At 40.2% G+C, this 115,343-nt stretch carries 119 protein-coding genes, 1 tRNA gene, 1 other RNA gene and 3 pseudogenes (1 of these 124 running past the window's edge); 107 read left to right on the forward strand and 17 right to left on the reverse strand.

Annotated elements, in window-relative coordinates:
• Positions 1 to 264: 264 nt before the first annotated feature.
• Complete coding sequence (locus JI666_RS14745; RefSeq protein WP_206893165.1) at positions 265 to 519, forward strand: DUF2198 family protein; 255 nt, start codon at positions 265 to 267, stop codon at positions 517 to 519.
• 3 nt (positions 520 to 522) lie between these two features.
• Here JI666_RS14745 and JI666_RS14750 read toward each other — a convergent pair whose 3' ends face one another.
• Positions 523 to 1,389: a sulfite exporter TauE/SafE family protein gene (locus JI666_RS14750; protein ID WP_206893167.1), complete on the reverse strand. Its 867-nt coding sequence runs from the start codon at positions 1,387 to 1,389 to the stop codon at positions 523 to 525.
• A 198-nt stretch (positions 1,390 to 1,587) separates the two neighbouring features.
• Between JI666_RS14750 and uvrB the strand changes: the two genes are divergently transcribed.
• The 14 genes from uvrB to JI666_RS14820 all read left to right on the forward strand — a co-directional run bounded on the left by uvrB (position 1,588) and on the right by JI666_RS14820 (position 17,823).
• Complete coding sequence (gene uvrB, locus JI666_RS14755; protein WP_206893171.1) at positions 1,588 to 3,564, forward strand: excinuclease ABC subunit UvrB; 1,977 nt, start codon at positions 1,588 to 1,590, stop codon at positions 3,562 to 3,564.
• Between the two features lie 7 nt (positions 3,565 to 3,571).
• Positions 3,572 to 6,439, forward strand: a complete 2,868-nt coding sequence (gene uvrA, locus JI666_RS14760) for an excinuclease ABC subunit UvrA (RefSeq protein WP_206893178.1) — start codon at positions 3,572 to 3,574, stop codon at positions 6,437 to 6,439.
• Between the two features lie 329 nt (positions 6,440 to 6,768).
• The gene (locus tag JI666_RS14765) at positions 6,769 to 7,062 is read left to right on the forward strand and encodes a magnetosome magnetite crystal formation protein family (RefSeq protein WP_206893179.1); all 294 of its coding nucleotides are present in this window, start codon (positions 6,769 to 6,771) and stop codon (positions 7,060 to 7,062) included.
• A 48-nt stretch (positions 7,063 to 7,110) separates the two neighbouring features.
• Positions 7,111 to 8,160: a DUF4097 family beta strand repeat-containing protein gene (locus JI666_RS14770; protein ID WP_206893180.1), complete on the forward strand. Its 1,050-nt coding sequence runs from the start codon at positions 7,111 to 7,113 to the stop codon at positions 8,158 to 8,160.
• A 70-nt stretch (positions 8,161 to 8,230) separates the two neighbouring features.
• Positions 8,231 to 8,587: a phage holin family protein gene (locus JI666_RS14775; RefSeq protein ID WP_206893181.1), complete on the forward strand. Its 357-nt coding sequence runs from the start codon at positions 8,231 to 8,233 to the stop codon at positions 8,585 to 8,587.
• An 87-nt stretch (positions 8,588 to 8,674) separates the two neighbouring features.
• A complete protein-coding gene (locus JI666_RS14780; RefSeq protein WP_206893182.1) occupies positions 8,675 to 9,235 on the forward strand; it encodes a glycerol-3-phosphate responsive antiterminator in 561 nt (186 codons plus the stop codon).
• Positions 9,236 to 9,438: 203 nt separating this feature from the next.
• On the forward strand, positions 9,439 to 10,266 hold the full coding sequence (locus tag JI666_RS14785) for an MIP/aquaporin family protein (RefSeq protein WP_206893189.1): 828 nt from the start codon (positions 9,439 to 9,441) through the stop codon (positions 10,264 to 10,266).
• A gap of 36 nt (positions 10,267 to 10,302) precedes the next feature.
• Complete coding sequence (gene glpK, locus JI666_RS14790; RefSeq protein WP_206893192.1) at positions 10,303 to 11,799, forward strand: glycerol kinase GlpK; 1,497 nt, start codon at positions 10,303 to 10,305, stop codon at positions 11,797 to 11,799.
• Positions 11,800 to 12,071: 272 nt separating this feature from the next.
• Positions 12,072 to 13,745 (forward strand): glycerol-3-phosphate dehydrogenase/oxidase, encoded by a 1,674-nt coding sequence (locus JI666_RS14795; RefSeq protein ID WP_206893402.1) that lies wholly within the window; start codon positions 12,072 to 12,074, stop codon positions 13,743 to 13,745.
• Positions 13,746 to 13,935: 190 nt separating this feature from the next.
• Positions 13,936 to 14,874: an HPr(Ser) kinase/phosphatase gene (gene hprK / locus JI666_RS14800; RefSeq protein WP_206893194.1), complete on the forward strand. Its 939-nt coding sequence runs from the start codon at positions 13,936 to 13,938 to the stop codon at positions 14,872 to 14,874.
• A 36-nt stretch (positions 14,875 to 14,910) separates the two neighbouring features.
• Positions 14,911 to 15,723, forward strand: coding sequence for a prolipoprotein diacylglyceryl transferase (gene lgt / locus JI666_RS14805; protein WP_206893196.1), 813 nt, complete (start codon positions 14,911 to 14,913; stop codon positions 15,721 to 15,723).
• A 15-nt stretch (positions 15,724 to 15,738) separates the two neighbouring features.
• Positions 15,739 to 16,686, forward strand: a complete 948-nt coding sequence (locus JI666_RS14810) for a nucleoside recognition domain-containing protein (protein ID WP_206893197.1) — start codon at positions 15,739 to 15,741, stop codon at positions 16,684 to 16,686.
• Positions 16,676 to 17,320 (forward strand): pyrophosphatase PpaX, encoded by a 645-nt coding sequence (ppaX, locus tag JI666_RS14815; RefSeq protein ID WP_206893198.1) that lies wholly within the window; start codon positions 16,676 to 16,678, stop codon positions 17,318 to 17,320. The genes JI666_RS14810 and ppaX overlap by 11 nt, the downstream gene beginning before the upstream one ends.
• Positions 17,317 to 17,823, forward strand: a complete 507-nt coding sequence (locus tag JI666_RS14820) for an acyltransferase (RefSeq protein WP_206893200.1) — start codon at positions 17,317 to 17,319, stop codon at positions 17,821 to 17,823. Before ppaX ends, JI666_RS14820 begins: the two co-directional genes overlap by 4 nt.
• A 40-nt stretch (positions 17,824 to 17,863) precedes the next feature.
• Here JI666_RS14820 and map read toward each other — a convergent pair whose 3' ends face one another.
• Together map and cax are read right to left on the reverse strand one after the other, a co-directional pair.
• A complete protein-coding gene (gene map, locus JI666_RS14825) occupies positions 17,864 to 18,619 on the reverse strand; it encodes a type I methionyl aminopeptidase (RefSeq protein WP_206893205.1) in 756 nt (251 codons plus the stop codon).
• 130 nt (positions 18,620 to 18,749) lie between these two features.
• Positions 18,750 to 19,820 carry a calcium/proton exchanger gene (cax, locus tag JI666_RS14830; RefSeq protein WP_206893207.1) on the reverse strand — a complete coding sequence of 357 codons (1,071 nt, stop codon included), beginning with the start codon at positions 19,818 to 19,820 and terminating at the stop codon, positions 18,750 to 18,752.
• A gap of 504 nt (positions 19,821 to 20,324) precedes the next feature.
• Between cax and JI666_RS14835 the strand changes: the two genes are divergently transcribed.
• From JI666_RS14835 to JI666_RS14910, 16 genes are all read left to right on the forward strand, one after another.
• The gene (locus tag JI666_RS14835; RefSeq protein WP_206893209.1) at positions 20,325 to 21,506 is read left to right on the forward strand and encodes an ATP phosphoribosyltransferase regulatory subunit; all 1,182 of its coding nucleotides are present in this window, start codon (positions 20,325 to 20,327) and stop codon (positions 21,504 to 21,506) included.
• Positions 21,506 to 22,147, forward strand: a complete 642-nt coding sequence (hisG, locus tag JI666_RS14840; RefSeq protein WP_206893213.1) for an ATP phosphoribosyltransferase — start codon at positions 21,506 to 21,508, stop codon at positions 22,145 to 22,147. Before JI666_RS14835 ends, hisG begins: the two co-directional genes overlap by 1 nt.
• Positions 22,134 to 23,408 (forward strand): histidinol dehydrogenase, encoded by a 1,275-nt coding sequence (gene hisD, locus JI666_RS14845; protein WP_206893215.1) that lies wholly within the window; start codon positions 22,134 to 22,136, stop codon positions 23,406 to 23,408. Before hisG ends, hisD begins: the two co-directional genes overlap by 14 nt.
• Positions 23,405 to 23,998: an imidazoleglycerol-phosphate dehydratase HisB gene (gene hisB / locus JI666_RS14850; protein WP_206893216.1), complete on the forward strand. Its 594-nt coding sequence runs from the start codon at positions 23,405 to 23,407 to the stop codon at positions 23,996 to 23,998. Before hisD ends, hisB begins: the two co-directional genes overlap by 4 nt.
• Entirely contained in the window at positions 23,999 to 24,634 is a 636-nt protein-coding gene (gene hisH, locus JI666_RS14855) for an imidazole glycerol phosphate synthase subunit HisH (protein WP_206893217.1), read from the forward strand. It begins immediately after the preceding gene.
• Between the two features lies 1 nt (position 24,635).
• On the forward strand, positions 24,636 to 25,355 hold the full coding sequence (gene hisA / locus JI666_RS14860; RefSeq protein WP_206893404.1) for a 1-(5-phosphoribosyl)-5-[(5-phosphoribosylamino)methylideneamino]imidazole-4-carboxamide isomerase: 720 nt from the start codon (positions 24,636 to 24,638) through the stop codon (positions 25,353 to 25,355).
• Between the two features lie 2 nt (positions 25,356 to 25,357).
• Entirely contained in the window at positions 25,358 to 26,116 is a 759-nt protein-coding gene (hisF, locus tag JI666_RS14865; RefSeq protein WP_206893218.1) for an imidazole glycerol phosphate synthase subunit HisF, read from the forward strand.
• Complete coding sequence (gene hisIE / locus JI666_RS14870) at positions 26,113 to 26,742, forward strand: bifunctional phosphoribosyl-AMP cyclohydrolase/phosphoribosyl-ATP diphosphatase HisIE (RefSeq protein WP_206893219.1); 630 nt, start codon at positions 26,113 to 26,115, stop codon at positions 26,740 to 26,742. Before hisF ends, hisIE begins: the two co-directional genes overlap by 4 nt.
• Before the next feature lie 66 nt (positions 26,743 to 26,808).
• A complete protein-coding gene (locus tag JI666_RS14875) occupies positions 26,809 to 26,946 on the forward strand; it encodes a hypothetical protein (protein WP_206893410.1) in 138 nt (45 codons plus the stop codon).
• A gap of 188 nt (positions 26,947 to 27,134) precedes the next feature.
• Positions 27,135 to 28,736: a tetratricopeptide repeat protein gene (locus tag JI666_RS14880; RefSeq protein ID WP_206893220.1), complete on the forward strand. Its 1,602-nt coding sequence runs from the start codon at positions 27,135 to 27,137 to the stop codon at positions 28,734 to 28,736.
• 108 nt (positions 28,737 to 28,844) lie between these two features.
• Positions 28,845 to 29,795, forward strand: a complete 951-nt coding sequence (gene trxB, locus JI666_RS14885; protein ID WP_206893221.1) for a thioredoxin-disulfide reductase — start codon at positions 28,845 to 28,847, stop codon at positions 29,793 to 29,795.
• A 455-nt stretch (positions 29,796 to 30,250) separates the two neighbouring features.
• Positions 30,251 to 30,715, forward strand: a complete 465-nt coding sequence (locus JI666_RS14890; protein WP_206893223.1) for an 8-oxo-dGTP diphosphatase — start codon at positions 30,251 to 30,253, stop codon at positions 30,713 to 30,715.
• A gap of 44 nt (positions 30,716 to 30,759) precedes the next feature.
• The gene (gene rapZ / locus JI666_RS14895) at positions 30,760 to 31,650 is read left to right on the forward strand and encodes an RNase adapter RapZ (RefSeq protein ID WP_206893225.1); all 891 of its coding nucleotides are present in this window, start codon (positions 30,760 to 30,762) and stop codon (positions 31,648 to 31,650) included.
• A 1-nt stretch (position 31,651) separates the two neighbouring features.
• Positions 31,652 to 32,617: a gluconeogenesis morphogenetic factor MgfK gene (gene mgfK, locus JI666_RS14900; RefSeq protein ID WP_136947100.1), complete on the forward strand. Its 966-nt coding sequence runs from the start codon at positions 31,652 to 31,654 to the stop codon at positions 32,615 to 32,617.
• Positions 32,618 to 32,663: 46 nt separating this feature from the next.
• Positions 32,664 to 33,605: a DNA-binding protein WhiA gene (whiA, locus tag JI666_RS14905; RefSeq protein ID WP_206893236.1), complete on the forward strand. Its 942-nt coding sequence runs from the start codon at positions 32,664 to 32,666 to the stop codon at positions 33,603 to 33,605.
• A 275-nt stretch (positions 33,606 to 33,880) separates the two neighbouring features.
• Positions 33,881 to 34,135 carry an HPr family phosphocarrier protein gene (locus tag JI666_RS14910; RefSeq protein ID WP_136947102.1) on the forward strand — a complete coding sequence of 85 codons (255 nt, stop codon included), beginning with the start codon at positions 33,881 to 33,883 and terminating at the stop codon, positions 34,133 to 34,135.
• A gap of 319 nt (positions 34,136 to 34,454) precedes the next feature.
• On the opposite strand, the gene clpP is transcribed toward JI666_RS14910, so the two are convergent.
• Positions 34,455 to 35,039, reverse strand: coding sequence for an ATP-dependent Clp endopeptidase proteolytic subunit ClpP (gene clpP / locus JI666_RS14915; RefSeq protein ID WP_048311741.1), 585 nt, complete (start codon positions 35,037 to 35,039; stop codon positions 34,455 to 34,457).
• A 165-nt stretch (positions 35,040 to 35,204) separates the two neighbouring features.
• Positions 35,205 to 35,591, reverse strand: a complete 387-nt coding sequence (locus tag JI666_RS14920; RefSeq protein WP_524535771.1) for a YhjD family protein — start codon at positions 35,589 to 35,591, stop codon at positions 35,205 to 35,207.
• Between the two features lie 179 nt (positions 35,592 to 35,770).
• On the opposite strand from JI666_RS14920, the gene JI666_RS14925 reads away from it, so the two are divergent.
• A tRNA-Arg gene (locus JI666_RS14925) sits at positions 35,771 to 35,849 on the forward strand.
• A 91-nt stretch (positions 35,850 to 35,940) separates the two neighbouring features.
• Here the strand turns inward: JI666_RS14925 and JI666_RS14930 are convergent.
• Complete coding sequence (locus JI666_RS14930; RefSeq protein WP_206893240.1) at positions 35,941 to 36,246, reverse strand: hypothetical protein; 306 nt, start codon at positions 36,244 to 36,246, stop codon at positions 35,941 to 35,943.
• A 190-nt stretch (positions 36,247 to 36,436) separates the two neighbouring features.
• On the opposite strand from JI666_RS14930, the gene rpoN reads away from it, so the two are divergent.
• From rpoN to JI666_RS15000, 14 genes are all read left to right on the forward strand, one after another.
• Entirely contained in the window at positions 36,437 to 37,732 is a 1,296-nt protein-coding gene (rpoN, locus tag JI666_RS14935; RefSeq protein WP_206893242.1) for an RNA polymerase factor sigma-54, read from the forward strand.
• A gap of 80 nt (positions 37,733 to 37,812) precedes the next feature.
• Positions 37,813 to 38,049: a glutaredoxin family protein gene (locus JI666_RS14940; RefSeq protein WP_206893243.1), complete on the forward strand. Its 237-nt coding sequence runs from the start codon at positions 37,813 to 37,815 to the stop codon at positions 38,047 to 38,049.
• 151 nt (positions 38,050 to 38,200) lie between these two features.
• Positions 38,201 to 39,229 carry a sugar-binding transcriptional regulator gene (locus JI666_RS14945; protein ID WP_206893244.1) on the forward strand — a complete coding sequence of 343 codons (1,029 nt, stop codon included), beginning with the start codon at positions 38,201 to 38,203 and terminating at the stop codon, positions 39,227 to 39,229.
• A gap of 50 nt (positions 39,230 to 39,279) precedes the next feature.
• Complete coding sequence (gene gap / locus JI666_RS14950; protein ID WP_206893246.1) at positions 39,280 to 40,287, forward strand: type I glyceraldehyde-3-phosphate dehydrogenase; 1,008 nt, start codon at positions 39,280 to 39,282, stop codon at positions 40,285 to 40,287.
• A 126-nt stretch (positions 40,288 to 40,413) separates the two neighbouring features.
• Positions 40,414 to 41,598: a phosphoglycerate kinase gene (locus JI666_RS14955; protein WP_206893247.1), complete on the forward strand. Its 1,185-nt coding sequence runs from the start codon at positions 40,414 to 40,416 to the stop codon at positions 41,596 to 41,598.
• Between the two features lie 39 nt (positions 41,599 to 41,637).
• Complete coding sequence (tpiA, locus tag JI666_RS14960; RefSeq protein WP_206893405.1) at positions 41,638 to 42,399, forward strand: triose-phosphate isomerase; 762 nt, start codon at positions 41,638 to 41,640, stop codon at positions 42,397 to 42,399.
• On the forward strand, positions 42,392 to 43,924 hold the full coding sequence (gene gpmI / locus JI666_RS14965) for a 2,3-bisphosphoglycerate-independent phosphoglycerate mutase (protein WP_206893249.1): 1,533 nt from the start codon (positions 42,392 to 42,394) through the stop codon (positions 43,922 to 43,924). The genes tpiA and gpmI overlap by 8 nt, the downstream gene beginning before the upstream one ends.
• Positions 43,925 to 43,948: 24 nt before the next feature.
• Positions 43,949 to 45,238, forward strand: a complete 1,290-nt coding sequence (eno, locus tag JI666_RS14970) for a phosphopyruvate hydratase (RefSeq protein WP_206893250.1) — start codon at positions 43,949 to 43,951, stop codon at positions 45,236 to 45,238.
• 433 nt (positions 45,239 to 45,671) lie between these two features.
• Positions 45,672 to 45,902, forward strand: a complete 231-nt coding sequence (gene secG, locus JI666_RS14975) for a preprotein translocase subunit SecG (RefSeq protein WP_206893251.1) — start codon at positions 45,672 to 45,674, stop codon at positions 45,900 to 45,902.
• A gap of 479 nt (positions 45,903 to 46,381) precedes the next feature.
• The gene (locus JI666_RS14980) at positions 46,382 to 47,128 is read left to right on the forward strand and encodes an alpha/beta hydrolase (protein WP_206893252.1); all 747 of its coding nucleotides are present in this window, start codon (positions 46,382 to 46,384) and stop codon (positions 47,126 to 47,128) included.
• Positions 47,129 to 47,161: 33 nt separating this feature from the next.
• Complete coding sequence (gene rnr, locus JI666_RS14985; protein WP_206893253.1) at positions 47,162 to 49,489, forward strand: ribonuclease R; 2,328 nt, start codon at positions 47,162 to 47,164, stop codon at positions 49,487 to 49,489.
• Positions 49,490 to 49,586: 97 nt separating this feature from the next.
• On the forward strand, positions 49,587 to 50,054 hold the full coding sequence (smpB, locus tag JI666_RS14990; protein ID WP_048311765.1) for an SsrA-binding protein SmpB: 468 nt from the start codon (positions 49,587 to 49,589) through the stop codon (positions 50,052 to 50,054).
• 100 nt (positions 50,055 to 50,154) lie between these two features.
• Positions 50,155 to 50,513: a transfer-messenger RNA gene (ssrA, locus tag JI666_RS14995) on the forward strand.
• Between the two features lie 255 nt (positions 50,514 to 50,768).
• On the forward strand, positions 50,769 to 51,320 hold the full coding sequence (locus JI666_RS15000) for a DJ-1/PfpI family protein (RefSeq protein ID WP_206893254.1): 552 nt from the start codon (positions 50,769 to 50,771) through the stop codon (positions 51,318 to 51,320).
• 32 nt (positions 51,321 to 51,352) lie between these two features.
• On the opposite strand, the gene JI666_RS15005 is transcribed toward JI666_RS15000, so the two are convergent.
• A complete protein-coding gene (locus JI666_RS15005; protein WP_206893257.1) occupies positions 51,353 to 51,898 on the reverse strand; it encodes a DUF6944 family repetitive protein in 546 nt (181 codons plus the stop codon).
• Positions 51,899 to 52,085: 187 nt separating this feature from the next.
• On the opposite strand from JI666_RS15005, the gene JI666_RS15010 reads away from it, so the two are divergent.
• The 3 genes from JI666_RS15010 (at position 52,086) to JI666_RS15020 (ending at position 55,314) form a co-directional block, all read left to right on the forward strand.
• Positions 52,086 to 52,244: a DUF1540 domain-containing protein gene (locus tag JI666_RS15010; protein ID WP_206893262.1), complete on the forward strand. Its 159-nt coding sequence runs from the start codon at positions 52,086 to 52,088 to the stop codon at positions 52,242 to 52,244.
• Positions 52,245 to 52,519: 275 nt separating this feature from the next.
• Positions 52,520 to 54,214: a dihydroxy-acid dehydratase gene (gene ilvD / locus JI666_RS15015; RefSeq protein ID WP_206893267.1), complete on the forward strand. Its 1,695-nt coding sequence runs from the start codon at positions 52,520 to 52,522 to the stop codon at positions 54,212 to 54,214.
• A 116-nt stretch (positions 54,215 to 54,330) separates the two neighbouring features.
• Positions 54,331 to 55,314 carry a nuclease-related domain-containing protein gene (locus JI666_RS15020; RefSeq protein WP_206893269.1) on the forward strand — a complete coding sequence of 328 codons (984 nt, stop codon included), beginning with the start codon at positions 54,331 to 54,333 and terminating at the stop codon, positions 55,312 to 55,314.
• 120 nt (positions 55,315 to 55,434) lie between these two features.
• On the opposite strand, the gene JI666_RS15025 is transcribed toward JI666_RS15020, so the two are convergent.
• Positions 55,435 to 55,854, reverse strand: a complete 420-nt coding sequence (locus JI666_RS15025; RefSeq protein ID WP_206893271.1) for a VOC family protein — start codon at positions 55,852 to 55,854, stop codon at positions 55,435 to 55,437.
• Positions 55,855 to 56,084: 230 nt separating this feature from the next.
• Here JI666_RS15025 and JI666_RS15030 point away from each other — a divergent pair, with 230 nt between their 5' ends.
• Positions 56,085 to 57,566: a catalase gene (locus JI666_RS15030; protein ID WP_206893273.1), complete on the forward strand. Its 1,482-nt coding sequence runs from the start codon at positions 56,085 to 56,087 to the stop codon at positions 57,564 to 57,566.
• Positions 57,567 to 57,670: 104 nt separating this feature from the next.
• The gene (locus JI666_RS15035; RefSeq protein WP_206893275.1) at positions 57,671 to 58,084 is read left to right on the forward strand and encodes an acyl-CoA thioesterase; all 414 of its coding nucleotides are present in this window, start codon (positions 57,671 to 57,673) and stop codon (positions 58,082 to 58,084) included.
• Between the two features lie 21 nt (positions 58,085 to 58,105).
• Here the strand turns inward: JI666_RS15035 and JI666_RS15040 are convergent, their stop codons facing one another.
• The gene (locus tag JI666_RS15040) at positions 58,106 to 58,834 is read right to left on the reverse strand and encodes a SurA N-terminal domain-containing protein (protein WP_206893277.1); all 729 of its coding nucleotides are present in this window, start codon (positions 58,832 to 58,834) and stop codon (positions 58,106 to 58,108) included.
• A gap of 186 nt (positions 58,835 to 59,020) precedes the next feature.
• On the opposite strand from JI666_RS15040, the gene hpaB reads away from it, so the two are divergent.
• Together hpaB and JI666_RS15050 are read left to right on the forward strand one after the other, a co-directional pair.
• Entirely contained in the window at positions 59,021 to 60,466 is a 1,446-nt protein-coding gene (hpaB, locus tag JI666_RS15045; protein ID WP_206893279.1) for a 4-hydroxyphenylacetate 3-monooxygenase, oxygenase component, read from the forward strand.
• A gap of 118 nt (positions 60,467 to 60,584) precedes the next feature.
• Positions 60,585 to 61,910, forward strand: coding sequence for a short-chain fatty acid transporter (locus JI666_RS15050; protein ID WP_206893281.1), 1,326 nt, complete (start codon positions 60,585 to 60,587; stop codon positions 61,908 to 61,910).
• A 40-nt stretch (positions 61,911 to 61,950) separates the two neighbouring features.
• Here the strand turns inward: JI666_RS15050 and JI666_RS15055 are convergent, their stop codons facing one another.
• A complete protein-coding gene (locus JI666_RS15055) occupies positions 61,951 to 62,151 on the reverse strand; it encodes a hypothetical protein (protein ID WP_206893284.1) in 201 nt (66 codons plus the stop codon).
• A 191-nt stretch (positions 62,152 to 62,342) separates the two neighbouring features.
• Between JI666_RS15055 and JI666_RS15060 the strand changes: the two genes are divergently transcribed.
• Positions 62,343 to 63,011: a GTP pyrophosphokinase gene (locus tag JI666_RS15060; RefSeq protein WP_206893287.1), complete on the forward strand. Its 669-nt coding sequence runs from the start codon at positions 62,343 to 62,345 to the stop codon at positions 63,009 to 63,011.
• Positions 63,008 to 64,006 carry a Gfo/Idh/MocA family protein gene (locus JI666_RS15065; protein ID WP_206893294.1) on the forward strand — a complete coding sequence of 333 codons (999 nt, stop codon included), beginning with the start codon at positions 63,008 to 63,010 and terminating at the stop codon, positions 64,004 to 64,006. The genes JI666_RS15060 and JI666_RS15065 overlap by 4 nt, the downstream gene beginning before the upstream one ends.
• 588 nt (positions 64,007 to 64,594) lie before the next feature.
• Here the strand turns inward: JI666_RS15065 and JI666_RS15070 are convergent.
• Positions 64,595 to 66,037 (reverse strand): carbon starvation CstA family protein, encoded by a 1,443-nt coding sequence (locus JI666_RS15070; protein ID WP_206893296.1) that lies wholly within the window; start codon positions 66,035 to 66,037, stop codon positions 64,595 to 64,597.
• A gap of 338 nt (positions 66,038 to 66,375) precedes the next feature.
• Between JI666_RS15070 and JI666_RS15075 the strand changes: the two genes are divergently transcribed.
• The 11 genes from JI666_RS15075 (at position 66,376) to JI666_RS15125 (ending at position 74,182) form a co-directional block, all read left to right on the forward strand.
• Positions 66,376 to 67,356 (forward strand): acyltransferase family protein, encoded by a 981-nt coding sequence (locus JI666_RS15075; RefSeq protein WP_206893298.1) that lies wholly within the window; start codon positions 66,376 to 66,378, stop codon positions 67,354 to 67,356.
• A gap of 317 nt (positions 67,357 to 67,673) precedes the next feature.
• Positions 67,674 to 68,798, forward strand: a complete 1,125-nt coding sequence (gene msrB, locus JI666_RS15080) for a peptide-methionine (R)-S-oxide reductase MsrB (protein ID WP_206893303.1) — start codon at positions 67,674 to 67,676, stop codon at positions 68,796 to 68,798.
• 118 nt (positions 68,799 to 68,916) lie between these two features.
• Entirely contained in the window at positions 68,917 to 69,291 is a 375-nt protein-coding gene (locus tag JI666_RS15085; RefSeq protein ID WP_136948856.1) for a YidH family protein, read from the forward strand.
• 366 nt (positions 69,292 to 69,657) lie between these two features.
• A complete protein-coding gene (locus tag JI666_RS15090; RefSeq protein ID WP_206893305.1) occupies positions 69,658 to 69,918 on the forward strand; it encodes a metal-sensitive transcriptional regulator in 261 nt (86 codons plus the stop codon).
• A 50-nt stretch (positions 69,919 to 69,968) separates the two neighbouring features.
• Entirely contained in the window at positions 69,969 to 70,448 is a 480-nt protein-coding gene (locus JI666_RS15095) for a DsrE/DsrF/DrsH-like family protein (protein ID WP_048311813.1), read from the forward strand.
• 13 nt (positions 70,449 to 70,461) lie between these two features.
• Positions 70,462 to 70,821, forward strand: coding sequence for a rhodanese-like domain-containing protein (locus JI666_RS15100; RefSeq protein WP_206893307.1), 360 nt, complete (start codon positions 70,462 to 70,464; stop codon positions 70,819 to 70,821).
• Positions 70,822 to 70,835: 14 nt separating this feature from the next.
• Positions 70,836 to 71,144: a rhodanese-like domain-containing protein gene (locus JI666_RS15105; RefSeq protein WP_206893308.1), complete on the forward strand. Its 309-nt coding sequence runs from the start codon at positions 70,836 to 70,838 to the stop codon at positions 71,142 to 71,144.
• 20 nt (positions 71,145 to 71,164) lie between these two features.
• Complete coding sequence (locus JI666_RS15110) at positions 71,165 to 71,728, forward strand: sulfurtransferase TusA family protein (protein WP_206893309.1); 564 nt, start codon at positions 71,165 to 71,167, stop codon at positions 71,726 to 71,728.
• A gap of 39 nt (positions 71,729 to 71,767) precedes the next feature.
• Positions 71,768 to 72,889: an MBL fold metallo-hydrolase gene (locus tag JI666_RS15115; protein WP_206893310.1), complete on the forward strand. Its 1,122-nt coding sequence runs from the start codon at positions 71,768 to 71,770 to the stop codon at positions 72,887 to 72,889.
• A gap of 17 nt (positions 72,890 to 72,906) precedes the next feature.
• The gene (locus tag JI666_RS15120; protein WP_206893315.1) at positions 72,907 to 73,134 is read left to right on the forward strand and encodes a sulfurtransferase TusA family protein; all 228 of its coding nucleotides are present in this window, start codon (positions 72,907 to 72,909) and stop codon (positions 73,132 to 73,134) included.
• 265 nt (positions 73,135 to 73,399) lie between these two features.
• Positions 73,400 to 74,182, forward strand: coding sequence for a sulfite exporter TauE/SafE family protein (locus JI666_RS15125; protein ID WP_206893316.1), 783 nt, complete (start codon positions 73,400 to 73,402; stop codon positions 74,180 to 74,182).
• Positions 74,183 to 74,254: 72 nt separating this feature from the next.
• Here the strand turns inward: JI666_RS15125 and JI666_RS15130 are convergent, their stop codons facing one another.
• Positions 74,255 to 75,541, reverse strand: coding sequence for a hemolysin family protein (locus tag JI666_RS15130; protein WP_206893317.1), 1,287 nt, complete (start codon positions 75,539 to 75,541; stop codon positions 74,255 to 74,257).
• Positions 75,542 to 75,801: 260 nt separating this feature from the next.
• Here JI666_RS15130 and JI666_RS15135 point away from each other — a divergent pair, with 260 nt between their 5' ends.
• From JI666_RS15135 to JI666_RS15155, 5 genes and pseudogenes are all read left to right on the forward strand, one after another.
• Positions 75,802 to 76,500, forward strand: a complete 699-nt coding sequence (locus JI666_RS15135; RefSeq protein WP_206893318.1) for a TVP38/TMEM64 family protein — start codon at positions 75,802 to 75,804, stop codon at positions 76,498 to 76,500.
• A gap of 82 nt (positions 76,501 to 76,582) precedes the next feature.
• Positions 76,583 to 76,885, forward strand: a complete 303-nt coding sequence (locus JI666_RS15140) for an EthD family reductase (RefSeq protein WP_206893319.1) — start codon at positions 76,583 to 76,585, stop codon at positions 76,883 to 76,885.
• Between the two features lie 111 nt (positions 76,886 to 76,996).
• Entirely contained in the window at positions 76,997 to 77,614 is a 618-nt protein-coding gene (locus JI666_RS15145) for a flavodoxin family protein (protein WP_206893320.1), read from the forward strand.
• A 327-nt stretch (positions 77,615 to 77,941) separates the two neighbouring features.
• Positions 77,942 to 78,049 (forward strand): annotated as a pseudogene (locus JI666_RS21785) (YjcZ family sporulation protein); the annotation flags it as partial.
• A 113-nt stretch (positions 78,050 to 78,162) separates the two neighbouring features.
• Positions 78,163 to 78,243, forward strand: a pseudogene (locus tag JI666_RS15155) (YjcZ family sporulation protein); the annotation flags it as partial.
• A gap of 241 nt (positions 78,244 to 78,484) precedes the next feature.
• On the opposite strand, the gene purU reads toward JI666_RS15155, so the two are convergent.
• Positions 78,485 to 79,348 carry a formyltetrahydrofolate deformylase gene (gene purU / locus JI666_RS15160; RefSeq protein WP_206893327.1) on the reverse strand — a complete coding sequence of 288 codons (864 nt, stop codon included), beginning with the start codon at positions 79,346 to 79,348 and terminating at the stop codon, positions 78,485 to 78,487.
• A 270-nt stretch (positions 79,349 to 79,618) separates the two neighbouring features.
• Between purU and JI666_RS15165 the strand changes: the two genes are divergently transcribed.
• The 8 genes from JI666_RS15165 to JI666_RS15200 all read left to right on the forward strand — a co-directional run bounded on the left by JI666_RS15165 (position 79,619) and on the right by JI666_RS15200 (position 87,336).
• Positions 79,619 to 80,383: a DeoR/GlpR family DNA-binding transcription regulator gene (locus JI666_RS15165; protein ID WP_206893334.1), complete on the forward strand. Its 765-nt coding sequence runs from the start codon at positions 79,619 to 79,621 to the stop codon at positions 80,381 to 80,383.
• A 186-nt stretch (positions 80,384 to 80,569) separates the two neighbouring features.
• Positions 80,570 to 81,598 carry an LLM class flavin-dependent oxidoreductase gene (locus tag JI666_RS15170; RefSeq protein ID WP_206893335.1) on the forward strand — a complete coding sequence of 343 codons (1,029 nt, stop codon included), beginning with the start codon at positions 80,570 to 80,572 and terminating at the stop codon, positions 81,596 to 81,598.
• A 64-nt stretch (positions 81,599 to 81,662) separates the two neighbouring features.
• Positions 81,663 to 82,013 carry an IDEAL domain-containing protein gene (locus JI666_RS15175; protein ID WP_206893344.1) on the forward strand — a complete coding sequence of 117 codons (351 nt, stop codon included), beginning with the start codon at positions 81,663 to 81,665 and terminating at the stop codon, positions 82,011 to 82,013.
• A gap of 70 nt (positions 82,014 to 82,083) precedes the next feature.
• Positions 82,084 to 82,500, forward strand: coding sequence for an RrF2 family transcriptional regulator (locus JI666_RS15180; protein ID WP_206893345.1), 417 nt, complete (start codon positions 82,084 to 82,086; stop codon positions 82,498 to 82,500).
• 70 nt (positions 82,501 to 82,570) lie between these two features.
• Positions 82,571 to 83,071, forward strand: coding sequence for a Crp/Fnr family transcriptional regulator (locus JI666_RS15185; RefSeq protein ID WP_206893346.1), 501 nt, complete (start codon positions 82,571 to 82,573; stop codon positions 83,069 to 83,071).
• 110 nt (positions 83,072 to 83,181) lie between these two features.
• The gene (locus JI666_RS15190; RefSeq protein ID WP_206893347.1) at positions 83,182 to 83,817 is read left to right on the forward strand and encodes a nitroreductase family protein; all 636 of its coding nucleotides are present in this window, start codon (positions 83,182 to 83,184) and stop codon (positions 83,815 to 83,817) included.
• Positions 83,818 to 83,941: 124 nt separating this feature from the next.
• Positions 83,942 to 85,684: an ABC transporter ATP-binding protein gene (locus JI666_RS15195; protein WP_206893348.1), complete on the forward strand. Its 1,743-nt coding sequence runs from the start codon at positions 83,942 to 83,944 to the stop codon at positions 85,682 to 85,684.
• A 116-nt stretch (positions 85,685 to 85,800) separates the two neighbouring features.
• Complete coding sequence (locus JI666_RS15200) at positions 85,801 to 87,336, forward strand: FAD-dependent oxidoreductase (RefSeq protein WP_211201529.1); 1,536 nt, start codon at positions 85,801 to 85,803, stop codon at positions 87,334 to 87,336.
• Positions 87,337 to 87,677: 341 nt separating this feature from the next.
• Here the strand turns inward: JI666_RS15200 and JI666_RS15205 are convergent, their stop codons facing one another.
• Genes JI666_RS15205 through JI666_RS21950 form a run of 4 tightly spaced genes read right to left on the reverse strand, consistent with a single transcriptional unit; the run spans position 87,678 to position 90,362 of the window.
• Entirely contained in the window at positions 87,678 to 88,904 is a 1,227-nt protein-coding gene (locus JI666_RS15205) for an MFS transporter (protein ID WP_206893349.1), read from the reverse strand.
• 53 nt (positions 88,905 to 88,957) lie between these two features.
• The gene (locus tag JI666_RS21790) at positions 88,958 to 89,392 is read right to left on the reverse strand and encodes an MBL fold metallo-hydrolase (RefSeq protein ID WP_286170860.1); all 435 of its coding nucleotides are present in this window, start codon (positions 89,390 to 89,392) and stop codon (positions 88,958 to 88,960) included.
• Between the two features lie 17 nt (positions 89,393 to 89,409).
• Positions 89,410 to 89,685: an MBL fold metallo-hydrolase gene (locus JI666_RS21795; RefSeq protein WP_286170861.1), complete on the reverse strand. Its 276-nt coding sequence runs from the start codon at positions 89,683 to 89,685 to the stop codon at positions 89,410 to 89,412.
• Positions 89,686 to 89,702: 17 nt separating this feature from the next.
• Positions 89,703 to 90,362, reverse strand: a complete 660-nt coding sequence (locus tag JI666_RS21950; protein ID WP_206893350.1) for an ArsR/SmtB family transcription factor — start codon at positions 90,360 to 90,362, stop codon at positions 89,703 to 89,705.
• Between the two features lie 322 nt (positions 90,363 to 90,684).
• On the opposite strand from JI666_RS21950, the gene JI666_RS15220 reads away from it, so the two are divergent.
• The 28 genes and pseudogenes from JI666_RS15220 to JI666_RS15350 form a co-directional block, all read left to right on the forward strand.
• Positions 90,685 to 91,887 (forward strand): MFS transporter, encoded by a 1,203-nt coding sequence (locus tag JI666_RS15220; RefSeq protein WP_206893407.1) that lies wholly within the window; start codon positions 90,685 to 90,687, stop codon positions 91,885 to 91,887.
• Between the two features lie 144 nt (positions 91,888 to 92,031).
• Positions 92,032 to 92,451, forward strand: a pseudogene (locus tag JI666_RS21810) (GNAT family N-acetyltransferase).
• A gap of 639 nt (positions 92,452 to 93,090) precedes the next feature.
• Entirely contained in the window at positions 93,091 to 93,282 is a 192-nt protein-coding gene (locus tag JI666_RS15225) for a hypothetical protein (protein WP_206893351.1), read from the forward strand.
• Positions 93,269 to 94,027: a cytochrome c biogenesis CcdA family protein gene (locus JI666_RS15230; protein ID WP_206893353.1), complete on the forward strand. Its 759-nt coding sequence runs from the start codon at positions 93,269 to 93,271 to the stop codon at positions 94,025 to 94,027. The genes JI666_RS15225 and JI666_RS15230 overlap by 14 nt, the downstream gene beginning before the upstream one ends.
• Before the next feature lie 13 nt (positions 94,028 to 94,040).
• Positions 94,041 to 94,634: a peroxiredoxin family protein gene (locus JI666_RS15235; RefSeq protein ID WP_206893356.1), complete on the forward strand. Its 594-nt coding sequence runs from the start codon at positions 94,041 to 94,043 to the stop codon at positions 94,632 to 94,634.
• Positions 94,635 to 94,671: 37 nt separating this feature from the next.
• Positions 94,672 to 95,355, forward strand: coding sequence for a response regulator transcription factor (locus JI666_RS15240; protein WP_206893357.1), 684 nt, complete (start codon positions 94,672 to 94,674; stop codon positions 95,353 to 95,355).
• Entirely contained in the window at positions 95,345 to 96,433 is a 1,089-nt protein-coding gene (locus JI666_RS15245; protein ID WP_286170864.1) for a sensor histidine kinase, read from the forward strand. Before JI666_RS15240 ends, JI666_RS15245 begins: the two co-directional genes overlap by 11 nt.
• An 857-nt stretch (positions 96,434 to 97,290) precedes the next feature.
• The gene (locus JI666_RS15250) at positions 97,291 to 97,590 is read left to right on the forward strand and encodes a rhodanese-like domain-containing protein (protein ID WP_206893359.1); all 300 of its coding nucleotides are present in this window, start codon (positions 97,291 to 97,293) and stop codon (positions 97,588 to 97,590) included.
• 13 nt (positions 97,591 to 97,603) lie between these two features.
• A complete protein-coding gene (locus tag JI666_RS15255; protein WP_206893361.1) occupies positions 97,604 to 98,176 on the forward strand; it encodes a sulfurtransferase TusA family protein in 573 nt (190 codons plus the stop codon).
• A 23-nt stretch (positions 98,177 to 98,199) separates the two neighbouring features.
• A complete protein-coding gene (locus JI666_RS15260; protein WP_206893364.1) occupies positions 98,200 to 98,598 on the forward strand; it encodes a DsrE/DsrF/DrsH-like family protein in 399 nt (132 codons plus the stop codon).
• Positions 98,599 to 98,616: 18 nt separating this feature from the next.
• Positions 98,617 to 99,750, forward strand: a complete 1,134-nt coding sequence (locus JI666_RS15265; protein ID WP_206893369.1) for an MBL fold metallo-hydrolase — start codon at positions 98,617 to 98,619, stop codon at positions 99,748 to 99,750.
• 14 nt (positions 99,751 to 99,764) lie between these two features.
• A complete protein-coding gene (locus JI666_RS15270; protein WP_136946123.1) occupies positions 99,765 to 99,992 on the forward strand; it encodes a sulfurtransferase TusA family protein in 228 nt (75 codons plus the stop codon).
• Between the two features lie 58 nt (positions 99,993 to 100,050).
• The gene (locus JI666_RS15275; protein ID WP_206893408.1) at positions 100,051 to 100,836 is read left to right on the forward strand and encodes a sulfite exporter TauE/SafE family protein; all 786 of its coding nucleotides are present in this window, start codon (positions 100,051 to 100,053) and stop codon (positions 100,834 to 100,836) included.
• Positions 100,837 to 101,071: 235 nt separating this feature from the next.
• A complete protein-coding gene (locus tag JI666_RS15280; protein ID WP_206893372.1) occupies positions 101,072 to 101,302 on the forward strand; it encodes an SHOCT domain-containing protein in 231 nt (76 codons plus the stop codon).
• An 88-nt stretch (positions 101,303 to 101,390) separates the two neighbouring features.
• Complete coding sequence (locus tag JI666_RS15285) at positions 101,391 to 102,920, forward strand: multicopper oxidase family protein (RefSeq protein ID WP_206893374.1); 1,530 nt, start codon at positions 101,391 to 101,393, stop codon at positions 102,918 to 102,920.
• A 186-nt stretch (positions 102,921 to 103,106) separates the two neighbouring features.
• A complete protein-coding gene (locus JI666_RS15290) occupies positions 103,107 to 103,688 on the forward strand; it encodes a YdhK family protein (protein ID WP_206893409.1) in 582 nt (193 codons plus the stop codon).
• A 181-nt stretch (positions 103,689 to 103,869) separates the two neighbouring features.
• Positions 103,870 to 104,838 carry a F510_1955 family glycosylhydrolase gene (locus JI666_RS15295; protein WP_349769345.1) on the forward strand — a complete coding sequence of 323 codons (969 nt, stop codon included), beginning with the start codon at positions 103,870 to 103,872 and terminating at the stop codon, positions 104,836 to 104,838.
• A 17-nt stretch (positions 104,839 to 104,855) separates the two neighbouring features.
• Complete coding sequence (locus JI666_RS15300) at positions 104,856 to 105,587, forward strand: urease accessory protein UreH domain-containing protein (protein WP_206893378.1); 732 nt, start codon at positions 104,856 to 104,858, stop codon at positions 105,585 to 105,587.
• Positions 105,588 to 105,674: 87 nt separating this feature from the next.
• On the forward strand, positions 105,675 to 105,899 hold the full coding sequence (locus JI666_RS15305; protein WP_211201530.1) for a glutaredoxin family protein: 225 nt from the start codon (positions 105,675 to 105,677) through the stop codon (positions 105,897 to 105,899).
• Positions 105,900 to 106,086: 187 nt separating this feature from the next.
• Positions 106,087 to 106,413: a metal-sensing transcriptional repressor gene (locus JI666_RS15310; RefSeq protein ID WP_206893380.1), complete on the forward strand. Its 327-nt coding sequence runs from the start codon at positions 106,087 to 106,089 to the stop codon at positions 106,411 to 106,413.
• Positions 106,414 to 106,425: 12 nt separating this feature from the next.
• Positions 106,426 to 108,831, forward strand: a complete 2,406-nt coding sequence (locus JI666_RS15315; RefSeq protein ID WP_206893381.1) for a heavy metal translocating P-type ATPase — start codon at positions 106,426 to 106,428, stop codon at positions 108,829 to 108,831.
• A 27-nt stretch (positions 108,832 to 108,858) separates the two neighbouring features.
• Positions 108,859 to 109,065, forward strand: coding sequence for a copper chaperone CopZ (gene copZ / locus JI666_RS15320; RefSeq protein ID WP_206893382.1), 207 nt, complete (start codon positions 108,859 to 108,861; stop codon positions 109,063 to 109,065).
• A 229-nt stretch (positions 109,066 to 109,294) separates the two neighbouring features.
• Positions 109,295 to 109,624, forward strand: a complete 330-nt coding sequence (locus JI666_RS15325) for a four-helix bundle copper-binding protein (RefSeq protein WP_206893383.1) — start codon at positions 109,295 to 109,297, stop codon at positions 109,622 to 109,624.
• A gap of 161 nt (positions 109,625 to 109,785) precedes the next feature.
• Positions 109,786 to 111,171 carry a sensor histidine kinase gene (locus JI666_RS15330; protein ID WP_206893384.1) on the forward strand — a complete coding sequence of 462 codons (1,386 nt, stop codon included), beginning with the start codon at positions 109,786 to 109,788 and terminating at the stop codon, positions 111,169 to 111,171.
• 1 nt (position 111,172) lies between these two features.
• Positions 111,173 to 111,847 carry a response regulator transcription factor gene (locus JI666_RS15335; RefSeq protein ID WP_206893385.1) on the forward strand — a complete coding sequence of 225 codons (675 nt, stop codon included), beginning with the start codon at positions 111,173 to 111,175 and terminating at the stop codon, positions 111,845 to 111,847.
• Positions 111,848 to 112,024: 177 nt separating this feature from the next.
• The gene (locus JI666_RS15340) at positions 112,025 to 114,037 is read left to right on the forward strand and encodes a heavy metal translocating P-type ATPase (protein WP_206893386.1); all 2,013 of its coding nucleotides are present in this window, start codon (positions 112,025 to 112,027) and stop codon (positions 114,035 to 114,037) included.
• A gap of 524 nt (positions 114,038 to 114,561) precedes the next feature.
• On the forward strand, positions 114,562 to 114,765 hold the full coding sequence (locus tag JI666_RS15345) for a DUF6366 family protein (protein ID WP_206893388.1): 204 nt from the start codon (positions 114,562 to 114,564) through the stop codon (positions 114,763 to 114,765).
• Between the two features lie 58 nt (positions 114,766 to 114,823).
• Positions 114,824 to 115,343 (forward strand): IS3 family transposase gene (locus JI666_RS15350; RefSeq protein ID WP_206893390.1). Its coding sequence is split into 2 segments (ribosomal slippage): positions 114,824 to 115,073 and positions 115,073 to 115,343, totalling 1,125 coding nucleotides (it continues 604 nt past the right edge of the window); the frame shifts between segments, so codons are not numbered across the junction.

The following is a 115,343-nucleotide window of genomic DNA, read 5'->3' on the forward strand; positions in this document are numbered from 1 at the left end:
TGGTTAGCACCTGCATCATAACGGAGGGTCCTTTTTTATGCAATAGGCTTCATTCTGTTCTCACAGGAATGCTCCTGCGGGATTAGCGGGACAGGTGAGACCCCACAGGAGCGTAGCGACGAGGAGGCTCACCGCCCGCCCCGCGGAAAGCGAGCACCTGGAGCGGAAATTAACCGCATAATCCTATGGTAACGATCTTTAATTTAATCTAGCTCATCGTAGCATTCAATCCCTTATTTGTTGTAAGATGGGGAGAGACGTTTTATGTTGAGAGGTGAATTTACTTATATGCAAGGAATTTTAATTGCTTTACTCGTTCCAGCGATTATTACAATCGTGTTTACACGCGTTACATACAATACATTTGTTAGCTTTGGGTTAACGCTTTTATTTATGTGGGCAGTGTTTGGTGGATTAGATCATCCGATTCATCTCATTCTGCTGACGATTTTATCAGCAATCGTCGGTTTCTATCTTTCTAAGAAAACGCAAAAACAAAACAAAAAAAAGATGAAATAGCGTCTATTCCAATTGGAATAGGCGCTTCTTTTTCGTTCTATACTGGTAAGTGAAAAGGATCATTAGAGCAAGAACGTAAGCTCCTACAATAATTAACCCAATAAGGGGCTGATGAAGTAGTTTTAGGATGATACTAGTTAATGTAAAGAGGTAGAGAGTACCTAGCATTTTCTTGATGAGGCTCTCTGAGAATAAGTCTGTTAAATTCGCTCCAAAACGAGAACCAATAACGGCACCAATGACAAGTGTCAATGCAATAGACAATGGGATCTCAACGTTTCCAATGTATGTAAGGAATCCTGTTGTAACAATTACGAAAATCGTTGCGAGAGAAGTACCAATCGCTAGCCGAGGAGGCATGCGTAGAACGCGTATCAATAACGGAACCATAACAAATCCTCCTCCTACCCCAAGAACCGATGATATAAAGCCGCCGGCTAAACCGATTAAAACCGTAAGAACAGGGGAATAGGAAGAAGTGGTATTCATTTCTCCAACTGAAGTATCTTTAGAAAGCATAGAAAGTGAGAAATAGGAAAGTAAAATAACATAAAATAGTGGAATGATGGTGTTATCAATACCTGATCTTTCCATTGCAATGACAAGTGGTTGTGCAAGTTGAGTGCTGATCATACCGCTTATAGAAAGAATCAGTGTTTGTGTCCACAAAACACGTTTCTTCTTAATATAGGTTAATGCTCCAGAAATAGAGGTACTCATACTGTATAGTAAACTAATCGTAATCGCTGTTGCGGGTGAATACCCAAGCAATAGTAGGATTGGCGTAAGCAAAAAACCGCCTCCTACTCCAAAGAAACCGGATATCGCACCAATTGCGATGCCGAGTGGCAATGCCCATAGGACAAACAATGTCAAAACTCCTTTTGAGTAGATGTATAAACGTGAGAGGTTTTCAAGACTGCACTTTATAGCATACCTCAGTTTAATAAGAAGAGAAAGAAATCAATCGGAAAGAAAAAAGGGAATGTCAGTTCGCTTTTATTGAAGGATTGACCCTATTATGTGATATAATCATTATTATTGATGAATCGAACGGAGGCGAAGAAGGTGGAAAGAAAGTTTGAATTGGTGTCAGATTATGAACCTCAAGGGGATCAACCTGAAGCCATTAAAAAGCTTGTTGAAGGCGTTCAAAATAATGAACGGCATCAGACTTTACTCGGCGCAACAGGGACTGGTAAAACCTTCACGATGTCAAATGTCATTCAGGAAGTTAATAAGCCAACACTTATTATTGCTCATAACAAAACGCTGGCCGGACAGCTATATAGTGAGTTTAAAGAGTATTTTCCAAACAATGCTGTCGAATATTTTGTCAGCTATTATGATTATTATCAGCCTGAAGCATACATACCTCAATCTGATACATTTATCGAAAAAGATGCGAGTATCAATGACGAAATCGACAAGCTTCGACACTCAGCTACGTCCAGTTTGTTTGAGCGTAATGATGTCATTATTGTAGCAAGTGTTTCTTGTATTTATGGTCTAGGTAATCCAGAAGAGTATAGAAGTCTTGTGCTCTCTCTTCGAAAAGGGATGGAGAAAGATCGAGATCAATTACTACGGGACATGGTTGATATTCAATATTCGCGTAATGATATTAATTTTACGCGCGGAACATTTCGTGTTCGCGGTGATGTAGTAGAAATCTTTCCTGCTTCACGTGATGAAAATTGCATTCGTGTCGAGTTTTTTGGAGATGAAATTGACCGAATTACAGAAGTGAACTCGTTAACTGGAGAAATTCTTGGAGAGCGAGAACACGTAGCGATCTTCCCGGCTTCCCACTTCGTAACGCGTGAAGAGAAATTAAAAATCGCAATTAAACGAATTGAAGCCGAGCTTGAAGAAAGGCTTAAAGCATTAAACAATGATGGAAAGTTATTAGAAGCTCAACGTCTTGAACAGCGGACAAGATATGACGTTGAAATGATGGCTGAAATGGGCTTTTGTTCAGGAATCGAAAACTACTCAAGGCATTTAACGTTACGTGATGCTGGGGCTACACCATATACATTAATGGATTATTTTCCTGAAGACTTCTTGATTATGGTTGATGAGTCACACGTAACACTTCCTCAAGTAAGAGGAATGTACAACGGTGACCAGGCAAGAAAAGGCGTTCTAGTTGATCATGGCTTCCGCCTTCCTTCTGCAAAAGATAATCGCCCGCTTCGCTTTGAAGAATTTGAAGAGAAAGCTCATCAATTCGTATATGTATCTGCTACACCTGGGCCGTATGAAGAGGAGCATTCAACGAAAGTGGTTGAACAAATTATTCGACCTACTGGACTACTTGATCCAACGATTGAAATACGTCCAATTGAAGGGCAAATTGATGATCTGTTAGATGAAATTAACAAACGTTCAGCGCGTAACGAGCGAGTTCTTGTTACAACGCTTACGAAAAAGATGTCCGAGGACTTAACAGATTATTTATTAGAAATGGGGGTAAAGGTACGGTACCTTCACTCTGAAATTAAGACGCTTGAGCGGATTGAGATTATTCGTGATTTACGATTAGGCGTATTCGATGTTCTTGTAGGGATCAACCTTCTCAGAGAGGGTCTTGATATACCAGAAGTATCACTTGTTACGATATTGGATGCTGATAAAGAAGGGTTCTTAAGATCGGAACGTTCATTAATCCAAACGATTGGTCGTGCAGCTCGAAATTCGAGTGGACATGTTATTCTATACGCTGATAAAATGACAAATTCGATGGAACTTGCGATTGGTGAAACAAATAGACGTCGGGAAATTCAGCAACAGTACAATGAAAAATATAATATTACGCCAAAAACAATTCAGAAGAAAGTGCGTGAAGGGATTCGTGCAACTGTTGCTGCTGAAGATGGTGAAGAATACACAGTACCGAAGCAAGGTAAAATGACGAAGCAAGAACGTGCTAAAGTGATTGAAAATGTTGAAACAGAAATGAAGGAAGCTGCACGAGAACTTAATTTCGAGCGTGCTGCGGAACTTCGTGACCTATTATTAGAGCTAAAAGCGGAAGGATGACGAACAAATGGCAAACGAAGAGATCGTCGTCAAAGGGGCAAGAGCCCACAACTTAAAAAATATAGACGTATCAATTCCAAGAGATAAGCTGGTTGTTGTTACCGGCTTATCTGGTTCTGGTAAGTCTTCATTAGCATTTGACACTATTTATGCTGAAGGACAGCGACGCTATGTCGAATCACTTTCAGCCTATGCAAGACAGTTTCTTGGGCAGATGGATAAGCCTGATGTCGATGCCATTGAAGGTCTATCGCCAGCTATCTCAATCGACCAGAAAACAACAAGCCGTAATCCTAGATCAACTGTAGGAACTGTAACCGAAATCTACGATTACCTTCGTTTATTATTCGCAAGAATCGGTCGACCAGTATGTCCGAGACACGGTGTGGAAATCACGTCACAGACGATTGAACAGATGGTAGATCGTATCTTAACTTACGAAGAACGCACGAAATTGCAAATTCTATCTCCAGTTGTATCTGGCCGTAAGGGAGAACACGTAAAGGTATTAGAAGATATTAAGAAACAGGGGTACGTTCGTATTCGAGTGGATGGCGAAATGATGGAAGTAGCAGACGAAATTAAATTAGAGAAAAACAAAAAGCATTCCATTGAAGTCGTGATTGACCGAATTGTTGTAAAAGACGGTGTTCAATCGCGACTTGCGGATTCACTAGAAACAGCGCTTAATCTTGGCGGTGGGCAGGTAATTGTCGACGTGATGGAACAGGAAGAGTTGTTGTTCAATCAGCATCATTCATGTCCATACTGTGGTTTTTCTATCGGTGAGCTTGAACCACGATTATTTTCATTTAACAGTCCGTTTGGAGCCTGTCCTTCTTGTGATGGGTTAGGTCTTAAGCTTGAAGTCGATCTTGAATTAGTTATCCCGGACTGGGATAAGTCACTTCGTGAGCATGCACTTGCTCCATGGGAGCCAGTTAGTTCTAACTATTATCCACAACTGCTCCAAAGTGTGTGCAATCACTTCGGAATTGATATGGATACACCGGTTAATAAAATTCCCCGAGCTCAGCTTGATAAAGTGCTTTACGGAAGTGACGGAGAGAAAGTCTATTTCAGGTATGAGAATGACTTTGGCCAAGTGCGTGAAAACAACATTAACTTTGAAGGTGTTATTCCTAACGTAGAACGACGCTATCGAGAAACGAGCTCCGACTATATTCGAGAGCAAATGGAAGCTTATATGTCACAAAAGCCTTGTCCAAGCTGTAAAGGGTATCGTTTGAAGAAAGAATCGCGTTCAGTATTAATTAATGGAAAGCACATTGGAGAAGCGACTGAATATGCCATTAAAGATGCTGTTGGTTTTTTTGATGAGCTTGATTTAACACCAAAAGAGGCAACGATTGGAAAAATGATTTTACGAGAAATCCAGGATCGACTTGGTTTCCTAGTAAACGTTGGCTTGGATTACCTAACGCTTAACCGTTCAGCAGGTACATTATCTGGTGGAGAAGCGCAGCGGATTAGACTTGCTACTCAGGTCGGTTCCCGATTAATGGGGGTCTTATATATCCTTGATGAGCCTTCAATTGGTCTTCATCAGCGCGACAATGATCGTCTAATCTCAACTCTTCAAAACATGAGAGATCTTGGTAATACGCTAATTGTCGTTGAACATGATGAAGATACGATGCTTGCGGCTGATCATATTATTGATATTGGACCTGGTGCTGGTGCGCATGGAGGCTATATTACATCAGAAGGAACGCCAGCAGAGATCATGGATGATGAAGAATCGTTAACTGGAGAATATCTCTCAGGGAAAAAGTTCATCCCAGTTCCAACTGAACGAAGAAAACCTGATGGACGATATATTGAAATTGTGGGAGCAAAAGAGAATAACTTGAAAAACACGAAAGCAAAAATCCCGATTGGATTATTTACTTGTGTGACAGGTGTTTCTGGTTCAGGTAAAAGTACATTAATTAATGAAATTTTATATAAAGCACTTGCACAAAAGCTTCATAAAGCGAAGGATAAGCCAGGAGAGCATAAGAAAATCAATGGTCTAGAATATGTAGATAAGGTAATTGATATTGACCAGTCACCGATTGGACGTACGCCTCGATCGAATCCTGCAACTTACACGGGTGTATTTGATGACATTCGCGATGTATTTGCGTCGACGAATGAAGCTAAAGTACGAGGCTATAAAAAAGGGCGATTCAGCTTTAACGTTAAAGGCGGTCGTTGTGAGGCGTGTCGCGGAGATGGGATTATCAAAATCGAAATGCATTTTCTTCCTGATGTGTATGTACCATGTGAAGTTTGTCATGGCAAACGATACAACCGTGAAACGCTTGAGATTGAGTATAAGGGTAAGAACATTGCAGATATCCTTGAGATGACGGTTGAAGATGGACTGGATTTCTTTAAAAATATCCCGAAGATCAATCGCAAGCTTCAAACCTTATACGATGTTGGTTTAAGTTACATTAAGCTAGGACAACCAGCAACAACTGTTTCTGGCGGTGAGGCACAGCGTGTGAAACTTGCTTCTCAGCTCTACAAACGATCGACAGGTAAGACGCTATATATCCTTGATGAGCCTACTACAGGGTTGCACGTTGACGATATTTCTCGATTGCTAGAAGTATTGCAGCGTCTTGTTGATAATGGTGATTCTGTTTTAATCATTGAACATAACCTTGATGTTATTAAGACAGCTGATTATTTAATTGATCTTGGACCCGAAGGTGGGGACGGCGGCGGTGAAGTTATCGCCACTGGCACGCCAGAAAAAATCACAAAAGAAGAACGATCTTATACAGGATACTACCTTGCCCCTATTCTTGAACGAGACAAAAATCGCATGAAGAAAAGGTTAGAGCAAATTCAGTCTGTATAAGGATGAAAAGGCAGCCTGAAGCTGCCTTTTTTCTTATATTAGTCTCTTTTCAAAAAGATTATTGTTTTTAAACAGGGTTTGTTTCAAAAACCACACTTCGCTGATTGGAGCGGAAGGAGGCTCACCGCCCGCCCCGCGGAAAGCGGGCATCCTGGAGCGGAGATCACCTCCTACTCTTATAGAATAATGTCTACAATAACGACCTTATTTAAGTTAGGTTTATGGAAGTTAATTAACTCTACAATTTTAATAATTCTTTTTCCCTTCATGAAACTTTCTTTTTACCAAACCGTATAGATAGGTAGAGATTATTGAAAGGGGAAACAACAATGTCAGTTGAAAAGGTAATGTCTTCTCTTTGTTATTTCAGTGTGTTTTTCGCCCCTTTTCTCTTTCCAATCATCGTCTTTTTCGTGATGAGAGATGAAGAGGTTTCATACCATGCAAAGCGAGCAGTACTATCTCATTTATTCCCATTCCTCTCAGTTATACTTGCGCTCATTGCAGTGTTTGTCATGGATGCAGGAGTGGTCATCTTTCTAGGTATGATTTTGTTTGGTTTATTAAATGTCATTGTGTTCATCTGGAACATTGTTAAAGGAATTCAGGTTCTCCGCTGGTAGTTCGTCAAGTGAGTGTTCACAAGAATTGATAAAAAGGAGATGTGTAGAATGAATGAAGAACGTAAAATGATACTAAAGATGATTGAGGATGGCAAAATTTCTGCTGATGAAGGTGCAAAGCTTTTAAAAGCGATTACGCCGAATCAAGAAGTAGAACAGAAGAGTAGTAAGGAATCAGAATCGTATTCAGATCGATCAGCACCAACTTATAAGGTTGGACAATTCGTTGAGACATTGATTCAAAAAGTGAAAGATATGGATCTTGATTTTAATTTTGGTTCTTCAGAAGAAGTTTCGCACGTCTTTGAACAAAGTGAGGTTGCTCCAAGTACGTTAGATGTTCATGTCAGAAATGGCGAAATTACTTTTCATACGTGGGAACGTAATGATGTAAAAATTGAATGTCGTGCGAATGTATACCGTGCGTCTAATGTGCAGGAAGCGACGGATAAACTAATACGTGAAACGTATTTTTCTGTTGATAACGATAAGATGACGTTTAAATCAGAGCGGGCAGACGTTAAGGCCAATCTAGTTATTTATGTTCCATCTACTGATTACAAAGGGGTCTGGATGACGACCTTCAACGGTGATGTAACAGGTGAAAATATGACTTCAGCTAAAGTTAAGTTAAAAACAGCGAATGGGAAAGTCGGTATTCGTCAATCAAAGATTAATGTCCTAGAAGCTGAAACGGGTAATGGAGCGATTGTTGTGGAAGGGACCACTGGTGAAGTGTGTGAACTTGAAACAGCTAATGGACCAATTACGATTGATGGGATATTCGTAGACACAGAGGCACAATCATTTAATGGGGCAATCCGTCACACGCTACAAAAACCTGTAAGTGGTCGTGCAGATTTCAAAACAGTAAATGGAACGATTCAAATTGTTGTACCAAAAGGAATGAATATTAAAGGTGACTTGAAATCAACCATTGGTGCAATTACTACGGATCTTGACAATATGAGCATTATTCGGGAGAAAAAGGAAATTTCACATCGTATGAAAAAGTTCAGAACGGAAGAAGAATCGGAACATAATTATCGAATCGAAGCTAATTCAACTGCAGGTTCAATTAGTGTTGCCTATCTTTAATTCAGCTGATAATCTTTTTAGAAAAAGTGAACACTAAGTGTTATTGAATAACAGAAGGCAGGGGGTCCTCATGCGACAATGGCTCGTAAGCTTACTTGTTAGTAGCATTGTTTTAATGGTGGTAGCAGGATTTTTTGAAGGTTTCTATATTGAGAGTGTCTGGTCTGCCGTACTTGCAAGTGTTATTCTTGCGCTCGTGAATACGCTAATTAAACCAATTCTAATCTTGCTGACCCTCCCTGTTACTATTCTTTCGCTAGGTTTATTTCTCATTGTTATTAATGCGATAACTCTAATGATGACAGCCTATCTTATGGGGGATGCATTTCGTATTGACGGTTTTCTAATGGCCATTCTAGCTTCCATTGTGATCGGAGTATTAAATCTCTTGATTGATAAAATCATTATAGATCGAATACGCAATTAAGAGCACGCTCCCCTTGAGGGCGTGCTCTTAATTGCGTATGAAACTTTAATTTCTGGTAAGATATAAAAGTAAAGGAGGGTAAGCCTCATGACATTTCATAACCAGAGTATCCTGCCAGCCGTAAGGAAAATGAGGGACTTTGAGACGTTACTTACTAGTTCATACACATATATCGTACTTCTTGATACACATATTGGTCAGTTGAAATCAGTTGTCAAGGAAGGAAACCGTGCAGGTAAAAAGATATTACTTCACGCTGATCTCGTGCAGGGCTTACGGAACGATGAGCATGGAGCTGAGTTTCTATGTCAGGAAGTGAAGCCAGCGGGATTAATCTCAACAAGATCAAACGTACTTTCCGTTGCAAAAAGACGAGGGCTACTTACCGTGCAACGGTTATTTATGCTTGATTCCATGGCGCTCGATACGAGCTATAGCATGGTTAGAAATACAAAGCCAGACTGCGTAGAAGTGATGCCGGGCATTATTCCGCAGGTGTTTGAAGAATTGCACGAACAAATTAAAGTTCCGATCTTTGCTGGTGGTTTTATTCGCTCAATAGAAGATGTTGAAGCAGCGTTAAGTGGAGGCGCAGCAGCGGTTACAACATCGAAGAAAGACCTCTGGAAACATTATCAACCTAATTAATTTCCTTGACATCGCTTACATTTTTCTGTTTTAATTAGTATTAAGTTAATAGCCCGTGTCTGAGATGAGGAGAAACCACACAACAAACCTATCAACAGATAGGGGGAATTTGTGTGGTTTTTTTAATTTCTCTTTTTAAAATAAAAAAATAGGGAATAGTTTCAGTGAAGGGTTTTATCTAAACTCATAGGAAGGTGATTCGATTGTCTCCTTTTATAGGTGAAATATTAGGAACCATGATTTTAATCATTTTTGGTGGAGGCGTTGTTGCTAACGTCAATCTACAGGATTCAAAAGCTCAAGGAGGCGGATGGATTGTTGTCGCACTTGGGTGGGGGCTAGGTGTTGCAATGGGAGTTTATGCAGCTGGTCAAGTAAGTGGAGCCCATCTTAATCCAGCCGTAACGCTTGGATTAGCAGCAGTTGGCGATTTTCCATGGAGCGATGTACCGAGCTACATAACAGCTCAAATGATTGGTGCATTTCTCGGTGCATGTATTGTATACTTTCATTTTCTACCTCATTTTCGTAAAGAGGAAGACAAAGCGCTTAAATTGGCTGTCTTTTCCACGGATCCAGCCATTCCGCATACTTTCAGCAATTTTTTAAGTGAGTTTATTGGTACAGCGATGTTATTAATTGGCTTGCTTGCAATCGGTTCCAATGAATTTACTGAGGGATTAAACCCTTTTATTGTTGGTTTTCTAATTGTAGCGATTGGTCTTTCACTCGGTGGTACAACTGGGTATGCCATTAATCCTGCACGAGACCTTGGTCCAAGAATTGCCCACTTTTTCTTACCAATACCAGGTAAAGGTGGTTCTAATTGGCGATATGCATGGATCCCTGTTGTTGGTCCAATAGCTGGTGGAATGTATGGAGCAGTTCTATTTAAGGCTGTTACAGAGGCAAGCTACAGTACTCTATTCTGGATCTGGACAGTAGCTGTGGCTGTTCTACTCTTTGGACTTTATCAAATGGGAGACAAGCTTCAGGAAACTGTCAAAGCAAATTCAGAAGCGAAGAATTAAAGACGATTAATTAATTTCATTTAGGGAGGAATTATCATGGAGAAAAAGTATATTTTATCACTTGATCAAGGTACAACAAGTTCACGTGCCATCCTTTTTAACAAGAAAGGTGAAATTGTAAACGTTGCACAAAAGGAATTCAAACAACATTTTCCGAAATCTGGTTGGGTGGAACACGACGCACAGGAAATTTGGAGTTCCATTCTTTCAGTAATGGCTCAAGTGCTTTCATCTGCTTCTGACTTGTCGGCTAAAGACATCGCAGCCATCGGAATTACAAATCAGCGTGAGACGACAGTCGTCTGGGACAAAAACACAGGTAAACCTATTTATAACGCAATCGTGTGGCAATCACGTCAAACAGCAGGGATTGTTAATGAGCTGAAAGAACAGGGACATGAGGAAATGGTTCGTAACAAAACCGGGTTACTCATTGATGCGTATTTCTCTGGAACAAAAGTAAAATGGATTCTAGACAACGTTGAAGGAGCGAGAGAAAAAGCAGAGAATGGGGATCTTCTTTTTGGAACAATCGATTCTTGGTTAATCTGGAAACTCTCTGGTGGAGAAGCTCACGTAACAGACTACTCAAATGCTTCTCGTACAATGATGTATAACATTTACGATTTGGAATGGGACGATGAGCTATTGGATATGCTTTCCGTTCCTAAATCAATGCTTCCTGAGGTGCGCCCATCTTCTGAAGTATACGCGAACACAGTTGATTATCATTTCTTCGGACAAAACGTACCGATTGCAGGTGTTGCAGGTGACCAGCAAGCGGCTCTCTTTGGACAGGCATGCTATGAAAAAGGAATGGCGAAAAACACATACGGAACAGGCTGCTTTATGCTGATGAATACCGGTGAAAAAGCGGTTAAGTCTGAAAATGGCTTATTGACGACAATTGCTTGGGGCGTCGATGGTAAAGTAGAATATGCACTTGAAGGTAGCATTTTCGTTGCTGGATCTGCTATTCAATGGCTACGTGATGGACTTCGTATGTTCAGTGAGTCACCTGAAAGTGAGCGCTATGCAGAAAGAGTGACATCAACGGAAGGTGTATACATGGTACCGGCATTCGTAGGACTCGGAACACCATACTGGGATAGTGATGTAAAAGGAGCGGTCTTCGGTTTAACACGAGGAACAAGCAAAGAACATTTTGTTCGTGCTACGCTTGAATCTCTTGCATATCAAACAAGAGACGTTCTCGATGCGATGACAGCTGACTCCGGTATTGATCTTAAAACACTTCGCGTAGATGGTGGCGTAGTGAATAATGATTTCCTTATGCAATTCCAGAGTGATATGATCGGCGTGCCGGTTGAACGTCCAACAGTTAGTGAAACAACTGCACTTGGTGCTGCTTATCTTGCTGGTCTTGCAACTGGATATTGGAAAGATCGTGAAGAAATTAAGCAACAATGGATGATTAACCACACGTTTGATCCAAAAATGGAAGAAGAAGAAAAAGAAGAGTTATACAATGGTTGGAAAAAAGCTGTAAATGCTACTATGGCATTTAAATAAGATTAATGATTAGGCATTCTTTCTTTATTGTGCTACAATAAGGTTAAGTTAATAATGACCTGGTCGGAGAATAGGAGAAGACCACAGCCTTCAGACATGGAATGTCCATGTTCTGATGAGTTGTGGTCTTTTTTTGTCCTTTTAAGCAGGTCAGTTCAAAGAATGTTTATTCGTATGCTTAATCTACCCTAGTTTAGGGGTAAAGTACTGAAGAGGGTTATTTTAAAGACTAATGTTAAATAATTAATTTAAGATAAACAGGGAGTGTGATCATCTTGGTTAAACCATTTTCCGGATTACAAAGAAGTGTAGTTCTTGATCAAATCGTATCTGAAGAGTTAGATGTTCTTGTTGTTGGTGGCGGAATTACAGGAGCTGGTATTTTGCTTGATTCAGCTTCAAGAGGAATGAATGCAGCCGTTATTGAAATGCAGGATTTCGCGGCTGGTACATCAAGTCGTTCAACGAAACTTGTTCATGGCGGTCTTCGATACCTGAAGAACTTTGAAGTAGGTCTTGTTGCTGAAGTAGGGAAAGAACGAGCAATTGTGTACGAGAATGCTCCACATGTAACAACACCAGAATGGATGTTACTTCCGATCATTAAGGGTGGTACGTTCGGTAAATTCTCAACAAGTGCTGGACTAGCTCTATATGACAGACTTGCTGGTGTTAAACGAAAAGAAAGAAGAACAATGCTGTCGAAAAAAGAAACATTAAATAAAGAACCTCTTCTTCGTAAGAGTGATATTAAAGGCGGTGGGTATTACGTTGAGTACCGTACTGATGATGCTCGCCTTACGCTTGAAGTTATGAAAGAAGCTGTCCACCGTGGTGGTAAGGCAGTTAACTATGTGAAAGCAGAACAGCTCCTATATGAAGATGGCAAAGTAGTTGGCGTTCGTGCGAAAGACGTTATCACTGGTGAAACTCGTGAAATTAGAGCGAAAAAAGTAGTTAACGCTGCTGGTCCATGGGTGGATGAAATTAGAGAACTTGATAAATCCAAAAAAGGTAAGCACATGTTCTTAACAAAAGGTGTTCACCTTGTGTTTGATCAATCGAAATTTCCACTTCAACAAGCGGTTTATTTCGATACACCATTTGATGATGGTCGAATGATGTTCGCCATTCCACGTGCTGGTAAAACGTATATCGGAACGACGGATACACAGTATTCAAAAAATCCAGTTCATCCACAAATGACAGTAGAAGACCGTGATTATATTGTGGATGCTGCAAATTACATGTTCCCTGGCATTAACGTGACGAAAGAAGATGTGGAATCAAGCTGGTCAGGCGTACGTCCTCTCATTCATGAGGAAGGTAAAGATCCTTCTGAAATTTCACGTAAAGATGAAATTTTCATTTCAGATTCAGGACTCATTACAATTGCAGGCGGTAAGCTAACAGGCTATCGCAAAATGGCTGAAAGTGTCATTAATCTGGTGGCAGATCAATTGAAAGAAGAAAAGCACGGGAAGTTCCCAGCTTCTACTACGAAGAACATGGTTCTTTCAGGTGGTTATGTTGGAGGAAGTAAAGGGTTCAAGGAGTTTGCGAAGGAGCAAGTTCGTCGCGGAACGACGCTCGGTCTAACTGTTAATGAAGCAGAAACGCTTGTTCAACGCTACGGTTCAAACATTGAACGACTTTATCAAATCATTGAAACAGTTGGAACAGAAGCGAGCTTCCACAACTTAAGCCTGGAAGTGTTCGCAACATTGATCTATGGTATTGAAGAAGAAATGGTGGCAACACCACTTGATTACTTCAATCGTAGAACAAGTGCCCTCTATTTTGATATTGATTGGGTGCGTCGCTGGAAAGAACCAGTTCTAGAGTACATGGCAAAACGCCTAAACTGGTCACAAGAAAGAAAAGAAGCTCATATGCAGGAACTTGATCAACAGCTTCATGATGCAGTTGTTCCAGTGAACGCTTAAAAAGTAGTAAAAGTGGAACCGATGCGGGTGCATCGGTTCTTTTTTTTGTAGTGAGGGGTCAGGCAGGTGCCTGACCCTCACTACAAATATCGTCTCTCCATTTCATATGTCCTTTCATATAGGAAGTGGTACAATAGGTGATAGTTGAAATTGAATCGTGGTTTACGGTTCGTACATAGGAGGTTCACGAATGGTTAAAGTTCGTATGAAAGATGTCATTGAGAAGTTCAATCTTGAACTAGTGAGTGGTGAGGAAGGCATTCATCGCCCAATTACAACGAGCGATATCTCACGCCCAGGGCTTGAAATGGCAGGGTTTTTTACTTATTATCCAGCAGAGCGCTTGCAACTTCTAGGAAAAACAGAGATGTCCTTTTTTTATGGGCTAACAGACGAGCAAAGGAAAGAACGTATGGCGAAACTCTGTACGGATGAAACACCTGGTATTGTCCTCTCAAGAGATATGGAAGTGCCAGAGGAGCTTGTGAAGGCCTCAAAAGCAAATGATGTTCCAATTCTACGTTCACCTATGACAACGACTCGATTAAGCAGTCGTTTGACGAACTACCTTGAAAGTCAGCTTGCTCCAAACACAGCAATTCATGGAGTACTTGTTGATATATATGGTGTTGGAGTGCTCATTACAGGTTCTAGTGGTGTAGGGAAAAGTGAAACAGCTCTTGAGCTTGTAAAACGAGGTCATCGCCTTGTAGCAGATGATTCTGTTGAGATACGTCAGGAAGCGGAAAATACGCTTGTAGGAAGTGCTCCAGAATTAATTCAACATCTCCTTGAAATTCGAGGCCTGGGCATTATTAACGTCATGACTCTCTTCGGCGCTGGGGCGATTCGAAATTACAAGAAAATCTCTCTCGTTATGAATCTTGAGCTATGGGATTCCAAGAAAGTCTACGATCGCCTTGGTTTAGAAGAAGAATATATGAAGATTATTGATTCAAATGTTCCGAGACTTGTCGTACCAGTTCGCCCCGGACGTAACCTTGCGATTATTATCGAAGTTGCAGCTATGAACTTCCGATTGAAGAACATGGGGATGAATGCAGCCAAACAATTCTCTGAAAGGTTAACAAGAGAAATTGAAGATGGAGACGAACACGATAGCATTTAATTTAAATACACTTAAACTAAAAGGAGAGACAAAGACATGCTAGCTTCCATACAGCCGCTTGATCGGATTGCGCTTCAGCTTGGACCGATCTCGATCTATTGGTATGGCATTATTATTGCACTCGGTGCTTATCTCGGTCTGCTACTTGCGGTTAAAGAAACGCAACGTCAGGGGCTTCCAAAAGAAACGTTTGTAGATTTAATCCTCTGGGCTGTACCGATCGCCATTATATCTGCACGTATCTACTATGTATTGTTCCAATGGAGCTATTACAAAGACAACCCAGGAGACATTTTTGCGATCTGGGAAGGCGGAATAGCGATCCACGGTGCTTTAATCGGATCTGTGATTACAGCAATTGTTTTCACTAGAAAACGTGGACTATCCTTCTGGAAAATTGCTGATATCGCTGCACCTAGCATCCTTCTTGGTCAAGCGATTGGGCGCTGGGGAAACTTCATGAATCAGGAAGCGCACGGTGGTCCTGTGACGCGAGAATTTCTTGAGAATTTAATGCTACCGGATTTCATTGTGAATCAGATGTATATCGATGGGACGTACTACCACCCAACTTTTCTATATGAATCACTTTGGAACTTTGCTGGAGTCATACTGTTACTAGTTCTTCAGAGAACAGCTCTTAAAAGGGGAGAAATCTTCCTATCTTATGTCATCTGGTATTCTTTCGGACGTTTCTTCATTGAAGGACTTCGAACAGATAGCCTTATGTTAACAGAAACACTGCGAGTGGCACAGGTAATCTCAGTTGTTCTCATTATCGTGTCTATTGCACTTATTGTATACCGACGTATTAAAAAGTCGACAAAACCTTACAACGAGAAAGTTTAAAAGGAGCTGGGGAGAATGGGTACATTGCAACGGGGGTTGAAAGCTGGTCTTTTAACAACGTGGGAACTTGGTAAGATAATCTTTCCAATCACGCTTGCGGTTACGATTCTTCGCTATACTCCTATTCTCGAATGGCTCATCCATCTAATCGCACCAGTGATGAAATGGCTCGGACTTTCAGGAGAAGCGGCTATTCCGTTAGTGATCGGAAACTTCTTGAATCTGTACGCAGGGATAGGCGCTATTCTAACGCTTGATCTTTCTGTAAAAGAAGTTTTTATTCTTGCTGTTATGCTCTCGTTTTCTCATAACTTATTGATTGAATCGAGCGTAGCAGCGAGAGTAGGCGTGAAACTGTGGGTCATGTTAGTTGTAAGAATCGGTCTTGCATTCGTGTCTGCCGTAGTCATTAATTTGGTGTGGAACGGTGGTGGCGAGCAGGCTTCGTATGGACTTGTTTCCCAAACGAGTGAAACCGTACAAGGCTGGAGCGCAATTATTGTGCAAGGACTTGAAAAGGCATCGTTCGGTGTTCTTCAGCTTGCACTTATCGTTATCCCACTTATGATATTTATCCAAATCATGAAAGACTTTTCATGGCTTCAAACATTTTCGCGATGGATGTCTCCTATTACAAGGAGTCTTGGAATGAAAGAAAATACGTCAACCACTTTAGCAGCAGGTCTTGTTTTTGGTCTTGCTTATGGTGCTGGCGTGATGATTCAAGCGGTCAAAGAAGATGGAGTGGAGAAAAAGGATCTTTATTTAGCGTTTATTTTTCTTGTGGGGTGTCATGCTGTAATTGAAGATACGCTTATCTTCATCCCGCTAGGTATTCCTGTTATATGGCTTTTGCTTGTCAGGCTAGTAACGGCCATTTTACTCACCCTCATGGTCTCAATAATATGGAAGCGTCGCGACGTTAGCAATTCAGAAAGAAAGGAACCAATGTATGAGCATTAATACTATACTATTTGATTTAGACGGAACACTAATTAATACAAATGATTTAATAATGGCTTCATTTAGACATACATTTGAACATTTTTATCCAGGGCGTTATCAGGATGACGATTTAAAGCAGTTTATTGGTGAGCCACTTTACCACACATTTGCTAAACATGATGAAAACCGAGCAGAAGAAATGGTTGCTTTTTATAGGGAACACAACATATCGAATCATGATAACCTCGTTACTGAATTTGATGGCGTGTTTGAAACGGTTAAAACCTTATCTGAGAATGGGTACAAACTAGCTATCGTGACATCAAAAATGAGAAACACGGTGGAAATGGGATTAAAGCTAACCAAGCTTGATCAGTTCTTCCCAGTTGTCATCACAGTTGATGAAGTGGAGAACCCTAAACCGCATCCAGAGCAGCTTGAAACAGCTATGAAGAAGCTTGGTTCTGTTCGAGAAGAAACGATTATGGTCGGAGATAGCCAATACGATATTCTTGCTGGACAAAACGCAGGGGTTACGACAGTTGGGGTTTCATGGACGATTAAAGGAAGTGACTTCCTTGCATCGTATAAGCCAGATTACTTAGTTGATCATATGGGAGAACTGCTCGCGATTGCAGGAGTAGGAAAGTGAGAAACACGGAGCGGTACCCTGTTACTGGCAGCAACGCACTCTGGCAGATTTATAAGACCGTCCCTTTCTGGAAAGTGGTCAAGAACTTTATCGTCATTCAGCTTGCTCGGTATATGCCATTTATTCCGGTGAAAAACTGGCTGTATAAAACATTTCTTGGCGTCAAAATTGGTGATCAGACAGCTTTTGCATTAATGGTGATGTTAGACATTATGTTTCCTGAAAAAATCTCGGTCGGTAAAAATTCAATTATCGGTTACAACACAACAATCCTAGCTCATGAATATTTAATTGATGAATACCGTCTTGGTGATGTGGTCATCGGTGATCGCGTTATGATTGGAGCTAATAGCACACTGCTTCCCGGCATTACCATCGGGGACGGAGCAATCGTTTCAGCTGGAACACTCGTACACAAAAATGTACCTCCAGGTGCTTTCGTTGGTGGGAATCCAATGCAATTGATTTATACAATGGAAGAACGTGCGAAGCAAGACATATAAGAAACCCGTAGCCTTATGCTACGGGTTTCTAGTGTTTCTATTACTCATCGCCCTGATCTGTTAAAAGGACAGGACCTTCTTTTGTAATTGCAAGTGTATGTTCATACTGGGCAGAGATCGAGCCATCTACTGTGCGAGCTGTCCAGCCATCTTCATCAATCGTACTAAAAGGAGCTCCGATGTTTAGCATAGGTTCAATTGTAATGACCATTCCTTCTTTTAAGCGTGGCCCTGTTCCTGGCTCCCCAAAGTGAGGAATCATTGGTTCTTCATGAAGCGTTGGTCCAATGCCATGGCCCGTAAAGTCACGTACTACTCCATATCCTTTTCCTTCAGCGTACTTTTGAATTGCATGACCAATATCTCCAATACGGTTTCCGACAACTGCCTGTTCAATTCCAAGGTATAGAGACTTTTTCGTAGCGTCAAGTAACTGCTGAACTTCGTCAGAAATGGAGCCAACAGCATAAGACCATGCTGAATCAGCAAGAGCTCCGTTCAAATTTACAACCATATCAACTGTTACGATGTCGCCTTCTTTAAGCTTCTGTGTACCTGGAAAGCCGTGACAGATCACGTCGTTCACTGAAGCGCATGTTGCGAAAGGATAATCATGGTAGCCTTTCTGTTCAGGCGTAGCGCCACGTTCTTCTAGGAAGAATTCTACAAAATCATCGATTTGTTTCGTAGTCACTCCTGGTTTAATAATGTTGCGTAACTCTTTATGACAGTCAGCTAGAACCTTTCCTGCCTCTTTCATTAACTCAATTTCTCGTTTGGTTTTACGATGAATCATGTTTTCGCCTACTTTCTGCGGTTTTGTTTAAGTGTTCTCGGATCGACCATGTAATTTTATTAACACGTTATGCAGAGGATCTTCCCTCAGTTACTGTAACAAAAAAGCCTGCAAATTGCAGACTTCGAAATCAGAGTAAATAAAAACCAATTCCCATAATTAAGTACGCAGCGAGCAATGTTGCTCCTTCAAACCAGTTTGTTTCTCCATCGTTACTAATAACAATGGTTAATAAAACAGCCGTTACCATTGTCACTAATTCTGGTAAAGTAAAGACAAGTGGCATTTGTACAGGGAAAAACAGTGAGATCAACACAAGCAGTGGAGCAACAAACATCGCAACTTGAAGGGTCGACCCTATTGCAATTTCTACTGCCACATCCATTTTGTTTTTGTAAGCCATAATAATAGCCGATGCATGCTCAGCGGCGTTTCCTACAATCGCTACTATAATGACCCCGATAAATAATTCGCTCCATCCAAAGGTTTCTCCTACGGTTTCAAACGTATGAACAAGGCTTTCAGATACATATGCGACTGCGGCTGTTGAAAGTGCCAGGACGAGCATAGCCTTCCTCTTGCTCCATTCAGGCTCTTCATGATGAGGCGCTGAGCCATTCTCTTCATTATGCTGATAGACACCACGGTGTGTGACAAGCTTAAAGAAGAGTGCGGCAAGATAAAGAACGATTAGAATAACAGAAATTCCTGTGCTTAATGAAATTGCTTCAGCATCACTCATTCCCATTGCAAATACTTCTGGAATGACAAAAGCAACAATAACACCAAACATTAATAATCCAGAATTGTGTCTTGCATCATATACGTTGAATTTCTGGCGTTTAAATTTAATTCCTCCAATAAAGAACGAAAGCCCAGCAACAAGAAGGAGGTTTCCGAGTACAGATCCTGTAAGGGAAGCTAGGACAATTTCAATTAATCCTTCCTTCAAAGCAAAGATTGAAATGATAAGTTCAACGGCGTTACCGAATGTTGCATTTAATAATCCACCGATTCTTGGACCAGATATTACGGCGAGGCTTTCAGTAGCTCTGCCCATGTAAGCAGCGAGTGAAACAATCGTTAAACAGTAGACAATGAACATCAGAGTCTGTGACCAGTGAAGAAGACTTCCTGCAACAGACAAAGGAACTCCAATGGCGACTAAGAAAAAGAATATTTTGTTTATCACAGTGCACATCCTTTCTACCTTTTTTTATGTTTAGTTTATTCTTTCTTTATTATAGTTTTCATTTATTGGGAAAGAAAGTTTTACCAGTAGAGTTTTTACGTGAAAGGTTCTTTTAGTAATGTTGCTATAAAGCGGTTGATTTGCGCTCCAGGATGCTCGCTTTCCGCGGGGCGGGCGGTGAGCCTCCTCGGCACGCTAAGGCGTGCCTGTGGGGTCTCACCTGTCCCGCTAGTCCCGCAGGAGTCGAGCATCCTTCCGCTCCAATCAACGATGAAGTGGTTTTCTCATTAGAAATACCCATTAAAAGCAACAATCTTTTCAAAAAAAACGTTTATGAAAACAGCCTTCCAATAGCAAGAGTTAAATCAAGAGGATTGATTAGGAGTACAGAGGAAGGGTAAAGGGAATAATCGCTTCATATTGGTTGACGAAAATTTACCAGGCGTGTAAACTACAAATAACTTCATCTTGTTAGTATATTAGCGAACTAAAGTAAATGTGGGGTGCAGAAAAATGACGAGACCATTTGTATTTGAAAAACCACTTGGTATGCGAGATACGCTACCGTTACTATATGATTTAAAAACAAGTATTCGAGAAAAAATTCAACACGTAACAGAAACGTGGGGATATCGGTTTATGAATACGCCTACCCTTGAGTACTATGAAACAGTAGGAGAGGCGTCGGCAATTCTTGATCAGCAGCTTTTTAAACTGCTCGATCAGCGTGGCAATACGCTCGTGTTAAGACCCGATATGACAGCACCAATTGCCCGAGTAGCTGCCTCTAGCTTGAAGAAAGAGCCTTTTCCATTGCGCCTGGCCTATGATTCAAATGTTTTCCGGGCACAAGAGGATGAAGGGGGTAAACCTGCTGAATTTGAACAAATTGGTGTCGAGTTAATTGGAGATCGCACAACAAGTGCAGATGCAGAAGTCATTGCGTTAATGGCTGCCGTTCTAAAAGAAGCTGGACTTGAAGATTTCCAGATTGCGATTGGACATGTTGGATTTATTCAAGAGCTGTTTCTTTCAATCGTTGGAAATGAAGATCGTGCCGCTGTTCTTCGTCGCTATTTATATGAGAAGAATTACGTTGGTTATCGTCAACACGTTCGGGAAATGCCGTTATCTACAATTGATCAAAAAAGACTAATGGATCTTCTCACGCTTAGAGGAGATGGCTCTAAGTTAAACGAAGCCATTGAATTGCTACCTACTGAAGCAGGTGAACGTGTGCTAGATGAGCTTCGGACGCTTTTACAAACGCTTGAGGCTTATGGCGTTGCAGATCAAGTTAAGTTTGACTTCACGCTAGTTAGTCATATGAGTTATTACACAGGTGTTGTATTTGAAGGATATGCAAATGAACTCGGCGTCCCATTAAGTAACGGCGGACGTTACGATGAATTATTATCTCGCTTTGATCGTCCTGCACAAGCCACTGGGTTCGGTATTCGTCTCGATCATTTGGCTGAAGCGCTTGGCTTAACGGGTGATGAGAAGCTGCCAGATGCAATTATATTCAGTCCAGAGCGGAGAGCGGAAGCGATTCAACAGGCTTCTGAAAGAAGAGCACAAGGAGAAAAGGTCGTTATGCAGGAATTGAGTGGCATCACGAATCTTGATGAATATTCGGAACGTTTTGGAGACGTTGTGTATTTGATCGGCAAAAACGGAAAGGGGAGTTTGTAATGCTAACGATCGCAATGCCGAAGGGACGTATCTTTGAAGAAGCAGTTGAGTTACTTCGTCAAGCAGGTTACAAGCTCCCTCCAGAATTCGATGATTCAAGGAAACTCATTCTAGATATTGAGGAAGAAAATATCCGATTTATTCTAGCGAAGCCGATGGACGTACCAACATACGTTGAACATGGTGTAGCAGATGTCGGGATTGCAGGCAAAGATGTGATGCTTGAAGAAGAGCGCAATGTCTATGAAGTACTTGATCTAAAGATTAGCGGTTGTTACCTCGCTGTAGCCGGACTTTCTGATGGTCCAATTAAAGGTGTTGCCCCAAAGATTGCAACGAAGTATCCGAATGTTGCTTCTAATTATTTTCGTCAGCAAGGTGAGCAAGTAGAGATTATTAAGCTGAATGGATCAATTGAACTTGCGCCATTAATAGGACTTGCGGATCGTATTGTAGACATTGTTTCAACAGGACGAACGTTAACCGAAAATGGACTGATGGAAACGGCGTTTATTGAGCCGATTACATCTCGCTTTATTGTAAATCCAGTAAGCTATCGAACGAAAGATGCCATTATTGATGATATGGTCAAGCGTCTTTCGGCTGTTGTGGAAGGAGGTAACTCAGATGAAAATCGTTAACATGAACGAAGGTGTTTCCATTAAGCGTTCGATTGAAGAAGGAACTGAAGAGCAGCGTCAGGTCGTTCTCTCGATCCTTGAACAGGTTAAAACAAACGGTGATGATGCCGTTAAAACATACACGAAAAAGTTCGACGGTGCTACACTTAACGATTTACGTGTAACGACTGAAGAAATCGAACAAGCTTATGGCGAATTGTCGGATGAGCTAGTTTCAGTTATTCAAGAAGCAGCATCGAACATTAAAACCTTTCACGAGCGTCAGCGTCGAGAGTCATGGTTTACGACGTCAGATGACGGAACGTTACTCGGTCAAAAGGTTACACCCCTAGATTCTGTTGGAGTGTATGTACCTGGTGGAAAAGCAGCCTATCCATCTTCTGTACTTATGAACGTTATCCCTGCTACAGCAGCGGGCGTTAAGAGAATTGTCATGGTAACACCACCTGATTCAGCAGGAAATGTACCAGCGGGCGTTCTTGTTGCAGCAAATGAAGTAGGAGTATCGGAGATTTTTAAAGTGGGTGGAGCACAAGCTGTTGCGGCGCTCGCCTATGGAACAGAAACGATCGCAGCAGTTGATAAAATCGTAGGGCCAGGGAATATCTTCGTTGCACTTGCTAAACGAGAAGTATTTGGCATTGTCGATATTGATATGATTGCAGGACCAAGTGAAATTGTTGTTCTGGCAGATGAAGAAGCAAATCCTGCTTATGTAGCAGCAGATTTGTTATCTCAGGCTGAGCATGATGAACGTGCAAGTGCAGTACTTGTCACAACATCTACAACACTTGCTGAGCGGGTTCAAGATGAAGTAGAGAAGCAGCTTACTGAGCTTCCGCGTGCGGAAATTGCTTCAAAATCGATTGAAGATTATGGTGTAATCTACATCGTGAATAATATGGTGGCGGGTGTTGAGGCCGTTAATGATCTAGCACCTGAACACCTTGAGATCATGGTGAAAGAGCCTATGACGTTACTTGGGAAAATACGTCACGCGGGTGCAATTTTCCTTGGGCCATATAGCTCTGAACCAGTTGGCGATTACTTTGCAGGACCTAACCACGTCCTACCAACGAATGGGACAGCGCGTTTTTCAAGTCCTCTTTCAGTAGATGATTTTATTAAGAAATCAAGTGTGATTTCGTATAGTAAAGAAGCGATGAAACAAAACGGAAATAGCATTGCTGCGCTTGCAAAGCTAGAAGGGCTCAGTGCACATGCAAGAGCGGTTGAACTTCGATTGGAGGATTCGAAATGAGTGGAGAGAGAGTAAGTTCTATTTCTAGAGAAACATCTGAAACGTCTATTAACCTTTCCTTTGGCGTTGATGGAGAGGGAAAGTCAGATTTACAGACTGGGGTCCCGTTTTTAACGCACATGCTTGATCTTTTCACGAAGCATGGAAAGTTTGACTTAGCGATTGCTGCGAATGGCGATACAGAAATTGATGATCATCATACGACGGAAGACATTGGCATTTGTCTTGGTGAAGCATTAAAGCAGGCGCTTGGCTCGAAGGAAGGCATCAAACGGTATGGAAATGCCTTTGTTCCAATGGATGATGCACTTGCTCAGGTTGTTGTCGATTTAAGCAATCGTCCACATCTTGAATATCGCGTTGAATTACCATCCACACGTGTTGGTACCTTTGATACAGAACTTGTTCATGAATTTCTATGGAAGCTAGCGATTGAAGCAAGAATGAATTTGCATGTTATTGTTCACTACGGCCATAATACGCATCACATTATTGAGGCTATTTTCAAAGCGCTTGGACGGGCGTTGGACGAAGCGACTCTTATAGATCCTCGTGTAAAAGGTGTTCCTTCAACGAAAGGAATGCTTTAAATGATAGGAATCATTGACTATGGCATGGGGAATTTGTATAGCGTGAGTAAAGCGCTTGAACGTCTCGGATATGATTATTTTGTTTCAGAAGAAGAGGAAGAACTATCGAAAGCAACGGGTCTTCTTCTTCCTGGTGTAGGATCTTTCCGTGATGCAATGACAATTCTGAACGAAACAGGCTTAAAAGCGTTTATTGATAAAGAAGTAGCTGCAGGTAAGCCCCTTCTTGGCATTTGTCTTGGTATGCAGCTTCTCTTTGAAGAAAGTAATGAGAATGGTTTTGCAGAGGGCTTTTCATTTCTACCAGGTAAAGTAAAGAAGTTCTCTGGTCAAGATTCAACTGGGAAGTCTTATAAAGTTCCTCATATGGGATGGAACAAGCTAGATATTAAGAAACCGGATTCTTTCCTAATGAATGATGTAGGGAATGAGCATGTTTATTTTGTTCACTCTTACTATGTTGATACAGAAGATCGTGATGTGCTGATCGCGTCAGCAGATTATGCTGAAGAAGTGCCAGCTGTTGTTGGAAAAGGAAACGTGTTTGGTACACAATTCCACCCGGAGAAAAGTAGCCATGCAGGACTTGCGATTCTCAGAAACTATGCACAATACGTTGAAAGGAATGACGCATAATATGGCAATGACAATCTATCCAGCCATTGATATGAGAGGCGGCAAATGCGTGCGCCTCCTTCAAGGTGATTACAACCAGGAAACGATTTATGGGGACTCTCCTTTTGATATGGCGAAGCAATTCGCTGATGATGGTGCAGAATGGATTCATATGGTTGATCTTGATGGAGCTAGAGAAGGCAAACGAGTAAATGACCGGTATGTATTGGAAGTTGCAGATAAATTAAATGCGCGCGTTCAAATTGGTGGTGGAATTCGTTCTGAAGAGGATGTAGCGTATTATTTAGACAAAGGCGTTGATCGGGTTATTCTTGGAAGTAGCGCGATATCAGATCCGGATTTCGTTAAGAAAATGCTTTCCCGTTATAAAGAGAGAATCGCGATCGGTATTGATGCGCGTGATGGATACGTAGCGGTTGAAGGATGGCTTAAAACATCGGAAATCAAAGCAGTTGATCTTGGTAAGGAGCTTGCTGATTACGGAGCAGAGGTGTTCATTTTCACTGATATATCTAAGGATGGCATGCTATCTGGACCAAATGTTGAGGCGATAGCTGAACTTGGCGAGGCAACTGGTAAGGAAGTTATCGCTTCAGGTGGTGTGAGCTCACTTGATGATGTGAAAAGCCTTCGTGAACGAAGTGATTCAATTAGTGGTGCGATTATCGGAAAAGCGCTATACACAAATCAGTTCACATTAAAACAAGCACTGGAGGTATAAGGATGCTAACAAAGCGAATTATCCCGTGTCTTGATGTAAAAGAAGGGCGTGTTGTAAAAGGAATTCAGTTTGTCGGTCTTCGTGATGCAGGAGACCCAGTAGAGCTTGCGAGAGTGTACGATAAAGAAGGCGCAGATGAACTTGTTTTTCTGGATATTTCAGCCTCACATGAAGGACGAGAAACGATGGTTGATGTCGTTCGTCAGGTTGCAGCAGAGCTTGCCATTCCCTTTACAGTTGGAGGCGGAATCAACAAGCTCGAAGATATGAAACGAGTTCTTCGCGCTGGAGCGGACAAAGTTTCAATGAACACGGCGGCCGTTCTTCGTCCAGAACTGATTAGCGAAGGTGCTGACTACTTTGGAACCCAGTGCATGGTCGTTGCGATCGATGCAAAGTGGGAGCGGGATACCAAGTCGTGGCGTGTTTATACACATGGTGGTCGAACAGCAACAGAATGGGATGCTGTTGAATGGGCTGTAAAGGCGCAGGAAATGGGAGCAGGCGAGATTCTCCTTACGAGCATGGATGCAGACGGTAGTAAAGACGGCTTCGATATCTCGCTAACGAAAGCGATTGGAGAAGCGGTTACCATTCCTGTTATTGCTTCAGGTGGAGCCGGATCTTCCGAAGATTTTCTAGAAGTTTTCAATGATGCTTCTGCAGATGCCGCACTTGCAGCATCCATTTTCCACTATAAAGAAACCTCACTGGCACATGTGAAACAGTACTTAAAACAAAACGGGGTGGCGATTCGATGAATCTAGAAATGATCCAATTTGATGAAAAAGGTCTTGTTCCAGCTATCGTGCAGGATGCAGCAAGTAAAGAAGTATTAACACTTGCATATATGAATAAAGAATCGCTTACAAAAACGATTGAAACGAAGGAAACGTGGTTTTATAGTCGTTCACGCGAAGAATTATGGCATAAAGGTGAAACATCTGGAAACACACAGACCGTTTCCGACCTTCGCTATGATTGCGATCAGGATGCGGTGCTCGTTCTAGTTAAGCCTGCAGGCCCAGCTTGTCATAAAGGGGACTACACGTGCTTTTCTGATTCATTGCTAGGTAATGAAGTAAAGGCTGATGAAAATCGATTCGCTATTCTAAATACGCTTGAAGAAATTATTGCTAAGCGTGACGCAGAACGTCCTGAAGGTGCTTATACAACCTACCTCTTTACTGAAGGCGTAGATAAGATTTTGAAAAAGGTTGGGGAAGAAGCATCGGAAGTGATTATTGCTGCAAAGAATCGCGATCTTGAAGAATTAACATGGGAGTCTGCAGATCTACTATTCCACCTTATGGTTCTATTAAGAGAGCAGGAATGTCCACTTGATGACGTGCTAAATGTGCTTGAAAAACGTCACGCATCCAAATAATGAAACCTTTTCGCCTCATTTTCGTAGTAAATAGTAAATTCGACTAGCGAAATGGGGAGAAAGATCATGTTTGTAGGTTTCATGTTTGTTGGGCTTGCAATTGGATTGTTTCTTGGCCAACCAGGACCCGGTGTGCTTCTTGGTATGGGAATAGGCTTCATTGTTCAAGAGATTATGAAGCGCAAAAAAGATATGTGGAAATAAAAACGAGCTTTCGAGCTCGTTTTTATTTTGCGATTGTTTATAAAATAGAATGGAAGTGTGACGCTTAACGCCCGATAAGGCAAGTTTTTCTACTTTTTTCTTTTAGGACTGGGAGTAGATGTATGTTATACTTTTGAACGGATATGACTGGTAGTAGAAATACTTTGATGAAATTAATGGGGGAAAACATGAGGAAACAACTTCATGCTTCTTCGGAAATGAAAGGCATGCTGATTCCGTTCGTACAGAGCGGAGATTATTTTTATAAAAAGGCAATGAGAGCCTATCAGCAACGAAACCTCGATAAAGCAAAACAGCACCTTGAGCGTGCTGTGAAACTTTCACCCGAAGAAGTCGATTATATATGTCAACTTGCAGCGGTCCTGTCGGAATTAGGTGAATATGAAGCATCAAACGAATGGCTGACATTCGTTCTAGATGATCTTGATCCTGAGTATTATGATTGCTATTTCTTTCTAGCAAATAATTACGCTCATATGGGTCTTTTTAAACAAACGGAAGAGAATGCACAAAAGTACCTTAACCATGAACCTGATGGTGAGTTTGTTGAAGATGCTGAAGAACTTGTTGACTTGATTTTATTTGAGAAATCTGAGGATTTACCTCAAGAACTGGGAGACGAAGAACAGCTCATTCTGGAGCATGAAGAAGCTCGGAAAGCGATCGAATCCGGACGTTTTTCTGAAGCGATTGACTTACTTGAGAATATGACTGAAGCATACGCTGAATTCTGGCCAGCTTATAATAATCTTGCTCTTGCGTATTTCTATGATGAGCAATATGAGGAAGCGATACGTGTCCTTGATCTCGTTCTTACGAAAAATGAAGGTAACTTAAATGCGGTTTGTAATCTTGCATTGTTCTATGATTTCCTTGGTCAACATGTAAAACGTGATCTTATGCTTGAGCGGTTAAAGAATGTCTATCCGATTCATCCGGATCATTCTTATAAGCTCGGTAGTACATTTGGATTTCTAGGTGAGCATGAACTAGCGTTTCACTGGCTTCGTAAAGTAGAAGTGACGCGTCATTCATGGGATGTTTCATTCTATCATTGGATGGCTGTCTCTTCGTTCCAACTTGGTCGTAAAGATCTCGCTAAGCGATACTGGAACAAGATGAAAGAAGTAGACCCATCTAATCAAATTGCCATTGTTCACCTTACTAAACTAGAAGATGGAACGTTAGAGAAAGATCGTGTCTCCTATCGAACGCAGGCAACATCTGAGGTTGAAGTGGAGAAAGAGGAAAAGCACGATTATCACGCTAGAATGACGCATCTTATGCTCCTTTATACGAGACGTGATCCAGAGAGTGCCTCTCTTCTTCAAACGTACTGCAAACGAAAGGACGAGCCCACTATTATTAAAGAGCTCTCAGCCTATATTGCATTAACACTATCAGGAGAACCCGTTCACGTTTTAACAGAAGACAATGAGTTTACCGTGAGTAACTATAACGACTTTCCAGAGCACGTTCTATCTGGAATGCGTGTTATCGCTGAACTTGAACAAGCCAACATTAGTGATTCCGAATTGCATGAGCTAATTGCAACGATTTGGCTACGCTGTTATGTTAAACTTTCAGAAAGCAAGCTGTCTTTCCAAAACGCGAAAGGAACAGCTGCAGCTATGCTGTACATGTGGAAGAAAACCAATGATTCGGATGTATCACAGACTGACGTGGCTAATACGTTCGGCGTATCCACCTCCACTGTCTATTCTTATCGCAAAAAGGTAACGAGTTTACTTGAGAGCGAAGAGCTCTGAGCAAACGGGTAGACATTTAAAGCACATTCAGCTATTATTTTAGACAAGAAACATTACTTTTTAATAATCAATATAAATAATTCATATAAATTAAAGGAAGTGAAGCAGATGACTGAAAAAATTTATGATGTCATTATTGTCGGTGCTGGTCCTGCAGGTATGACTGCAGCTGTATACACTTCTCGCGCAAATCTCGATGTTCTCATGATTGAACGCGGGATTCCGGGCGGACAAATGGCTAATACTGAAGATGTAGAAAACTACCCAGGGTTTGATCACATTCTAGGCCCTGATCTTTCAACTAAAATGTTTGAACACGCGAAAAAGTTTGGAGCTCAATACCAGTATGGTGATGTGAAAGAGATCCGTGATAACGGTGACTATAAAACAGTCGTTTCTGGTAATCAGGAGTTTCACGCAAAAGCAATTATCGTAACAAGCGGTGCAGAATACAAGAAAATCGGTGTACCTGGAGAAGCAGAGTACAGCGGTCGAGGCGTATCTTACTGTGCAGTTTGTGACGGTGCTTTCTTTAAGAACAAAGAACTTGTTGTTATCGGTGGGGGAGACTCTGCAGTTGAAGAAGGCGTCTATTTAACACGCTTTGCTTCTAAAGTAACAATTGTTCATAGACGCGATCAGCTTCGCGCACAGAAAATTCTCCAACAGCGTGCATTTGATAATGAGAAGATTGACTTCATCTGGAACCACACAGTTAAAGAAATTCTCGGTGAAAATGGTAAAGTCAGCAAAACACTTCTTGTTAACACAGAAACTGGTGAAGAACGTGAATTCAGCGCAGAAGGTGTGTTTATCTACATCGGCATGCTACCACTGAACCAAGCTGTTAGTGGCCTAGACATTACGAATGAAGAAGGATACATTGTAACGGACGAGAACATGGCAACAAAAGTTCCTGGAATTTTTGCAGCTGGTGACATCCGTGACAAAATGCTTCGTCAAATCGTAACGGCAACTGGTGACGGCAGCATCGCTGCACAATCTGTTCAGCACTATATCGAAACACTTCAAGATGCAGGAAAAGAAGCGGTGGTATAATAGCGAACAAAAGCAGAGTTTTGACAAAAACCGCGGGTGCCTGGCACCCGCGGTTTTTTTACGTCATTCTGTTTTAATTCTGCTGTAACAGCGGTGCAATGTAAGTGGGGTAAACTTGAATTAGATTTAACCCCCTTTAACATAGTTAGTCATTGCGCGGACATTTGCTCCGCGCTTTTTTTTGTACTTTAAAACACAATGGTTGTATACCTGACTTCGCTGATTGGAGCATCCAGGAGCGGAAATTCTCACATTCCTCTATCAACAATGCTTCCGAAAAAAGCGATTAAAAATGACGAAAATGACAGATTTTAAAACACTATCTTCTACCTTCCGAACCGCTCTCATTGTTCATGAACTTTAATCATAGTATACTATGATTAGAAAATCTTGAAGTCTGACGTTCGTTCAGGCTCTCGTAATAAAAATCGGATGACCGAATTGAGGTGACAATTGTGCAACGCGTAACAAACTGCATTTTAAACGATCAGGAAAATGATCGAGTACTTCTATTAAAAAAACCAAGACGCGGATGGTGGGTTGCACCAGGTGGAAAAATGGAGTCTGAAGAATCGATTCGTGATTCGGTGATTCGAGAATTTAGAGAAGAGACGGGAGTCTACCTAAAGAACCCGAAGCTGAAAGGTATCTTTACCTTCATTATTAAAGAAAATGACGTTACAAAATCAGAGTGGATGATGTTTACCTTCCTCGCAACTGAATACGATGGGGAATCGGTCAAGGAATCAGACGAAGGGAAAGTTTCATGGGTCGATACTAAGGAAGTGAGTGAGCTTCCAATGGCACCAGGTGATTATCATATTCTTGATTATATGTTAAAAGGGCACGGTATTATCTACGGCACATTTACTTATACACCTGACTTCAAACTACTTTCTTATAGGTTAGATCCGTCTTAAATAAACTGAAACAATAAGAGAACTTAAGAAATGGAGTGGGGAAAATGACCGAATCTAACGACAAACGCATTCATATGGTCATTATTACAGGGATGAGTGGTGCTGGTAAAACAGTTGCGATGCAATGTTTTGAGGACATCGGCTACTTCTGTATCGATAACTTACCACCTGCGCTTTTACCGAAGTTCGTTGAAATGGTCGACGGATCTGAGGGGAAGTTGAACAAAGTGGCACTTGTAATGGACCTTCGCGGTGGTGACTTTTTTGATCATCTAGTAGAAGCTGTTGATCACCTCGATACACATGATCGACTTGATGCTGAAATTCTCTATCTTGATTCAAAAGATTCAACACTAGTGCGACGCTACAAGGAAACACGACGATCTCACCCACTTGCCCCTGAAGGTTTACCACTTGAAGGAATCAAGAGAGAAAGAGAAATGCTTGAAGAGTTGAAGGGACGCTCTCAGCAAATTATTGATACGAGTGATATTAAACCGGTCCAGCTTAGGGAAAAAATTATGGATCGATTCTCTAATAACGAAAAAGAAAATTTTGGAGTTAATGTAATGTCATTTGGATTCAAGTACGGTATACCAATTGACGCCGATCTTGTCTTTGATATTCGCTTCCTTCCAAATCCGCATTATGTCGAGCATCTACGTCCAAAAACAGGAGTGGAAGAAGAAGTCGCGAATTATGTATTTAAGTGGAAGGAAACGCAAACATTTCTTGCTAAATTGATTGATATGCTAGCCTACATGCTTCCTCAATATAAGAGAGAAGGGAAAAGCCAATTAGTGATTGGAATTGGTTGTACAGGTGGTAAGCATCGATCTGTTGCATTTGCTGAACATATTGGAAAGCATTTCGAATCGGAGTACCGAACTAATATTACGCACAGGGATATTGAAAAAGGGAAGGGTCATAAATAATATGGATGACACTAATCTGCCAAAGGCTGTTGTCATTGGTGGAGGAACAGGGCTATCTGTACTTCTTCGCGGACTTAAAAAGTTTCCTGTAGACATTACTGCAATTGTCACGGTCGCAGATGACGGAGGAAGTTCAGGACGTTTGCGTGAAGAGTTTGATATTCCTCCGCCAGGCGATGTGCGAAACGTAATAACGGCTTTATCAGAGGTTGAACCTCTTCTAGAAGGACTTATGCAGCACCGCTTCAAAAATGGAAATGGTCTATCGGGGCATTCACTTGGCAATTTAATGCTCGCAGCCATGACTGATATTACTGGGGATTTTGTTCAGGGTGTGCGAGAAATGTGCCGTGTTCTGAACGTACGAGGTAAAGTACTTCCTGCCTCTAATCAAAGCGTTGTCCTACATGCTGAAATGGCTGACGGTACGTTTGTTAAAGGTGAATCTCAGATCCCAAAGATGAATAAAACAATTAAAAAAGTATTTCTCTCACCACCTGGTATTAAAGCTCTACCGGAATCCTTACAGGCGATTCGTGATGCTGATCTCATCGTACTTGGTCCTGGAAGTCTTTATACAAGCATCCTACCAAATTTACTTGTCCCTGGCGTTGCTCATGAAATTCAGCATGCAAAGGGAAGAAAAGTATACGTATGTAACGTGATGACACAGTTAGGTGAGACGGAAAATTATACGGCGAGTGACCACGTGCAGGCACTCATTGACCACATCGGTTATAAACTTATGGATACAATTATTGTTAACGAACAAATGATTCCATCTTTTTATGCAAAACGCTATGCACAAGAACGAGCAGAGGTTGTGCAATACGACGAAAATCGTCTAAAGAGCTTTGGTTTTGAAGTTATCAGTGATAAGATTATTCAATACGATGAGAAGTATGTACGCCATGATGCGAAGAAGATATCATCTATTCTTTTATCATTAATAAACGATAAAAAGTAAGGGTGAAGGGTCAGTGGGGCCCCTGCATGGAAAAGGGGGGATGGCAATGTCATTTGCTGCTGATACAAAGAAAGAATTAACACAGCTAGAAAGTAAGCCATGCTGTGCAAGATCAGAGCTAGCGGCGCTCATACGAATGAATGGATCCATATCGTTTGGTAATAAACAATTGATCCTGAACATTCCAACTGAACATGCTGCCATTGCAAGAAGGATCTATACGCTTATTAAACGAATCTACAATTATGATGTTGAATTGCTAGTCCGTAAGAAAATGAGACTAAAGAAGAACAATGTTTACATTGTTCGTGTTTCCGCCAAGGCGCGAGAATTACTTGAAGATCTTGGTATTATGGATAATGCATTTACTTTCACCAGAACAATTTCTACCGATTTCACGAAAAAATCTTGCTGTAAACGTTCTTATCTAAGAGGAGCATTTCTTGCAGGAGGTTCTATTAATCATCCGGAAACTTCCTATCATCTAGAAATTTTCTCTATGTATGAAGAGCATACAGAATCTCTTTGTAACTTAATGAATGAATTCGGATTAAATGCCAAGATGCTTGAAAGGAAAAAAGGCTACATTGTTTATATCAAAGAAGGCGAGAAAATCACAGAGTTTCTAAGTGTAGTAGGTGCCCATCAGGCGCTTCTCTATTTCGAGGACGTTCGCATTATGAAAGATATGCGTAACTCGGTTAATCGAATTGTGAATTGTGAAACTGCTAATTTGAACAAGACAGTCGGTGCAGCTTTTCGTCAGGTTGAAAACATCCGTTTCATTGAGAAAGAGGTTGGACTTGAGATTCTCCCTGATAAATTGAGGGAAATCGCTGTGCTTCGCGTAAAGCATCAGGATGTCACATTGAAAGAACTTGGTGAAATGGTAACTGGTGGAGCGATAAGTAAATCAGGCATCAATCATCGATTACGTAAGATTGACCAGATTGCCGATAAACTGCGATCAGGTAATCCTATTTCATAAACTAGCATTGGAAAAAGAAAAGCTTCCACCAGCAAATGGTGGAGAGCTGCTTTTTCTACTAATAAGTAAGTGAGAATCAGAAAAACGATGTTTTCCAGTTTGGAACAAACGTTTTTCTAACTTTTTCTGATTTTGAGATAGCGCTTACTTATTTAAATAATAAGAAAGTATTGAATTCAGTGATGTCTAGCTTTAGCGCTCAGGTAGGTTCCATATTGACTAAATGAGCACTGTCGCTTTTCTATCTCTGCTTTAATTAAGGGAGGAATGAAGAAGTGGTTCAAAAAGAAGTTGTTGTTACGTTAGATACAGGATTACAAGCACGCCCTGCAGCTCTATTCGTGCAGGAAGCAAATCGATTTAATTCGGACATTTTTCTTGAGAAAGATGGAAAGAAAGTAAATGCAAAAAGCATTATGGGTATCATGAGTCTAGCTGTTGGAACAGGTGCATCAGTTATATTAACAGTTGACGGCAATGATGAAGAAGATGCAATTTCTTCATTAATTGAATTCGTGCAAAAAGATTAGAATGACGTGGCTTCCGCTAAATCCTAGCAGGAGCCTTTTGTTTTGCTGATTTATTGTAGATGCGGATTCTTTCCGCTCCAGGGTGCTCGCTTTCCGCGGGGCGGGCGCTGAGCCTCCTCGGCGCACAAAAACATTGCGCCTGTGGGGTCTCACCTGTCCCGCTTATCCCGCAGGAGTCGAGCACCCTTCCGCTCCAATCAACTTTGTATCCTCTTATACAAAACCCAAATCAATAAATCCTTTAAAAAAGAACTTTTATTAAAATACAAACCAAAAACCGCCACTCCCTAATCGGAGAGGCGGTTTGGTTATTCGTGTATTAAGCTTTTTTCTCCATTACTTCGTCAATCAAGCCATATTCTTTCGCTTCATTTGCTTCCATGAAACGGTCACGATCTGTGTCGCGATCAATTGTTTCAAGTGGCTGACCAGTACGTTCAGCAAGAATCTTGTTAAGCTTTTCGCGCATTTGAATAATACGTTTTGCATGAATTTCAATATCTGATGCTTGACCCTGAGTACCGCCAAGTGGTTGGTGAATCATAACTTCACTGTTTGGAAGGGCATAACGCTTTCCTGGCTCACCAGCTGCAAGAAGGAATGCTCCCATAGAAGCTGCCATACCAATACAGATGGTAGAAACTTTTGGTTTAATGAACTGCATTGTATCGTAGATTGCCATTCCTGCTGTGATTGACCCACCAGGGCTGTTAATGTAAAGTGAAATATCTTTATCCGGATCTTCAGCTGCAAGGAAAAGTAGCTGTGCTACTACTGCGTTTGATACATTATCATCGATTGCAGTACCAAGCATGATGATGCGGTCTTTAAGAAGACGAGAGTAAATATCGTACGCTCTTTCACCGCGGTTTGTTTGTTCAATTACCGTTGGAATTAAAACCATTTTAAATTCCTCCCTTATTTTCATTAAATATGTAGTTGCTGTACGTTCATCATACCTAAAAGGTCAATATAGGTCAAATAAAGTGCTGTGGTATTTTTTGAAGGTAAGAATGGAATGTGTCTTCGTCCCATCCACCTACATCCATTTTCCCCGCATCCCCTTATTTTAAACGGATCGACTGTTCCTTTTTTGGATGCGACTATCCGCAAGAAAGTACGCTGCTATTCTTCTTTCTACCTGATTTCTTATTTGAACAGAAGTATAGCGGTATGTTTGATTATAACCCCGACAATACACTGTACAAACAACGATCTCATCTTTTGTATTCTCTATGTAAACCCGAATACCTTTTGAATGGAGAAGGGATTTTGATTGTTTTAAATCCTGAACGGCTATTGAGACGACATTACGTAGAAGTACCAAATAAGGCCGTGGGAGCTTCATATGAGAATGTGTAATCCACATCATATCGAGCTCCAGCACTTTTTTAAGGTAAGGGAGTATGAGGTAATTTCGTACAGCCTTAGTCTCTTCTTTACTTAATTGGAACATGAATGCCACCGCCTGTTGAGAACATATGTTTGGTTTAACTTTACTATGAGACGTTGGAGACGTCAAGAAGCAGAAAAGAAATTTCGGATATTTGCATCATTGATTACGTTTATGATGGTAAAAAATCACCTTGCAAATAAGATGGTCATCACGTATAATAATCCTTGCGCTAAACATACGCGCCCGTAGCTCAGTCGGATAGAGCGGTGGTTTCCGGTACCGCGTCAGTCGGGGGTTCGAATCCCTCCGGGCGCACCAACTACATAATTTCCAATCCCTCTCGCAATGGCGAGGGGGATTTTTAGTTACAAAAAAAGAAGAGTAGAACTCGTCCACTCTTTAGAATCAGTTATGGTTTTCTAACAGGCTTATTTTTGTGATCTTTTGGTCCTTGTTCTTTTTGTTCTTTGTTGCTTGCTCCAATCATCGTATTCTTGAAGCCCGAGTGCACTCCAGTAGCACTTAGTCCAAGCCATAATCCTATTAAAAAGGCTTTTTTGAAATCCTCCGGGTCAACGTAGATATAGCTCAATACAATCCCTATTACTATTGAAAGCACTGGTAGAAACCTAGTTGGAAACCCCATGATCTTGAAGAGTTGTACAACCCCGATGATGACTGGAAGCAAAGCAATTCCATCTACAGTAATATCCATGGTATTTGCCTCCTTTATCTCTCTATAAGACAGTTTATGTAGAAAAATGACAGTGGTTTGGGCAAAATCCTTATTCTAATAATAATTCTTGTCGCATAAGGTGGTTAAATGACTGAATATTCAGGTCATTATCATTTTTCCCATACCATAAGCTGAAATATTATAGTATGATGAAGTTGGAGGGATTGCGATGGAATTAGGATTGATTCAAAAGCAAACAACGAAACTAGTCATGACAACCCAGTTGCATCAGGCAATTTCAATACTACAATATTCTACAGCTGAATTACTGGAGTATGTGAAAGAACAGGCTCTTGAAAATCCTCTTATTGAATTGCAATCTTCATCATGGGAAGGTGGCGTTCGTTCTTCGAAACGCACTTATGATGGGGAGACCAAGAAAGATCCACTTGAGTATGCGGAATCAAGAAAAAGCTTGCAGGATGAGCTTCACGAACAGGCTAGATGTTTGAAGCTTTCACTAAAGATAGAGAGGCTTGTTCATTACCTAATTGATAATGTTGATGATGCTGGTTATTTAAGGTTAAATGAATTTGAAATGATGTCCTTACTCCATGTAAAGAAAGAAGAAATAGACGAAGCGGTTCAACATGTTCAGCTTCTTGATCCCATAGGTATCGGCGCACGTTCTCTTTCGGAATGTCTTTACCTTCAGCTTAATGAAACTAATTCATTACATGAGCTAGCTCGAGAACTAGTGCAAGAGAATTTGAAAGCGCTAGCAGAGAAGAAGTTTAGAGATCTTGCTAAAGAGTACAATGTATCCGCTTTAGAAATACAGCGTGCGGCTGACCTCATTGCAACACTCGATCCTCGACCAGGAGCAAAGTGGGCTGTTGAGAGGCCTTCTTACGTTGTTCCTGATGTAATGATTGAAGAAAAGAACGGTACATTTACAATCACTTTATTGGATGATGAGTTACCTACAATGAAGGTAAGTAACGATTATAAATCGTTTAAAACAATTGAAGCAGCTGAATATTTAAAAGATAAGTACCAGCAGGTCAACTGGTTGTTAAAAAGCATCGAGCAAAGAAAGCAGACACTTCGCGCGATCATGAAGGTATTTATTCTTCATCAGCAAGGCTTCTTGAAATACGGAATAGGTGATCTCGCTCCTTTAACATTGAAAGAAGTGGCGATAGAAGCGAATGTTCATGAGTCTACGGTAAGTCGAGCAATCAAAAGCAAATATGTCCAAACTCCTCAAGGTTTGTTTGCACTAAAAGATTTATTTACCTCTAGACTTTCGAGTGACTCATTAGAAGGTGCTTCTTCTTCCAGTGTGAAGTTATTCATTAAAGAGCTTGTTGAGAACGAAAGTAAGCTAAAGCCTCTGTCCGATCAAAAGATAGTAGAAGCTCTCCATATCCAGAAGGGAGTGGAGGTATCGAGGCGAACAATTGCAAAGTACCGAGATGAACTTAACATAGTAAGTTCTTCAAAACGAAAGAGATTTGTCTAACAGCTGCAGAGGCAGCTGATTTTTTTTTGCTTAGAATTCTTACATTCAGTAAACTAGAACAATGACGGGAGGTTTAGTAAATGGGAAAATCGGTTATTTTGTATACGAAGGAGACATGCCCACTTTGTAATGAAGCTTATTACCTTCTCCAAGATCTCCAAGAAGAAGTGGACTTTTCCTTGAAAACGGTAGATATTTATCAAGATGAGGCGCTTTTGGAAAAGTTTATGGTGATGATCCCGGTTGTTGAAATAGACGGAGAAGTAGTGGATTATGGGCGATTATCAAAAATTTCGCTAAGAAAACGCTTACTTTAAAATTTTCAGTATAACATAGTTGCCCATGCTTTTGGCAACTGCTACAATGAAAATTGTAAGAAGTTCTTTTTTGATCCAGGTGGGACTAAAAATGTCTAAGCGGGACATAATACGTCTCAGGAAAAGAAAAGAATCACAGGGGAGACGAATTATGCGCTCATTATTGTCACTTCAACAAAAACTATTGCCAGACATGCTGGAAGTTATGAATAAGCGCTATAGGGTATTGAGACAGTTAAGACTGATGCAACCAATAGGTAGGCGCAGTCTTGCGAATAGCCTCGATATAACCGAGAGGATTCTTAGAAGTGAAGTTACTTTCTTGAAAGATCAAGGGTTGCTTGAGATGTCTATTCAAGGCATGCATTTGACCGAGGAAGGTGAACAGCTTCTAATGGAATTGGAACCGGTAATGAATGAGGTATCCGGTCTCGATAACCTTGAGGAACGCTTGAAAGAAAAGCTTAACATTCCAGAAGTATTTATTGTTCCTGGTGATAGCGATGTTACTCCCTGGGTAAAGAAAGAAATGGGTAGAGCCGCAGTGGGACGCTTGAAAAAGTTTCAGCTTACAAGTAGAGTGATTGCTGTAACAGGCGGTACCACACTCGCTGGTGTAGCCGACATGATGATCCCTTCTTCTGATATGGAAGGAACACTGTTTGTACCAGCCCGCGGAGGACTGGGTGAACAGGTTGAGAATCAGGCTAACACCATCTGCGCGAAAATGGCGCGGAAAGCCCATACTGATTATCGTTTACTTCATGTGCCAGATCAATTGAGTGAAGAGGCTTACCAATCTTTAATCGAAGAACCGGGCGTAAAAGAATTACTTGAAATTATCAAGTCAGCCGGTATTGTGATTCATGGGATTGGAGAAGCTAAAACAATGGCCGAGAGGCGTAAATCCACGCTTGATGTGATTGACAAAATCAAGCAGGAAGACGCTGTCGCTGAAGCGTTCGGGTATTACTTCAATCAGTCAGGAGAAGTTGTTCATAAAGTGAAGACAATTGGACTTCAGCTCGAAGATTTGGAACGAAGTGAACTGGTCATTGCGGTAGCCGGCGGCCGTTCGAAAGCGAAAGCGATCGAAGCCTATCTTAAGACTGGCATTCAAAGCATCCTTGTCACTGATGAAGGTGCCGCAAAAGCGTTACTAGAGGGTACATCCCTTTAATAAATAAAACACACCTCGGGAAACGAGGAAATTCAAGGAGGAACTACACAATGGCAACAAAAGTAGGTATTAACGGTTTTGGACGTATTGGACGTAATGTATTCCGTGCAGCATTAAACAACCCTGGTGTTGATATCGTAGCTGTAAACGATCTTACAGATGCAAACATGCTTGCACATCTTCTTAAATATGATTCCGTACACGGAGAACTTAATGTAGAAGTAGAAGTTAACGGCGACAACCTTGTAGTTAACGGAACTGAAATTACTGTTCTTTCTGAGCGCGACCCAGCACAACTTGGATGGGGAGACCTTGGTGTTGAAGTGGTTATCGAATCAACTGGACGTTTCACAAACCGTGAAGACGCTGCGAAGCACCTTGAAGCAGGAGCTAAGAAAGTTGTTATCTCCGCACCAGCTAAAGACGAAGATATCACAGTTGTTCTTGGTGTTAACGAAGACAAGTACGATGCAGCTAGCCACCACGTAATCTCAAATGCATCATGTACGACAAACTGTCTTGCACCAGTTGCTAAAGTATTGAACGACAAGTTCGGTATTAAGCGTGGTCTAATGACTACAACTCACTCATATACAAACGATCAGCAAATTCTTGATCTTCCACATAAAGACTACCGTCGTGCACGTGCGGCAGCTGAAAACATCATTCCAACTTCTACAGGCGCTGCTAAAGCAGTATCTCTTGTACTTCCAGAGCTTGATGGTAAGTTGAATGGTATGGCTATGCGTGTACCTACTCCAAACGTATCAATCGTTGACCTTGTAGCTGAACTTGATGCAGATGTATCTGTTGACGAAGTAAACGCTGCTCTTAAAGAAGCTGCTGAAGGCGATCTTAAAGGATACCTTGGTTACAGCGACGAGCCACTAGTTTCAAAAGACTATAACGGTAACCCTAATTCTTCAATCGTAGATGGTCTTTCTACAATGGGTATCGATGGTAACATGGTTAAAGTTATCTCTTGGTATGACAACGAGTGGGGTTATTCTAACCGCGTTGTAGACCTAGTCGACTACATTGCTGCAAAAGGGCTATAATAAGAATTGTTAATAGAGGAGGAGGAAGTCTTGAGCCTTCCTCCTTTTCCATGTATTTTAATTAGCTCCATTTAAAAGGTGGAGAGATTTACCTTTTATTATTTTTTGCAGAGGAGGACACGCGAGATGAACAAAAAATCGATTCGCGACGTCGAATTAAAAGGCAAAAAGGTATTTTGCCGCGTAGATTTCAATGTACCTATGGAAGATGGCAAGGTAACAGATGAAACACGCATTAAAGCAGCACTTCCTACGATTCAGCATTTGTCTGATCAAGGGGCAAAAGTAATCCTTGCAAGTCATCTGGGTCGTCCAAAAGGTGAAGCTGTTGATGAGTTACGTCTTGATCCGGTTGCAGACCGCTTGAGTGATCTCATTGGCAAAACCGTTACAAAAACAGACGCTGTCTATGGTGAAGAAGTAGACCGTGCTATTGAAGACCTTCAAGAAGGCGATCTTCTTCTTATTGAGAATGTTCGTTTTGAAGCTGGAGAAGAGAAAAATGATGAAGAACTTGCGAAGAAATTTGCTGCAATGGCAGATCTCTATGTAAACGATGCTTTTGGAGCTGCACACCGTGCTCATGCTTCAACAGAAGGTATTGCTCATCATATTCCTGCTGTAGCTGGTTTCTTGATGGAGAAAGAGCTTGAAGTTCTTGGAAGTGCTCTAACAGAACCTTCTCGCCCATTTACAGCTATTGTTGGTGGAGCGAAAGTAAAAGACAAAATCGGTGTAATTGATCACCTACTTGATAAAGTAGATAACTTGATCATTGGCGGCGGTCTTGCTTATACATTTGTGAAAGCTCTTGGACATGAAGTTGGTTTGTCTCTTCTTGAAGAAGACAAAATCGATCTTGCTAAATCCTTCATGGACAAAGCAAAAGAAAAAGGCGTTAATTTCTACATGCCACAAGACGTAGTAATTGGCGACGATTTTTCAAATGATGCAAACACGAAAGTAGTATCCATTGAAGAAATTCCTTCCGATTGGGAAGCACTTGATATCGGACCGAAAACGAGAGAAACGTACAGCAAAGTGATTGCTGACTCTAAGCTCGTGATCTGGAACGGACCAATGGGTGTATTTGAACTAGAAGTTTACGCTAATGGTACAAAAGCTGTAGCTGAAGCTCTAGCAAATGCAAATGACACGTACTCTGTTATTGGCGGAGGAGATTCCGCAGCAGCTGTAGAGAAATTCGGATATGCTGATCAAATGAGCCATATTTCTACTGGTGGCGGTGCATCTCTTGAATTCATGGAAGGTAAAGAACTTCCTGGCGTTGTCGCACTTAACGACAAGTAAAATACTTATGTTTAATTCTAAAAAGGATGGTGAGTGAACATGCGCAAACCAATCATCGCAGGTAACTGGAAGATGAACAAAACACTTACGGAAACAAAGAGCTTTGTTGACGAAGTGAAAGGACTTATTCCTGATGGCAATCGCGTAGATTCCGTTGTCTGTGCTCCTGCTCTTTTCCTTGATTATTTAACGGATGAGCTAGAAGGAACAGCACTTCACGTAGGTGCACAAAACATGCACTTTGAAGAAAACGGCGCGTTTACAGGTGAAATTAGCCCTGTAGCACTTAACGATCTTGGAGTAGGCTATGTCATTCTTGGTCACTCTGAACGTCGTGAGCTATTTGGTGAAACGGACGAAGTTGTTAACCAGAAGACTCATGCTGCGTTCAAACATAATCTCACACCAATCATCTGTGTCGGTGAAACGCTTGAACAGCGTGAAAGCGACGTAACAGAAGATATCGTGAAAGCACAAGTTCAAAAAGCAATTGCTGGTCTTACAAATGAACAGGTAGCTCAATCTGTTATTGCGTATGAGCCGATCTGGGCAATTGGAACTGGTAAAACCGCAACAAGCGATCAAGCGAACGATGTATGTTCGTTTATCCGCGGCGTACTGAAAGACGAAACTTCTGACGAAACAGCTAATGCGGTTCGTATCCAATATGGCGGCAGTGTTAAACCTGGTAACATTGACGAGCTTATGGGTAAATCCGACATTGACGGTGCTTTAGTCGGCGGCGCGAGTCTTGATGCGAAATCCTTCCTTCAGCTTTTGGAGGCTGGTCAGAATGCCTAAAAAGCCAGAAGCTTTAATCATCCTTGATGGGTTTGGCCTAAGGGATGAAGAAAAAGGAAATGCCGTAGCACATGCTAACAAACCTAACTTTGATCGTTATTGGAACCAATACCCACACGCTACCCTACAGGCGAGTGGTAAAGCTGTTGGACTTCCAGAAGGACAAATGGGTAACTCTGAAGTTGGTCACTTGAATATCGGCGCTGGTCGTATTGTGTACCAGAGCTTAACAAGAGTGAATCTTGCAATCGAAGAAGGCGACTTCTTTGAGAACGAAACGTTTCTAGAGGCTATTGACCATGCGAAGAAAAAGGGGACAAGCCTACACTTGTTCGGACTTCTTTCTGATGGTGGTATTCATAGTCACATTAAACATCTTTTTGCTCTTCTTGAACTTGCTGCAAAGCATGACCTAGAAGATGTGTATGTTCACGGATTCCTTGATGGTCGTGATGTTGGCCAACAATCTGCTAAAACCTACATTAAGCAGTTAGAGGATAAAATGGAAGAAGTCGGAGTTGGTCGTCTTGCGACTCTCTCAGGACGCTATTACTCCATGGATCGTGACAAGCGTTGGGATCGTGTTGAGAAGTCTTACCGTGCCCTGGCATACGGTGAAGGCCCATCTTACAAGGATCCCTATGAATTGATTGATGATAATTACAAGAATGAAATCTATGATGAATTCGTGCTTCCTTCTGTTATGACAGAAGAAGACGGTTCACCGATTGCGACGGTAGATGATGAAGATGCAGTAATCTTCTTTAACTTCCGTCCTGACCGAGCAATCCAGATTTCACAAGTCTTTACAAATGAAGATTTCCGAGGATTTGACCGCGGAGAAGAACGTCCGAAGAATCTCCACTTTGTATCACTAACTCGTTTTAGTGAAACAGTTGGAGGGGATGTGGCTTTCAAACCGGCCAACCTTGATAACACGCTAGGTGAAGTTCTAGCTCAACAAGATTACACTCAGCTGCGAATTGCTGAAACAGAGAAATACCCACACGTTACTTTCTTCTTTAGCGGTGGACGCGAAGAAGAGTTTCCTGGGGAAGAACGTATTCTTATCGACTCTCCGAAGGTTGCAACTTATGACTTGAAGCCTGAGATGAGCGCTTACGAAGTGACGGACGCGTTACTGAAAGAACTCGATGCCGATAAGCACGATGCGATTATCCTAAACTTTGCGAACCCTGACATGGTAGGGCATTCCGGAATGCTTGAACCAACAGTCAAAGCGATTGAAGCTGTTGACGAATGTCTTGGTAAGATTGTTGATAAAATTACCGAAAAAGGCGGACATGCTATTATTACCGCTGACCACGGGAACTCAGATGAAGTCACAACGCTTGATGGCGATGCAATGACTGCTCATACGACGAGTCCTGTCCCTGTTATTGTGACAAAAGAAGGTGCTGAGCTTCGTACAGATGGTATTCTTGCGGACCTTTCACCGACACTTCTCGATTTGCTTGGCGGCAAGCAACCGAAAGAAATGACAGGAAAATCATTAATTAAATAACTCACTTTTAAAGGAGATGACATTATGCCAATTATTACTGACGTATATGCACGCGAAGTCCTTGACTCCCGCGGCAATCCAACAGTTGAAGTAGAAGTATTTACAGACGCAGGCGTAAAAGCACGCGCAATGGTACCATCTGGTGCATCCACTGGAGAATACGAAGCAGTTGAGCTTCGTGACGGTGACAAAGATCGCTACCTTGGTAAAGGTGTTGAAAAAGCAGTATCTAACATTAACGAAACAATCGCTCCTGAGCTAGTAGGTATGAGCGTTTATGACCAGCTAGGAGTCGACCATATGATGATCGACCTTGATGGTACTGACAACAAAGGTAACCTTGGCGCTAACGCTATTCTTGGTGTTTCAATGGCTGTAGCTCGTGCTGCTGCTGAAGAGCTTGAACTACCACTTTACGTTTACCTTGGTGGATTCAACGCAAAAACTCTTCCAACACCAATGATGAACATCCTTAATGGTGGAGAGCACGCTGATAACAACGTAGACATTCAAGAATTTATGGTTATGCCTGTTGGCGCACCTTCTTTCAAAGAAGCTCTACGTACAGGTGCAGAAATTTTCCACAGCTTGAAAGGTGTTCTTAAAGCAAAAGGCCTTAACACTTCTGTTGGTGACGAAGGTGGATTCGCTCCTAACCTTGGTTCAAACGAAGAAGCGATCCAAACAATCATTGAAGCAATCGAAAAAGCAGGCTACAAGCCTGGTGAAGAAGTAATGCTCGCTCTAGACGTAGCATCTTCTGAAATCTACAGCGACGGTAAATATAACCTTGCTGGAGAAGGCGTAGTGAAGACATCTGAAGAGATGATCGAATTCTACAGCCAGCTTTGTGAGAAGTACCCAATCATCTCGATCGAAGACGGTCTTGATGAAAACGACTGGGAAGGTTGGGAGAAACTTACTCAAGCTCTTGGTGAGAAAGTTCAGCTTGTTGGTGACGACCTATTCGTTACAAACACAAACAAACTTTCTGAAGGAATCGAGCGTAGCGTAGGTAACTCTATCCTAATCAAAGTGAACCAAATTGGTACACTTACTGAAACGTTCGATGCGATTGAAATGGCAAAGCGCGCTGGTTACACAGCTGTTATCTCTCACCGTTCTGGTGAAACAGAAGATACAACAATCGCTGACATCGCTGTTGCAACAAATGCAGGACAAATCAAAACAGGCGCACCGTCTCGTACGGACCGCGTAGCTAAATACAACCAGCTTCTTCGTATCGAAGACGAGCTTGAGCACCTTGCAATCTACGGTGGTCGCACTAGCTTCTACAACCTAGATAAGAAGTAAGTTGAACAACCCCCGTGTGAAAACGCGGGGGTTTTTTGATTTGGATTTTTATTCTTACTTAAAATTTCTTTTTTCTAAAGGATGGTTGTTTTGAAAGTGGGTTTGTATGAAGAACCACACTTCATAGCTGGTTGGAGCAGAAGGTGCTCGACTCCTGCGGGATTAGCGGGACAGGTGAGACCCCACAGGCGCGCCCCAAGCGCGCCGAGGAGGCTCACCGCCCGCCCCGCGGAAAGCGAGCACCTGGAGCGCAAATCAGCCACTACTCTTATCGGAACAACGTCTACAAAAACAGTCGTTACCGTTCAAGAAGTGTTAACACAATGTTAAGAAGGTATGAGAATGTCCTGTATTCCCGAAATAGATTGCTTTTACTGAAAATTTTATGGTAAATTTATAGTATTGGAAAGGCTATAGTCCGGGAGGTGGAATCATGCATCTTGCAGCTACAATTGCGTTAGTTATCGTATCAGTCTTATTAATCACTGTTGTCTTGCTACAATCTAGTAAAAGTGCTGGATTATCAGGAGCGATTACAGGTGGAGCAGAGCAACTATTCGGAAAACAGAAAGCCCGCGGTTTTGAAGCGGTTTTAAATAAAGTGACGGTCGTACTCGCCGTTTTGTTCTTTGTTCTTTCAATTCTCGTTGCGTATCTTGTGTAACGTATTTAAGAAAGCAGCAGGTGTGATCCACTTGCTGCTTTTTTCATTTATAAAGAATGATCTTTTTTAATTTGTTGTTTTGGAAGAGAGTTTGGATCAACCTTCACACTTAGCTAATTGTAGCGGAAGGTGCTCGACTCCTGCGGGACTAGCGGGACAGGTGAGACCCCACAGGAGCGTTAGCGACGATGAGGCTCACCGGCCGCCCTGCGGAAAGCGAGCACCTGGAGCGGAAATTAACATCTCTCCATGGAAACAATGTCTATAACCGCAATGATTAAGCGAAATTCAAAATAGCTGGTTTTTTGTCGAATAGAAGAGGGAAAGAAGATAGAAGACGAATTTCTTTTGCCTTCCGTTCGAAACAGGTAAAATGTAGAAAGACACGGGGTTCATCCCAACATTTAAGGGCAGGATAAACCACATTTTTGAAGGTAAAACTAATGATAGGATCGGAACACTTGGAGGAGGATAACAGCATGAAAGTAGTTGCACCAAAGCCATTTACATTTGAAGGAGGCAACCGAGCGGTATTAATGTTACATGGCTTTACAGGAAATTCAGCTGATGTAAGAATGATGGGAAGATACTTGCAGGAACAGGGCTATACATGCCATGCACCCCAATACGAAGGACATGGTGTTCCTCCAGAGGAGTTAGTACATACAGGTCCGACAGACTGGTGGAAGAACGTGATGGATGGCTACGAAAAGCTTAAAAACATGGGCCATGATGAGATTGCAGTCGTTGGGTTATCTCTTGGAGGCGTATTTTCCTTAAAGCTAGGCTATACTGTTCCTGTAAAGGGAATCGTACCCATGTGCGCTCCAATGGATATGAAGGATGAAGAAACCATGTATAAAGGTGTACTCTCTTATGCGAGAGAATATAAGAAATTCGAACGTAAAAGTACTGAACAAATTGAAGAAGAGATGGAAGCATTTAAGGAAACCCCTATGAACACGCTCGGCGAATTACGAGATTTAATTTATGACGTACGAGAAAATATCGATATGATTTATGCACCTACATTTGTCGCACAGGCCCGTCATGACGAAATGATTAATACAGAAAGCGCAACTATCATCCATGACACAATTGAAGCGGATGAGAAAAGTCTTAAATGGTATGAGAATTCGACACATGTCATCACGCTTGGAAAAGAAAAAGAACAGCTTCATAAAGATGTGCATGCATTTCTTGATGAACTTGACTGGTCAGAGTAGTAGTTTAGTTAATAAGAAAGAAGGTGGAAGACAATGGCAGAAGAACATTATGAGAAAATATTGAGCTTCATGAGGGACGAAGCATACAAGCCTCTTACCGTTCAGGAGCTTGAAGAAGTATTTGGTCTAAAGGACTCCAGTGAATTTAAGGATTTTGTTAAAACACTTAATGGTATGGAAGATGAAGGATTAATCGTTCGAACGAGAAGCAATCGCTATGGGATTCCTGAGAAGATGAATCTTGTACGGGGGAAGCTTCAAGTTCATGCGAAAGGGTTTGCATTCCTCATTTCCGATAGTGATACAGGTGAGAAAGATGTATACATTAATCAAGGTGACTTAGAAGGTGCAATGAATGGCGACCGCGTTATCGTTCGTCTTCATCAGAAGTCATCAGGTACTCGTCCGGAAGGTACAGTCATCCGGATTATTGAACGTGGTGTGAAACGGACAGTCGGTACGTATTCTGACAGCAAGCACTTTGGTTTTGTTATTGCTGATGATAAACGCATCCCTCACGACATCTTTATTCCAAAAGGTTCAACCGGTGGTGCTGTTGACGGCCACAAAGTAGTTGTTGAGATTACGAAATATCCTGAAGGTCGCATGAGTGCTGAAGGCCGTATTACAGAAATCCTTGGTCACAAAAACGATCCGGGGGTAGACATTCTTTCAATCATTTATAAGCACGAGCTTCCAGGTGAATTCCCTGAAGCTGCGATGGAACAAGCTCATAAAACACCAGATCAAATTGATGAAAAAGAGATTGAAGGTAGACGAGATCTTCGCGAAGAAACCATTGTGACGATTGATGGTGCCGATGCGAAGGACTTGGATGATGCTGTAAATGTCGAAAAGCTTCCAAACGGTAATTATAAGCTTGGCGTTCATATTGCAGACGTAACGTATTATGTATCAGAGAACTCTCCAATTGATCAGGAAGCGCTAGATCGTGGAACGAGCGTCTATCTTGTAGACCGCGTTATTCCAATGATTCCGCATCGACTATCAAATGGTATTTGTAGTTTAAATCCACAAGTGGATCGTTTAACGATTTCTTGTGAAATGGAAATTTCGCCACAGGGTGAAGTTGTAAACCATGAGATCTTCCCAAGTGTCATTCGTACGAATGAACGAATGACTTATACGGATGTTCGTAAAATCCTTCAGCGTGAAGATGATGAAGTGCTTGAGCGCTACAAATCACTTGTACCATTTTTCGATGGCATGGGCGAGCTTGCAGAGATTCTAAGAAAAGGCCGATTTGAACGTGGTGCAATCGATTTTGACTTCGCTGAGGCCAAAGTGCTTGTAGACGAAGAAGGAACGCCTCAAGAAATTGTCCAGCGTGAACGTTCAGTAGCAGAGCGCCTAATTGAAGAATTCATGCTTGTTGCAAACGAAACCGTAGCACAGCATTTTCACTTCATGGAAGTACCGTTCATGTATCGTATTCACGAAGATCCAGATGCGGACAAGCTTAATACGTTCTTTGAGTTCATTACGAATTTCGGTTACGTTGTGAGAGGTAATGCAAATACGGTTCATCCTCGCGCATTACAGAAGCTTTTGGAAGAAGTGAAAGGTGAACCTGAAGAAGCTGTTATAAGTAAAGTCATGCTTCGTTCCATGCAACAGGCAAAGTATTTCCCTGAGAGTCTAGGCCACTTCGGACTATCTACGGATTTCTATACGCATTTCACATCACCAATTCGTCGTTATCCTGACTTGATTGTGCATCGTTTAATTCGCACGTATCTTTTTGAGAAAAAAGTCGACAATCAGACGATTTCCAAATGGAGTGAATCACTTGGTGAAATAGCTCAACATGCTTCTGCGATGGAAAGACGGGCAGTTGATGCAGAGCGTGAAACGGATGATTTGAAGAAAGCTCAGTTTATGTTAGATAAAATTGGGGAAGAGTTCGAAGGTGTAATCAGCGGCGTAACGAACTTTGGTTTGTTTATTGAGTTGCCAAATACGATTGAAGGTCTCGTTCACGTTAGTTATTTAACAGATGACTATTACCATTACGACGAAGGTGCATATGCGATGATCGGTGAACGAACAGGTAACGTTTATCGCATTGGGGATGAGATTTCAATACGTGTATTGAATGTTAACATTGATGATCGCGCAATTGATTTCGAGATCGTTGGTATGAAGCCGCCAAAAGAACGTCGTAGAAGAGAGAGCCCGAAAGTAATTGAAGGCGGTAAGCGTAAAAAACGCGGCAAGTCTTCTAACAAAACAACTGATGCTGGCTCCAAAAAACGTAAGTTCTCTCCACCAAAAGACGGTCAGGGAACGAAAAAGAAGAATAAAAACAAAAAGAAAAAGCGTCGAAATAACAATTCTTAAATAGACAGAAGCATGTCATAGGGTCAGAGTAAGTCATCTTGACTTATTCTGACCAAATTGATATACTGGAGTTCGACGTTTGAGAGGAGGGACGGTCATGCCAAAAGGTGATGGTGGACTCATTGCACAAAATAAAAAAGCTAGACATGATTACTCAGTTATCGAAACATATGAAGCAGGATTGGTTCTGCAAGGAACTGAAATCAAATCCATCAGGGCAAGACGCGTAAACTTGAAAGACTCTCATGCGATCATTCGTAAAGGTGAAATTTTTCTTTTGAATATGCACATCAATGAGTATGAGCAAGGTAATCGATTTAATCACGATCCAACTCGTACACGTAAACTGTTGATGAAACGTAAAGAGATTGATAAGCTGATAGGCCTTACGAAAGAGCAAGGTTATACCGTCATTCCGCTTAAAGTCTATATCAAGAATGGCTACGCTAAAGTGCTTCTTGGTCTTGCCAAAGGTAAGAAAAAGTACGATAAGCGTCAGGACTTGAAAGATAAGACGATGAAGCGTGAAGTAGACAAAGCATTGAAAGAGCGTCAACGGATATAGTTTCCATTTGATTGGGAGTTCGTTTATGTTATAATGAAAATTACCGAAACACATTATTAAGCTTAACTGCTTACCCGTTTTCGGTTCTCATTTCTGATATGGGGACGTTACGGATTCGACAGGGGTAGGTCGAGCTTAAGTCGCGAGTCGAGTTGGCGAGCTACGTTAAAAACGCCATGCCTATAACTGGCAAAGAAAACAACAACTTCGCACTAGCAGCGTAAGCTGTTTTGCGGTTCCTCCCTCCATCGCCCATGTGGTAGGGTAAGGGACTCAACTTAAGTGGGATACGCCAACAATCCACCGTCTGAGGAAAGTTGGAAGAGATTAACCAGACTAGCTGCAAAGACGCCTGTCGGTAGGCAGAATTGCAGTGAAACAATAATATATCGACTACACTCGTAGAAGCTTAAGTGCCGATACTTCTGGACGTGGGTTCGACTCCCACCGTCTCCACCAAATACATATTTGGTGGTTTTTTTTATGTCTAAAATACTAAGGATTTGCCACTAGAGGTAAATCCTTTATAGTTGTTGATTCGTATAGGTACGTTCATCATGTCACAAGGTTTCAACCTTTTTGTCATACGGTTCAATTAAGAAACACGCCGGTGGTTTATTCATTAATTATGTACTTCTTAAAATATGTGTTAATAATTTACAGAAAGAGGGTAATAACTAGCGAAGGCTTTTACTATCCTCTGGAGGTGTTATGGTGAGTAAAAAAGTGTTAATCCTGTCCGGTGACGCTGTTGAGGCTCTTGAGATTTATTATCCATATTACCGTTGTCTTGAAGAAGGATTTGAAGTGACGATTGCATCCCCCACAGTGAAAAAGCTTCAAACGGTTTGTCACGATTTTACAGGTGAAATGGAAACGTATGTAGAAAAGCCTTCGTATGGCATTGATGCTAATGTTTCTTTTGCTGATGTGAATCCTTCTGAGTACGATGGATTAATTATCCCAGGCGGAAGGGCACCAGAGTATATTCGTTTAAATGAACATGTACCCGATCTGGTTAGACACTTTTTCGATGAGAACAAACCAGTAGGAGCAATTTGCCACGCCGCTCAGGTTCTAAGCGTGATTCCTGATGTTATGAAAGGTCGAGAATATACAGCCTACCCAGCCTGTAAACCAGATGTAACAGCTTGTGGTGCTACATATATCGACGAACAGCTTCACACAAGTAGGAATCTCGTTTCAGGTCAGGCATGGCCGGATTTACCTGGGTTCATGAGGGAGTTTATTGGTTTATTAAGGTGAAATAGAAAACCCTGGTATAGTTACCAGGGTTTTTACGATTGATTAGGGTATTTTGTTTGACCAATTGCACCGATCACGGAGCCTGTTGCTTGAATCCAGCTTCCGACTACATTGAAAATTTCCCCATCTTCGTCTCTCAGTCCTCGTGCTCCCGCATATGCCTGCAACGAATTACCTGTAATACTGAGGATGTGTCCATTGATATTGTACAGTTCTGCTTCAGAAGGCTCTGCACTTAAAGCTTGTGATAGGGAAGTACCACCGCCTAGCGCTTGAAGTAAGTTGCCTTTAATGTCTAGAACGATCCCCGTTTTTTCATCACTAGCAAGTATAATTCCAGTTACGACAGTTGAATTACCAATGGCTTGAATTTGACTACCTATTTTATTCAATGTCATTGTGTCAATTGTGTCTGCCACAATCGCATTACCAGTTGCTTGCAGAACATTACCGATTAAGGTCAGACTGTTCAAGATCTCTTCACTAATGGTCATAAAGCTTGATATTCCAATTGCAGAAGCTATCGTACCAGTTGCTGTTATCCAGGCGCCAAGTATAACTTTTTGTTCATTATCCATAGTCAGCCCGCCTATTTATTGTTTCTTCTACTTTATACTATACAAAAGCATCGATAGAAGTTAAAAAGTTGGACGACATAGATAGGCGATTTAGATTAGTCTTTTATGCAGAAGAAAAGATGATTATTTAAGAAACCAGAATTGTGTCATCCATAATGAGCATTCTAAGACGAAGGAGGTGAAGGGGATGGCATTGGATGTGTTATGTGAAGTCGCAAACTGTGTCCACAACCGTAACGGTCAGAAATGTGGTGCTGATGAGATCTTTGTTGTTAGCCATAAAGGAAACAAAGCTAGCAATAGTGAAGAAACTGATTGTAAGACGTTCGAACCAGGAACCTTATAATTGGGCAACAGCAGCTATATGACTTCCTCATCTTCTCTTCTATCGTGATTCGAAAGAATTATGATAAAACAGGCCGGTTCCTATTGGGACCGGCTTACTTGTTATGAAGTATCCCTTGATGTAGTGATCTCCTACCACCCTCCTCCATAAATTGTTATGTGAAAATTTCTGATAATTGTTTGCGTTAAAGTGCGAAAACTAGTATCATCAAAGAATATAAATTTTGAATTGATTAAATTATCAAATTTCACAGGCGATTTGGAAGGGTGATTAGAATGGATGGAAAGAAAGACTTACGTATTCGTAGTAAAGTGATCAGCGAAGGAGTAAACCGCGTTCCGAACCGTTCGATGCTTCGAGCAGTTGGCTTTACCGATGAAGATTTTAAGAAACCAATGATTGGAATTGCAAGTACATGGAGTGAAGTTACGCCATGTAATGTACATATTGATAAACTTGCACGTGAGGCTAAGGGCGGAGCTAAGGATAATGGTGGCGCACCGATGATATTCAATACAATTACAGTGTCTGATGGCATCGCGATGGGACATGAGGGAATGTTCTATTCTCTTCCAAGTCGCGAAATTATCGCAGACTCAATCGAAACTGTGACAAATGCGGAACGCCTTGATGGCATCGTAGCAATCGGAGGGTGTGATAAAACAACACCAGGCTGCTTGATGGCTATCGGCCGTATGAATATTCCATCTGTCTATGTGTACGGTGGAACCATTCAGCCAGGAAAATTAAATGGCAATGACATTGATATCGTCTCTTCCTTTGAAGCTGTTGGACAGTATCAAGCAGGAACAATTAATGACGAAGAACTTCACAAAGTCGAATGTAATGCCTGTCCCGGCGCAGGTGCGTGCGGTGGAATGTACACAGCAAACACAATGGCGTCAGCAGTAGAAGCGCTCGGCATGAGTATCCCGGGCTCATCATCAACCCCTGCCGTGAACGATTATAAAGAGTCGGAATGTCGCCAAGCCGGCGAGCTTGTCGTGAACCTTCTAGAAAATGATATTTACCCTCGTGATATCATGACGAAAGAGGCTTTTGAAAATGCCATCACAGTTGTTATGGCGCTTGGTGGTTCAACAAATGCTTTCTTACATCTAACAGCAATGGCTCATTCTGCTGGAGTTGATCTATCACTTGATGACTTTGAGCGTGTCCGCGAGCGCGTACCGCATATTGCTGACATGAAGCCAAGTGGAAAATACGTCATGCAAGATCTCTATGCAGTTGGTGGAGTACCAGCAGTCATGAAACTACTTCATGAACATGGTTTACTTCATGGTGATTGCCTTACTGTAACTGGCAAGACAGTTGCAGAGAATCTTAAAGAAGCACCTTCCTTGAAAGAAGGTCAAGAAATCATTCGCTCACTGAATGATCCAATCAAAGCGAGCGGGCCACTTGTTGTGCTTCGTGGAAATCTTGCCCCTGAAGGATCAGTTGCAAAAATGTCTGGACAAAAGATCAGTCGTTTCGAAGGTCCAGCACGTGTCTATAATAACGAAGCGGAAGCGACGGCGGCGATTGAAGCGGATGACATTAAAGAAGGTGACGTTCTCGTTATTCGCAATGTAGGTCCAAAAGGCGGCCCTGGTATGCCTGAAATGCTTTCCATTACATCCATGATTGTTGGAAAAGGCTTGAATGGTAAGGTAGCCCTTATGACAGATGGTCGCTTCTCAGGTGGTTCACACGGCTTCGTAATCGGCCACGTATCCCCAGAAGCATTCGTAGGCGGACCAATTGGCTTATTGAAAGAAGGAGACACCATTACAATTGATAGTGACAAACAACAAATCAATTTCGCTGTTTCCGATGAAGAGCTAGAAAGACGCCGAGCAGAATGGGTAAGACCAGAGTTAAGATACAAGACAGGTATTCTAGGAAAATACGCAAGACTCGTTTCGTCATCTGCGAAAGGTGCAGTAACGGATTTGGATATTGAGTAGATGCATTGGGGCCAGCTTCCTTTTGGGGGAGCTGGTTTTTGTATGATCATTTGTTGGAAAAAGGGATTGGATAATTAAAATAGAAGAAAGGTATTGAAGAGTCGAAGAGAAAAGGAGTGATAAATGAATTGATTGGAAAGCTGCATGATGCCCCGCTTAACCTCCTCAAGATGGACGCCCTATTACGTCGCCTTCCGTCTCATCATATCCGCTATGAAGAAGTGAAAGAGCAATTGAAGAAGTATAGTGCAGGATTTTATGGAGAAAAATCAATTGGTTTCCCGCTAAGCTTCTTAGAAGAGAAACGGTTTATGATCTACCATGATCTACGATTATATGATGGTACTCACCACTTTCAAATTGACACGCTCGTAATCTCTCAACACTATATTCTTATTGTTGAAGTGAAAAACATTTCAGGGACTTTAATGTTTGATCCGATGTTTAATCAGATGATTCGTATTTCCGAAACGAAAGAAGAGGCGTTTCCTGATCCACTGACACAAGTTGAGAGGCAACGTCTTCAGCTTGAAATGTTTTTATTGAAATCAAAAGTATCTCGGATACCGATTGAAACATTGATTGTGATAAGCAATCGAAGCACTGTCTTGAAAGCTACTCATGAAATTAACGCTATCACTTCTAAAGTGATTCGTAGTGAATACTTGCCAACTAAAGTGAAGTCTATTGATAAGAGATATCCAACTGAACTGCTTACTATGAAAGAAGTACGTAAATTAGGCCGCTTTTTAGTTAAGCACCATGAGCCACTAGACCGTGACATATTAAAACAGTTTTCTAATCCAGTTACCGATTTATTAGTTGGTGTTCAGTGTCCAAATTGTGCTCGAATGCCAATGATAAGAATTCATGGAAAGTGGCTTTGTCAAAGCTGCTCATCTGTTTCTAAGGATGCTCATTTAAAAGCTCTAAATGATTATGCACTTCTTGTTTCAAAGGAAATTACGAATCAAGAATTGAGAGGGTTTCTACGTTTAAGCTCAGAAGATGCTGCTACAAGACTATTGAAATCGTTGAATCTCGAGTTTAGTGGAGCGAACAAAGGTAGGCGATATATGCTCGATATTAGGCAGTTTTAAGATTTCGCGGATATCTCACCATTTCGACTGCTTATTAGTCTCAAATCCACCCAACAACCACCCCACACCCCATCATTCTCCATCAAAAAAGCCTGCCACCATCGTGACAGACTCCATAACTTAATTAGTTTTCGCTTTTTCGAAGTTTAAATCCCAAATAACGCCGTATGCATCCTTAACTTTAGCGAATTTTGCTCCCCAGAAAGTATCTTGAAGCTCCATGTAAACTGTTCCTTTTTCTTTTAGACGAGAGTATAGCTTTTGAATTTCATCTTCACTATCAAGTTCAAGAGCTAGTGAGATGTTGTTGCCGACAGTGACTTTCTGATTCAAGAACACGTCTGAGACCATGAAAAAGAGGTCGTCCTTTTTGAAGCGAGCATGCATGATGTGATCATCTAGTTCTGGAGGGGATTCGAAATCTGCCTCGCCGAAAGTTTGGATGTCAGTAATCTCACCTTCAAATACGTCTTTGTAATAAGTAAGAGCTTCTCGAGCTGTTCCTTCAAATGTGAAATAAGGAATAGGATGGTGCTTCATGTACTTCACTCTCTTTCGTCATTAAGTAGGATGCTTTCTTTCCTCATTATAATCTAAATCAATTCAAAAAACAGGAACCTTTATTCCTGAAATTGCTAGTTAAAAATTTTTAAACAAATTCAAGTTTACCATTGGTAGCTTTTGGGAACATGTCTTAAGTGACTGAGGATTTCATTTCTTGCTTACATAGTTGCCTGCAGGAAATATCTATATTAAAAGGAGTGTTTTGCATGGACGATCAAAACAAAAAGAAGTTCACGACTAATCAAGGTGTACCGATCTCAGACAATCAGAACTCGAAAACGGCCGGGCAGAATGGTCCAACGCTTGTAGAAGATTATCAATTACTTGAAAAAATTGCCCACTTTGATAGAGAACGTATACCTGAACGTGTCGTTCATGCACGTGGAGCAGGCGCTCACGGTGTTTTTGTAACGAAAAATAGCATGAAAAAATATACGAAAGCTGCATTTCTTCAAGAAGAAGGAAAGGAAACGGAGCTATTCGCTCGTTTCTCAACAGTTATTCACGGGAAGCACTCTCCTGAAACAGCTCGTGATCCACGTGGCTTTTCTGTTAAATTCTATACAGAAGAAGGTAACTATGATTTCGTAGGAAACACATTGCCGATCTTCTTTATTCGCGATGCAATTAAATTCCCTGATGTAATTCACTCATTGAAACCAGACCCGATAACAAATATTCAAGATCCAGCAAGGTACTGGGATTTCTTTTCACTTTCCCCAGAGACAACAAACATGGCGATGCATCTGTTCACAGATGAAGGAATTCCAGCAACATTCCGTAATATGCGGGGATCTAGTGTCCATGCGTTTAAGTGGTTTAACGAAGATGGCGAGACATTCTATGTGAAGCTTCGCTGGCAGCCAAAAGAAGGCATTAAGAACCTTACGATTGAAGAAGCAGCTAAGGTTCAAGGGATGGACTTTAACCATGCTACAGGTGATCTTTATAATGCAATCGAAAAAGGAGATTTCCCTGAGTGGGATCTATACGTACAAGTTCTTCGTCCAGAAGAACTCAATAACTTCGACTATAACCCACTTGATGCTACGAAAGACTGGCCTGAAGAGGACATTCCGTGGGAGTTTGTGGGGACGATGACTCTTAACCGAAATGTAGATAACTTCTTTGCTGAAACAGAGCAGGTTAGTTTTAATCCTGGTGTACTTGTACCGGGTATGCTCCCTTCAGAAGACAAGTTGCTACAGGGTCGTCTGTTCTCTTATTCAGATACACAGCGTCATCGTGTAGGTCCAAATTACCTTCAGTTGGATATTAACAAACCGAAGACTGAAGTGAATAACTACCAGCAAGAAGGTAGCATGAATAATGATAAGCATAAAGGCCATGTGAATTATGAGCCAAACAGTGCGGCTGGTGTTCCTACTGAAGTTCCAGGATATGAAGATGCAATGCAGCCGGTTAGCGGTCAAGCTGGACGTCAGGTAATCGATAAAGTAAACCACTTCGGTCAGGCGGGACGTATTTATCGAAGCTGGGATCAGCACACGAAAGATACATTAGTTAAAAACTTGATGAACGATTTCGATGGTATTGAGGATAGAGCAATTGTTGGACGAGCGATTGCTAACTTCTATCAAGCGGATGAAGAGCTAGGAAATACGCTTGGTGAGAAAGCAAATGTGAACTTTAAGCAATTTATTAACTCAGAACAATATCAATCATAGATACTATGTGAGAGCTTCCAGGTCAAGCACCTGGAAGCTCTTTACGTTATGAAAAAGGGAAGGTTGTAAGGAATAGCGAATAAATAGTGAAAAGGAGTGACGATATGTTTGAGAAAGTCATTGAGCCACGTGTTTCTGAAACAGATGGTGCCGGCCACATTAATAATACCGTCATACCCGTGTGGTTTGAATCAGGTCGGGATGATATTTTTCGTATGTTCAATCCGGATCTAGCATTCCATGATTGGCATTGTGTTCTATTAAAAATGGATGTCGAGTATCTTGCACAACTCTATTATGGGAAAGTGGTTACGGTTCGAACGTGGATCAGTCGGATTGGAAACAAAAGTTTTGAAGTGTATGAGGAAATTCACCAAGATGATACAGTATGTGTAAAAGGGCGAGCTACATATGTGAATTATCATTTCGATGTTCAAAAAAGCGAACCAATCCCATCACGTATTCGTGAACAGCTCGAAATGCATCTCTATAACAATAAAGAAACCACTAGAGAATAATTCTCTAGTGGTTTTCATCAATTATACGTTAACTTTTACATCTGCATCTTTTTTAAGCTTCTCTACTAGTTCTTGCATTTTCTTACCTTGTTTCTCTTTTTCTAAGCCTTCTTTAATCTGAGGCTTTACGTCTTCGTAAGCCGGCATTTCTTCAGAGCCACCTTGCTCTTTTGCTTTCTCATAAGACTTTTTCATTTCTTCTTCCGTTACTTCATCAACTTTAATTTCTTTATCAACGTATGTTGTATAGAGAACGTTATTCGCAAGTTGCTTTCTAAGTTCCTTAACACTCATATCATTTTTCTTCAAAGCCTCTTTGAATTGATCCTCATCCTCGAAGCTTTCTTTTACACCTTTAAGCTCTTTGTCGACTTGTTCTTCAGAAGCTTCGTAGCCTTTATCCTTTGCATCTTGAAGGATTAGCTCCTGGCCAACAAGGCTTTCAGCGATTTGCTTTTTCATTTGTTCAAGCTGTTCTTTAGGTAATTCTTGTCCCATTTGAACGTATTGCATTTGATTCTGTTCATAGACTGGGTTGAAATCTTCACCTGTAATTTCTTCTCCATTGACGGTAGCTACAACTTTATCTGCATCTACTTTATCAACTTCCGGCTGTTTCTGTTCACCGGCTTTTTCTTCTGTTTTTGTATCTTCTTGTTTCTTGTCATTACTGCTGTTTTCATTACCTCCACAGGCTGCTAGTGCTACTAACAATAATCCTGTGATAAGTAGATAAGTTAATTTACGCAATTCACATGCTCCTTTCGAAATGCTGTGTCTATTGTTCCACAAATTAGCAGAGTTGAAAACCCCTATAGATAAGTATGGGAGAAAAACCACATTCTTATTACAATCTTACAAGATCAAGACAAGTGCACTGCCTCCTTCTATCACTTGTGCATAGTTTAATAAGAAAGATATACAGGAGGTGACTGTGTGATTAATGGTAAGGAATATATTGATAGAATAAATGCTCTACAAAATGAAATTTGGATCAAGGGAGAGAAATGTTCAGGGAAGTTGTCGGAACTCGCTCCTTTTAAAGGAATATTGAAGAGTAAGGCTGAGCTATATGACTATCAGTGCCAACAAGAAAACCGCAAACTCTTTCGTTATCCTCAACCGGATGGCAAAGGTGCATACGGCTTTTCATTTCATCAGCCTCTTTCTTTAGAAGACTTAACAAATAGACGGAAAGCTACACAGGAGTGGGCGCGTAAGAGTGCAGGACTCATGGGGCGTTCGCCAGATTACATGAATACATTACTTATGGCACTCGGTGCAGCAGCACCTCACTTTTCCAAAGATAGAAAAGAATTTGGAGATAATATTAAACGATTGTATGAACGTGCAAGGGAGGAAGATTTATCGATTACTCATACATTTATTAACCCTCAAGTTAATCGATCGATCGCACATTTCTTGGATGATTCAACTGTCACAGCTGCAAAAGTAGTAGAGGAGAAAAAGGAAGGCATTGTCATTCAAGGTGCCAGACTACTTGCCACACAGGGAGGATTAACTGACGAATTGCTCGTTCTTCCTGCTGGAGGAAATAGTCTTGATGATTCGTATGTATTTGGATTCATGATTCCTGCGAATACAAAAGGGTTAAAGTTTCTTTGTAGAGAATCTTTTTGCTACAGTGATTGCGCTTTTGATCATCCGCTTGCATCACAATTTGAAGAAATTGATTCGATTGTTGTTTTTGAAAAAGTTCTTGTGCCGTGGGAATGTGTTTTCGTTTACAAAAACCTCGATACGATGGCAAATGTAGAAGAGGAAACAGGTATGTACGCCTTTTTACAATTCCAGTCCGTTTGTAGGCAAGTCGTGAAACTTGAATACATTCTAGGTCTTTGTGAAATGATCGGAGATGCGATTCAAATTCAAGAGTATGAACACGTAAAACAGAAAATGAGCGAAATCATTAACGCTCTTGAAATTATGAAAGCTCTTCTTTTATCCGCAGAAGTGAATAGTCAACCGAATCGCTATGGTACATGGATTCCAGCTAGTATGCCGCTGAAAGCAGCTATTCAATATTTTCCTGGCGTCTATCCAAGACTAATTGAAATTATTGAAATGTTGGGTGCTAGTGGACTCATTTCGATTCCAACAGAAAAGGATTTTCAGTCAGAGATAAAAGGAGACCTTGAGCGCTATCTTCAAGGATCAAATATTGAAGCAAAAGAACGCGTAAGGCTTTTCCGAATGGCCTGGGATTTGAGTATGAGTGCATTTGGATCAAGGCAAACACAGTTTGAGAGGTTTTTCTTTGGTGATCCTATTCGCCTGGCAGCTGTTCATTACAATAGCTATCCAATTCAGCCTTTCGTGGATCAGGTTCAGGATTTTCTTAACAAAATAGAGAAGAAGTAAAGTCGCAGTGATGCGGCTTTTCACCTATTTATGAAAGCGTTTTCTAATATATGGAGGATTCATGTCTAAATTCCACGAATGAATTGAGATGGGATTATTGATTAAAGGAGTTGTCGTTATGTTAAAAGCCTCAATATCGTTGTCGAATCGGATCATGCAACGTTATTTACCAGATCCATTTTTATTTGTTGTGATCTTAACGTTGGTAGTATTTGGTCTTGGATTAATCTTTACAGGAAGTACTCCTGTGCAAATGGTTCAATTCTTTGGAGAAGGATTCTGGAGTCTCCTTGCTTTTTCAATGCAAATGGTGCTTGTTCTTATGACAGGTTATGTGCTTGCAAGCAGTCCTCTTTTTAAAAAGGGACTTAGTTATTTAGCTGATCGAGCAAAAACACCTGGACAAGCTATCGTTTACGTTACGCTTGTTTCGCTCGTAGCAAGCTGGATTAATTGGGGATTTGGGCTTGTTATCGGCGCATTATATGCGAAAGAACTTGCAAGAAAAATAGTGAAAGTGGATTATCGTTTACTCATTGCAAGCGCCTATAGCGGTTTTCTCGTATGGCATGGCGGTCTAGCTGGATCGATTCCACTTACAGTTGCTACGCCTGGGCATTTTACAGAGGATTTGATTGGAGTCATATCAACGAGTCAAACAATCTTTTCCCCCTTTAATTTAATCATTGTTGCTTCTTTATTTGTCGTTCTGCCAGTTGTGAATTATATAATGTCACCTTCTGAAGATGAAAGAGTCCACGTTGATCCTTCTTTATTACGAGAGGGAAATCTTCAAGCTGCAACGTTAGAGACGGAATGGACACCAGCTGAGCGTTTGGAGAACAGCAAGACGGTTTCAATTATTATTTCCCTAGTAGGACTCTCATACATTGTTTATTATTTCGTAAATGCTGGTTTCGAACTTAATTTAAATATCGTAAATTTTGGTTTTCTTTTTCTAGGCATTCTATTTCACGGGACACCGCGCAACTTTCTTGAATCAGTTAGTAATGCCGTAAAAGGAGCGAGCGGGATTATCATACAGTTCCCATTCTATGCGGGGATTATGGGGATGATGGTGGCGTCTGGACTTGCTGCAGAGCTTTCACAAGGTTTTGTGTCCATATCGAATGGATTCACATTCCCATTCTTTGCGTTTCTAAGTGCAGGAATCGTGAATTTCTTTGTTCCGTCTGGAGGGGGGCAATGGGCGGTTCAGGCACCAATTATGCTTGACGCTGCAAAAGAACTTGGCGTTTCCATTCCGAAAACAGCGATGGCCGTTGCATGGGGAGATGCATGGACAAACATGATTCAACCGTTTTGGGCATTGCCTGCACTTGCTATAGCTGGATTAAAAGCAAAAGACATTATGGGCTATTGTTTCATTGTATTACTAGTAAGTGGTGCGGTTATATCAGTAGGACTCGTTTTTATTAATTAGGGAAAAGCAGTAACATGCTTTTCCCTTTTTTCATTCTGAATTACCGATCGGCTTCATTTATTCTTTGGTTTCTAACCACTCCGTACGTTAGAAACAAGATAAAGAAAATACCTAGTACGATAAATGTCATGCTATATACGACTTTACTTTCACTGTACATATCATGAGCTAGTATCCCCATCGCAATTCCGTTAATGAATAAACTTAATAGAATGAGAGGATGAATTTTCTTTCTATCCATTATTCCCCTCCTCTTATTTCTAATTCTATCATAGGTATGCTGCTGTTATTAGACTTTAAATGAAAGAGGCATTGTTGAAAGTATCTGTAAAATCACATCACGAAACGAATTTTGTTAATAGTTTGTCAAATATCGTTTATAGTTCCTTCTTGCAGCTATGGTACGGTATCTTTTGAAAGGATGATTTAGCAATGAGCAAGAATTTCCAAGAACGAATAGAAGAGTGGAAGAATTTTTTATTTATATACAAATTTGCTTTAGATGAGATCAATACAAAGTTGACGATATTAAATGATGAATTTCAATTTGTGCACCAACATAATCCCATTGAACATGTGAAATCACGTATTAAATCACCAGAAAGTATCATGACGAAACTTCAAAGAAAAAACCTCGAAGTAACGACAGAAAATGTAGAAAATCACATTAATGATATTGCAGGAGTTAGGGTTACTTGTTCATTTACGACAGACATCTATCGAATTTATGACATGATTGAGAGTCAGGATGATATTCAAGTCATAAACGTGAAAGATTATGTGAAAAATCCTAAACCAAATGGATACAAAAGTCTGCACTTGATTGTTGAGATACCTGTGTACCTATCGAAAGGACCTGAGTATGTAAAAGTTGAAATTCAGATCCGTACAATCGCAATGGATTTCTGGGCGAGTCTTGAACATAAAATCTATTATAAATTCGAGGGTGAAATACCAGGGGATCTTAGTCATGAATTAAAAGAAGCGGCTGATATTGTCCATTATTTGGATTCAAAAATGATTCGAATTATGAAAGAAGTTACAGAGTTCAAAGAACATGAAGAAGCTGCTAAATTAGTCAAAACAGGGGTGGAGAAATGAAGACGATTCGCTGGGGCATCATTGGTTGTGGCAATGTAACAGAGAAGAAAAGTGGACCTGGGTTACAGAAAGCAGAACATTCGGAGCTTGTAGCGGTTATGAGACGGAATAAGGAGCTAGCAGAAGATTATGCAAAACGGCACAATGTTCCTAAGTGGTATACAAGTGCTGAAGAACTAGTGAATGATGATGATGTGGATGCGGTTTATATTGCAACGCCTCCTTCAAGTCACAAAGAGTATGCAATACTCGCTGCAAGAGCTTCGAAACCAGTTTATGTTGAAAAGCCAATGGCATTAAATACCACAGAGTGTAATGAAATGATCGAAGCGTGTAACGCGAATGATGTTCCGTTATTTGTGGCTTTCTACCGGAGGGCAATGCCAGCGTTTCTGAAAGTGAAAGAAGTAGTAGAGAGCGGTGCAATTGGTCATGTTCGATTTGTAACAACTGTTCACCACAAAAAGGCGTCAGACCATGAAAAGAATGGGGACTTGCCATGGCGAGTGCAGCCTGAAATTGCAGGTGGTGGGCATTTCTTTGATCTTGCGAGTCATACGCTCGACTACCTAGATTTTCTATTAGGACCAATTGTAAGTGTCAGTGGGTTTGCTAGTAACCAAGGTGGTCTCTATAAGGCAGAGGATATCGTTTCTGGGTCATATGTCTTTCAATCAGGTGTCCATGGGACAGGCCAATGGTGCTTTAATTCTTATAAAAATGAAGACTGGAATGAGATTGTGGGGGACCAAGGATCATTGCTCTTCTCAACTTTACAGGAAAAGCCAATGATCCTGAAAAACGCTGAGGGAGAGCAGGAAATTAGCATGATCTACCCTGAGCATGTTCAGCAGCCGCTCATTCAAACCATTGTAAATGAGTTAAACGGTGAAGGAAAATCACCAAGTACCGGTCAATCAGCACTCAGAACCAGCAAAGTAATGGATCAGATGGTAGCTTCTTTCTATAATGATACTACTCTAAAAGATTGTTGAAGAGCGGGTAGGAGCGGAAGACAACCGTCTATGAAAAGAGCCGTTCACCAAAAAAACCTTAACTTAAGATTGTTGTTTTGAAAAAGGTTTTGTTTAAAAAATACACTTAGCTAATTGGAGCGGAAGGATGCTCGAATCCTGCGGGACTAGCGGGACAGGTGAGACCCCACAGGCGGATGTTCTTACGCGCCGAAGAGGCTCAGCGCCCACCCCACGGAAAGTGAGCATCCTGGAGCGCAAGTCAACTAGTACCTTTATAGCAACAATGTTTACGAAAAAAGCCTTTTGAAATGAAGTACAAAGAATTTGTCTAAAAGATTGTTGTTTTGAAAGAGGTTTTGTGAAAAAAAACCACTTAGCTAATTGGAGCGGAAGGATGCTCGACTCCTGCGGGACTAGCGGGACAGGTGAGACCCCACAGGCGCGATGTTCTTACGCGCCGAGGAGGCTCACCGCCCGCCCCGCGGAAAGCGAGCATCCTGGAGCGGAAATGTCCCACTTTCTTATAGTACGAAAAAGAGCCATCTCCAATTGACTTACATAAAAAACCAGCTACCTTTTCACTAAAGAAAAGATAGCTGGTTTTGTTTATGCAACTTGTTCTACCGTGACAGGATTACTTCTACGAGCTTTCCATAGTTGATAACCGAACCATCCGGCTGTCAAAGCTGTAATACCTGCACCGAACATCATCGAAACATTGTATGGAAGTTCGAATCCTTCAGGTGCAAGGAACAGATAAGTTGATACGGTCATGGTCATGAAAAGTGCTGGCAAAGAGCAAATCCAGTGGAATTTGTAATTTCTGACTAGATACATAGCGGCTGTCCATAGCATAACCGTTGCGACAAGCTGATTGGTAAAACCAACGTATCTCCATAAAAAAGTGTAGTCAATTTGAGTTAGAAGGAATGTTGGTGTAGCAACTGCTGCAGTTAATAGCAACGTTTTCCCTTTTCCACCTTGGTTCCCCTTGTTTTCCTTCTTTACGAATAAATCAGCAAGCATCATTCGAGAAGATCGAAGTGATGTATCTCCAGTTGTGATTGGTAGAATGATAACACCAATGATCGCAAGTACTCCGCCGAACGTGCCGAGTAGGGAAGAACTGATTTCGTTTACAACGCCTGACGGTCCACCAGCAGCAAGTGCACCCTGAAGGCCGCCAGTGTTTCCGAAGAACGTCATTCCTGCTGCTGCCCAGATCAAGGCAATGACACCTTCAGCAATCATCGCACCATAGAATACCTTTTTTCCATCGCTCTCTTTTTTCATCGTTCTAGCAATAATAGGACTCTGCGTGGAATGGAATCCTGAGATCGCTCCACAAGAGACGGTAATCATCAAAAGTGGCCATAGGGGCAGATTATCGGGATGAAGATTTGCCATTGTTAAGTTTGGAATAGGATTGTCCATAAAGAACAGCCCAATACCTATCGAAACAGCCATCATAATAAGAATAACACCAAAGATCGGATAAATTCGTCCGATGATTTTGTTAACTGGAAGCACAGCAGCCAGTACAAAATAAGCGAAGATAACAACCAAACACATTGTAAAGCTAAGTGGTGTAACCTGTGCCATTAGCTGTGCAGGTCCTGCAGTAAAAGCAGCTGCCACCAGAATCATTAATACGATAGAAATAATGTTGATTGTTCCTTTTGCGGCTCCTCCAAGATAACGACCAACAAGGGAAGGATATTGTTCACCATTGTGTCTAAGGGACATCATTCCTGAGAAATAATCATGAACAGCTCCTGCGAAGATTGAGCCGATGACAATCCAGATAAAAGCAACTGGTCCGTAAAGAGCTCCTAGAACTGCGCCGAAAATAGGACCAAGTCCAGCAATATTTAATAGTTGAATTAAACTACCTTTCCACCAGCTCATCGGCATATAATCCATGCCATCCTCTTTTGTATATGCAGGGGTCTCACGATCATCGTCTATGCCGAAAATTCGCTCAACCACCTTTGAATAAACGTAATAACCTACAATCAACAAACAAATAGCTCCGACAAATGTGATCATGTTTCCCGCCTCCTTTTCCGTGTTCGAAAATATACCATTCATTTTACTAACCTAATCGATAAAAAACAACATGATTATTCAGAAAAAATATATTTTTCTATTAATTAAAACGATTACAAATTAAATTAGTTCAATTCTCCTTGTATAGGTTAGTAAATTCGTCCTGTTTCAACTGGGTATATAGTTCGAATAGTCTTACTTTTTGTTTGGATGACAGAATGGCAGACATTTAGTACGAATAATCTACAAAGAATATCGTTGAGTTTATGAAAATATGGGTATATAGAAGAAGACGAAGTTTCACAATCGTCTCTTGTATCTTTGAGGAGGTTGTTTTCGTGTCAAAGCGGATTGCATTGTTTGATAACAGTAAAGCTATATTAATATTGCTAGTAGTGGGAGGGCATTTGCTCACGCCGTTTATTGATGACTCACGTTTCCTTTATAGCCTTTATCACGTAATCTTTATCTTTCATATGCCAGCATTTATTTTTCTAACAGGTTATTTCACTAGAAAGGCGTCTGGAACAAGGTATTTTTGGAAGATATTCACAACGTTTTTGTTGCCGTATATCATTTTCCAGGTGGTCTATTCGATCTATTACACAAACCTTTATCAAAAACCGTTTGCCATTGAGCTATTAACGCCAAGATGGGCAATGTGGTTCTTGTTATGTATTGCGGCATACAAGCTGATTTCTCCAATCCTACTGAAGATGAAAGCAAGCACACTGCTCCCATTAAGTATTGTGGCTGGATTAGTGGTAGGATACTTTGATATTGAGAGATTTCTATCATTAGATCGTCTTTTCGTATTCCTCCCATTTTTTGTGCTAGGTATGATGATGGGACGAAGAGAACAGCCAATTCGATTGCCTTATATGAAATGGGTAGCCCCTATTGTATTAAGTGGTCTATTCGTTCTGTTCTATCTTTACCGAATCGAAGGTCTAACGGATCTCCTTTATGGGACATACGTGTATGAATCAAATACCGACCTTCTCATCCGTCTTGTGTATTATGTTGGAACTGCAATAGTGATGTTCCTGTTTTTCTCCATGATACCTGAAAGTCCAATGGTACTTACACCAATTGGGTCACGTACATTTGCGATCTATTTGTTCCATGGATTTATTATTAAATGGTTCTTAGAACAGCAGTCTGCGGATGTTATTGCTACGGTATGGGGTGTACCGTTTACCGTCGTATTTGCAGTTTTCATTTCAACGTTATTGAGCATGCCGTTCTTCTCTAAATTACTTGCGTTCGATCGATGGCTTCCTTCACCTGACAAATTAACTTCAGCACGTAGTAGATAGCAAAAAGCGGTATGCCAGCGGGGCATACCGCTTTTATGTATGTCTCCTTCACTTACTTAAAGAGAATGTGCTCATCTCAATCAAAAGATTAAAGATTCAAAAGAAAATACGTTACACTAGATGAAAGAAAATCAAATCGTAATACTTTCTTTAGAGAACAATAATTAGGATTGCATAGCATAAGGATACCTTCATGTACGATTCTTTTATTGAGGCATTACAGATCAAAACAGTTGATTGAACTTCAAGGAGATAAAATAGGCGTAGGAAGTGAATTTTGGTTTACGCTTCTTTTAAACAAGAAGGGGGAATTGTAAATGAAAGCAACGCGATGGATTCTATTAGTTGGAATAGCTGTTGTACTCATTTTTGCTGTACCAAAGTTATATGACGTTATGTTCAAACGGTCTTATGGTAGTGAACCTGCAAAGGCGATTGAAGAAAATCAATCAGTAGCAACATTTGCAGGGGGCTGTTTCTGGTGCATGGAACCGCCATTTGAGAAGTTAACTGGAGTTAGTGAAGTCGTCTCAGGGTACACTGGGGGGGATACTGAAAATCCTTCATATGAAGAAGTATCTGGGGGTGGCACTGGACACGTAGAAGCTGTCCAAGTTTACTATGACCCATCTGTTGTTTCGTACGAAACACTGTTAGATGTTTTTTGGAGACAAATCGATCCTACCGACGATGGTGGTCAGTTCGTCGATCGTGGTGATCAGTATTTATCAGCTATTTTCTACCACAATGAAGAACAGAAACAAGCAGCTATGGAATCAAAAAAAGAAATACAGAACTCTGATCGATTCGAAAAACCAATTGTTACGCCTATTGAAGAAGCTACAACATTCTATGTTGCGGAAGAATACCATCAGAATTACTACAAAGAGAACGAATTACGTTATAAATTCTATCGGAAAAATTCAGGAAGAGACCAGTTTCTTGATAAATACTGGGGTAACGAACGCGAAGTGGAAATACCTGAAGTGAAGCCAGCTTCATATTCAGAAGCGGAACTTAAGGAAATGCTAACCCCTATTCAGTATAATGTGACTCAGGAAGATGGCACGGAAAAAGCATTTGATAATCAATACTGGGATAACAAAGAAAAAGGAATCTATGTAGATATCGTGTCAGGAGAACCGCTATTCAGCTCGTCTGATAAGTATGAGTCTGGAACAGGGTGGCCGAGTTTTACTAAGCCTCTAGTGCCAGAGAATATCGTAGAGAAAGAAGACAAAAGCTTCTTTACCGTCCGAACTGAAATTAGAAGTAAAGAAGCCGATTCCCATCTTGGTCATGTGTTTGAAGATGGACCTGAACCAACAGGTCTTCGATACTGTATGAATTCAGCTGCACTTGACTTTATTCCTTTAGATGAGATGGAGGAAAAAGGGTACGGAGAGTATATTGAAACAGTTAAAGAAGGAGCAGAATCCTAAGTGGATTCTGCTTTTCTTTTCATTAGTATGGATATAATAGAGGGTAGAATGGTTGCAAGAATCCGGAATGAAGGATATAGTATAGGATATTCCGTAAATACACACGGGGGTATAATAAATGGACATTGAGAATAAAAAAGCTGATGGCAGAGTACAACAGCTCCTTGCGAATGAAAGAACGTTTCTTGCCTGGGTGCGAACTTCAATTGCGATTATAGGGATTGGTTTTCTAACAGCGAGTTTACATTTTACAAGAGCGGTTGGTGAGAGAGCAGATGATCAAGTAGCCGTCTTTATTAGTTTCTCATCATTATTATTTGGCCTATTAACCATGGTCGGGGGAACAATTCAATTCTATCGAACGAAAAAAAGGATCTTGAAATTTGAAGTTCCATCATCTTCATGGATCGTTATCTTCTTATTGGTAGTTGTTCTATTAATCATCGCTCTTATAGCAACGTACTTTATCATTCAAATCAATTGGCTGAGCTAATTGCTGCCTATTGACATGTTAATCATGTACGTTATAATGCCGCTATAGGTATTTGGGGGAGTGACCAACCGAATATTTTTTTACTTGACTTTATACCCCTGAGGGTATAAAGTGGTAAGAGTAATGAATGCAGCGCAATAAAGTCGTTATCTTCTTATTGGTAGTTGCTCTTTGGATCAACATTGCCATAGCGACTTACTTTACCATTTAAGTAAATTGACTAAGCTAATTGCTGCCTATTGACAAATGAATCATATACGTTATAATACCCCTATAGGTATTTAAAAGAAGCAACAACTTAAATATATTATTATTTTTTTTACTTGATTTTATACCCCTTAGGGCATAAGGTGAGGAGGTAAATATATGCAATACGATAAAGCCGTTACGAATCGATTGAAGAGAATAGAAGGTCAGCTTCGCGGCGTAATTAATATGATGGAACAAGGGAAAAGTTGTGAAGACATTGTTACGCAACTCTCAGCTACACGTTCTGGAATTGATCGTTCAATTGGATTAATTGTTAGTTCCAATCTAGAACAGTGCCTACATGAACAAATTGAAAATGGTGAACCAACAGGTGATGTTGTGAAAGAAGCCGTCAACCTACTTGTAAGAAGTAGATAAAAAATTTTAATGAGTTATATACCCTAGGGTGTATATTAGGAGGATATAGAATGAGTGAACAGAAGAAAACAACGATAGTACTATTTAGTGGTGACTATGATAAAGCAATGGCAGCTTACATTATTGCGAACGGTGCCGCTGCTTATGACCATGAAGTAACCATTTTCCATACGTTCTGGGGATTAAATGCACTACGTAAAGATCAGCAAGTTGATGTAAATAAAGGTTTTCTAGAAAAAATGTTTGGTAAAATGATGCCACGTGGTGCAGATAAAATGGGGCTTTCCAAAATGAATTACGGTGGAATGGGAAAGAAAATGATCAAGGACGTTATCAAAAAGCATAACGTAACAGAGCTACCTCAGTTGATTGAACTTGCTCAGGAACAAGAAGTGAAACTAGTTGCATGTACAATGACAATGGATCTTCTTGGACTTCAGAAGGAAGAACTATTAGAAGAAATTGATTATGCAGGTGTTGCCGCATATCTTGGTGATGCTGAAGATGGTAATGTGAATCTCTTTATCTAAGGAGCGATAGGATATGGAAATCATCATTGTTGCAGCGATTGTTATAGTAGGGTGGCTACTGTATAAGAAAGTTGGCCCTGGAAAAAATGTTAAAACCATTACTTCTGAAGAAGCTAAAGCGAAGTTTAACGATCGAAATGTACAATTCATTGATGTTCGAACAAAAGGTGAATACAAGGGACAAAAAGTAAAACAGTTTAAAAATATGCCGCTCCACGAACTTGGAAAGCGCGCAAACGAACTTGATCCAAATAAAGAAGTTATTGTACTTTGCCAGAGTGGAATGAGAAGCGGAAAAGCTTGCAGCGAATTGAAAAGACAAGGATTTACTAATGTGTCTAACGTTCGCGGCGGATTGAATATGTGGAGATAAGAGGAGGAGAAAGAATGTCTGGTTATGTAAAAGATGTAACAGCTACAGAAGTAAACGATATGTTAAAAGAAAATAAATCGATTAGCATTGTAGATGTTCGTGGTCCTGAAGAGGTTGCTACAGGCAAGATTCCTGGCGCATATAATCTACCTGTTAATGAGCTTCAATCACGGATGGATGAACTTGATAAAGAGACGGAACATATTATTGTATGTCAGTCTGGTGGTCGAAGTAGTATGGCTTCAATGGTATTGAAATCAAACGGATATAAGGTATTAAATATGACCGGCGGTATGCTTGAATGGTCAGGAGAAACTGAATAATCATTCTCAGGAGGTACACTATGATAAAAACAGATCATGTATTAGATGCAAAAGGACTCGCGTGTCCGATGCCAATCGTCAAAACAAAGAAAACCATGAAAGATCTTGAAGCAGGAGTCGTTCTTGAAATTCAAGCAACAGACAAAGGATCGAAAGCAGATATTAAAGCATGGGCTGATAAGGTAGGACATCAGTATCTTGGTACAGTAGAAGAAGGAGAGGTTCTGAAGCATTATCTTCGTAAAGCATCAGATAGTGAAACAGAATCTGAGAAGAACCATCCGAACGTTATTTCAAATGATGATCTTGCAGCCAAATTGTCTGATGGAAACATGACAATCGTTGATGTAAGAGAACCAGCAGAGTATGCATTTAGTCATCTTCCAAATGCGATTTCACTTCCACTTGGCGAAATAGAAGACCGTATGTCTGAACTAACTTCTGACAAACAAATTTATATAATCTGCAGAACGGGTACACGTAGTGACCTTGCAGCTCAAAAATTAGCTGATAGTGGTTATGATGTAATTAATGTTGTTCCAGGAATGTCCGAATGGACTGGACCAACTAATTCAAGTCTATAAAAATTTTTAAAATGATAAATACCACAGGGGGTATAAAGATTGGATTTAAAACAACGACAAGCAAGTGAAGTTGCTTCAAAGGTAATGAACAAGGAAGACCTCTTTATTCTCGATGTGCGTAATGAAGAAGCATATGGTGATTGGAAGATTGAAGGAGAATCCATTACTTCAATAAATGTTCCTTACTTCGATTTAATTGATGGAGTAGAAGATCTTCTTCCAGATCTTCCGAAAGATAAAGAAATTCTCGTCGTATGTGCGAAAGAAGGTTCTTCAATCTTTGTTGGTGAAGAACTAGTTGAAGCAGGAGTGCAGAATGTCTCTTATCTTTCAGGTGGTATGAAGGCATGGAGTGAGTACTTGGAGCCTGTTAAAGTTGGTGATCTCCCCGGAGGAGCTCTTTATCAATTCGTTCGAATCGGTAAAGGATGTCTTTCCTATATGATCGAATCAAACGGAGAAGCTGCTATTGTTGATGCGAGTCGCATGATTGAAAATTATACGACGTTCGCTGAAAACAAAGGTCTTACAATTAAAGCAACAATGGATACGCACTTGCATGCAGACCACATTTCTGGAGGTAAAGCGTTAGCTGATCAAGTTAATGGAACTTACTATCTTCCAGAACAAGATGCAGGAGAAGTTACATTCCCATTCACGTCTCTTAAAGAGGGTAATAAAGTAGCCATTGGTGATGTGACCATTGAGCCAATCTATTCTCCAGGACACACGATCGGTAGTACATCTTTAATGATTGACGATGCTTATCTTTTAACTGGCGATATATTGTTCGTAGAATCAATTGGTCGACCTGATTTAGCGGGTAAAGCAGAGGACTGGGTTCTCGATCTTCGCACAACACTTTATAATCGATATAAAGAAATGACTGGCGGTTTAATTGTTTTACCTGCCCACTTCTCTAAAGTAGCTGAGCTTGGTGAGACAGGAGTGGTTTCCGCGAAGCTTGAAGAACTTTATCAGAAAAACGATGGACTTAATGTGGAAGAAGAAGCTGAATTTCGTAGAATGGTTACAGAAAATCTTCCACCACAGCCGAATGCTTACCAGGAAATTCGAGAAACGAATATGGGGAAAATAAACCCTGATGAAGAAACAAGAAGAGAAATGGAAATTGGACCAAACCGCTGCGCGGTTAACTAATAAGGAGGATTTTAACAATGGAAGCACAAAAAACTTTAGACGCAAAAGGGCTAGCTTGCCCGATGCCAATCGTTAAAACGAAGAAAGCAATGAAGGATCTGGAGTCTGGTCAGGTTCTTGAAATTCAGGCAACAGATAAAGGTGCACAAAGTGACCTTACAGCATGGGCTAAATCGGGCGGTCATGAACTAATGAACACAGAAGAAACCGACGGAGTCTTCTATTTCTGGATTAAAAAAGCCTAACAGCAAGATAAGGAGGTACTAAGTCAGTACCTCTTTTTTCTTTTCTAAAGACTCTTTTTTAAAGGTTGTTGCACTTAAAAGTATGTATGTATAAGGTTCTTTTCTAAAAGATTGTTGCTTTTGTTGTATAACCTCACTTAGCTGATTTTCGCTACAGGGTGCTCGACTCCTGCGGGACTGTGCACCCTGTAGCGAAAATCAGCCACTACTTTTATAGCAACAAAGTGTACAAAAAGCATCTTATTCGAAGAAAGGAGGGAACAAGATGGATTTTAGTTTTATTATTACGATATTTGCAATTGGATTTATTGGTTCTTTTATTTCAGGGATGGTTGGTATTGGTGGCTCAATTATTAAATATCCAATGCTTCTTTATATCCCACCGGCTCTTGGCTTTGCAGCATTTAGTGCCCATGAGGTATCAGGAATTAGTGCGGTGCAGGTGTTTTTTGCTACGATTGGTGGTGTTTGGGCCTATCGCAAAGGCGGCTACTTAAATAAGCAGTTGATTCTTTATATGGGTGTTAGTATCCTGATCGGTAGCTTTATTGGTGGGTACGGCTCAACCATTATGTCTGAACAGGGAATCAATGTGGTTTATGGTGCACTGGCGGCGATTGCTGCAGTGATGATGTTTATTCCGAAAAAGGGTATTGATGATATTCCACTTGATCAGGTGAAGTTCAATAAACTGCTTTCAGCTAGTCTTGCCTTTATTGTAGGAATTGGAGCAGGTATAGTTGGGGCGGCAGGTGCGTTTCTACTTGTGCCGATTATGCTTGTTGTGTTGAAAATACCTACTCGGATGACGATCGCATCGTCACTAGCAATTACATTTATTTCTTCAATCGGTTCAACGGTTGGTAAGCTAGCCACAGGACAGGTATTACTACTTCCGGCTGCAGTCATGATTGTTGCAAGCTTAATTGCTTCACCACTTGGTGCAAATGCAGGAAAGAAAATAAATACAAAGATATTACAATGGGTTCTTGCAGCTCTTATTCTTGGAACATCGATTAAAATATGGTTTGATTTACTAGTTAAGTAATAGAAAAGCTGTCTCTCTGGTCTATATGGCAGAGAGACAGCTTTTTGTTTGTTCATAATAAGTCAAAGTTCGTCATTCAGAATGTTTGATTTCAAGCTCCTTAATTTGGTGTCCATCAATTTCCCGAACCGTGAATTCATAGTCATTAACTGTAAACGAAGTTCCTTGTTTAGGTTCAATATCATGTGTTAAAACCCAGCCACCAATTGTATCGACGTCAGTATGATCAAGAGAAGTTCCAAGAAGTTCGTTAATTTCAGTAATTAGCGCTTTACCATCAACGATTGTTTTTCCGTTTCCGTCTTCACGTATTGGAAGTTTTTCATCAAAATCAAACTCATCCTGAATTTCGCCTACTATTTCCTCAAGAATATCTTCTACCGTAACAAGTCCTGCCGTTCCACCATATTCATCAACAACAATTGCAATATGGTTGTGGCTTTTTTGCATCTTTTTAAGAAGCGTTTTAATGGGAGAAGTTTCAATAACGTGATTGATTGGGTGGATATATTCTTTAAGAACGAGTTCTTCACCCCATTTATATTGCGTTAGTATTTCTTTAATATTGACCACGCCAATAATCTTATCTTTGTCTCCATCTGCTACAGGGTAACGAGTATACTTACCATTTTTCATGATTTGTAAGTTTTCTTCGGTTGTATTGTCTACAAATAAACATGTCATTTCAGTACGGGGAATCATGATTTCCCTAGCCATACGCTCATCGAACTCGAAGATGTTATTAACGAATTCCATCTCTGATTTATTAATTTCGCCACTCTTATAACTTTCAGATAATATGAGACGAAGCTCTTCCTCAGAGTGAGCCTGTTCATGTTCATTTGCAGATTTCAATCCAAACAGTTTAACAACGCCTCTCGCTGAGCCGTTCAGTGCCCATATGAATGGATACATAATACGATAGAACAAAATAAGTGGTCCGGCTAGTAATAAGCTAATTTTCTCTGCTTTTTGTATGGCAAATGTCTTAGGAGCAAGCTCTCCAAGTACAACATGCAGAAACGTGATAATACTGAAAGATAAAGCAATCGTTAGTGGTGAAACAATAGCTTCTGGGACATGAATAAGTTCAAACAGTGGATGCAGAAGCTGTTCGACTGTTGATTCTCCAAGCCAACCAAGAGCAAGAGCTGTAATGGTAATACCTAACTGACAGGCAGAAAGATACCCATCAAGGTTTCCAAGTACTTTTTGAACAGCTTTGGCTTTTTTATTTCCTTCACGTGCAAGTGAGTCGATTCTTGTTCTTCGAATTTTTACGATTGCAAATTCAGAAGCTACAAAGAACGCAGTTAATACAATTAGTAGAAGAACAGCAATTATTTTAATAATCTCCAATAGTGCCCTTACAGAATCGTAAGGGTTCACCTCCTATGTAGTAATATGTTTAGCATCATTATAACGATGTTTTCCTCATAAGGGATAATGTGAAACGGATTTTCTCATAATACGCTGTGCTTGGTTAATATTTTCTTAAGTAGTATTAATGGAAAACGATTAGATCTGGTGCTATGATGAGCTTTGTGTTTAACAACAATTCATTTAAAGACTCCTTGCGGGAGCTTCACATAATAGTTTTTTCAGAAAGGGGACTAATTATGAGAAACAACGTATCTCCCCTTAAATGGATAGGGTTAGTCTTACTAATTATTATCACAATTATTTTGTTAATAAATCCACAATGGTTCACTGCGATACGTTCGTTTATATCACTGGACTCCTTGTCGCTGCTTGCAGATTATTTTCGATCGCTTGGGATCTGGGCGCCTTTTATTAGTATCGGCTTAATGATCGCACAAGGTATCATTGCGCCACTTCCTTCATTTGTCATTACAGCAGCCAATGGACTTGCTTTTGGGATACCGCTTGGAATTATTATCTCATGGACAGGTGGAATGGCTGCTGCACTTGTCATGTTCCTTCTTGCTAGAATACTGGGGGCTTCGTTTGTTGAAAAAGTAACGAAGAAAAGCGATCTTCTTGCGAAAGCAAATCGCTATAGCGGTGATAATGGATTCTTCTTAATTCTAGTCGCAAGGTTAGTTCCAATCGTTTCTTTCGATATTATTTCCTTAATTGCTGGTTTGAGTAACATTAAGTTTCGTTCATTTGTAATTGCAACTGCGATAGGGCAACTCCCAGGGACAATTTTATATACGATAGTTGGTCATGACATTGCGAACCTTGATCAATACCAGGATCGATTCATTTGGACAAGTATTGTTCTCGTTGCATTTCTGATCATTGGAAAATGGAGAAGTGTTCGTAACGCCAAAAAGCCAAAAGATAGTAAATAGAAGTGCATTTCACTTTCTTAATTTATTCCTTGAGATTATGATAAACGTGAGCTAGAAATTAAAATGACAGGAGAGATTGGCATTGGCTAAAATCATCGTGATTTATCAAGAACCAAAGGAAGTAGCTGAGTTCAAACAATACTACGAGAACAATCATATGGCGCTTGTAAAAGATGTACCAAACGTAACGAATGCTGAAGTAAATTATGTTTCTGCTGCAATGAACACGGACAAACCGTACTACTTAACAGCTACGATTGAGTTTGGTTCGAAAGAGCAATTAGAAGATGCGATGCAGTCCCCAGCATGGGCAAAAGTATCTGAAGATGGTCAGAACATGATGAAGTTTCTGCATGAGCCACCACTTCTGCTTATTACAGAATAAGAATGATAGGAGCACTCGGTTTTTCCATTCGAGTGCTCTTTTGTTTAATCTTCTCTTCAAAAGGTAATAGGATTGCAAGACTTTGTAAGTATTTAGAGAGGAGACTATTACATGAAAGCATTGTTTCTTAACTGTTCACTGAAAACAAGCGATAATCCATCTAACACGGACGCTCTTTATCAAGAAGCGGAAGCTGTTTTTGATAAGGAAGGAATTCAAACGGAGAGCGTTAGATTAGCTGATTATAAAATTGCCTATGGTATCTCTGAGGATGAAGGTAATGGTGACGAGTGGCCATCCATTTTTGAAAAAGTAAAAGCAGCGGATATTATTGTTCTCGGAACACCCTTATGGCTTGGTGAAAAAAGTAGCATTGCAACACTAGCCATTGAGCGCCTATATGGGGCAAGTGGTTCAACGAATGAGTTGGGTCAATCCCTTTACTATAATAAGGTAGGCGGTGTTGTAATTACTGGTAATGAAGATGGTGCCAAGCACGCAGCTGCATCCGTATTATACGGTTTCTCACATATCGGAATTACCGTGCCACCGAATGTAGACGCATATTGGGTAGGGGAAGCAGGGCCAGGTGATTCCTATATTGATGCAAATGGTCAGGAAAATGATTTCGCTACAGGTCATGCTAAAACGATGGCGCATAATTTAGTTCATTTCGCACGAATTTTTAATGAAAACCCAATTCCTGCTAAAGGAAATACAATGGAATAATAACCATAAAGAACCCTCTCTCCTGTTAAATGGAGAGAGGTTTTTTGTATAGGTATAGATTCGTAATGATACCTTCATATTCACCGTGGCGCCCAGTATTCCATAAGATAGTAGATAAACAAAAATGGGGGGATTCCAGTGGATGAACTGATCTTGTTTCTTGTCCTTTTTATTCTTCTCATTATTATTTTGCTTGCAGTAGCGGGGATAATTTAAGATACCCAAAAAATGCTTAGCATATTTCTAACGGACTATGGACATCCGCCTACCCTTCTTTTTCATTGCGACATATAGTATTAGTAACCTTCCAGGAAAGGGGGTTTTCTAATGAGTGGAAAAGAGCAAGTTCGTGGCGGAGGCTACGGTAAAGGATTTGCGTTAATTGTTGTATTGTTCATTCTCTTGATTATCGTTGGAGCAGCTGCAGTTGGCGGAGCAGGTTACGGATGCGGTCCATGTGGCGGAAAAGGTGGCTACGGCGGCTACGGCGGTTATGGCTACTAAACCTTTCTTGTTGAATTAGCATGAAGGGAGGGATATCTATGAGTTACGGTTATGGTCAAGGCTTTGCGCTAATCGTTGTTTTGTTTATTCTTTTGATTATCGTTGGCGCAGTATGGGCTTACTAATATAAGCAAAAGCACCCAATTAGGGTGCTTTTTTCCTTGATATGAGGTTGGTTATAGCGGTGTATTTATTATTGATGGGCGTTTTTGTGCATATTGCGTTGTTAAATATAGTTATTCACAATCCCTCTTATGAAGAGGGATTTCCGCTTCAAAACGCTTTCCTTGGTGCGGGCGATGAGCCTCCTCGACTCCAATTAGCTAAGTATGATTTTTAAAACAACAATGCTTTCAAAAAAACACCTTATTGAAAAACAATTGTTTTAGTACCGTGCACGATGACTCGTTTCTCAAGATGCCATTTAACAGCCCGGTATAAGACAATTCTTTCTATGTCTTTTCCATGTCTTTTAAGGTCCGTTACATTGTAGCGATGGGTAATGCGAGTAATATCCTGTTCAATAATTGGTCCTTCGTCTAGTTGCTCATTCACATAATGTGCGGTTGCACCTATTAATTTCACACCTCGGTCAAACGCTTGTTTATAAGGATTTCCTCCAATGAATGCAGGGAGGAAGGAATGATGAATGTTAATGATTTCATTAGGATATTGTTTGATTAATTCTTCAGGGATAATTTGCATGTAACGTGCCAGAATGACAGTATCTACTTTATGTTCTTCAAGCAATGACAAATGTGCTACTGTTGCTTCTGCTTTCGTTTCTTTTGTTACAGGAACATGATAGAAGGGAATACCTGCTTCCTCAGTTAATTCTCTGAAATGATTGTGATTACTAATAACCATGGCGATTTCTGCATGAAGCTCACCTAATTGCCATCTCCAAATTAATTCTTGTAAACAATGATCTTCTTTTGTAGCAAAAATAGCGATGAGAGGCTTTTTTGATGTAGCTGTGATGGACCACTGCATTGAGAATGGTGAAGCTGTTTCTTCAAAAGCAGCTTCAAGTTCAGGTAGCTTCTCAAGTAAATCAGGGTGACTAAATTCAATCCTCATGAAGAAATGACCTTGAACAGGATCTGTAGAGTGCTGATCTGAGTGTACGATGTTTGCGCCATTTGAGAAGAGGAATGTTGATACTGCAGCTACAATCCCTTCTGTGTCAGGGCATGATACTAATAAAATACCTTTTTCTGTTTGGTTCATCACTAGCCTCCTATAGGTGTTAAATAGTTAAAATCATACATTATTTCGATGTGAAGCGCAAAAGGGTTTTCGGTTATAGCTGGGGGAGGATTTTTGACTCACTCGAAGGAGCCAAAAATCGAGCGGATAACAGAATTAACCTTCTTTACGTAAAATGATAAAAAAGCAATAAAACTTACAATTACTTAATAATAATTAATAAAACTTATTTATATTGATTCTATACTTATGTTGACTTATAATGTAAGGGAATGGAAACGAGGGGTTGGCATGTATCAAGAGGAAAGAATGTTAGCTATATTAGACTATCTCAAGAAGCATGAGCGTATTTCTGTTGAGCAGATTTGCGACCTATTTCTCGTTTCAAGAGATACGGCTAGAAGAGATTTGGTGAAGCTTGAAGAAGAGGGTGCAGTAACAAGAACGAGGGGTGGAGCGGTACTTCCACAGCTTCGGCATGAAATTAAGTCTTATCAGGATCGACTAAATGTCGTTTCTGAAGAGAAGCAGCGAATTGGAAAGAAAGCAGCCACTTTTGTTACGGAAGGGGATGTAGTCATTCTTGATGCTTCTACTACTGTTCAGGCATGTGCTGAGTTTCTAATCTCCAAGCAAGCGACTGTGATTACGAACTCAATTCATCAAGCCGATATTCTATCCAATGGAGAGTTGCTTAATATTCATCTTCTTGGAGGGAAGCTTGAGAAAGACCACCGCTTTCTTTATGGATCAGCAGTTGTAGAAAAAGTGTCTTCCTATAATGCTGATATTGCTTTTATAGGCGTTATCGGGATATCTGAGCATGGTTTAACGATTGCTCATGAAGAAGATGGAATGGTTAAAAGGAAGATGATTGAGCAATCGAATTATGTCATAGCTCTCGCAGATTCATCAAAGTTTGGGCGCTCAGAATTTTTCCGTTTTGCAAGGCTTGAAGATGTGGATCTCATTATTACTGATAAAATACCTGATCAGCATGTCCAGCAAATGCTCGATGCTCATCAGGTCGAACTTGTCATTGCAGAGAAGTCATGAATCGCCAGTAACAGCTTTGGCTGCTGGAATAATAGAAACAGACCGGCGTAACCATAAGGGCGTGACGGTCTGTTTTTTGTATATACAAAAGGTGAAGTGATTAAAAGCAGATTGCTTGGTGAGATTAAGAAAAACTGTTAGCATTAACTGTAATAATTCGTTTTACATTAAAGGGGGCGATTTGATATGAAATTAAGTGTACTTGATCAATCTCCTGTATCAAGAGGTAATACGCCAGTAGATGCACTGAGAGAAACGACAAAGTTAGCTCAAGAAACAGAGAAACTTGGGTATCATCGTTTTTGGGTTTCTGAGCACCATAGTACGAAAAGTCTTGCAGGCTCCAGTCCAGAGGTGTTGATTTCACATTTGGCTGCGAATACAAATACGATGAGAATCGGGTCAGGTGGCGTGCTTTTGCCACATTATAGTCCGTATAAGGTAGCAGAAAATTTTCGAATGCTTGAAACCTTAAATCCAAATCGAATTGATCTTGGCCTTGGACGAGCGCCAGGTGGAATGCCTAATGTTACGAAAGCTCTCGCCGGTGGTAATAGTATGGGTATTGATAATTATTTAGAACAAGTGAATGAATTGGCTTCTTATCTAAAAGGAGAGGATCCAAATCGACTGAATGTAAGAGCAACACCGCTTGGTCGTACAACTCCTGAAATGTGGTTGCTTGGCTCAAGTGCAGCAAGTGCAATGATGGCGGCCCAGCGAGGGCTAGCTTTTACATTTGCCCATTTCATTAACGGAGACGGGGGATCAACAGTAGTCGATCGCTACTTGAGTCGCTTTGTGCCGTCTGAATTTAATGAAACACCTCAAACAAATGTGGCTATTTTTGTTGTTTGTGGAGAAACCGAAGAAGAGGCAGAATATCTCGCCTCAAGTCTTGACCTCGCTATTCTTTTAATTGAACAAGGAAAATCTGGCGAAGGGTTCCCATCACCAGATGAAGCACATCAATTCCCATATAGCGTGTTTGATAAAGAACGTATTCGGGAAAATAGAAGTAGAATGATCGTAGGCGACTCTGAGCAAGTAAAGAATCAAATTGAGGAACTTGCTTCAAAGTATCAAACTGAAGAAGTTATAATTAATACGATCACTCATGACTTTGAATCACGATTAAAGTCATATAAACTCATAGCGGAAGCGTTCGACTTAAAGGAAAACGCTAGTCTTGACAAAACCAACTGTAATAATTAAAATTACACTATATCTTGAATCAGTTGGAACACAAACTAGTCTTCCAAATTAGGAGGGAGAAAAAATGATGAACCAACTACATCAGCAATCTCAGTATCAAAAAGGTGATTGGGTAACAGGAAAATCAGTCCATGATGAATTAATTCATGGTTATGTAGAATCAGTTAATAACTATCTTGGAACGATTAAAATATTCGTTCTTGAATGTGATAATCCAGAAACAGTAGGGAAAACAATTGAAACTTTCCAGAATCGTATTTCCCAGCTTGAAGAGCCTGACTTTGAAAAAGATGAATCATATCTTTTAAACTTAATTGAAGTATCATTAATTACGAAAGATAAAGAATGGTTTATGGAACTTTCGGAGCAACTTAACCAACTTCGAAATGAATTAGAGGAAGTCATTCCCTGTTAAAATTTTCTTGCCAGCTATAAATGGAATACGGTAGGATGGAAGTGGAAGAAAGTGTTGGGAGGAACTGCAATTGAATAGTGATTTTACTCTCGCCGTGCACAGCCTGGCGTTGCTTGCAATCAAGCCAGGACAAATGGCAACAAGCGACTACCTTGCTGGAAGTGCTTCAGTCCATCCCGTTCGTATGAGGAAAATTCTTAGTTTACTCAAAAAAAGCGATTATATCGCTTCAAAAGAAGGCGCTGGCGGTGGTTTCACCCTAGCCTGTCGAGTAGAAGATGTTACGCTTGATAAGATTTATAATCTAACATCTGTTGGGGCCCTTAAACCAAAGTGTCCTGAATCAAACGAATATTGCCTCGTAGGAGCGAATTTGTCTAGTGTACTTGGCGACATATTTACAGATGCTGAGAATCATTTAACAGCATTTTTGCAACAATACACGATTCGTGATATTATTCAAAGTCTAAAACAAAAACAATTGTAATCGATTGTTTTTGTTTATTATTCAAACTGTAACAAAAATAATTTCAATAATTTATTGGGGGTGAGCAGACATGAGTATAGGTCTGGCGGAAAGAAATGTTGAAAGTAAATTGAACATGAAAGATTGGAACAAGTTAGAACGTTCTGGTCAGAAGATGAAAAGAAATGAAGCTAGAATGCTGATTAAGCCAGAACATACAAATCGCGATGTTTACATTATCAAAAAGGGAAGTGTGGCGATTTACCATGCCGACAACATGGAAACACCACTCGCGGTGCTTGGAGCAAATGATGTTTTAGGAAACCGTTCCATTTTTGTCCATCAAAATTTGTATGCAAAAACAATTACTGATGTTGAGCTCATTCGACTCGATCAAACAGCCTATCGTGCTTTATATCTGGCCTATCCGGAACTCGCAATTAAGTTAACAACCGAGCTTTCAAGATTGAAGTTAATTATTGATTTTCCTGAACGAAATGCAAGCTCGTTCTTAAAACAAGTTAGAAGTGGTTTTCAAAATTGGATCAACAAGACCACAAGCAAAAAGGGAAGATACTGCCACAATTGCTAAGGATTTTTGGTTCAAAACTGTAAATAAATATGTTACATTATGTTCGTGGATGATAGCAGTGACTGTTAACTGGAGTAAAAGACATCATAGATAGCTAAAGGAGAGAAATTATGTCTGTAGATACGCAAGAAAAACAAAGTGTATTGGAAGTTATGAAGGATCGACATTCTGTAAGGAAGTTCGAGAAAGGTGTTAAGATTCCTGAAGAGGTAATGGATGAAATGTTAAATGCTACTATTGAAGCACCTTCATCATGGAATCTACAACATTGGAAATTCTTAGTGATTGAAAGTGAAGAGCAGAAAGAAAAGTTGCTTCCGATTGCGTTTAATCAGCAACAAATCGTTGATAGTTCAGCAACAATTGTGATTCTAGGTGACACCGAAGCTAACCTTCATGCAGAAGAGATTTATGGACAAGCTGTTGAACTAGGCTTTATGGAAGATGCTGTGAAAGAAGCGCTTGTTGGCCAAATCAATGGTGCGTATGAACGAGAAGGATTTGCATTAAGTGAAGCAATCAAAAACAGTTCACTCGCAGCGATGCAGCTAATGCTAGCAGCAAAAGCAAAAGACTACGACACAGTTGCAATGGGTGGATTCAATCCGGTTGCACTCGTAGAAGAGTTTAACATTCCATCACGTTATGTACCAACTATGCTCATTTCTGTTGGTAAAGCAGCGGTTGAAGCTCATGGAACTGCTCGCTTTCCACTAGAACGTGTCGTTGTTAAAGAAAGCTTCTAAATCGAACACATGATTAAACAAGGGAGGGGGAAACCCCTTCCTTATTTATGTATAAAAAAGCGTTATATGTTATTGCTAGAGAAATACAGCTATACTAGTGAGAGTGGATCAAGGGGGAACTGGTATGAAAGAAAAGAATACAGAAAAACGGATGAATTGGCGCGATCTTTCCAAACTAATACGTGATACAAAACCTTCAAAGCTTTTAGTTTCAGTTGCGATTTCTATGAGCGTAGTTGGAACCATTGCAGGTTTAATTGTACCTTTCTTCACCAAGAATTTAGTGGATCAGCTTTCTGCTAATTCACTTTCATCAAGTGTCATTGGCTTATTAATCGCTGCCTTTATCATTCAAGCTATTTTCTCTGGTCTCTCCATGTATCTTCTTCTATATATTGGTGAGACGGTAGTAGCTCGTCTGCGTGAGCGTTTAATGAACAAAGTTCTATCACTTCAGTTAGCCTATTTTGATAGCAATCGCGTAGGTGATACAACGAGTCGCATCGTAAATGATACAGGTGTGATTAAAGATTTAGTATCAAACCACTTAATAAATTTACTAACTAGCACTCTTTCCATCGTAGGTTCAATTGGTATACTTCTCTATCTTGATTGGAAGCTAACAGCGATTTTACTTGCAGTTGTTCCAATTATGATGATCGGTATTCGTTTCATAGGAAAGCGAATGTATAAAGTGTCTAAGGGACTTCAGGAAGAGACAGCTAAATTTACAGCAACGATTACTCAGGTCCTTTCAGAAATGCGTCTTGTGAAATTCTCTATGGCAGAAAATGTTGAAGAGGAAAATGGAAAGCAAGGAATTAACAACGTTTTCTCATACAGTATGAAAGAAGCAAAAATATACGCGTTATTGATGCCCCTTATGACCTTATTACTAATGGGTGTCCTCGTTATTATTGTAGGGTATGGCGGCGTACGAGTCTCAATGGGAGAGTTATCTGCAGGTGAACTTGTTGCTTTCTTGCTATACCTCTTCCAAATTATCATCCCCTTTAGCTCAATGGCCCGTTTCTTAACTGCCATTCAGAAAGCTATGGGTGCAACAGAACGCCTTCAAGTTCTTCTACAACACGATAGCGAAGAACGAACAAGTGGTGATGAAGTGGTCGATCCAGCTCAATCGCTTACTTTTGACGAGGTTGAATTTTCTTACGGAAAAGAAACAGTACTTAAAGGGGCATCTTTCAACGTTCAACCTGGCAAAGTTACAGCTATAGTTGGTCCAAGTGGAAGTGGGAAAACGACGACCTTTTCCTTGATTGAGAGATTCTATAAACCGCAAAAAGGATCCATTACGCTTGGTGGGAAGGATATTCATACCTTCTCGCTTCAATCATGGCGTAAGCACATCGGGTATGTATCACAAGAAAGTCCTCTTATTGGAGGATCTATACGAGAAAACATTTTATACGGATTGGAACATACCGTATCAGAGCAAGAATTAAAAGACGCAGCAGAGCAGGCCTATGCCCTTCCTTTCATTATGGAGCTTCCAGAAGGGTTTGACACTGAAATAGGTGAGCGTGGAATTAAGCTTTCGGGTGGCCAGCGGCAGCGTATTGCCATAGCAAGAGCCATTGTAAGAAATCCTTATATTTTGCTATTGGATGAGGCGACGTCAAGTCTCGACAGCACTTCGGAAATTCAGGTTCAACGGGCACTAAATAATCTTATGGACGGGCGAACGACCATTGTTATTGCACACCGACTTTCTACAGTTGTCCACGCTGATCAAATTCTAGTAATCGAAAATGGGGCAGTTTCAGGAAAAGGAACGCATGAAGAACTTATTGTAGATAGCAGGCTTTACAAAGCATTAGCTCAGCAACAATTTCAAATCGATTAGAAGTTTTAATAATCCCTTTAAAAGATACAAAGTTAAAGACCTTTTTTATGTACACGGAATGAATCACTCTTAAATGGTAAAAATAGGAGAGTTGATCCTTTAAGGAGGTTTTCCTATTGAAACCGAGTAAAGAATGGCCAGATGTTCCTGAACCGATCTGGCAAGTTAATAAGAAACTCACTTCTCACCCGGCTCTTAATGAAAATATAGAGACAGATGTTGTCATTGTAGGTGGCGGAATAACGGGCATTACATCTGCTTATCTTCTTGCAAATGAAGGGATAAGAGTTGTTCTTCTTGAAGCAAATCATATTCTAAACGGAACAACCGGTCATACAACAGCCAAAATCACTGCTCAACATGACCTCATTTATGATGAATTCTTAAATCACTTCGGCAAGGAAAAGGCACAGCAATACTATCAAGCAAACACAGAAGCTATACAGTTTATTAAGCAAACGATTGAGAAAAATTCTATTTCATGTACATTCTCTGAAGAAGATGCTTATCTCTATGCCACGACTCCAGAATATGCAAGAAAGCTAACGAACGAGATGCGGGCTTACCAACAGCTTCGCATTAATGGGGAGTTCGTAAATAGCTTGCCAATTGATTTGTCAATTAAAGCTGGAATTGTCATGAAAAATCAAGCTCAATTCGATCCTGTTGCCTATTTATCCCCACTTGTTGATCTATTTCTAGAAAAGGGTGGGCAACTATATGAACAAACAGTAGCAATCGATGTTCAGAAAGGGACTAAACCAGTAGTTGTGACAAAAAATGGGTCAACTGTGACAGCTAACCACGTACTAGCATGCTCACATTTCCCATTTTATGACGGAAATGCTCTCTATTTTACCCGAATGTATGCTGAAGCTTCTTATGTCCTAGCTGCTTCTACTAAGAAGGACTTTCCTGGTGGCATGTACTTAAGTGCTGAAAATCCTAAGCGATCGCTAAGGAGTCATACCTTTAATGGTGAAAAGCTTGTACTTTTTGGTGGTGAAAGTCATAAAACCGGTCAAGGTAACAGGTTAAGCGATCACTACAAAGCGCTTAAGTTCTTCGCAGAAGAAACGCTTGGCGTTAAAAAAGTCGCCTACAGATGGTCAGCAGAAGATTTCTATACACTAGATAAACTGCCATACATAGGACCTGTGACAGAAGAACAGGAAAATGTATTAATCGCGACGGGATTTCATAAATGGGGCATGACGAATGGTACAGCTGCCGCGCTTCTTTTCCGAGATTACGTTCTAGCAAACCGTAACCCTTATATGGATTTGTTTATTCCTTCAAGGTTCTATGCTGATCCGAGCATGAAAACATTCTTGGTGCAAAATGCTGATGTGGCTGGACATTTTGTTAAAGGGAAGCTATCCATTCCTAAGAAAAAAATATCAGAGTTAAAGGAAGATGAAGGAGCGGTTATTCGCATTAACGGGAAGAGAGCTGGAGCTTACAAAGATTCAGAAGGTTGTATTCATCTCGTCGATACGACATGTACTCACTTATATTGTGAGGTTGAATGGAATGATGGTGATCGAACATGGGATTGCCCATGCCATGGATCTCGCTTCGGATATGATGGAAAAGTTATGGAAGGTCCAGCAGATAAACCGCTTACTAATTTATCAGACGAACTTAGATAGGTACGAGGTTATATAAAAAATCATTACATGTAGAAAGTTTCACTTCGTTTGCGAATAAGCAGTTCAATTTAGGAGTACAAAAACTCAGTTTGTATCCATAATTGAATTGCTTTTTTTTGTATATAATTCCTTCTGCAATTACATATTTCAAGAAAATGCAAATATAATTTTAATTTCAAGTGAATTGGTAATTATATGGTATTATTTAGACGGAGCGTTGTTCAATTAAAGGGCAGGTTTCTGGAAGACTCAGTTTCGAGATAATGATCATTCATTCGGGAACTTAAAGAAGCACGCTCCCTCCAATTTTCTAGGTGAGCATGCTTTATACTTCAACTCATTTAAGTCTTCGCTTGAAGCGTTTCTTTCATTTTCGTCCAGGCTATGATGCCGGATATAAACGGAAGGATGGCGATAAGGCCTATGGCCCAATTGACATTAATTATATCTGCAACGAATCCTGCAATTAATGCCCCAAAGGCGTATCCACTGTCTCTCCAGAACCGATAAACTCCCATGGATGTTGCGCGCCATTCTGGGTGAGCCACATCGCTTATTGAAGCAAGAATCGTCGGATAAACCATGGCAGTTCCTATCCCTAGTAGGGCTGAACCAATTATCCATAAAGAATAGGTATTTACGACTAAAATAAACCACAACGATAATGCTTGCACAAACATTCCGGGTACAATCAGTTTTTTTCGTCCTATTTTATCGCTCCACACACCGGTAAATAACTGGAATAATCCCCAGGCTCCTGGATAAATTGCTACCACTGTACCAATCTGTCCGACACTTAACCCGCCGGTAGTAAGGAAAATCGGGAAAAGCCCCCAGGCCATTCCGTCTTTTAAGTTCGTTGTCAGTCCAGCCAAGCTGTTGCTTGCTAAATCAGGGTTTTTCCATGACGTACGCTTGAAAACTTCCCAAGTGGAAACAGGATCAGACTCTACCTTGTGTTGTTTAGCCTGTGTTTTCACATGTTGATCCGTATTTTTGACAATAAGAGATAAAATAAATCCAACGATGACGAGTGCGATTCCAATATAGAAAGGTTCCGGACTTAAAGAATAAGTAGAAGCAACATACCCCGAAACGGCTGCCATGATTGCAACACCGATATAGCCAGCGAATTCGTTAAAACCGACGGCTAAACCTCTCTGGGTTGATTTAGCGAGATCTACTTTCATGTTAACTGTCATCGACCAAGTGAGCGCTTGGTTAATCCCTAAAAAGATGTTTGCGACAATTATGACCCACCAAGCATGAGCGAAAATAACCATGATTGGAACGAAAAATCCGATTCCCCAACCTAAAAGAAGCACTTGTTTTCTTCCCATCCGATCGGCTAGATCACCTGCAAAGAAATTGACGAACGCTTTTGAAAAACCAAAGCTGATAATGAAGGATAGGGCTGCACTCATGGATGCTAACCCGAAACGTTCTTCACCTATAATCGGTAGAATGGTTCTCTCTAAACCGACCATCGATCCGACAAATAGGTTAATGACCACTAATAACACAAATTGAACAATGTTTTCTCTGACACCTACTTGAACATTTCCCAAATGATATCCCTCCTTAAAAAGAACCTGATCGACTCATCAGGTTCTTTAGTCTGTTATTTACCTTGATTCGTTTTACGTGTCTCCTTGAAGTTTTCTGGTTGAAGAGGCACTTCTTCAGTCATATATTTGATAAGTTCCTCTTTGTTTTTCATTTGTAAAGCGTGGTTAAAACGCTTTTCAAATCCCACGGTTGAGGCGGGTTTTCCACTTAACTTACGTCCGCATACGGAACCGGAAAACGCACCTGGATAAAGTTCGATATAATCATCTAGACTCGTGAATTTTTGAAGGCTTTCATAAAGATTCGCTGCACCTTCTTCAAGAGAAGAGGCAAGTTCCGTACGTCCAGCATCTCCGACCATTAACGTGTGCCCTGTTAATACAAACCATGGATCATCACCTCTCGTCGTATCTGTAACAAGAATGGATAAATGTTCAGGCGTGTGACCGGGTGTGTGTAAGAAAGTTAACTTCGTGTTCCCTGCCATAAGTTCTTCACCGTCTTCTACAGCATTAAATCATAATTTGTATCCGCAGAATCATGGAGAACATACTTTGCTTCACTTTTTTCTGCTAAAAAACGTCCTCCTGAGATGTGATCGGCATGAAGGTGAGTATCAATGACATACTCAATATTCATTCCTAAACGTTTGGCTTCTCTCATATAGAAATCAACTTCTTCTTGTAACGGGTCTACAACAACTCCTGAAGCTTTACTACCGCAGCCAAACAAATAGGAAGCTGGGATAGGATTTGTGTGCATATATTGACGAAATAGCATTTCAATTCCTCCTTGAGTTAGTGGGTTAAATTTTCTTTGTGCTGGTTCCATTCATGAATACCTGCGTCTAAACGTGCTGCTTCAAAGCCTTCTAACTTCAAAAACTCTACGGCTTCTGTTGCATAGACACAGTACGGGCCACGGCAATAAGCAATCACTTTCTTATTCTTTGGAAGGTCACAGATATAATCATTCAATTCTTCCATAGGAATAGAAATCGCTCCATCAAGGTGTCCATTTAAATATTCTGCTTTCGGTCGGACATCAATCAAAACGTGGCTTTCCTCTTCCTTACGTTCTGCCCATTCTTCCAGCTCCAGCGTTTCTAACTCATCGCCTCTCATAATAAAGTCTTTACGTAGAAGGTTGACATCAGCAATTTGCTCTTCAGCAATGGATTTTATGGAGAATAGAAGGTCCGTTACTTTAGGGTTTGCAAGTTGATAAATGACATGGTTTTTTTCTTTTTTATAAATCACTAAACGAGCTTCCAGTAGTGCTTGTAAGTGTTTAGATGTATTGGCCATTGACATTTTTGTTTCCTTAGATAATACTTCGACAGATTTCGGTGATTGAGAAAGTAAATCCAGTAATTCTAATCGCTTAGGACTGGATAACACCTTACCAATACGAGCGAATTCATTATAGATCGTATCTTTGAATGATCTTGCATCCACTTTTAAATCCTCCTCCTTCTTATATTGTGCTATTTAACTGAATGGTTGAATAATATCATTTTGAAATAGGTTTTGTAAAGAACAATGAATGAGGAGAAATGACGATGAGGTTTATCAGTGTCATTGACAATTGTTTCATTTCACTCTATTATACAACTATTCAATTGTTCAGTTAAATATAATAAAGGGTGTGAAATTATTCTTGTTGGGTTTTTGAAAAGGTATCTTTGGATGGTGAAAAAAGGGGAAGGTGTTTGATGTGTCCGTTAACAAACATGATAAAGTTCAAGATTACATAGCTTCTCCGGATAAATTACAAAAGATGTATAGAAAAGTATTAGTTGTTGTGAGTATATCGCAAATTTTTGGAGGTGCAGGCCTGGCCGCGGGGATTACGGTAGGGGCTCTTTTAGCTCAACAAATGCTCGGTTCTGATGCTTTTGCGGGGGTTCCAGCAGCTTTATTCACTTTAGGATCTGCGGTAGCAGCACTAATTGTGGGAAAACTCTCTCAGCGGTATGGACGTCGCACAGGTCTAGCGACAGGTTTTATTGTAGGAGGGCTTGGTTCGGTTGGGGTGGTTTTTGCAGCGATATTTAATAGTGTCATTCTCTTATTTGTTTCCCTTTTAGTCTATGGGGCTGGTACAGCAACCAATTTGCAAGCTCGTTATGCAGGGACAGATTTAGCAAATCCAAAACAACGAGCGACAGCCATAAGTATTACAATGGTTATGACAACATTTGGGGCTGTGGCGGGTCCGAATCTAGTAGACATTATGGGTGGAATTGCTCTTTTTATTGGAATTCCAGCCCTTGCAGGTTCATTTATTTTATCTGCTGCGGCTTATATCCTGGCTGGTCTTGTCCTTTTTATCATGTTGCGTCCGGACCCACTGGATATCGCAAAAAGGATAGCAACTTATAACCAGGAGAATAAGCAAAACAATGATACGGATCTTGTTGACAATAATTTAAACAAAAAGGGGCTTGCTGTCGGCGCTACGGTTATGGTTCTAAGCCAAACTGTTATGGTCGCAATCATGACTATGACACCTGTCCATATGGAACAGCATGGTCATGATTTGACAGAAATCGGTATTGTTATAGGCTTTCATATTGGAGCCATGTATCTTCCGTCCCTTATAACAGGTATGCTTGTTGATAAAATAGGACGAACAGCTATGAGTATAGCATCTGGTATCACTTTATTATTGGCTGGCTTATTAGCAGCTTTAGCACCTAGTAACTCTGTTATTCTTTTAATTATCGCTCTTTCTTTACTTGGATTAGGGTGGAATTTTGGATTGATCAGCGGCACTGCTCAAATTGTTGATTCGACAATGCCTGCCACTCGTGCGAAAACTCAAGGAACACTTGATGTTTTGATTGCATTAGCAGGTGCTTCCGGAGGTGCTCTGTCGGGGATGGTAGTAGCCAATACAAGTTTTGTGACATTATCTATAGGGGGAGGGCTTTTATCACTAGTTCTTATACCTGTTGTGATTTGGTCTCGCCGCAGTTAAGATAAATAATCGTCAAGTGCAACAAAGGTGATAAAGAAGTGGTTATGTCAATGTAGTTTATTTTGACATTGAGACTTCCAGATAATCAGAGTGAATGTGAGTTTAGAGACAGATATCTCAATAAATAGGGGAGTGATTTCAAATATGAACATAGTAGATCAATGGAAACAAGAAGATAGTGATTTTATTAGAAAAAAAGTGATTGAACACAATATGAAGGAGATACCACAAGAATTTTAGACTCCAAATGAAGATGTTATTTTTGTACTCAAAGATGAGTCTGGAAATATCTATGGAGGAATTAATGCAAACATATTCTGGCATCATATGCACATAGAGTTTTTATGAGTAAATGAAGATCTTAGAGGGTAAGGTTTTGGGCGTGTATTTCTAGAAAAAAGTTGCAGATTTATATATTTAGATACATTTAGCTTTCAAGCTCTTGAGTTTTATAAACAAAATGGATATGAAGTTTTTGGTACTATAGAGGATCATCCTAAGGATTTAATCAGAATTTCTTACATAAGAGGTACGATAAATAGTAATCTGATGATAGGAGTATGAAGAATACCACCATAGATATCTCGAATTCGAGTCATCAAGATGACCGGAGCGAGAAATAGATATATATTATTTGACGCTTACCTTTATTGTATATTTTATTTATTTTCATCAAATCTTCATACTAACCTAGTAAAATAAGTTCCTAGAGATAGTTAAATGGAGGAACATTGAATGGTGAGTGCAGACAAATTAATATCAGTTGGCATGATTGGCTTAAGTATAATGGTTGGGCTTGTTACCTTTTACATCATAAGTGATTTATCGAAGCAAAAAAGAAGAGAACATATAGAAGGCATGATTTCACAACTAATTAATTTTATTATTTATCTTTGGATTGGAAAAATCATGAACAATTTTTTGGTTTTTATCAAAGATCCATTAGCCATATTGGCTTATCCAAGTAGTTCACATGCCTTTTATTTAGCTATACTAATTAGCCTTCTCATAAGTGTTGTAAAGTCCATATACTCACATAAAGTGGAGCGTAATTTTATAGAATCTCTTTTGTTCGTTTTATTAGTAACCTCGTTTGTGTATGAATTTATCCAAATAGTTTGGAATAACAATTCCTTCGCTATTGGATCTTTAGTTGTATCTTGTATTCTCCTAATCATATTCATGAGTAGCCGTGGGAGGATAGTGGAATCAACTCTAATGTTCGTGATGACAACGTTGGGGTCCGTAGGAATGTTTCTAGTAGCTTACATCCAGCCGATTACAACTGTGTTTGGTTATATTATGATGCCATGGTTTGTAGGTGTATTTTACGTTATTAGTCTTTCAATAATCATGATTAAGAAAAAAAGGAGAGAGAGTCGTGGTTGGAATTGAATCAGATACAGCTCTACTTGTAGGATTGTTTCTGGCAATGGGAGCTGGCGCTTTATCATTTTTGTCACCTTGTGTGTTGCCAATTTTTCCTGCTTATCTGTCGTACATAACTGGAATAAGTGTGAAGAAGTTGCAAGGAAATAAGAATTCAAAGATACGTAGGCAGTTAGTGAGCCATTCTCTATTCTTCTTATTAGGGGTCTCACTTGTTTTTATTAGCTTAGGTGCTGGGGCATCATTGTTAGGGCAATGGGTTCAAACGCTACTGCTTGGTGGCTCTGGCTTATTGATTCAGCGTATTGCAGGAGTTTTCATTATCGTCATGGGGATGTTTGTCGGAGGATGGATTACAATTCCTGCCTTAATGAAAGAAAAGCGTCTTCGTTATACAAAAAAACCGGTCGGCTACCTTGGTACGTTTTTTGTAGGACTTGGTTTTGCTGCTGGTTGGACGCCATGTATCGGACCTATTTTTGGATCGATCCTATTATTGGCAGCAAGTAATCCGGCGCATGGCATGATTTATACTGTCATGTATGTTATTGGATTTTCTTTACCATTTATTTCCTTGACGTTCTTTCTTGGTTCCACGAGGTGGATCGTTCGACATAGTCAGATCATTATGACGATCGGTGCTGTCATCATGATCCTTATGGGACTGGTATTATTTTTTGGGCTATTGCCTCGTATTACAGGCTTTTTGCTTGAATTAGTGAAAAATACATGGTTATCAGAATTAGGATAAAGGAGAATGACAAATGAAAAAAGCAATCTTTATTATCGTGGTTATCGGTATGCTCGGCTGGGCTGTATATGATTCTATCAGTTCAACTGATGCTACCAAAGAAGAAGAGAAAGTTAGTAATAATACTATGAATTCTACCCAGTCATCCCAAGATGGTGATGGGGAGGTCAAGGAATCAGAAGAAGTTGGAATAAAAGAAGGTCAGATTGCGCCTAACTTTAAATTGCAAACACTAGATGAAGAAACCGTACAACTATCTGATTATAGAGGGGAACGAGTCATCATAAATTTTTGGGCTACGTGGTGTCCTCCATGTAGAGCAGAGATTCCTGACTTTCAAAAGTTGTATGAGAAAAAGGATGTAGAGATCTTAGCAGTAAACCTCACTGAAACAGAGGAAAGCACTGAAGAAGTCAAAGGGTTTATAAAAGAATTTGGAATGACCTTTCCAGTTCTTATGGATGTGAGTTCTGATGTTTCTACTACCTATCAAGTGCGTGCTTATCCAACCTCATACATGATTGATTCAGATGGTCGCATACAGTTCGTTGCGATGGGTGCGCTAAATTATGACCTCATGGTACAGGAATATGAAAAGATGAATTAATCTATTCATATAGTACAATAGGCAAGAGGTGAGATGGGTGAAGCAAACAATTTTAGTAGTAGAAGATGATCAAATGATTCGAAATCTCATTACAATCTATTTAAAAGGTGCCGGTTATGAGGTAGTAGAATCTGCTGACGGTGAATCCGCAAAAGCTGTTTTTTTGGAACACCATCCGTGCTTGGTAATCCTTGATTTAATGCTCCCTAAATTATCTGGAGAAGAATTTTGTAAGTGGATACGAGAACATGAAAGAAATGAAGTTTCTATCATCATGCTATCAGCAAAGGCGCGAACAGATGATAAGATCAATGGATTAAAGATGGGAGCGGACGATTATTTGACGAAGCCGTTTGATCCAGAAGAACTTATCGCTCACGTTGAAGCCGTACTAAGACGTACAGGACAATTTTGTCAAAAGCTCACCTACAATGGGTTATGTATTAAACCTCGAAAAGGTGAAGTATTACTATATGACAGACAGTTAAACTTAACAAAACATGAATTCAATCTTCTGTATCATTTTATGGAAAATCCTAATGTGGTTATAACTAGAGAAGATCTAATTCAACAATTATATCCCTATGTAGATAAAACGGTTATGGATCGAACGATTGATGCCCATATTAAGAAATTACGAGCTAAAATTGAATCTAATCCTAGTATTCCTGAACGTATTCAAACAGTTCGAGGAATGGGGTATAAATTTGTTGTGGAATAAACTTACAAAGTCAGTCCTTCCAAGTCGGTTTTTATGGCGTTTGACACTTATTAATGTTACTGTCGTGGGCACGTTTATTGTATTGAGTAGTTTGGCGATTTATAACACTGCTTGTTTGTTGGCGGATGGATTAGGGACGTGGAATGATCAGAAACAAAATCTGTTTAATTCAACCCTTTTTCAATATTTATGGATATTTAGTATTGCCGCGATCTTTATTGGTAGCTTCATTCATTATTACTTAGTAAAGAAAACAATACGTCCGTTAAAAGAGTTGATCGAATCTACTAAAAGAATGAAAGAAGGTCAATATCCCGGACCTATTCAAGTAAATTCTAAGGATGAGATGGGACAGTTGATCGGTCATTTCAATGACCTGGTTAAACAATTAAAAGATACACAAAAACACAGGAAAGAAATGATTTCTGATTTATCTCATGAATTCCGTACACCATTAACCAATCTAAAGGGTTATCTTGGTGCTTTGAAAGATGGTGTGGCTGAAGGGGATCAAAAGATGTATGAATCCCTTCATAGTGAATCAGAACGACTTATACACATGGTTGAACAGCTTGAACAATTGAAGGAATGGGATTATTTCAAAGAACAAACATACTCTGAGAAAGAACCTATGAATATGCAATTGCTAGTAGAGCAATCTGTTGAGATGTTTCGCTGGTCATTAAAAAATGCAGGAATTAAAGTGAAAACCGAGGTCGACACAGGAATAGTTAATGTTTATAACGAGGGCATCCTACAAGTTATTAATAATTTACTTGATAATGCAATTAAGTACTATGAAGGAACTGGCCCAATTACGATAAAAGGAGAAATAGTAAAAGGAAGATATACGCTGTCTATCATAGGTCCCGGGCAAGCAATTCCATTAGAAGCAAAAGAAAAAATCTTTGAAAGATTATATCGTGTTGATCCTTCACGGGAAAGAAATTATTCTGGCGGAGCAGGACTTGGACTCGCAATATCAAAAGAAATCATTGAACACCATGACGGTAAGATTAGAGTTAAGTCAGAAGGGAACTGCCACACTTTTACGTTTTCATTACCTGTTTGTACATAAAATATTCGTGATATTTTAGACAAGGGCAATCTTTATTAATATAAGATATATTTGCTAATATAAACAATTCGATCTTTTTTGGAGCTAAAAAAGGGGAACCCCGTCAAATTGGGGTTCCCTTAATTATTTATTAATCACTCTCGATAAATGTAAAGAAGGTTGTAGTAATCAAATTTCATTAGATGGGAGTGAATAAAATAAGCTGTACAATGCTGTTAGTCGCTATTAAAGCGGAACGGCTTTTTTTAATTGGCACTTTTCTAAACTTTATTGCTATAAAAGTAGGAGGTGATTTCCGCTCCAGGATGCTCGCTTTCAGCTGTGCGGGCAGTGAGCCTCCTCGACGCGCTTAAGGCGGACCTGTGGGGTCTCACCTGTCCCGCTAGTCCCGAAGGAGTCGAGCATCCTTCCGCTCCAATTATCTAAGCGTGGTTCTTTATAACAAAATACTTTTAAAAGGTGACGCAAGTCTAAAGCGTTTCAGGAAGCTCACAGCCCTACGAAAAGCGAGAATCCTGAAACAGATATCAACCGCTTTATAGCAACAATGTTTACGAAAACAGCCCTTATTTAAACGCTGTGTAGAATAAATCGTAAAAATATTACATGTTTAAGTCTACAATCTAATTGGAATAGTACTTAAGAAGAACAAATGAATTGTTGCAAAACGTCATAAGGAGGTTGATTAAATTTATTGATTAGCTCGTTTGACAATATACCCACAGGGGTATAGAATGGCGACATAGTTAACATACAAAAATTAATATTTTTTAACGTTTCTTATACCCGTTGGGGTACAAATGATTTTATGTAATTAAGGGAATAAATAATAACCTATACTCAAGGAGGTAAGAGACATGAAGGAAATTAAACCAGAAGAAGTAGCGAAGAAAGTAAACAGTAATGAGAGTGTAAGTATCATTGATGTGCGTGAAGACGAAGAAGTGGTTCAGGGGAAGATTTCTGGCGCAACTCATATTCCTCTAGGTGAATTACCAGATCGTCTTCATGAAATCGATCAATCAAAAGAACATATCATGGTTTGCCGTTCAGGTGGACGAAGCGGAAAGGCATACCAATTATTAGATGAGCAAGGCTACAACGTACGTAATATGACAGGCGGCATGCTTGAATGGAAAGACGAAGTAGAGAAATAAAGGAGGATTCAAGATGAGTCTTGTTGCAAATGAAACATTGGACGCAAAAGGGTTGGCTTGTCCGATGCCGATTGTAAAAACAAAAAAAGCAATGAAAAATTTGGATCCAGGTCTAGTGATTGAAGTTCAAGCAACTGATAAAGGATCAACAGCAGATATTAAAGCATGGTCCGAATCCACAGGACATCAATATTTAGGAACTGTGGAGGATGGAGAAGTATTGAAGCACTATATTAGAAAAGCAAGTGAAGGAGAAACAACTGAAGAAAAGAACCATGAAGATGTTCTTGATTTAGATGGACTTCGAAGCAAGGTAGATGGGGAAGAAAACATTTCGATTCTAGATGTACGTGAACCTGCTGAATATGCATTCGGACATATCCCAGGTGCAGTTAATATACCCCTTGGGGAACTAGAAGAACGCTATGAAGAACTAAACAAAGATGATGATATCCACGTGATTTGCCGTACAGGTAGCCGCAGTGATTTGGCTGCTCAAAAGTTAAGTGGAAAAGGCTATAAGAACGTAAAGAATGTTGTTCCAGGAATGTCCGACTGGCAGGGACCTACAGAGAAAAATAACTAATCTATTAAGCGGAGGAATTTATTATGGCTAATACAAAAGTAGCAATTATCGCAGCGAACGGAAGTCTTTTTGACGCATATAAAGTATTGAACGTAGCAACAGCTGCAGCAGCTTCTGATGCAGAAGTAGGTATCTTCTTTACATTTGAAGGTCTTAATTTAATTCATAAAGAAGGTCACAAAAACTTACCGATTCCTGAAGGGAAAGAGCACTTCCAGGAAGGCTTTGAAAGAACAAACGTACCATCAATTGAAGAATTGGTCGGAATTGCGCAAGAGTTAGATATTAAATTAATCGCGTGTCAGATGACCATGGATCTTATGAAACTTGAAAAAGAAGATTTCGTTGATGGCATTGAAGTAGGCGGCGCAGCCTCATATATTGACTATGCGAAGGATGCTAATATCTCATTAACATTCTAAACAAAGGAGGATTTCAGCTTGTCTGTTAAGACGATAACAACTAACGAAATAGCGAAAAAGGTTCTCAATAACGAAAAAACAACGATACTAGATGTTCGAAATACGGATGAATTTGATGATTGGAAAATTGAAGGCGGTAAAGTAGATGTTATCAATGAACCGTACTTTAATTTACTAGATGGAATTGAAGATGTAGAAGATAAACTTGGTAAAGATCAGGAAATAATTGTTGTTTGTGCAAAGGGCGGCTCGTCACAAATGGTCGCAGAAATGTTCGATGAAGCTGGTTTTACAGATGTTTATTCGCTTGAAGGCGGAATGAAAGCATGGAGTGAACATTTAGAACCGACGAAAATCGCAGATCTTACTGGCGGAGGAAGCCTTTATCAATTTGTACGTCTAGGAAAAGGCTGTCTATCGTATTTCATTGAATCAGATGGTGAAGCTGCAATCGTCGATACCAACAGAATGATCGATAACTATGAAAAATTTGCTGAAGAAAAGGGTGTACAAATCAAGCACTTAATCGATACCCATCTTCATGCCGATCATATCTCAGGTGGACGCAGTTTAGCAGAAAAAGTTGGTGGAACGTACAATCTTCCTCCAAAAGATGCTACAGAAGTAACTTTTGACTATACACCACTTGAAGAGGGTAACGATATTGTTGTGGGAAATACGACTGTACAAGTTCAGCCAGTGTACTCACCAGGTCACACGATTGGAAGTACGTCGCTCATTATTGATAATCAGTATCTTCTAACAGGCGACATTCTATTTGTTGAGTCCATTGGACGACCTGACCTTGCAGGTAAAGCTGAAGACTGGGTAGGAGATCTTCGAAATACGTTATATAAACGTTACAAAGAGCTTTCGGATGATTTGATCGTATTGCCTGCACACTTCTCTTTCTCTAGTGAGCTTGGTGAAGGTGGACAAGTGTCTGCACGTTTAGGAGATCTTTATGAGAATAATTCAGGTCTTCAAGTTGAGGATGAAGAGAAGTTCAGAAGCATGGTGACCGATAACCTTCCGCCGCAGCCAAATGCTTACGAAGAAATTAGAAAAACGAACATGGGGAAAGTTACCCCTGATAACGAAGAACAAAGAGATATGGAAATTGGACCAAACCGCTGTGCGGTTCACGGATAATAAGGAGGATAACAATGGAATCAACTAAAGTATTAGACGCAAAAGGAATGGCATGCCCAATGCCGATCGTTAAGACAAAGAAATCAATTCAGGAATTGAACTCAGGAGAAGTACTAGAAGTTCATGCGACAGACAAAGGTGCAAAAAGTGATATTGCAGCATGGGTTAAATCTGGTGGCCATGAACTACTTCAAGATTCAGAAGAAGATGGCGTATTAAAGTTCTGGATTAAAAAAGCATAATACAATAATAAGGGCCCATGGGGGTCCTTATTTTAAATAAGAAGGTGAGAACATGGAAATGGATTATAGTATTTATTTCTTAACCGTCATCTTTCTAATCGGTTTCGTCGGTTCCTTCGTTTCAGGCATGGTCGGAATTGGTGGATCGATTATCAAATACCCAATGCTTCTTTATATCCCGGCATTCTTAGGACTTTCAGCTTTTACTGCCCATGAAGTAGCAGGTATTAGTGCAGTTCAAGTCCTATTCGCTACAATCGGTGGTGTATGGGCATATCGAAAAGGCGGTTATTTGAATAAAACGTTAATACTCTACATGGGAATCAGCATTTTAATCGGTAGCTTTATTGGTGGATTTGGTTCAAAATTCATGACAGATGGTGGCGTTAACCTCGTCTATGGGATACTTGCTACCATTGCTGCAATCATGATGTTCATTCCTAAAAAAGATATTGATGATATTCCGATGGATCAGGTAACCTTTAACAAGTGGTTAGCAGCTACTTTTGCGTTTCTAGTTGGTATTGGAGCAGGAATTGTTGGTGCAGCAGGTGCTTTTATTCTTGTACCAATCATGCTGTTAGTTCTAAAAATCCCAACTCGTATGACGATCGCATCATCACTTGCCATAACATTTATTTCTTCCATAGGTTCGACGGCAGGTAAGGTATTTACTGGACAGGTACTGTTCCTACCAGCCATTGTGATGATTGTAGCAAGCTTAATCGCTTCACCACTTGGAGCGAACTTCGGGAAGAAAGTAAATACGAAAATTCTCCAGATTATTTTAGCACTATTGATTTTGGGAACCGCAATCAAAATCTGGATAGAGCTTTTAGGATAATTCATAGTCAATTGTTAAAACCGCTACGCGTTTTATTAAAAAAAGTAGCGGTTTATTTTTAGATAAGGTGAATGGTAATAAGGTAGCAGCTTCGAGTAATATGGGGCGAACAAAAGAATAGCATTTTTTTTTGAAAATACATGAAATCTGCATAAAGTACGGGAATAAGACTAATAGCTTGTAATTTACAAGAGATAGAATCTAATATAAGAAATTTTAAAAGGAGTGGATGAAGATGATGAACGGTGGCGGAATGGGCGGAATGGGAGGTGGCTTCTTTGGTTTTGGCATCCTTTTTATTCTTATCATTATTGCAATAATCGTTGTCGTTTTTTGGATGAGGAAACCGGGATCAAGTAGTAAGTCTTCTTCAACTAATTCTGCGGAAACGTTAAAAGAACGTCTCGCGAAAGGTGAAATTACAGAAGAAGAATATGACCGGTTAAAAAGGAAACTTAATAGCTAATTTATAGTGTTAAAAATATCCTGGGGTTCATCCTTTAAGGATGAACCCCATATTAACGTCAACAAAACCATATTAGAGGTGAAACGGAATGAAGCGAAAAGTAATCGGATCAATCTTAATCGTCACTCTACTCGTTATTGGTGGAGCGGTCTTTCTCAACTCTCCTTTCTATAGTAGTGGAGATTCAACCTTACCTGAGGGGATTACACAAGGGGAGACGAGTATTCTAGAAGTGAATGCACAGGAACCAGAGGACCGACCTGTAAAGACATTCAACCTAACTGCAGAGGAGACTGAATGGGACATCAGTGAAGGTAAGAAAGTCAATGCGTGGACGTACAACGGGACGGTACCCGGGGAACCTTTACGAGTTACTGAAGGAGATTACATTCGTATTAATTTAAAGAACGAATTGGATGTGCCAGTCACGATTCACTGGCATGGGATGTTACTGCCAAATAAAATGGATGGTGTACCAGGGCTCACACAGGATGCTGTACAACCAGGGGAGTCATTCACATATGAATTTATTGCCAATGATGCAGGAACGTACTGGTATCATTCGCACCAGCATAGTTCTAAACAGGTGGATAAAGGTCTTTATGGTTCACTCGTTATTGAAGAGCAGAAGAAAGAATATGAAAAGGATGAATTTTTCATTCTTGATGAATGGGCGGTCAATCAGGAGAAAAGAGATATAACGAATATGGGTGGCATGATGAAGGGCGCTATGTCAGGGAACGGCGAAGCTGATACCGAACAGATGTATGATACGTTCACAGTGAACGGAAAAGCGGGACAGGCCGTTGAACCACTTGTTATGAAGGAAGGAGAAACGGCAAGATTGCGCTTCGTAAACGCAGGGTACCAGCAACATCAATTGGTTTTCCCTGAAAAAGCAATGAAAGTAATCGAAATCGATGGTGAAAAGGTTAAGAATTCAGGTGGTACTTCGAACGTACTAGAGATCGCGCCTGGAGAACGGATTGATGTAGAATACACAAGACAGAGTAGTGAACCTGCAGTAATTAGAGAGAACGGCGGAGAAAATGAAGATGATATGGTAATTCCTGTTCTCTCCAGCGAAGATGAAGCTTCTGTGCCAAACAATCAATCAATTTCATCCTCTGGCACTGATGTTGCAACTGGCACTTCATTTGGAAGTGAAGAAGTGATTTTTGAAAAAGCACCTGAATCTGACGTCACGTATAATATGGACTTGAACATGGGAATGGACATGGGGGAAGGTGTAGCTTTTCAAATTAATGATCAGGTATTTCCAGATACCCCCCCTATCAACGTGAAAGAGGGAGATATCGTTAAGGTGAAAATTACGAATACAGGAAACATGAATCATCCGATGCATTTACACGGCCATCGATTCCAGGTAGCCTCAAAAAATGGCATCAAATACGATGTACCGCGTGTGAAAGATTTAATTCACGTTAAGCCAGGAGAAGAATACACAATCTACTTCAAAGCTGACAATAAAGGAGAATGGTTGTTTCACTGTCATGATAACAACCATGCTGCTCGTGGAATGGTAACAATCGTAGACTATAAAAGTGTCTATTCACCTTTTGAGCTTGGCGGAGAGCACAATAACCAGCCAAACTAACATTATTTTTGGATGGCCTGGGTACAATATCAAGGCAACTTTTATTTAGTTTGGATCATTTGTAGTATTTGTCTTAAAAAATAATAGTTTCTGCACAATAACTTCATATCTTGAAGGTAATATTTATCATGAGCCTTCATAAAAGGGCCACATTAAGAGAAAGTATACGGAGGTTGGAAGAGTATGATGAAGAAGAAAAACATGATAGCACTCACCTTTTTTATCCTTTCATCATTATTGGTTGCATGCAGCAATAATGAAAACATGAAAGTAGAAACAAATAAGGAATCTTCAAACATGAATTCTGAATCTGAAGAAAGTATGGAGGAAGGTATGAATCATTCAGGATCTAAAGACATTCCGGATAGGTTGGAGGAAGCAAATAACCCAACTTATGAAATTGGTAGCAAAGCGAACATTACAGCAAACCATATGAAAGGGATGGAGGGTGCTGAGGCTACAATCAAAGGGGCTTACCAAACGACAGCATATGTGATTTCGTATCCCCCGACTACAGGTGGCAAAATGGTAGAAGACCACAAATGGGTAATTCAAGAGGAAATAGAAGAAGCTGGAGAGCAAAGGTTAGAAGAGGGGATGGAAGTTACTCTTACAGCTTCCCATATGAAAGGTATGAAGGGCGCTAAAGCGACCATCGAATCGGCAAACCCTACTACGGTTTACATGGTAGATTATATGCCTACTACTGGGGGAGAGGAAGTAACCAATCATAAGTGGGTAACAGAGTCTGAACTAACTGTTAATTAGAAAATATTATTATAGTCATTGTTACTTATCATGCACCTATCATGCTCGTAAGATAGGTGCATGAATTGTTTTTATAATTATTTTGTACTGCAATCACTCCTTTGCACAAATTACAATATTTCTTTGGTAGAGTATGAACGGATTGCTTTAATATAAGGAAAAGGAGAATCATTACTTGAAAATGAAATGGTTTACTTTAATAGGAACAACGATTTTACTAATTAGTGCAGGATGTCAGAATGATAAGGAAGCGAAACCAGAAGACAACACTGAAGTGGTCCAAGTCGAAGAGGGAGAAGAAAAGCTTGTTTCATTAAAAGAGTCCAGTTTATATGGTGAATTACAAAATGAAAAAATAGACCATGTTCATGGAATTGGATACCCAGGTAATCGTAATGAATTAATGATTGCAACTCATAACGGACCAATTATAAATTTTGAGGGTTTCTGGTATGAAGCAAAAGATAATAAAAATGATTACATGGGTTTTAATGATGTTTCTGATGGCTTTTATAGTAGTGGGCATCCAGGAGAGGGATCTGATCTTCCAAACCCGCTTGGTCTAATTAAAAGTATGGACAGAGGTAAAACGATAGAAGAGTTAGGATTCCAGGGAGAATCAGATTTCCATTACCTTACAGTGGGCTATGAAAGTCATGCGATCTACGCAGTGAACCAGATGGAAAACAGTAAGATGGGTACTGGGGTTTATTACAGCGAAGATGCAAAGGAATGGGAAAAAGTGCAGCTTAACGGAACTCCTAATCAAGTATCAGGAATCGCTACTCACCCAACCGACTCCAATGTCGTAGCTATTACATCGCCATTAGGTTTATTTGTATCAAATGATAAAGGGAATTCGTTTGATCGTTTAACTGAAGAAATCAGTGTTAGCTCTGTCACATTCATGGAAGATCAACTGGTTTATGCAATAGAAAATAAGAAGTTAGTTATCCAAAACCTTAAAAATGGAAATGAAACGGAACTCTCTATGCCAGAAGGTGATCTAGAAACAATTGATTATATTGCGGTCAATCCTCAAGACGAGAAAGAAATTGTTTTCCACTCAGTTGGTGAATCGATATATCAAACGAGTGATAGAGGGGAAAGTTGGAACGCGTTAGTTAAAGATGGTGAAATTATAGAATAAATACTAGGAGTAATACTATGTATGATGTTTTTAATGCATTAAGTCAATTTCTTAGTGGACCTCTGACTACACTGGCATACCAGACTAACTCGATTCCTTTGTTATCAGCTTTTATTCTTGGGGTTCTTGGAGCGACTGCCCCCTGTCAGTTTACAGGAAATATAGGCGCGATTACGTTCTATGGAAATCGTTCATTTCAAAAAGGAATTGCTTGGAGCGAAGTATTTTCATTTATTTTAGGTAAAATCGCCGTTTTCTCGACCCTGGGGTTAATCGTTTGGATCCTGGGCCAAGGATTTCAGCGAAGCCTCACAATGATTTTACCTGTGGCAAGAAAATTCTTCGGACCTCTCGTCATTTTAATAGGCTTATACCTATTAGGGGTATTTAAAATGAACTGGAGTGTAAAGCTTGGTAAAGTTCCAGAAAGATTCTTGAAGAAGGGCAAGTTGGGAGCATTTCTAATGGGAGGAAGCTTTTCATTAGGGTTTTGTCCTACAATGTTTTCACTGTTTTTTATACTACTAATGCCTCTTGTTCTCGCAAGTTCGTACGGTGCAGTCCTGCCTGCTACGTTTGCGTTAGGAACGTCATTGCCCTTCATTATTGCGATGTTCTTGATCTGGTATTTCGGATTAAGTGGTACTTTTCTTAAAAGAAGTAGAAAAATTGGAGTTACTTTACAAAGAATTGCGGGAATTATACTTATTGTGATTGGCGTCCTTGATGCTATTACATACTGGTTCTAAAAGTTTATGAAAAGAGGGAGGGAAATATAGGTGAAAAAGACATTAGTCACAGTTTATACAAGGCCAACTTGAAGTGATTGCCAACAGTTGAAAGAGTTTCTTTCAAATTCATCGATACCTTATGAAGAACACGACTTATCCTCTTCTCCTCATGAAGAAGAAGACATGATCAAACAACTTGGAAATCGAATTGTTCCTGGAATAATCATCACTGTGGTTTCATTATTGGGATTAAAAAGAAAAGAATACAAATTTACCGGTTTTGAAAATAATGAAAAAGAGATTAAGTCTCTTCTTCTTGAGAACCAATAACAAGAGGGGCTGTCAAATGGCAGCCTCTTATGTTATTGGTTTTTTATAAACGGATGTTTGGATGTTTACCCCCTAAGGGTATAAAAATTATATAAAGAAAAAGGCTTAAGGTATAGTCCGTTCCACTTGACTTATATACCTAACGGGGGTATATTGTAGTTAAGTTAAATAAAAGGAGATGACCACGATGAATAATGATTTGGACCTTGATCTTCCGCTTCAACCGGATAAACAGCCTTCTGAGGACAGAACGGAAGAAGAGAAGCAACAATTACAAAATCGCTTGAAGCGAATAGAAGGGCAAATTCGTGGAATTCAGAAAATGGTCGGTGATGATCGCTATTGTGTCGATATTCTTATTCAACTATCTGCCATTCAAGCAGCTTTGAAAAAAGTAGGATATTCCTTACTTGAGAGACATACTAAAACGTGTGTAGCGAGCTCGATTAAAGAAGGAAACGGTGATCATCAGATAGAGGAATTGATGAAAGTAATCCAACAATTCTCCAAATAAGAAGGTGATAAAATGGATGGTACGAAAAAAGTTTCATTCGATATAACAGGTATGACCTGTGCTACATGTTCTCAGCGTATAGAAAAAGTCCTAAACAAAATGGACGGTGTTGAAGCTAATGTGAATCTCGCGATGGAAAGAGCTGATGTTCAATTTGATGAACAACAAGTTAAAGCTTCTGACATCGTAAATAAAATAGAAAAGCTCGATTATGGTGTTCGTAAAGAACAAGTTGAACTAGACATACATGGTATGACCTGTGCTGCCTGTTCGACTAGAATCGAAAAAGGGTTGAATCGTACCTCTGGAGTAGATTCAGCATCAATAAACCTTACGACAGAATCAGGAATTGTGGAGTATCAGCCAGGTGAGGTTACGGTAGATGAGATCATTCAGAAAGTAAAGAAATTAGGATACGATGCAATCGTTAAGAAGGATCGCGAAGAGAAGAAATCGCATAAGGAAGAAGAAATAAAGAAGAAGAAGGTAAAGCTCGGTATATCGATCTTGCTTTCATTGCCACTGCTTTACAACATGATTGCTCATCTTCCTTTTGATGTTGCTCTTCCATTACCTGAACTCTTTATGAATCCATGGTTTCAATTCCTATTAGCTACACCTGTACAGTTCTATATCGGTGCTCCGTTTTATGTCGGAGCTTATCGCGCACTCATTAATAAAAGTGCAAACATGGATGTTCTCGTTGCACTAGGGACATCTGCTGCATACTTTTATAGTGTAGTGGAAGGCATTCGACTACTTATTACACCAGGGTATAATCCTGAATTGTATTTTGAAACGAGTGCTATATTGATTACCCTTATTCTTGTGGGTAAGTTGTTTGAAGATCTAGCTAAGGGTAGGACGACTCAGGCGATCACAAAGCTTCTTAACTTACAGGCGAAAGAGGCTAGTGTCATCAGAGATGGTGAAGAAGTGAAGATTCCTGTTGACCAGGTGGTAGTTGGGGATACTATTATCGTTCGGCCGGGTGAAAAGATCCCTGTAGATGGTACCGTCCAAAAAGGGAAATCGTCCGTAGATGAATCGATGATTACCGGAGAGTCGATACCAATTGAAAAGACGGATGGTGATGCCGTCATCGGTTCGACTATGAATGAAATTGGTACATTAACGGTAACGGCAGAAAAAGTAGGGAAAGATACTGCATTAGCAGGTATCATCAAAATTGTAGAAGAAGCTCAAGGCTCCAAAGCACCTATTCAAAGAATGGCAGATATTATCTCTGGGATTTTTGTTCCAATCGTTGTAGGGATTGCAGTCGTAACGTTCCTTGTTTGGTATTTATGGGTGAACCCATACAATCTACCACAAGCACTTGAAGTGGCGATTGCCGTTCTAGTTATTGCTTGTCCATGCGCACTTGGACTAGCGACACCTACTTCGATCATGGTTGGCACAGGGAAAGGTGCTGAAATGGGTGTACTATTCAAAGGTGGCGAATTTCTTGAGGGCACACACAAAATAGATGCAATTCTTTTAGATAAAACGGGAACGATCACGAAAGGGAAGCCAGAAGTGACGGACTTCACTGTTTTTGAAGGAGAAGAAGAAGAGGTCTTAGCCACTCTTGTAGCAGCAGAAAAAGCTTCAGAACACCCACTTGCAAGGTCAATCGTCCAATATGGCGAACAAAGACAAATTAAGGTGGATGAAGCAGAGAATTTTGAAGCGATACCAGGACACGGAATAACATCTATGATAGATGGCAAAAGGGTTCTTATCGGAACTAGAAAACTAATGGAACGCGAGAATGTGGCGTATACTCATCATGAAGATGTGATTGCACCCTATGAAACAGAGGGAAAAACAGCCATGTTCATCGCTATTGAGCAAAAGGTTATGGGTATCATCGCTGTGGCTGATACAGTGAAAGAAACATCGAAACAAGCTATCCAGGAATTACGAGATCTGGGCATTGATGTTTATATGATTACTGGAGATAATAAACGGACGGCAGAAGCGATTGGAAGACAAGTGAATATCACAGGTATATTTGCAGAAGTTCTCCCAGAAGACAAAGCAAATAAAGTAAAAGAATTACAGGATCAAGGCAAACGAGTCGCCATGGTGGGAGATGGGATCAATGATGCGCCAGCTCTTGCAACGGCTGATATAGGGATGGCGATAGGTACCGGCACAGATGTTGCGATCGAAACGGCCGATGTCACTCTTGTTGGTGGGGATTTAGACCATATTCCTAAAGCAATCAACTTAAGCCGCAAAACGATGAAAAACATTCGCCAGAATTTATTCTGGGCATTATTCTACAACTCTATCGGCATTCCGATCGCTGCACTAGGTCTATTAGCACCTTGGGTAGCCGGTGCCGCGATGGCTTTCAGTTCTGTATCTGTAGTTACGAACTCACTTCGTTTGAAGCGAGTTAAAATATAATCTCACTATTGAAAGGAGTTTTTAATAATGGAACAAACAACGATTACTATTGAAGGTATGACATGCAATCACTGCAAAAAGGCTGTTGAAACAGCATTAACGGAGTTAAACGGCGTGTCTGGAGTAGAGGTGGATGTAGAAAAAGGGAAAGCCGACGTTTCATACGATTCATCAAAGGTTACTGTTTCTGAGATGAGTGAAGCAGTAGAAGATCAGGGATATGACGTAAAGTAACTACACGAATAGTAAATATCAGGGAGCAAGGGGGAAACCTTGCTCCCTTTTTTTGTTGTTTTAAAGGTTTGGTGGAACCAAACAAATTATATTACCCCTGATTTTTGCAGAAAGTGTGCAAAAAAGATGAAATTCATCTCTATGGAAATTTTGTGTAAAATTTTGTTTAGAAGTCTGATTTTATGGAAAAATACCTTAGTGTAAACAAAACATAGGGAGGAATTTGATTATGTCACACGAAAAATATGGATCTATGATTGAAACGCTTCACGAATGCATGACGGCATGTAACCACTGTTACGATTCTTGTCTAAAAGAAGACGATATTAAGATGATGGCTGAATGTATTCGTATGGATCGCGAATGTGCAGATATTTGTGGATTTCTTGAACAAGCACTAGTAAGAGGTACACCATTTGCAGCTGAGCTTGCTCAAGCTTGTGCAGCGATTTGTGAAGCATGCGGTAATGAGTGTAAGAAACATGATCATAAGCATTGCCAAGACTGCGCAGACGCTTGTTTCAAATGTGCGGAAGAGTGTAAAAAACTAGCAGCATAATAAAACCACATACTTAAACAGAAGCTACAACGACAGTTCATGGTCGTTGTAGCTTTTTTATTATGCTATTCGACGTTATTATTAGTAAAATAGTTGGTTGAAGCGTGATGCACAAATTCTCGATATACTATTGGTAAGATAAATGGTAAAAGGGGTTAACTATGCGATTCAAACGAAAGAATAAATTAGCGACAAAGCTAGGATTTTTATTTCTAACGAGCATTATTCTTTTAGAGGGTATTCTCTTTGTTGTCTTATATTTTGGTTTTCTAAATCAAAGAGTAATGGTAGAGACTGATTCATTGATCGCACGTGGAAATAGTCACCGAGATGTTTTAGAGAATCATTTCGACGAAGCTACGAGAGGTCATGTTGCATTGATGGAATCTGAAGCTGAGACACAGGTTGTCATTACCGATGCTACAAACAAAATTCTAGATCATTCCAATCCGATTACAACAGAAATTAAATCAATCATTCATTCCGTTGATCCAACCGCAATTGACGGCGGAATTGTTGAGGGGGATTGGGTCAGAGCACCATATGTTTCCACGGTGTCTCCAGTGAAAATTAATGGGGATTCCGTAGGTTATGTGTACATGTTCCTTGATACAGAGGGGATAAGAGATATACGTGATAAATTGACCGTCCAATTTCTCATTGTAATCGGGTTAGCGCTATTTCTAACCGTAATTACTATTATTTACTTGTCGCGGATTATTACAAAACCCCTAATACATATGAAGGAAGCAACTCAGAAGATGAGTAACGGAGAGCATGATGTCTATTTAATTGAGGATCGGAACGATGAACTAGGAGAACTAGCCAGGGCCATTCAAACATTATCAAATGACTTACTTCGTTTAAAGAACGAACGGAGTGATTTTCTTGCAAGTATTTCTCATGAATTACGAACACCGTTAACGTATTTAAATGGCTATGCTGATATTGCGAAACGGGATAATCTAACGTTAGAGGAAAGAAACCGTTACCTTACGATTATTAAAGAGGAATCTGGAAACCTCACAAACCTTGTAAAAGACTTATTCGATATGGCAAAAATGGACCAAAAAGGATTCTTAATCGAACGCGAGAAAATTGAGTTTTGCTCTCTCATTAATCAAGTCAGAGAAAAAGTAATGCCAGCGTTCGAAAACAAAGAGATAAACTTGTTTACCTCCTGTCAAAAAGAAATAATCATTACTCTTGATCCCGAGAGATTTTCTCAAGTATTACTTAATCTCTTAGATAATGCACTTCATTACTCTGAGAAAGGAAAAAGTGTTCGTATTGAAGCCGTCCAAGTAAAGAAGAACCTTCATGTAGAAGTTATCGATGAAGGCGAAGGTATCCCTGAGAAAGATCTTCCATATATTTTTGGTCGTCTCTATCGAGTAGATAAATCCCGATCCCGAAAGTACGGAGGATCAGGACTGGGACTTTCAATTGCGAAGGAAATTATAGAAAAGCATGAAGGAACAATCTCTGCTATAAGCGAGGGCGGCAAAGGCACAACCATTAAAATTGTCATTCCAGGAGTTGAGTAAGATGAAACGAGTTTTAATCGTCGATGATGAAGAACGAATGGTAGAATTAATTGCATTATTTTTGAAGCCACAAGGATATATCACTTACAAAGTGAATTCAGGCTTAGAAGCGTTAGACGTGATAAAGGAGCAAAAAATCGATCTCGTATTATTGGATGTGATGATGCCTGAAATGGATGGATGGACGACATGCAAGGAAATTCGAATCTTATCGGATGTTCCCATCATCATGCTGACGGCAAGGGATCAGTCAAATGATATCGTCCAAGGACTGAAGCTTGGAGCAGATGACTATATTACGAAGCCATTCGATGAAGATGTTCTTCTAGCACGAATCGAAGCTGTTTCCAGGAGAATAAGTTCAGTGAATGAAAACATACTCGTTGTTAAAGGGTTGACCTGGGATAAGGATAAGCATACGGTTTCTTATCAGGGAAAAACGATAACGATGACGCCAATCGAATTTAATCTTCTTGGACTTTTCTTGAAGAACCCTGATCGAGTCTTCAGTAGAGAGCACCTCATTCAATTGATCTGGGGATTCGAGTCCAGTACAGAAGGTCGTACGATTGATTCCCATATACGAAATCTTAGAGAGAAATGCCGTCAATCCGGGTTTCAAATAGAAGAGCATTTAAAAACGATTTGGGGAGTCGGCTATAAGTGGAAGAATTGAGTAAGGATTTTAGAAATACGAAGGAACTTCATTGAGCATACTTATATGTCATCCCACAAGCTGCCGAATTAGGCAGTTTTTTATTTCACACTTTCTGGATAAATTCTGGACAATTTTTGGGGAAAAATAATGATGTGGGAGAGAATAATACTAATTACAAAAGAGAGGGAGGTACATATGGAACACTCACATCATGAACATAATCATAACGACGCAGACCATAACCATAGTGAGGAGCACGATCATAGCTCACACCACGCACATATGGTAGAAGATTTTAAAAAAAGGTTTTACATTTCAATACTTATTACGATCCCCGTTCTTATTCTATCTCCAATGTTACAGGGGTTTATTAACATCGACCTTAGGTTCACTGGGGATCTATACATTTTATTTGCGCTTTCAACTTTCATTTTCTTTTATGGAGGTTGGCCTTTTCTCACAGGTGCTTGGAGTGAATTAAAAGACAGGAATCCTGGCATGATGACGCTGATTGGACTCGCAATCGTTGTCGCATACGGATATAGTTCACTCACAGTATTCGGATTATCGGGTAAGAATTTCTTTTGGGAGCTTGCAACCTTAATAGATATCATGCTTCTTGGACACTGGATCGAAATGAAATCAGTTATGGGTGCATCGAAGGCACTGGAGGAATTGGTTAAGCTCATGCCTTCTGAAGCCCACCGCATCGATGAAAACGGAGAAATTAAAGATGTACCTACATCTGAACTAAATGAAGGCGATCACGTCCTCATCAAACCTGGTGAAAAGGTGCCAGTAGATGGTGTGATTATCAAAGGACAATCATCCATCGACGAATCGATGCTGACCGGAGAATCTGTTCCAGTTGAAAAAGGAAAAGAAGATGAAGTAATCGGAGCATCGATTAATGGAGAAGGTTCGTTAACGGTAAAAGTTGAAAAAACAGGCAAGGATAGCTACCTTTCACAGGTCGTAACAATGGTAAAAGAAGCACAAGAATCCAAATCGAAAACGCAGAATTTCTCTGATCGGGCTGCAAAGTGGCTGTTTTACCTTGCGCTTGGAGCAGGTATTACAACCTTAATCGTCTGGCTGTTACTCGGGTATGATTTTGTGTATGCCCTCGAACGTATGGTAACAGTGATGGTGATCGCCTGTCCTCACGCGTTAGGGTTAGCTGCACCACTTGTCGTAGCGAGATCCACAGCGTTATCAGCGAAAAAAGGCTTACTCATTCGGAACCGCGCTAGTTTTGAAGGCGCGCGTCAATTAGAAGCTGTCGTGTTCGATAAGACAGGAACGCTAACTGAAGGAAAGTTTGGCGTAACGAACGTTATAACTGAAAACGAGAATGAAGATCAGGTCATCCAGCTAGCTGCATCTGTTGAAATGGAATCTGAGCATCCTATAGCACGAGGGATTGTTGAGGAAGCGAATAAAAGGAGCCTTTCAGTTAATGAAGTTGAAGATTTTCAATCGATTACTGGTAAAGGGCTAGAAGGAACAGTTGAAGGTAAAAAGGTGATGGTCGTAAGCCCAGGTTACATGAATGATGAGAAAATTGACTTTCAAAAAGAAACATATTCTGAGCTTGCCGAGGAGGGGAAAACGGTTGTTTTTGTATTGATCGATGGCAAATTAGAAGCGATGATCGCCCTGGCTGATATGATTCGAGAAAGTGCGAAAAATGCCATTCAGCAGTTAAAGAACCTAAACGTGTCTTCTATGATGCTAACTGGAGATAACCAGCAAGTGGCAAACTGGGTGGCTGATCAATTAGACCTGAACGAGGTGTACGCCGAGGTATTGCCACATGAAAAAGCAGATCAAATTAAGAAAGTGAAAGAAAAAGGATTAAAAGTGGCCATGACTGGTGATGGCGTAAACGATGCGCCTGCGTTAGCCAATGCCGATCTTGGAATCGCAATTGGAGCAGGAACAGATGTCGCCATGGAAACAGCCGATATCGTTCTAGTCAAAAGCAACCCAGAAGATGTCGTGTCCATCATCAAACTATCGAAAGCAACATATAAGAAAATGATTCAAAACCTCTGGTGGGCAGCAGGGTACAATATCATTGCAATTCCACTAGCTGCAGGAATTTTATATCCTCTAGGTATTGTACTAAGTCCAGCTATAGGTGCTGTTCTCATGTCTTTAAGTACAGTTATTGTTGCGGTTAATGCCAAGTTATTAAAAACTTAAAAACCTATAGCTCAAGAACTTGGTAGAAAATCCAATAAGCTATCAGAGGAAATACTTTTAAAAATAACCATAACGTATATATGGCCACGCAGGAGGTATTCAGCGTGGCTTTCTTGTTTTATGCTACTTTAATCTACAAGTTAGATTAGACATTATTAGATTTGGCAACATAGCTTCGTAAAGATGATAAGATGGTACTAATAACTTTTGCATTAAAACAATAAATTAGTCTCATAGTTGTTTATCACCCATATTTGGCAGTCGTTGTTTAATTAATGTGACTATGTATCATGAAATATGGGAGGAAATTATAGATGCTTTTATGGATTCTAATTATATATATCGAATTCGAGTCTTCAACTAAAGGGAGCAATTCTGCAATATCATAGCAACGTAAACGTTGAATATTAATCTTCATTTATTGGACGTAATTCCCACTGAGGTATTACGTCTTTTTTAAAGAATAAGGTTGAGTATGTTGATGTGGTTTGAAATAATTGGAATTGAGAAGGAGTGTAGTGATAATGGACCCGAAGAAATCACCTGAAAGGAACAGAGAGAAATTAAGACAAGAAGAGTTGAAAAGAAATCCTGCTGGGAACATAAATGATTCTTTCAATAGAGCTAATAATGGGGGATTAGTTGATTTAGTAGGTAGTTTAGGATGGAAGGGAACTTTAATTTTAATAGTTGCGATCATTGTTGGTGAATGGGCTACACTCAGTTAGACAAATAAATTAAGGTCAGATAGACTTTACTAAAACCTTTATATGAGGAGCGTCTATTATGACCAAACGATCACGGCGTACGTTTACTAAGGAATTCAAACAACAGATGGTTCAACTTCATGAAAACGGTAAGCCTAGAAGTGAAATTATTAAAGAGTATGAGCTAACACCGTCTTCATTGGATCGGTGGATTAGTCAGTTTACGGAAAGTGGTTCATTCAAGGAAAGAGATAATCGTTCGCCTGAAGAAACGGAACTCATGAAGTTACGAAAAGAAAATCAACGCTTATCGATGGAGAATGATATTTTAAAGCAGGCCGCTCTGATCATGGGACGAAAGTAAATGTGATTCAGAATAATCGTCACAAATACTCGGTATCAGCAATGTGCGATGTCCTGCAACTTCCTCGAAGTACGTACTATTATGAAGCTAAAGTGAAGGAAGCAAATGAAGACGAACTGGAAGACCTCATCCGAAAAATCTTTTATGAAAGCCGTCAAAACTACGGAACACGTAAGATTAAAATCGAGCTCAAAAAGCGAGATTGGATTGTTTCCAGGCGCCGAATTGGGCGCAT

Source organism: Bacillus sp. NTK071, from assembly GCF_017303315.1.
Taxonomy (GTDB): domain Bacteria; phylum Bacillota; class Bacilli; order Bacillales; family Guptibacillaceae; genus Guptibacillus.

Coding starts and splice junctions, on each gene's coding strand:
- JI666_RS15310 (WP_206893380.1), top strand. CDS start 106,087: ATGAATAATGATTTGGACCTTGATCTTCCGCTTCAACCGGATAAACAG.
- JI666_RS15335 (WP_206893385.1), top strand. CDS start 111,173: ATGAAACGAGTTTTAATCGTCGATGATGAAGAACGAATGGTAGAATTA.
- JI666_RS15275 (WP_206893408.1), top strand. CDS start 100,051: ATGGATTATAGTATTTATTTCTTAACCGTCATCTTTCTAATCGGTTTC.
- msrB (WP_206893303.1), top strand. CDS start 67,674: ATGAAAGCAACGCGATGGATTCTATTAGTTGGAATAGCTGTTGTACTC.
- JI666_RS15085 (WP_136948856.1), top strand. CDS start 68,917: ATGGACATTGAGAATAAAAAAGCTGATGGCAGAGTACAACAGCTCCTT.
- JI666_RS15135 (WP_206893318.1), top strand. CDS start 75,802: ATGAGAAACAACGTATCTCCCCTTAAATGGATAGGGTTAGTCTTACTA.
- JI666_RS14940 (WP_206893243.1), top strand. CDS start 37,813: ATGGGAAAATCGGTTATTTTGTATACGAAGGAGACATGCCCACTTTGT.
- rapZ (WP_206893225.1), top strand. CDS start 30,760: ATGACCGAATCTAACGACAAACGCATTCATATGGTCATTATTACAGGG.
- JI666_RS15235 (WP_206893356.1), top strand. CDS start 94,041: ATGAAAAAAGCAATCTTTATTATCGTGGTTATCGGTATGCTCGGCTGG.
- JI666_RS15060 (WP_206893287.1), top strand. CDS start 62,343: ATGAGCAAGAATTTCCAAGAACGAATAGAAGAGTGGAAGAATTTTTTA.
- JI666_RS15255 (WP_206893361.1), top strand. CDS start 97,604: ATGAGTCTTGTTGCAAATGAAACATTGGACGCAAAAGGGTTGGCTTGT.
- JI666_RS14810 (WP_206893197.1), top strand. CDS start 15,739: ATGGGTACATTGCAACGGGGGTTGAAAGCTGGTCTTTTAACAACGTGG.
- hisB (WP_206893216.1), top strand. CDS start 23,405: ATGAGTGGAGAGAGAGTAAGTTCTATTTCTAGAGAAACATCTGAAACG.
- rnr (WP_206893253.1), top strand. CDS start 47,162: ATGGCAGAAGAACATTATGAGAAAATATTGAGCTTCATGAGGGACGAA.
- JI666_RS14775 (WP_206893181.1), top strand. CDS start 8,231: ATGCGACAATGGCTCGTAAGCTTACTTGTTAGTAGCATTGTTTTAATG.
- hprK (WP_206893194.1), top strand. CDS start 13,936: ATGGTTAAAGTTCGTATGAAAGATGTCATTGAGAAGTTCAATCTTGAA.
- JI666_RS21790 (WP_286170860.1), bottom strand. CDS start 89,392: ATGGCAGGGAACACGAAGTTAACTTTCTTACACACACCCGGTCACACG.
- hisA (WP_206893404.1), top strand. CDS start 24,636: ATGGCAATGACAATCTATCCAGCCATTGATATGAGAGGCGGCAAATGC.
- JI666_RS15185 (WP_206893346.1), top strand. CDS start 82,571: ATGAGTATAGGTCTGGCGGAAAGAAATGTTGAAAGTAAATTGAACATG.
- JI666_RS15190 (WP_206893347.1), top strand. CDS start 83,182: ATGTCTGTAGATACGCAAGAAAAACAAAGTGTATTGGAAGTTATGAAG.
- JI666_RS14945 (WP_206893244.1), top strand. CDS start 38,201: ATGCGCTCATTATTGTCACTTCAACAAAAACTATTGCCAGACATGCTG.
- JI666_RS15295 (WP_349769345.1), top strand. CDS start 103,870: ATGAAATGGTTTACTTTAATAGGAACAACGATTTTACTAATTAGTGCA.
- hisD (WP_206893215.1), top strand. CDS start 22,134: ATGAAAATCGTTAACATGAACGAAGGTGTTTCCATTAAGCGTTCGATT.
- JI666_RS14955 (WP_206893247.1), top strand. CDS start 40,414: ATGAACAAAAAATCGATTCGCGACGTCGAATTAAAAGGCAAAAAGGTA.
- JI666_RS15170 (WP_206893335.1), top strand. CDS start 80,570: ATGAAATTAAGTGTACTTGATCAATCTCCTGTATCAAGAGGTAATACG.
- JI666_RS15290 (WP_206893409.1), top strand. CDS start 103,107: ATGAAGAAGAAAAACATGATAGCACTCACCTTTTTTATCCTTTCATCA.
- JI666_RS15175 (WP_206893344.1), top strand. CDS start 81,663: ATGATGAACCAACTACATCAGCAATCTCAGTATCAAAAAGGTGATTGG.
- JI666_RS15120 (WP_206893315.1), top strand. CDS start 72,907: ATGGAAGCACAAAAAACTTTAGACGCAAAAGGGCTAGCTTGCCCGATG.
- JI666_RS15220 (WP_206893407.1), top strand. CDS start 90,685: ATGTATAGAAAAGTATTAGTTGTTGTGAGTATATCGCAAATTTTTGGA.
- JI666_RS15325 (WP_206893383.1), top strand. CDS start 109,295: ATGTCACACGAAAAATATGGATCTATGATTGAAACGCTTCACGAATGC.
- JI666_RS15090 (WP_206893305.1), top strand. CDS start 69,658: ATGCAATACGATAAAGCCGTTACGAATCGATTGAAGAGAATAGAAGGT.
- JI666_RS15070 (WP_206893296.1), bottom strand. CDS start 66,037: ATGATCACATTTGTCGGAGCTATTTGTTTGTTGATTGTAGGTTATTAC.
- JI666_RS14920 (WP_524535771.1), bottom strand. CDS start 35,591: ATGTTCCAATTAAGTAAAGAAGAGACTAAGGCTGTACGAAATTACCTC.
- hisIE (WP_206893219.1), top strand. CDS start 26,113: ATGAATCTAGAAATGATCCAATTTGATGAAAAAGGTCTTGTTCCAGCT.
- hisF (WP_206893218.1), top strand. CDS start 25,358: ATGCTAACAAAGCGAATTATCCCGTGTCTTGATGTAAAAGAAGGGCGT.
- JI666_RS15260 (WP_206893364.1), top strand. CDS start 98,200: ATGGCTAATACAAAAGTAGCAATTATCGCAGCGAACGGAAGTCTTTTT.
- smpB (WP_048311765.1), top strand. CDS start 49,587: ATGCCAAAAGGTGATGGTGGACTCATTGCACAAAATAAAAAAGCTAGA.
- JI666_RS15025 (WP_206893271.1), bottom strand. CDS start 55,854: ATGAAGCACCATCCTATTCCTTATTTCACATTTGAAGGAACAGCTCGA.
- trxB (WP_206893221.1), top strand. CDS start 28,845: ATGACTGAAAAAATTTATGATGTCATTATTGTCGGTGCTGGTCCTGCA.
- JI666_RS15285 (WP_206893374.1), top strand. CDS start 101,391: ATGAAGCGAAAAGTAATCGGATCAATCTTAATCGTCACTCTACTCGTT.
- whiA (WP_206893236.1), top strand. CDS start 32,664: ATGTCATTTGCTGCTGATACAAAGAAAGAATTAACACAGCTAGAAAGT.
- JI666_RS15030 (WP_206893273.1), top strand. CDS start 56,085: ATGGACGATCAAAACAAAAAGAAGTTCACGACTAATCAAGGTGTACCG.
- ppaX (WP_206893198.1), top strand. CDS start 16,676: ATGAGCATTAATACTATACTATTTGATTTAGACGGAACACTAATTAAT.
- JI666_RS15145 (WP_206893320.1), top strand. CDS start 76,997: ATGAAAGCATTGTTTCTTAACTGTTCACTGAAAACAAGCGATAATCCA.
- copZ (WP_206893382.1), top strand. CDS start 108,859: ATGGAACAAACAACGATTACTATTGAAGGTATGACATGCAATCACTGC.
- clpP (WP_048311741.1), bottom strand. CDS start 35,039: ATGGTTTTAATTCCAACGGTAATTGAACAAACAAACCGCGGTGAAAGA.
- JI666_RS14780 (WP_206893182.1), top strand. CDS start 8,675: ATGACATTTCATAACCAGAGTATCCTGCCAGCCGTAAGGAAAATGAGG.
- JI666_RS15125 (WP_206893316.1), top strand. CDS start 73,400: ATGGATTTTAGTTTTATTATTACGATATTTGCAATTGGATTTATTGGT.
- JI666_RS15110 (WP_206893309.1), top strand. CDS start 71,165: ATGATAAAAACAGATCATGTATTAGATGCAAAAGGACTCGCGTGTCCG.
- glpK (WP_206893192.1), top strand. CDS start 10,303: ATGGAGAAAAAGTATATTTTATCACTTGATCAAGGTACAACAAGTTCA.
- JI666_RS14880 (WP_206893220.1), top strand. CDS start 27,135: ATGAGGAAACAACTTCATGCTTCTTCGGAAATGAAAGGCATGCTGATT.
- JI666_RS15165 (WP_206893334.1), top strand. CDS start 79,619: ATGTATCAAGAGGAAAGAATGTTAGCTATATTAGACTATCTCAAGAAG.
- purU (WP_206893327.1), bottom strand. CDS start 79,348: ATGAACCAAACAGAAAAAGGTATTTTATTAGTATCATGCCCTGACACA.
- JI666_RS14770 (WP_206893180.1), top strand. CDS start 7,111: ATGAATGAAGAACGTAAAATGATACTAAAGATGATTGAGGATGGCAAA.
- JI666_RS14765 (WP_206893179.1), top strand. CDS start 6,769: ATGTCAGTTGAAAAGGTAATGTCTTCTCTTTGTTATTTCAGTGTGTTT.
- rpoN (WP_206893242.1), top strand. CDS start 36,437: ATGGAATTAGGATTGATTCAAAAGCAAACAACGAAACTAGTCATGACA.
- tpiA (WP_206893405.1), top strand. CDS start 41,638: ATGCGCAAACCAATCATCGCAGGTAACTGGAAGATGAACAAAACACTT.
- JI666_RS15065 (WP_206893294.1), top strand. CDS start 63,008: ATGAAGACGATTCGCTGGGGCATCATTGGTTGTGGCAATGTAACAGAG.
- secG (WP_206893251.1), top strand. CDS start 45,672: ATGCATCTTGCAGCTACAATTGCGTTAGTTATCGTATCAGTCTTATTA.
- JI666_RS15340 (WP_206893386.1), top strand. CDS start 112,025: ATGGAACACTCACATCATGAACATAATCATAACGACGCAGACCATAAC.
- JI666_RS15315 (WP_206893381.1), top strand. CDS start 106,426: ATGGATGGTACGAAAAAAGTTTCATTCGATATAACAGGTATGACCTGT.
- hisG (WP_206893213.1), top strand. CDS start 21,506: ATGCTAACGATCGCAATGCCGAAGGGACGTATCTTTGAAGAAGCAGTT.
- mgfK (WP_136947100.1), top strand. CDS start 31,652: ATGGATGACACTAATCTGCCAAAGGCTGTTGTCATTGGTGGAGGAACA.
- JI666_RS15035 (WP_206893275.1), top strand. CDS start 57,671: ATGTTTGAGAAAGTCATTGAGCCACGTGTTTCTGAAACAGATGGTGCC.
- JI666_RS15100 (WP_206893307.1), top strand. CDS start 70,462: ATGGAAATCATCATTGTTGCAGCGATTGTTATAGTAGGGTGGCTACTG.
- JI666_RS21795 (WP_286170861.1), bottom strand. CDS start 89,685: ATGCTATTTCGTCAATATATGCACACAAATCCTATCCCAGCTTCCTAT.
- hisH (WP_206893217.1), top strand. CDS start 23,999: ATGATAGGAATCATTGACTATGGCATGGGGAATTTGTATAGCGTGAGT.
- uvrA (WP_206893178.1), top strand. CDS start 3,572: ATGGCAAACGAAGAGATCGTCGTCAAAGGGGCAAGAGCCCACAACTTA.
- gap (WP_206893246.1), top strand. CDS start 39,280: ATGGCAACAAAAGTAGGTATTAACGGTTTTGGACGTATTGGACGTAAT.
- JI666_RS15055 (WP_206893284.1), bottom strand. CDS start 62,151: ATGGATAGAAAGAAAATTCATCCTCTCATTCTATTAAGTTTATTCATT.
- JI666_RS15280 (WP_206893372.1), top strand. CDS start 101,072: ATGATGAACGGTGGCGGAATGGGCGGAATGGGAGGTGGCTTCTTTGGT.
- JI666_RS15270 (WP_136946123.1), top strand. CDS start 99,765: ATGGAATCAACTAAAGTATTAGACGCAAAAGGAATGGCATGCCCAATG.
- JI666_RS15105 (WP_206893308.1), top strand. CDS start 70,836: ATGTCTGGTTATGTAAAAGATGTAACAGCTACAGAAGTAAACGATATG.
- JI666_RS15330 (WP_206893384.1), top strand. CDS start 109,786: ATGCGATTCAAACGAAAGAATAAATTAGCGACAAAGCTAGGATTTTTA.
- cax (WP_206893207.1), bottom strand. CDS start 19,820: ATGTGCACTGTGATAAACAAAATATTCTTTTTCTTAGTCGCCATTGGA.
- lgt (WP_206893196.1), top strand. CDS start 14,911: ATGCTAGCTTCCATACAGCCGCTTGATCGGATTGCGCTTCAGCTTGGA.
- JI666_RS14875 (WP_206893410.1), top strand. CDS start 26,809: ATGTTTGTAGGTTTCATGTTTGTTGGGCTTGCAATTGGATTGTTTCTT.
- JI666_RS15050 (WP_206893281.1), top strand. CDS start 60,585: ATGTTAAAAGCCTCAATATCGTTGTCGAATCGGATCATGCAACGTTAT.
- eno (WP_206893250.1), top strand. CDS start 43,949: ATGCCAATTATTACTGACGTATATGCACGCGAAGTCCTTGACTCCCGC.
- JI666_RS15300 (WP_206893378.1), top strand. CDS start 104,856: ATGTATGATGTTTTTAATGCATTAAGTCAATTTCTTAGTGGACCTCTG.
- ilvD (WP_206893267.1), top strand. CDS start 52,520: ATGGATGGAAAGAAAGACTTACGTATTCGTAGTAAAGTGATCAGCGAA.
- JI666_RS15095 (WP_048311813.1), top strand. CDS start 69,969: ATGAGTGAACAGAAGAAAACAACGATAGTACTATTTAGTGGTGACTAT.
- JI666_RS15195 (WP_206893348.1), top strand. CDS start 83,942: ATGAAAGAAAAGAATACAGAAAAACGGATGAATTGGCGCGATCTTTCC.
- gpmI (WP_206893249.1), top strand. CDS start 42,392: ATGCCTAAAAAGCCAGAAGCTTTAATCATCCTTGATGGGTTTGGCCTA.
- JI666_RS14835 (WP_206893209.1), top strand. CDS start 20,325: ATGACGAGACCATTTGTATTTGAAAAACCACTTGGTATGCGAGATACG.
- map (WP_206893205.1), bottom strand. CDS start 18,619: ATGATTCATCGTAAAACCAAACGAGAAATTGAGTTAATGAAAGAGGCA.
- JI666_RS15250 (WP_206893359.1), top strand. CDS start 97,291: ATGAAGGAAATTAAACCAGAAGAAGTAGCGAAGAAAGTAAACAGTAAT.
- JI666_RS14745 (WP_206893165.1), top strand. CDS start 265: ATGTTGAGAGGTGAATTTACTTATATGCAAGGAATTTTAATTGCTTTA.
- JI666_RS15345 (WP_206893388.1), top strand. CDS start 114,562: ATGGACCCGAAGAAATCACCTGAAAGGAACAGAGAGAAATTAAGACAA.
- JI666_RS14980 (WP_206893252.1), top strand. CDS start 46,382: ATGAAAGTAGTTGCACCAAAGCCATTTACATTTGAAGGAGGCAACCGA.
- JI666_RS14930 (WP_206893240.1), bottom strand. CDS start 36,246: ATGGATATTACTGTAGATGGAATTGCTTTGCTTCCAGTCATCATCGGG.
- JI666_RS15010 (WP_206893262.1), top strand. CDS start 52,086: ATGGCATTGGATGTGTTATGTGAAGTCGCAAACTGTGTCCACAACCGT.
- JI666_RS15005 (WP_206893257.1), bottom strand. CDS start 51,898: ATGGATAATGAACAAAAAGTTATACTTGGCGCCTGGATAACAGCAACT.